Here is a 115,343-nt window from a genome sequence, read left to right as displayed (position 1 = left end):
GCGCTTCATCATCATCAAGAAGAACGGCGGTTCCTTCGGCGTGGGCCTCGACGCGTGCATGACCTGCGGCGACGCGGGCTACTACGAGAAGGACGGCAAGATCATCTGCAAGCGCTGCGAGGTGGAGATGAACGTGGCCACCATCGGCTTCAAGGGTGGCTGCAACCCGATACCGTTCCCCTACGAGGCCTCGCACGGCAAGATCACCATCCACACCTCCGACCTCGACGCGCTGTCGAGCCACTTCAAGGAATAAGGAATAGAGGCAAGCAATGTTCCTGTTACGAATGGTGTTCCGCTCGTTCTCGCGGCAGCTCAAGCGGCGGCTGCTCATCGCGGTGACCGTGTGCCTGTCGGCCACGATCTGCGTGGCGATGCTCGGCGTCGTCTTCGACGTGGGTGACAAGCTCAACGCCGAGCTCTCGACGTACGGTTCCAACATCGTGGTGCGGCCCAAGGCCGACGCGGTGGTCTCCGACCTTTACAACACCGCCGACGCGGGCAATGGCGCGGACACGAGTGACCCGACCTCGTTCCTCAAGGAATCGGATGTGCCCAATATCAAGACCACGTTCTGGGCGTTCAACATCACCGATTTCGCGCCGCAGCTCAATGTCAGCGCCACGATCGACGGGCGCAGCGTGCCGGTGACGGGCACGTGGTTCGACAAAAAAGTGCCGCTTGCCACCGGGCAGAGCGTGACCGCCGGAGTCAAGGGCATGCGTTCGTGGTGGAAGGTCGACGGCGCGTGGGCCAAGGACGGTTCCGGGGCTTCGGGCACCGGCAAGGTTTCGGCCGCTGCTGATGGCGCTAATGCTGCCGGCAAGTCCGGTGGAAATAATAGCGACGAGCAGGCTCAGTCGTCAGATAAATCGGCTGGAACCATGGATATGAACATGGACATGAGCGCCAGCGGCGATACTGCGGGTAAATCGGCTGATATGGGCGCGATGCCTAGTATGACCGCCGGCAATTCCCAAGGCGCTCAAAGTTCCCAAAGCTCGCCCGCTAAGAGCCCCGTGGTGCAAGGCATGATGGGCAAGGATCTGGCGAACGCGACCCACACCAAGGTCGGCCAGGCCGTCACGCTTTCCAAGGCCACGGCCGATGGCCAGCACCGCACCCAGCGCGTGCGCATCGTCGGCATCTACGACTCCGGCGACAATGACGCCAACGGCCTCTACATCCCCTCGTGGTCGGCACAACGACTTTCCGACCTGCCGGATTCCATCGACAAGATCGAGGTCAAGGCGCTCACCACGCCCGAGAACGACCTGGCGCGCAAGGCCGAGAAGGACCCCGCCGCGCTGAGCCAGGAGGAGTGGGAGACTTGGTATTGCACCGCTTATCCCTCGTCGATCGCCTACCAGATCGAGGAGGTGATGCCCGACGCGGTCGCCAAGCAGGTGCGGCAGGTGGCGGCGCTGCAGGGTGACGTGCTGCGCAAGACGCAGGCCGTGATGATTCTGATGACCGCGCTGAGCCTCATCGCCGCCGCCATCGCCGTGGCCAATCTCATGGCCGCCTCGATTGGTGAGCGCGGGTCGGAACTGGCGCTGCTCAAGGCCATCGGGGCCACGGACGGCGCGGTCTCGCGGTTGATGCTCACCGAGACGGCGGTCATCTCGCTGATTGGCGGGCTCGTCGGCGCGGGGCTTGGCTCGCTGCTCGCGCAGGTCATCGGGCATGTGGTCTTCGGCTCGGGCGTGGTGATGCGGCCGATGGTGTTCGTGCTGGTGTTCGTGCTGCTGGCCGTGACCATACTGATCGCCTCGTTCTCCTCGATTCGCTCGATCCTGCACCTGCGTCCGGCGGAGGTGCTCCATGGTCGCTGATCGATATGGATATGAGAGTGTGCGCGCAGGTGGGAATGCCTGTGCTGGGCGGAGCGCTTCTGGCGCTTGGAATTCCGCCATTGTCAGAGCGATGAACGTTGAAAGGGGGACGGTATGAGTGAGATGAAACGCGACGAGTCCCGTGGGGAATCCGGGAATGGTATCAAAGGTTCCGGTTCCGGCGCTGGCTCCAACTCTGCTGCCGCTGGCAGTGCCTCGGATAGCGTGGCCGTCGAACGGCCGATGACCAACCGACGCATGTTCTTCCGTATGCTTTTCAGCGCGGTGTTCCGCCGGCGCTCGCGGGCGATGATGGCCGTGGTCGCCTCGCTGGTGGGCGCGGCGACGCTCTTCTGCCTGGCCGCGATTTGCGTGGCGGTGCCGCAGCAGATGAACGAGGAGATGCGGGCGTACGGTGCCAATCTCATCGTCACCCCGACACAACGGACCGTGGGCGGGGAAACCGTAGACGGTTCTGAAAGCGCGAGCGGTACTAAAAATGGCGTGAGTGGTTCTAATAGCGCTTTGAACGGTTCAGATAACGCCGTGAACGATACGGAGGCCACGGACGCCGCAAGTTCGGGATTCAGCAAGCAGACCATCTCGACGCTCGACAAGACCGTGGCGGCTACGGGGGCTGAACATTCGGCGGCATACCGCTACGAGAACACGCGCATCAACTCGCTGCCGTTTGTGGTGGCGGGCATCGATCCGCACGACGTGAAGGCGCTCAACCACCATTGGAGCGTCGAAGGCAAGTGGCCGTCGGCCAGCGGCGTGCTGCTCGGCCGGGACGCGGCCAGCAAACTCGACGCCAAAATCGGCTCGGTCATCACCATCAAATACAGCCCCGGCAAGAGTCCGGTCGCTTCGGCCGAAAGCGGTTCAGGCTCCGGTTCTAGCTCTGGGTCCGGTTCGGAAAGCGGTTCCGGGTCTCAGAGTTCTGAGTGGCAGGGTGGCGGTTCTTCCGATTCGTCCAGCGGCAATTCCTCTGGGCATGACATGTCGAATATGAAGGGCATGAAGATGTCGGACTCGGCCCATGGCACCTCCGCAAACAACATGTCCGACGCAACGGTCAAAGACAAACTGGGCAACGCGTTGGGGGCAATCGCCGACCGCGCCAAGGAACCCGATATGCCTGGCATGAATATGCAGGGCGGTATGCAGGATATGCAGGGCATGCGCCATGGGCGTCAGTCCGCATATCGTGTCGGGCCGCAGGTTGGTGAAGACAACGGACCCAATGGTGTCGTCCTTAACGACGGCGTCAGCTATTCCGATGGCTCTGGTCAGGCCGATATCGTTCTCCGCACTGACGTTGACGCAGATGCTGGCATCGCTCAGCGCGACGCTTCCGCATCCGGTTCCGTCGCGCTCGCCGAATGGAAGCCCACCGCTCCCAACGCGGGCGGTATGGAGTTCCGCGTGGATGGCATCGTCGACACTGGCGGCAGCGAGGATGACATGGTCTACGCCAACACCTCCGACGTCAGCAAGCTCACCGGTTTCAACCGCGGCGCCGACGTGGTGGAGTTCTCCGTCGACGCCTCGGACGCCGGATTGGGCACTCTCGCGAACCGCATCAACAAGGCGACGGCGCTCAACGCCAAGGCGCAGAAGGTCACCAAGATCACCACGTCCAACGTGCGCATCATCACCATGCTGCAGACGCTTTTCTGGATTGTGACCGTGGTCGTGCTGGTGCTGACGCTCGTCGGCGTGGGCACCACGATCTCGTCCATCGTCTCGCAGCGGCGCAACGAGATCGGCCTGCGCAAGGCCCTCGGCGCCTCCTCGCGCGACATCGCGGTGGAGTTCACCGTGGAGGCCGCGCTCTATGGCCTGCTCGGCGGCTTGCTCGGCACGGCCATCGGCTACCTGCTCGCCCGCGCACTCAGCGCTTCGGTGTTCGGCCAGACGCTCTCGCTCAACTGGCCGCTTGCGCTTGGCTCGGTGGTCGTCAGCATGCTGGTCGCGGTGCTGGCCTCGCTGCCGCCGGTGCGCAACGCTGTGCGCATCGACCCTGCCATCGTGCTCCAGGAGGAGTGACGAAATTCCTGCGGAAATAAACGTAACGCTGCAAAACGTATTGAAAGGAGTGGCTATGCTGCTCGAACTTGATCATATTTCGAAGATCTACGGTGACCTGCACGCCGTGGACGACCTCAGCCTCACCGTTCCGGCGGGGCAGTGGCTCGCGGTCGTCGGCTCGTCCGGCTCCGGCAAGACCACACTGATGAACATCATCGGCTGCATGGATTCGCCATCCAAGGGTTCGGTGACGCTCGAGGGCCGTGAGCTCAACGATCTGAACGCCACCCAGCTGGCCGATGTGCGCAAGAACGTCATCGGTCTGGTGTTCCAGAAGTTTTACCTCGTGCCGCATCTGACGGCCGTCGAAAACGTGATGGTGGCGCAGTACTACCATTCCGTGGTTGACGAGAAAGAGGCGCTCGAAGCCCTCGACCACGTGGGTTTGAAGGACCGCGCGAAGCATCTGCCGAGCGAGCTTTCCGGCGGCGAGCAGCAGCGCGTCTGCATCGCCCGCGCGCTCATCAACCACCCCAAGCTGATTCTGGCCGACGAGCCCACCGGCAACCTGGACGAGAAGAACGAGAAGATTGTGCTCGACCTTTTCCGCGAGCTGCACGAGCAGGGCACGACCATCATCGTGGTGACGCATGATGCGTTGGTCGCCTCGTGCGCGCAGCGTGAGATCATGCTGAACCACGGCGTGCTGGTTGGCGAGCAATGGAACGACGACAAGGCCCGGGAAGCCTACGAAGCGATGGGCGGCAAACCCGCCTCCACCGGCGCCCAGGTCGAAGGCGCGCAAACCGGCGACACCCCCATCTCCTTCGCCAACCCCACCAAGGCCGCAAAGGTCGGTAAATAAAACCGTCTGAAACCATATTCAGCCGACCGCGCCATCGAAATGCAGCTCCGAAGCCGCGGTTGACGTTAAGCTTCTTCGATCACAGCTCCGGTCGATTACGGATGGTTTTGAGATTCCGCTGACGTATGCGTGCGGCGGCCGCGTCAGATGAGCTTGGTGCGGGCGAGCTGGGCGGTGAACCACTTGTTGAATTTCGAGGGTTTTGGCATGATGAGGCCGATGACGAGCATCACCAGGGCGTAGACGAGCACGATGCCCATCTGGATCCAGAAGTCGCCTTGGTAGATGCCCGCGATGGCCGCGCGCATCGCCTGGATCGAGTGGGTGGCGGGCAGCAGCGGGTTGACCATGCGGATGAAGCCTGGCAGCACCTGCAGCGGATAGGTGCCCGAGGAACCCGAGATCTGCATGACCAGCACGATGACCGTGAGCGCCTTGCCGATGGTGCCGAAACAGGCGACCAGCGTGTAGATGACGAAGGCGTAGACCAGCCCGGAGACCCAGCCCGAGAGCATGAAGAGCAGCGGGTGCACCACGTGGACGCGCAGGAAGAGCAGGGTGCCCAGGCAGGAGAACGTGCTCTGCAACAGCGAGATGAGCGCGAAAACGCCGAATCGGCCGAGGAAGAGCTCGTTGGGCTTGGGCTCCTCGAACCTGCGCCCCGCCTGATCGATGGGGATGCTTTCGGTCTTTTCACCCGCGGAGGTTGAGGCTGCGGAGGCCGCGGAGGCTGCGGAAACCGGGGAGCCCCCGGCCGTCGAGGAAATCGTTGAAGGGATATCCACGGTGTCCACAAGATCCGAGGCGTCCGTTGCGTAGGCGCTGTCAGTAGTGATATCGCCTGACGGTTCGCCGGCATCTCCTATTGGTTTGAGTTCGGTGGTCTCTGACGTCGCCTCAGCACTTGCGTTGCCGTCGCCGTCGTTACGCCGCTTGTGAGTCCAGCGCCACCCGGCCTTCGCCTCGCCGAGCCTGCGCCGTGTTTCACGTGAAACATCGGTTTTGATGACCAGCGCCATCAGCAGCGAGCCCACCCACAGCGGGATGAACGTATAGAAAGGCGTGAGCGAGGTGCCGAAATTCTCCACCGGGAACACGGCGTTGCGGTGCAGCTGAACCGGCGCCGCCAGTGCCCCCGCGAGTTGGCTGGAGTCATCGGAAAGCAGCTTGCGCACCTTGGCCATGTCGTTGGTGTTGAGCGCCTCGGAGAGATCGTGGTTGAAGGCGGTCAGCCGCTTGCTCGCGCGCGAGAGCGAGTCTGCGGTGCCATCGAGGGTCTGCTTGGCGTTGCCGAGTTTGCCGCTGATCTTGCCGGCGCTGCTCCCGAGTGCCGAGACGCTGCCGTCGAGGGCGGAATTCGAGGTGTTGAGCGAGCTTGAGACACCCGAAAGCGACGAGGAAATCTGCGCGATATGCGGTTTCAGCGTCTGGTCGAGGCTGCCGTTGAGCCCGTCGATGGAGGCCTTGGCCTGGTTGGCGAGGCTGACGATCTGCTCGCGCTGGGCCTCGGCTGTGTTGGTCTGGCTGTCGAGTGAGTCGGCGGCGCTGTTGAGCGAGTCCCGCAGCTGCTTCTGTTGGGCGATGAGGGCGTCGAGCGTGTTGAGGATGTCGGTCATGCCAGGGGAGGAGCCTCCCGCCGCGGCCAACGAATCGCGGATGCTCTGGTACTGCGTCGCCTGGTCGTTGATGAGCCCGGCCTGTTTGCGCATGGTCTTCGAGACGTCGGCCGAGGAGCGTCCTGCGCTGGTGAACGCGTTGTCGATGTCGGTGGCGATGGCCCCGTTGCCCGCGCTGCTGGCCTTGAGCGCCTGCGAGAGCGTGGCCATGGCGGTGTCGAGCGCCGCCGAGACGTCACTTACGCTTTTGCTCGCTTGTTTGAGCTGTTGCACCGACTTGGATGCGTCACCTGATGTACTCTCAAGCAGCTTGTTGGAGCTTGCCAGCAGGGTTTGCGAGGAATCAAGCAGCCCGCTGTAGACCCCGACGTTGGTGGAGGCATCGTCCAGTTGTGCCGCGAGGTCCGCCACATTGCCATTGAAGGTGCCGATGCGTTGCTTCGCGTCCGACGAGTCAAGTTGCTTGGAGAGCCCGGAGGCCACGCCTAGCGCGGTGGTGGTGATGGTCTTGGCGAAGGTCTCGTTGACCTCCTTGCTGATCTCGTCGGCGCCCTGTCCGGTCACCTTCGAGGCCACCGCGTTCTTCTTCTCGTTGGTGTAGTAGGTGAGCGTCGCGTGCTTGGCGTCCTTGGAGAAGAACGTCATCATGTCGCGACTGAAATGCTTCGGGATGATGACGGCCGCGTAGTATTTGCCCGCCTTGGTACCTTCGATGGCCTGGTCTTCGGTGGTGAAGGTCCAGTCGAGCTGGCTGTTGGCGCGCAGCTGGCTGATCACCTGGTCGCCGAGCTTCATCTTGACGGGCATGAGGTCGCTGGAATAGCCCTCGTCCACGCTCGCCACGGCGAATTTGAGGTTCTTCGTGTTGCCGAACGGGTCCCAGCTCGCGGTCACGTTGAACCACGTGAAGAGCGCCGGGATGACGACCAGGCCGATGAGGATGATGATCGAGATGATGTTGCTGGTGATGCGGCGCACGTCGCCGGTGAAGAGTTTCCAGATGGTGCTCATCGCGCCTCACCTCCCTGCTCGCGTTGCGTTTCGGATTCCGTCTCGTGTTTCGTTTGTGGCTTGGTTTCGTGTTTCGCGCCGTCTGGGTTGGTTGATTCAGCTATGCCATTATCCAAGGCCATCGTGTCTGCGGTCTCGACCGCATCCGCCGCCGACTCGCTCGATTCGGCTTCGCCATATCCATCCAGACCACTGCCCGCAACCGTGGCTGGTGTCACCGGCTCAACCGTCGTCGTGGTCCCGTTGGCGACGCCGTGTCCGGCCGTGTCGCTGTGCGCCGAGGCTCCTGTGACTTTCGCTAGCCGGGCCAATCCCAACGTTCTCGTCGAAGCGCTGGCGGCGTTCGCAGCCGAATTGTGGCCGCTGGTTCCGTCAGAGGTCCGCTTCCATATGCCCCTCAATGGCCGATGATCTTCGTATAGCAACGTGCGCACGGCTTCGTCGTCCAGGTTGCCAAGCCGCACCTGCCGCGCGAGGCTGTCGCGTATCGCCTCCACCGCGACGAGGAAGATGATGGTGATGAGGAACCAGCTGAGCCATGCCGCCAGCGCTATCACGCGCGTGCCGTTGGTCAGCGAGAGGATGACCCCCATCACCAGCGGCACCGCGATGCCGAATACCAGCGTGCTACGCATGATCTTCGGGTAGAGCAGCGCGAACTTGTGGGCTCGCCGTTCGATTGCCATGCGGTATTCCGTCTTGTCGGCGAGCAGGCTCAGCACCTGCGTGACGCGGTATTGGCGTGGTTTGTGTATTGACGGCTCGTTGACGAAGATGTCGCTGGCCGCCAGCTCCCGGTCCACCAGCTGTCGCAGCGCGCCCATATGCGGCTGCACCACGAGGCCGAGGATGAAGAAGAGCACCGCGAAGATCATCAACTTGCCCATATTCACAAACCAATCGGCGTGATAGAAGCCTGCGATGGTCTCGCGCAGCGCGTTGATGGAATAGGTGAACGGGAAGTAGGGGTAGAGCGCGCGGAAGAATTTCGGCATCATCTCGATGGGGTACATACCCGACGATCCTGGAATCTGGATGATCACCAGCCCCACGCACAGCGCCTTGCCGACGTGCATGAACGAGGTGGAAAGCGAGTAGGTGATGCTCACGTAGACCACCGAGGCGAGCATGGCCGTGATGATGAAGACGGGCACGTTGTGGCATTGCACGCCGATCGCGAGCTCGCCCAGCACGGTGACGATCGCCTGAATCGAGGCGATGAGCGCGAAGAGGGTCCAGCGGCCCCAATAGCGCTGGCTTGGCGTCGGCTGGATTTTCACGCCTTTGACATCCTCAAGGTCATCGTCGTCCACGTCGAGTTTCATCAGCACCACGAGCATGAACGCGCCGACCCACAGCGTCAGGTTGGTGAACAGCGGCGCCATGCCGGAGCCGTAGGTCTTGACCGGGTAGACCACCTTGGTGTCGAGGACGGTGGGGGAGAGCATGAAATCCGCGATTTTCGTCGCGTCGAGCTTGCCGCTGCCGCCGATGGCCTTGCCCAGCGCGCCGGATTCGCTGCCCAGCGCGGACGAGCTGGAAAGCGCCAAAATGTCGGTGATGATGGTGCTCAAGTGGTTTTGCAGGTTGGCCAGGCCCTTGTCGGTGCCGCTCAGGGCCGTGGAGGCGGTGGCGCAGGCCTGATCGAGCTGGGTGAGCACCACGGAGGATTGGTTGACCAGCGACTGCTGCGAGGTGAGGTTGGCGCTGGATGTCGCCGCGAAGGTGGAGAGGCCGGTCAGCCCGTTGTTGAGCTGGGGCAGGGCGTTCGAGGCCAGTGATTTCCGGGCGTCGGCGGAGTTGGCGAGCGCGGTCTGGGTCGCCTTGTCGATGCCGTTGGCCGCCGAGACCGTGCTGGAGACGGTCGCGCCGAGGTTCGGGCTGGAGTTGAGGTCGCTGAGGGAGTCGATCGAGTCGGAGAGGCGCTGGTTCTGCTCGCGCAGGTTCGTGGCCGCGGCGGCGCTTCCCGGCGCGCCCGAGGCGTCGATTTGGTCGATGAGCCGGCTGGTGTCGTGGTTGATCTGCTTGGCCGTGGTGAGCGCCGAACCCACGTCGCCGTTGGCTTTCGTCAGGCCCGCGGCGATGGAGTTGATGGTGAGGTTGGCCTGCGAGCTGGCTTGGGAGAGCAGGCTCGAGCTTTGGTCGAGCGTGCCGCCCATCGAACCGGCGAAATCGCCCAGGGCCGCCTGGGTCTGCGTGATCGCGGTGGAGGTGTCGCCCAGCTGTTTGGCCGTTCTGGCCCCGCTCAGCTGGGTCTGTTGCAAGGTGCCGCGTGCGATCTTCGTCTTGTTGGGCACGTCGTTGAGCGCCGTGGTCAGCTCGTTGATGTCGGCGCGGATGTCGGCCACCGATTTCTGCGTCTTCCTCAGATCGCGTATGGTGTCGGCGGTGGCCGCGTTGGTTTTGGCGTCGATGTTCTCGCCGGTCTTGTTGACCACGCCCGAGATCACCTTGCTCACCGTGGCCACGAAGGTCTCGTTGACCTGGCTGTCGACCGTCGAGGCGCCGGTGTCGGTGATGCGGCTGGCCAGCGCGTTCGCCTTCTCATTGACGTAATATTCGAGTGTCGGCCGTTTGCTTTCGCCCTGCAGCACCCCGGCCGTGCGCGCGCTGAAATTCTTGGGAATGACGATCGCCGCGTAGCTCTCGCCCGATTCCACCCGCCTCATCGCCTCGTTTTCGTCGGCGAAATTCCAGCCCATCTGCTTGTTGCCTTTGAGCTGCTTGACGATCTGGTCGCCCATATTGAGCTTGCCGACGGGTTTCGCATTCGCGCCGCGGTCGTTGTTGACCACGGTGACCTGGATACCCTGTGTGTTGCCGTAGGGGTTCCAGAAGCCCGCGATGTTGAACCAGGCGTATAGCGGCGGGATGAAGACGAGGCCGAAAAGCACCACCCATGCCTCGGGCACGCGAAGCAAGCGCTTGATATCGCGCCGCACGATGGCCATCACGGTGTGCATGGATACTCCTTATGTTTGTTGACGTCGTAGGGTTTGGGGAATGTGGCCTGGTTTGGCTCGGCGCAGTCGGGTTTCTCTGGTTTCCCTCGCGCACGTTTATTGGTCATTTCCGAAGTATTACCCTATGTGATGCCCTGAATCTTATGTCCATGGCGCAATACGAAGGGATTGGCGTGGCGGCCTCAGCCGGGGCTGGTGACGTTCCGGCGTTTTCGAGACCTATATGCGCGGTATCGCTGAGTGCGCGACTGCTGAACCGATTACTGCGCGGCCAACGCGGTGTCGAGCAGCTGCCGGACCGCCGTGCTCAGCGTCATGATGTGGTGCTTCTTCATATAGGCCTTGAGCGCGTTCTTGCGGTCCTTGTCGAGCCGGACGCGGATGACCGTGTCGGCGCGCGTGGAGCCTACGGCCAGCGGTCGCCCGGGGTGGCGGATTCTGGCGTGCTTCAGCTGCTCGTCGGTGTAACCCCGCTCGGCCTCCTCGACGTCCTTGCGAAGCATTTCGGCCACATCTGGCGGGAAATCGTCGAAATCAAGGTACCCGTTTTTCATTGTTGCCCTCCTCGAAGGTATGGAACGTACTTCTTGCGCATCGGCATGGCGTGGATGATGGCTTTGCCGGGCGGCATATCATCCACAATTACTTCCAGCGGTCTGCCGACGGTGTCGAATCCCAGATACAGTTCTTTGCGAGGCTCTTCCCGCAGGGTCATGATGACGCGTGGGTGCCGGGCCACGTGGCACATGTCCTCTTTGCTGACCCCGTGTTTCATGGCGGAATTCAGCGGAAACAGTTTAATATTGTACCACATAATCCCTTCATCGGGTGGTGGCTCTCCCGCACCACCATAATTGCGTCTGGCAAACATCGTTTCCTTCCCCTTCGTTCGTTTTGCGGCATTTGTCGGCGTCCGTCGCGTCCGCCGGTGCGTTCAGCAAACCAAACGAATGAGGTCCTCGCAAACGCGATCGCTGAAAATGTGGATATGGGGATAACTCGCCACACGTAAGTGGGGTTGTGGATAACTTCGTCGTCCGAAAAGCGTTGTGGATAGCCGAGTCGACGGTCTAAGCGGACAGGAGATTTGTCCGTGACCGTCATGCAAGATAGCCTTATAACGTTGCGAAAAGTTATTCGTTTAGGCGCGACGGATGAATCGGATGAAGAAGAGGAGTGGGGCCATGACTGCTCCGAAAGCTGGCAATGCGAAGAAGATGAAAGTCAGAAAGCCGTCGGAAGGCTTGTCTGGATCTAACGACCTCGCCGAAACGGCCGCCACCACCGCCGAAACCGTGGCTCATTCCGCCAGCCGTGCCGCCGCCGAGGTCGGCGATGTGTCGCGCGACCTGGCCACCCGCGCGTCCAACCACGTCACCGTCATCGGCCGCATCTATGGCGTGCTGGTCCTGCTCGTGGGCCTGGTCGGCGTGCCATACGTTGGCTACGCGATCTTCGACGGCGTCCGTAAATTCCTCGCCGGCCGCCTCCACGTCGACGCGCTCGACCTCACCTTCCTGCTCACCTGCGCGCAGGCCGTCGTCTCGCTGGCCAACGCGGCGGCGCTCATCGTCTTCGGCGTCATGCTCCTGCGCGACATGCGCAGGCACGCGGCGCGCTGGGCCTACGGGCTGATGGCCGTCACGGTGGCCCAGGGCATGCTCTCGCTGGCGTTGCAGGGTATCGGCCTTGGCGTCGGGATCTCCGTGGTGCAGATCGCGATTCTGGTGGCGCTCGCCATCGCCCTCGACCCGGCGCTTCTCGGCGAGCGAGCCGTGCAGCGCAAGCTCAAGCGCATGGACGAGCACGACGAATACATCGAGGCCAAGGGCGCGGGCATGCTCGGGCGCGATCCCAGCGGCAAAGGCTACGTCCAGCTCAATGTCTTCAACGTGTTCTGGCTGTTCGTGGTCGGCTGCGTCGGCGGCCTGATTGTCGAGGAGATCTACCATCTCATCTTCTTCAACGAATGGCAGGACCGCGCGGGGCTGATGTGGGGCCCGTTCTCGCCGATCTACGGCTTTGGCGTGGTCATCCTCACTATGTTCCTGAACCGGCTCTGGCATGCCAACGCGGGGCTGATTTTCCTCGCCAGCGCGGTGATCGGCGGTGTGTTCGAGGCGTTCGTCAGCTGGTTCATGCAGGTCGCGTTCGGCATCATCGCATGGAATTATTCGAATGACTGGCTGCCGCTTTTCGGCGGGCGGACCAGCGGCAAATACATGATTTTCTGGGGGCTCGCGGGCTTGTTCTGGGTGCGCGAGCTATTGCCGTGGCTGCTCAAGTTCATCAACCTGATCCCGTGGAAGTGGCGTTACGCGCTCACCGCCATGGCGCTCGTGCTCATGCTCGTCGACATCGTCGTCACCCTGATGGCGCTCGACTGCTGGTACGGCCGTATCGCCGGCCTTCCGCAGACCTCGCCCGTCGCTCAATTCTTCGGCGAGCATTTCGGCAACTCGGTGATGCAGCGCCGTTTCCAGACCATGAGCATCAATCCCCAGTGGTCCGGCCGCGGCTGAGCACCCCGCCGCTATTGCCGTGAATACGGCTACATAACGCGGAAGCCGGGCCCCATGAAACACAGGGAATCCGGCTCCACTTCCTTGCCCCCTCAGGGGTAGGCGATACTTATATAATATATGAATTCATATATAAAGTAAAATCATTCGTCGAGCTGAATATTCGTGTAATCGATGTTTTTGATGCCACAGATTTCACTGGGAACATCGCTTTTGAAAGCATCTTTGGAGCCTAGGCTACCTAAGACCTGGTCAGGAACCCACAACCTCGCGTCCTTCTGTCCGGCGTCGAAATCGAAACGCAGTCTTGAAATGAATTTTCTTTGACGGAGTGACTGAACGAATAATATTTCTCGATTGTCCTGTTTTCTCGAACGTGCCTCCATGACGACGCGTGAAACGTTGTATTTCTGTTCAAGCAATGGCAGGAGAGTTTCGAAACATTTCCGTCGTATTCGTTCCGTGTTCCTGCTATTGCCCAATGGGCCGGCTGAGACGACTATGTGTTGCAGGTCAAAATCGTTTATAAGCTCGATGGAGCGTTTGCGTTCCTTTTGATTCATGTCGTACCAATGGGCTTTTGACCCCTTATCCAGATGCTTGGAATGAAAGCCTGCTCGGATTTCTTTTTCGTCCGAGTTGCAGATGCAGACGCCAAGTAGATATTTTGATGATTCAGTTCCTTGCCCTTGGATGCTTTCATCTCCCCAGGCGGTGCATCCATCGGGCATGGAACTTCCTTATCGTTAGAATAGCTATCTTATTTAATAAGAGTTTATCTAACGGGCTAGTCGTATAGGCCAGTCTCAGCTTGTGTAGCTTTGGATTCCTGGTGTTAGAAGTCCCAATCGTCATCGTCGGTTTCCTCGACCTTGTTGGCGGTGGTCGCGCCGGTTGAGGTCAGGGATGAGACGGCTGATACGCCCGCGGCTCCGGAATTTGACGTGGCGAAACCGGCGTTGGCAAGGGCGCTGGAGCCGACGCCGAACAGGCTGGAGGATTTGAACGCGGCGGTAACGGATTCCATATCGCTGAGCTCGTCGGTGACGGCCGGGTTCGGCTGGCTGATCTCGGCGGGGAAGAGGGCCGGGTAGCCCAGGTAGGAGAGGGCCTTGTTGGCGTTGAGGCTCAGGAATTTCTCGATGTCGTCGTCGAGGCCGAGGTCCGCGTACGGCAGCGTGTAGTTGTAGTCCTCCTCGGCGAAATACAGGTTGTTGGCCAGGTCGTAGGCATACTGGCGCATGGTTTCGCGGGTTGCGTCGTCGAGCCTCCCAAGCCCGCGCTGGTAGATGGTGCCAAGGTAGGCGCTGGAGGTCGCGATGTCGCGGTTGATCAGGCGGATGATGTCGGGGGTTTTTGTCATCATGCCGCGGCTCGAGAGCCACATCGGCAGGTAGAATCCGGACTCCACGACCAGCGATTCGGCCAGCACGGCTGCCGCCAGACGCTCGAGTGCTCCGAGGTCAGGGGCGGAGCTGGCGGTGGGGCTGTCTCTGCCGTTTGTGTCCACGGAATCGGGATTCGTCGCCTCTGGCACCGCGCTTTCCGTTGAGGAAGCGACATTTGCTGAATCGTTGCCATTGTTGGGTTCTTGGCTTGATTCGATGTCGCCGGAGTTCATGATGCCGGCCGGGCGAGGAGTGGCCGCGTAGACCTCGTTGAGCAGGCGCAGCTTCTCCTGCATGGAGTCATTGGAGCCTGCCCAAGTGAACGGGGACTGGGTGGAAGCGTTGCCATTATTGGCTTCGCTGCCGTTCGCGTTCTGGTCAATAGCGCCGAGCAGCGTCGAATACGCCTTGGTATGCATGGACTCCATGAACGCGATGGCGGTCAGCGCGGCCGGCTGCATACTCGATGCGAGGTCTGTTTGCGCAGCGTCGCTTTCGTTGGAGCTTTTGCCCTCACCGATATGTCGCTGCGCGTCTGCCGTCAACGCGCTAGTCGCCGCGGTCGCCTGCAGCGATTCGACGCTTGCCAATCCCGCGAAAATGCGGGCGAGCGCGGTCCGCTCGGTATCGCTCAGTCCGCGCATATCCTCGGCGTCATCGGCCAGTGAGATCTGCTCCGGCGTCCACAGGTTGGCCGTCATGGCGGCGAAGGCGTCGCGGTCGGTGTCGGCCGCCGCGCCCGCGAGGGTCCAGTTCATCGGGGTAAAAGTCATGAGAAATCCTTCGAATGCGAATATGCGGATGCTGCTTAAAGGATACCGACTCCCGCGCCCCGCTACGCCCACAGAAAGACCCGCCGTGTCCAAGGAATAACCGGTACCTTCCCATCTTTGCGGTACCGATTTTGTGGTTAAGTGGGCGCTTCGGGAGTTGAGTGGGTGTCTTACTGCCGATGCAGTGCCGGATTCCGTTCTATTGTGAGGCGTTTGCTCTCAGGAAGGCACCCACTTAACGTGCAAAGCACCCACTTGACGATTCTGGAGCTCTTTCGCGCCTTCGATTAGACAGTTTCTCGTATTTCAGCGGCCGGAGATGAGTTTCACCGCAATCAAAATCAAGCCCTACAGCACGGATCGGGTGTCGTTCTCATACGAATTGCGCCCCTGCCCGGTGGCCGCCGTGGTGCCACCGTCGACGGGCACCACCAGACCGGTGAGATATGCGGCGTCGTCCGAGGCCAGGAACAACGCGATGCCGGCGCAGTCCTCGGGCCGACCGGTGCGGCCGAGTGCGACCCGCTGAGTGTAGGGTGCCACGCGTTCGGGGTCGCTCCACACCTCCTTGTTGATGTCGGTCTCGATGAACCCGGGCGCGAAGGCGTTGACGCGCACGCCCTTGGCGCCGTAATCGAGCGCCACGCAACGCACGAAACCGTTCATAGCGTGCTTGGTGGAGTTGTAGGCCGTCTGCCCCCAGTCACCATAAAGCCCGGAAACGGAGGTGTCGACCACAATGTTGCCATGCGATTTGATGAGGTGCGGCAAGGCCTCCTTGGTGAGGTAGAAGAGCCCGTCGAGGTTGACCGAGAAGAGCTTGTGCCACACCTCGTCCGAGACATGCTCCACCTCGCCGCCCTCGAAGATGCCGGCGTTGGAGACCACCACGTCAAGATGCCCGAACTCGTCCACCACCGATTGCACAAGCTTCCGAACCTGCGCGTGGTCGGAGACGTCGGTGATATGCGTGTGGCCATTCGCGTAGCCTTGCACGGTCTCATCGAGAGGAGCCTGCCGCCGCCCCACAGCCACCACGGTCGCGCCGTTGTCGAGAAAGCCTTGCGTGATGGCCCGGCCGATGCCCGTCCCGCCGCCGGTGACGATGACGACTTTGCCATTGAAATCGTAAGTGTTATGGGTCATCGGAACTCCTTCGTTGGAATATAGATTATAATTTTCACAGATAACGCACAAGTCGGCAGATAGGAAATCAGGAATGGCGGAATATCGCCGATTCCAAAAACCTATCTGCCGACTTGTGCGTTTAGTATCAGAGCATGCAGCTGACGCAGCCCTCGACCTCGGTGCCCTCAAGCGCCTGCTGGCGGATGCGGATGTAATAGAGGGTCTTGATGCCCTTGCGCCAAGCATAGATCTGCGCCTTGTTGAGCTCACGTGTGGTGACGCCCGCGGGGAAGAAGAGGGTCAGCGAAAGGCCCTGATCGACGTGCTGGGTGGCCTCGGCGTAGGTGTCCACGATCTTCTTCCAGCCGATTTCGTAGGCGTCCTCGAAGTACTCGAGGTTGTCGTTGGTCATGTACGGCGCCGGATAGTAGACGCGGCCGACCTTGCCTTCCTTGCGGATCTCGATCTTTGAGGCGATCGGGTGAATCGAGGAGGTGGAGTGGTTGATGTAGGAGATCGAACCGGTCGGCGGCACGGCCTGCAGGTACTCGTTGTAGATGCCGTCCTTCAGGATCTCGTCGCGCAGCGCTTCCCAGTCGGAGACTGTGGGGATGCGGATGCCGAAGCGCTCGAAGAGGTCCTTGACCGTCTGGGTCTTGGGCTCGAGTGAGCGGCGGCCGTCGGTGTACTTGTCGAAGTAGTTGCCCTGGCCGGCGGCCTTGGCGTAATCGGACTTGTCGAAGGTCGCGAAGGCATGGCCGCGCTCGACGGCCAGCTTGTGGGAGGCCTTGTAGGCGTGGTAGGCCACGGTCATGAAGTACATGTCGGTGAAGTCCAGCGCCTCTTCGGAGCCATAATGCATGCGCTCGCGGGCAAGGAAGCCGTGCAGGTTCATCTGGCCGAGGCCGATGGAGTGGCCTTCTTCGTTGCCGCGCTTGATGGACGGCACGGAGTCGATGTGGGTCTGCTCGGAAACGGAAGTCAGGGCGCGGATCGCGGTCTCCACCGGATCGGCCAGGCCGCCGTCCATCGCCTTGGCGATGTTCAAGGAACCGAGGTTGCAGGAGATGTCCTTGCCCACGTGGTCGTAGCTGAGGTCGTCGTTGAAGGTCGAAGGCTCCTGCACCTGCAGAATCTCGGAGCAGAGGTTGGACATGGTCACGCGGCCGTCGATCGGGTTGGCGCGGTTGACGGTGTCCTCGAAGAGGATGTAGGGGTAGCCGGACTCGAACTGCACCTCGCCGAGGGTCATGAAGAACTCACGGGCGTCGATATAGGTCTTGTGGATGCGGTCGTCGTGGAGCATCTCGTCGTACTTTTCGGTGACGCTGATATCCGCGAACGGCTTGCCGTAGACGCGCTCGACATCGTAGGGGGAGAAGAGGGCCATCTTCTCCTTGCGCTTGGCGAGCTCGAAGGTGATGTCGGGAATGACGACGCCGAGCGACAGCGACTTGATTCGCGTCTTTTCGTCGGCATTCTCGCGCTTGGTGTCGAGGAATCGCAGGATATCGGGGTGGTGCGCATTGAGGTACACAGCGCCTGCGCCCTGACGTGCGCCGAGCTGGTTGGCGTAGGAGAAGGAGTCCTCGAGGAGCTTCATCACCGGCACGACGCCGCTGGACTGGTGCTCGATGTGCTTGATCGGGGCGCCCTGCTCACGCAGGTTGGTCAGCAGCAGGGCCACGCCGCCGCCGCGCTTGCTCAGCTGCAGGGCGGAGTTGATGCCGCGGGCGATGGACTCCATGTTGTCCTCGATGCGCACGAGGAAGCAGGAGACGGGCTCGCCGCGCTGTGCCTTGCCCAGGTTGAGGAAGGTCGGGGTCGCGGGCTGGAAGCGGCCGGAGAGGATTTCGTCGACGTACTTGACGGCGAGCTTCTCGTCGCCTGCCGCCAGCTCAAGTGCCACGGCGGCGCTGCGCTGCGGGAAGTCCTCGAGGTACTGCTTGCCGTCGAAGGTCTTCAGCGCGTAGGAGCGATAGAACTTGAAGGCGCCGAGGAAGGTCTCGAACTCGAAGCCGAAGTCCTCGACGTGCTTGTAGAAGGAATCCAGGAACTCGGGGGTGTACTGGTCGAAGACGGCCTTCTCGTAGTAGAGGTTGTCTTCCAGGTACTTGATGCGCTCGGCGGTGGAGCTGAACTTCATCGTGTTCTCGGCGACGTGGCCGTTGATATAGGCGCGCTCGGCCTCCTTGTCCTTGTCGAACTGGATCTTGCCGTCCTCGTCGTAGAGGTTGAGCATCGCGTTGAGCGAATGGTAGTCGTGCTCCGGGTCGAAACCGGTGTCTTCGACGGTGTTATCCATGCTCAGCGCTGTGTCGTTGAGAGCCATTTGTTGGTTCCTTTCAGGAATTTGCTGGTGATGATTAAAAGCCACACACCCAAAGCGGGGCATTTAAAATAGGAAGGGCGGAATTCCGCCGAACGGTTTTTAAATACCCCCTTTTGGGTGTGCGTAAGATTTATTCTTTGAGGAAGAAGTCCCTCACGCCCTCGCGCACCTGGCGCTGGTCGTCCGGCGTGCCCAAGAGTTCGAAATTATACATGAACGGGACGTGGCACTTCTTGGAAATGATGTCGCCTGCCGCACAAAACGCGGTGGCGAAGTTCCTGTTTCCCGAGGAAATGACGCCGCGGATGAAGCTGCGGTTTTTGTGCCCGTTCAGGAATTTGCGGATTTGCGGGAGCAACGCTTTCGCAATATTGCCGCCGCCGTAGGTCGGTACGATCAGGACGTAAGGTTCGCGCACCTGCAGTGGCGCCTCTTTCGGACGCAGCGGGATGCGATAGACGTTGATGCCCTCGTCGGGGAAGCCGCAGCTTTCGATGAAGCGTGCGGTGTTGTTGGAGACCGAGGAGAAGTAGACCACGGCGCCGATGTGCTCGCCTTGGGCTTTGGCCTCGGGTTCGCTGGGGGTCAAGCATTCGTCGTCGAAAGGTTGCGATTCGGCGGTTGTGTTGGCCTCGTTGGTTGTGCTGGGCGTGCTGGATATACCGGTCGCGCCGGTCGCGCCCGCCTTGCCTGCCGCAGCCGTTTGCCTATGGTCGGCCGGATTCGCCTGTGCCGCCTGCGACGCCGCCGATTCCGTGGTTCGCTGGGTTGTGTCCACGTTGGTGGCGTCATCAATTGCCGCGTCCGCCATCATCGCCTTCTCTCTAAGACTCGTTGGTTTGCTGTGATTATCGGGTTGCTTGACTTCATCGCGACGCGGTCACGCGAGAACCGTGCTGCCTTCCGCCTTGGCGGCGACGGCCTGCTCCGACGTGGAAGATGCCGCGAGCTGTTTGATCAGGTCGGGGCGGTAGCCGCTCCAGGAGGAGTCGGGGGTGATGACCACGGGTGCCTGGCGGAAGCCGGCCTCGGTGAGCTGCTCGAGCGTGGAGGGGTTTTCGGTCAAATCCACGGCCTCGAACGCGATGTTGGCGCGCTTGAGCTGGCGCTTGGTCGCCTCGCACTGCGGGCAACGTGGTTTGGTGAAAACGGTGACGGTCATCATAGCCTCCGAATCGATGTGTTTGATGTCTTCAGCTACCCAGACTACATGTGTGTAGTTCCAAACTGAACCCCAACTTCTAGTAGCGTGTCGTACTTTGAGGCACTAGATATAGTGGTTCGGCGTCAAAACGCAATAAGCGCAAGGGCTGCGCGGAAGTGCCTTTTTCGGGCCTGGATTCGCAGTGTGCGCTATGTCACAAACGGGCCTGTTTTTATCCCCACGGTCACCTTTGAAATGTGAATGGGGGTGGATAACTTGGTGGATTTTTCACGTCGGTTTGGCTGGTGAAATTGCGGTCGCGGAAGACGCTGTTTCGATGTATTTGTCATGCAAATTATGGTCGGCAAAATGAAGCCGGTACCAAAGCGAAGGTTTAGTTAAAACAGATAACTACCTATATATAAGAAATTACTTATCCTCGCGCAGCGTCTCGATGACGGCCCGCGTCGAGCGCTCGATCTCGTCGATGGTCGCGTCGCGCTTCTCCGCGGTCACGTTCTTGCCGCTGAGCAGGCGCATGCCGCTGGAGACGATGCCCTCGGTCAGCGAGATGCCCACCTTCGGGGCGCTGGGGGAGAGCTCGTTCCAGGCCCTTACGATTGGCGCGTTGACGCGCTGGTGGATGGTCAGCTGCTTGGGGTCGCTGGGCTGCTCGCCCTCGGACCGTGCCACGCCGCGTTTGGTGCAGAACGGGTCGTTGGCCGCCAGCTTGTCCCTTGTATCTTGTGTGTCTTGCGTGGTTTCGGGGGTTGGCGCTGCCCCTGAGTTGTCGACCGATGAAGTCTCCGCTCCCTCTTGGCTTGCGGAATCGTCTTGGCCGTCTTGACCGCTTTCGCCGTCTTCCCCGGCCCTGCCGTCTCCGCGCTGCCGCCAAAGCTCGCCGTTCTCGCTGTATTCCTCAGCGTCATCCAGTGGAATCCGCGTCATCCAATCGTGCCCCTGCGCCACGGCCTGCTCCAGATTCACGCGCACCCACGTCGTCACCACGTCGGCCGGGTCGCTGATGCCCTCGAGCGCCCGCTCCAGGGTCTCGATCCATTCGGGCATGTGCCGGTCCATGAGCTTGCGCCGCAGGTCGCGCATGTCGCGCACGTAGCGGTAGATCGAGTTGCGCGCGATGCCGGCCCCCTTGCTCACGGCCGCGGGGGTGAGCGCGTCGCTGCCTTGCTCGCGCATGATGGTCTCCGCCGAGTCGAGCAGGGCGTTCATGGTGCGTTTGCGATGCTCCTCGAGGTTCGCCTCGTTGATGCGTGGCATGTCGTCCCTTTCGTGGTCGTGCGCCGGCCGGTTGGCTTGCGGTCGTTGTTCATTATCCGCCGGCGCGACGTGTTGTCATGCAAATCACCGCGCCGATGGTGACATTGACTTGCGGATTCCATATTACCGACGTATAGTCGCACAAGGTTTGCGACAGCGTGTCGCAAAAATATACGTCCGCCGGATATTTGTCTGTCATTCACCGCGGATTCAAGATCGTCGTCAATAGATTAACCGGAAAGACCTTATGGCTATCAATCAGTCTTCACAATCCCAGCGGTCCACAGGCGGGCCCGCGACTTCGGGCGTCGCCGGAGCCCCGAACGCCCCTGTTGCCCCCGCCACTGTTCGCGCGGAGCCGAAACCACCGTGGGGCGCGCTGTGGGTGCTCGCCCTGGCGCTCGCCATGATCGTGCTCGACAGCTCCATCGTCAACGTCTCCATGCCCGTCATGATCCGCGAGATCGGCCTCAACCTGACCGATGCGCAATGGGTCACCTCGCTCTACAACATCATTCTCGCCGCGCTGCTGCTCCCCTTCGGCAAACTGGGCGACCTCAAGGGCCGCAAGGCCACGCTGCAGGTCGGCGTCGTCGTGTTCGTCGCAGGTTCCGCCCTCGCCGCCTCGTCCAACGGGGCCGCGCTGCTGCTCACCGCCCGTGCCGTGCAGGCCATCGGCGGCGCGCTGGTCATGCCCTCCACGCTCTCCATCGTCTCCGCCTCATTCCGCGGCAAGAACCGCGCCATCGCATTCGGCGTATGGGGCTCGGTGATGAGCGCGGCCGCCGCCGTCGGCCCGTTCCTGGGCGGCGTGTTCACCCAGACCATCGGTTGGCGCTGGATCTTCCTGGTCAACCTGCCGCTTGGCATCATCGTCTTCGTCGCCTCCATATTCCTCGTGCCGAAAACCGGCGGCAAGGCCGGAGCCTCGGCCATGGGCGGCGCGGCGCGCAAACTGGCCGCGCAAGACGCCTCGAAGTCTGAGGCGAAACCTCAGGGCTTCGACCCGCTGGGCATCGTTTTCTCAGCGCTCGCCTCGGCCTTCCTTATCTTCGGCCTGATCGAAGGCCAGACCTACGGCTGGCTCAAGCCCAAGGGCGACTTCGGTATCGGCGGCCTCAAGTGGGGCGCGACCTGGCCCGTCTCCGTCATCCCGATCTGCATCGTGCTGGGCATCGTCTTCTTCGTGATCTTCGTCCGCACCGAGAACAGCCGCATGCGCCACTCGCGCCCGGTGATGCTCGACCTCACGCTCTTCCGCATCCCCACCTTCGCGCTGGGCAATGTGGCCGCCGCCGCGATCCAGGCCGGCGAGTTCGCCATCATGTTCGTGTTGCCGCTCTACCTTATTAATGTGCGTGGCCTCGCGATGATTCCCACCGGCGCGCTGCTGGCCACCATGGGCCTCGGTGCCATCGTCTCGGGTGGTCTGGCGCGCCCCGTCACCGCGAAAATCGGCGCGCCCCACACCGTCCAGTTCGGCCTGATCGTTGAGATTGCGAGCGTCGTCATCCTGATGGTGATGATGCGTCCGGGCCTGTCGGCCGCGTGGATGCTCGTGCCGTTCGTCATGTACGGCGTCGGTCTCGGGTTCGCCGCCGCTCAGCTCACCAGCCTCGTGCTCTCCGAGGTGCCCGTGGCCCAGTCGGGAGAGGGCTCGGCCACCCAGTCCACCGTTCGTCAGCTCGGTACCGCCATCGGCGCGGCCGTCGCGGGCCTCATGCTTTCGATCATGGTCGGCCATATCGCTCCCGGCGCGTTGTCGGGCGTGCGCGGCCTGTCCTCGCAGGTGGCCGACGGTCTGACCAAGTCGCTTGACGCCTCGGCTGGCTCGGCCATCGTCGGCATCCGCGCCCAGGGAACCCACGGCAAGCTGGGGACGCTCGGCCCGCAGGTCGTCGACGCGATGTCGGCCTCCTTCACCCGCGCCGCCCAATGGACCCTCGTCGCCGCCATGGTCATGCTCGCCATCGGCCTCATCGCCTCCATCTGGGTCGCCCGCGCCGAAAAGCGCGACCGCGGCGAGTGAATCCTCAAGGTCCGCTCGCACTTAACCTATGGTTGCCGAACGATACCCTGCTGTTTTCAGTTAGTTACTTTTGGTAACCATGGTTAAGTGTGAGCGTCCCCTCGCTATAAAACCCTCCACAATCTCAACTCAAAGAAGTTTTGAGACTATTTAGATATTAACTGTCGCAAAGATGCGAAGTCTGGCAACCCCAGTGCATCCGTTAATCCTTTGATGTTGCTATTTATATGCTGACGGCAGATTTGTGCAATTTCGCCCAGCGATGATGTATTGGACACGTTCACAGTGCCATAAATATCGAAAATGTCGTACGAATTTACCTCTATTTCGTTGAAATTCCGCGATTATTACACAATCGTGATGAAAATGCCAAAATTGTGAACCTTGTCACGGATACGGCATTTCGCAGCAAAAAACGTTTCAAGTCGGCTTGCATCTGGGCACCGCGACCGATAGTGTGCAACGGAAAAGAAATTCAAGGCCGTCGTTTTACCCCGGGCCGGTGTCGTGTCAATGGCGATTCGTTCGCATTGCGCGACACCGGTCTTTTTATATCCCTGGAACGAAGAAACAACGTGACGGCGGCCAGCCAAACCCGTTATTGCAAAGGATTGCCATGTCAACCACTGCTATACAAGCAACGCCGGTCGCGCCGGCCACCGCGCGCGAACCGCGCAAAGCGCCCTCGAAGCGCGATGTCATGCTCGTCTTCATCGGCCTGATGGTCACGATGCTCATGTCGTCGCTGAGCCAGACCGTGCTCTCCACCGCCATGCCGACCATCGTCGGCGACCTTGGCGGCGTCGACCGCATGACCTGGGTCGTCACCGGCTACGCGCTGGCCATGACCGTTATGATGCCGGTCTACGGCCGCATCAGCGACATCTTCGGCCGCAAGCCACTTCTGCTCGTCGCCATCGCCCTGTTCATGAGCGGCTCGATCGTCGGCGCGCTCGCAGGCAGCATGAACCTCCTCGTCACCGCCCGCGTCATCCAGGGTCTCGGTGGCGGCGGCCTCATGATCCTCTCCCAGTCGGCCATCGCCGACGTGGTACCCGCCCGCGAACGCGGCAAGTACATGGGCGTCATGGGCGCCGTCTTCGCCGTCTCCTCCGTGGCCGGCCCGCTCATCGGCGGCTGGCTCACCTCCGGCCCGGGCTGGCGCTGGGCCTTCTGGATGAACATCCCGCTGAGCATCCTCGCCCTCGCCGCCGTCGCGATCTTCCTGCACCTGCCCAAGCCGAGCGCCGAGAACCGTGCCCACGTCGACTACTTCGGCATGGCCCTGATCGCCGCGATCACCGTCATCATCGTGCTGGTCTGCACTAACGCGAGCAAGCCCCACACCTGGAACTGGGCCGAGGTCATCGTCGCGCTCGCCGTGCTGATCGCCCTGTTCATCTTCGTCGAGCTCAAGGTCAAGGAGCCGGTCATGCCCATGACCCTCTTCCGCAACTCCAACTTCGACGTCGCCACCGTCGGCGCCCTGCTCATCGGCGTCGCCATGTTCGGCGTGCTGAGCTACCTGCCGACCTACATCCAGATGACCACCGGCGTCACCGCCACCCAGGCGGGTCTGCTGATGGTGCCGATGATGGCCTCCGTGCTCGTCACCTCCATCATCTCCGGCAACCTCGTCTCCAAAACTGGTAAGTACAAGGCCTACCCGATCGTCGGCACGGTGATCATGGCCATCGGCCTGGCGCTGACCTCCACCCTCAAGGCCGATTCGCCCGTCTGGATGCTCTGCGCCTACACGATGGTCTTCGGCATCGGCCTCGGCCTGGGCCAGCAGATCCTGACACTCATCGTCCAGGACGCCTTCCCCGCCTCCATCGTCGGCACCGCCACCGCCTCGTTCAACTACTTCAAGCAGGTCGGCGCCACCGTCGGCTCGGCCGTCGTCGGCAGCATCTTCACCTCCCGTCTGGGCGATTTCGTGCACAGCAACCTCGCCAGCGCGATGAAGCAGATGGCCGCCAGCGGCATGGCCGGCGACAAGGGCATGGACGCCATGATGGGCGCCGCCCACCTGAGCGCCAGCAGCCTCACCCCGAGCGGCGTCAACGCGCTGCCCGACATGCTGCGCACCCCGATCATCGACGCCTACAACAGCGCCCTGCTGCCCATCTTCATGTGGATGGTGCCGTTCATGATCCTCGCCGTGGTCGTCTTCTTCTTCGTGCGCCAGAAGGAGCTCTCCACCACCATCGAGTAGCGAGGTGCTCGCACTTTTGCTTGGTTGCGAGATTCGATTTCGCAAGATTCCGCCGATTCGTTATTGGTAACCAGGCTAAAGTGCGAGCGCACAATGTGATTGTCCCGTCGATTCCCTCTTGAGAGGTTATCGACGGGACAATTTGCGTAAGCCTGTGAAATCGTTGAGATTCCGCCCTGTCAAAGACTTTTGGCAGGGCTTTTTCATGCTCTGACTTGGAGTGTCCGTTAGCGACGCACACCCAAACGGGGGTATTTAAAATCAAAACGGCTGAAAATGGCCATTTATTTTTTAAATGGGCCTGTTTGGGTGTGTCAGTTTTCCGGTAATTCAAACTTGAGCCAAAAAGACTCAAGTTTTTTCTTCAAATTCGGGAATATAATTTGACAGTTCAAAGTTGAGTGAAGTAGGCTCAGGTTTTGGAACATCAATCAGGTGCGAACCTGGATGCGGGCCGCGAACGGGAATCGAAACTCCCGGAAGCGGCGACCGGACCCGAGCGAACAGATGTGAAACGAACGAATATAAGGAGAACGAACATGGGACGTGCAGTAGGTATTGATTTGGGCACCACAAACTCTTGCATCGCGACGCTCGAGGGCGGCGAGCCCACGGTCATCGTGAACGCCGAGGGCGCCCGCACCACCCCGTCGGTGGTCGCGTTCAGCAAGTCCGGCGAGATTCTCGTCGGCGAGGTCGCCAAGCGTCAGGCCGTGACCAACGTCGACCGCACCATCAGCTCGGTCAAGCGCCACATGGGCACTGACTGGTCGGTGGACATCGATGGCAAGAAGTGGACTCCGCAGGAGATTTCCGCTCAGATTCTTATGAAATTGAAGAGGGACGCTGAGGCGTACCTGGGCGAGCCGGTGACCGACGCGGTCATCACCTGCCCCGCATACTTCAACGACGCGCAGCGTCAGGCGACCAAGGACGCCGGCAAGATCGCAGGCCTCAACGTGCTGCGTATCATCAACGAGCCGACGGCCGCGGCTTTGGCTTACGGCCTTGAGAAGGGCAAGGAAGACGAGCGCATCCTGGTCTTCGATCTCGGCGGCGGCACCTTCGATGTGTCCCTGCTGGAGATCGGCAAGGACGACGACGGCTTCGCCACCATTCAGGTGCAGGCCACGAACGGCGACAACAAGCTCGGCGGCGACGATTGGGATCAGAAGATCATCGATTGGCTCGTCGGAGAGGTGAAGAACAAGTACGGCGTCGACCTGTCCAAGGACAAGATCGCGCTGCAGCGCCTGAAGGAAGCCGCGGAGCAGGCCAAGAAGGAGCTCTCCAGCTCCACTTCGACCAGCATCTCGATGCAGTATCTCGCGATGACCCCCGACGGAACGCCTGTCCACCTGGACGAGACGCTCACCCGCGCGCACTTCGAGGAGATGACCTCCGACCTGCTCAACCGCTGCCGCACGCCGTTCAACAACGTGCTGCACGATGCGAACATCTCCGTGAGCGACATCGACCACGTGGTCCTCGTCGGCGGCTCCACCCGTATGCCCGCCGTCAAGGAGCTCGTCAAGGAGCTCACCGGTGGCAAGGCCGCGAGCCAGTCCGTCAACCCGGATGAGGTCGTGGCGGTCGGCGCCGCGGTGCAGTCCGGCGTCATCAAGGGCGACCGCAAGGACGTCCTGCTCATCGACGTCACCCCGCTTTCCCTCGGCATCGAGACCAAGGGCGGCATCATGACCAAGCTCATCGACCGCAACACCGCCATCCCGACCAAGCGCAGCGAGGTCTTCTCGACCGCCGAGGACAACCAGCCCTCTGTGCTGATCCAGGTCTACCAGGGTGAGCGCGAGTTCGCCCGCGACAACAAGCCGCTGGGCACCTTCGAGCTGACCGGCATCGCTCCGGCTCCCCGTGGCGTCCCGCAGATCGAGGTCACCTTCGACATCGACGCCAACGGCATCGTGCACGTGTCCGCCAAGGACAAGGGCACCGGCAAGGAGCAGTCGATGACCATCACCGGCGGATCCGCCCTGCCGAAGGACGAGATTGACCGCATGGTCAAGGAAGCCGAGACCCACGAGGCCGACGACAAGAAGCGCAAGGAGGAGGCCGAGACGCGCAACACCGCCGAGTCCTTCGCCTACCAGATCGAGAAGCTGGTCAACGACAATAAGGACAAGCTCTCCGATGACGTGGCCAAGGAGGTCACCGACGACGTCAACGCCCTCAAGGAAGCCCTGAAGGGTGACGACATCGACAAGATCAAGGCCGCCCAGGAGAAGCTGACCACCTCGTCGCAGAAGATCGGCCAGGCGCTCTATGCCCAGCAAGGCGCCGAGGGTGCCGCTGGCGCTCAGGGTGCGGCTGGTGCTGCAGGTGCGGCCGGTGCAGGCTCCAGCACGTCCTCGTCCGATGACGACGATGTGGTTGACGCCGAGGTCGTGGACGATGACGACGACAAGAAGGACAATAAGTAATCGTGCCAGGGTTCGATAAGGACGATTATCTGAAGGATCTGCCGGATCCCGACGACGCCTGGCTCCGCCCATTCGGCGGGGCCGGTGCGCCGGGCGAGGGATTCGGCGGTCCGTCGGATGGAAGCGATTCCAACGCCGAAGTCGGGCCCGAGCATGCCAAGGCCGGCGAGACCGGCAAGAAGGCGGGTGAAACAATGAGCTCCGAAGAGTCGAATAACAAGGACGACGAAGCGAAGCGGACCGCACAAGGTGCCGCCGCCTCAGCTGCCGATGGCAGCGATGCTGGCGCGAATGCAAACGCGAACGCGAGTCAGGCGGGCGCGAGCCAGCCTGGCGACCAGAACGATGCCGACAAGACTTCAGGCCAGACCGCGAACGGCAACGCCGATAACGGTGCCGCCGCCGAGGGCAATGCCAACAAGGACGGCGATGGCGAAGGCAACAAGCTGACGCCACTTGGCCAGGCGAAGAAGGAAGCCGCCGACTATCTCGAGGCGCTCCAGCGTGAGCGCGCCGAGTTCGTCAACTTCCGCAACCGCTCCAAGAAGGAGCAGGAGATCTTCCGCCAGCATGGCATCATCGATGTGCTGACCGCGTTGCTCCCGGCTCTGGACGACATCGACCGCATCCGCGAGCACAGCGAGATGGACGATTCGTTCGTCGCCGTGGCCTCGAAGATCGACAAGGCCTTCGAGAAGTTCGGCGTCGAGAAGTTCGGTGAGAAGGGCGAGACCTTCGACCCGACCAAGCACGAGGCCATACTTCACAAACCGGACGCGAACGCGACCGAGGAGACCGTGGACACTGTGGTGGAGGCCGGCTATCGCATCGGCGACCGCGTGATTCGCGCGGCCCGCGTGGTGGTGGCATCTCCGCAGGCTTAGCGGGTTCCGCATACGCCGTTGGTGCGGCTCCCCGTTCGGCGGAGGGTCGCACCTATTGGTATCAGGAAGGTTTGGTATCTGGCTAGGAACAAAGGCTGAGCCCCATGAAGGAGGGCAGTGAATATGGCCGAGAATGAATGGCTTAACAAGGATTTTTACAAGGTGCTCGGCGTCTCGAAGGACGCGACCGAGCAGGAGATCACCAAGGCTTACCGCAAGCTCGCGCGTAAGTACCATCCGGATCTCAACAAGACCAAAGAGGCCGAGGAGAAGTTCAAGGACATCTCCGAGGCGTACGACGTGCTGAACAACAAGCAGGAGCGTCAGAAGTACGACGCCATCCGCCAGTTCGCCGGCGGCGGGGCCCGTTTCGCGGGCGGCTCCGGCCAAGGTGGATTCGGTGGGGGAGCGGGAGACTTCTCCGACATCTTCGGTTCGATGTTCGGTGGTGGCGCCGGTGGTCCCGGCAACATCCGCTTCTCCACCTCGGGCTCGGGCGGCGGCCCGACCAACCTCAACGACATCTTCTCGATGTTCGGCAACGCGGCTGGCCAGGGCGCGGGCGGTTACGCCGGTGCCGGCGCAGGCTCGCCCTACGGTGACATGGGCGGCTCCAGCACCTATCGCGAGCCCCCAACGCCCAAGCGCGGCGAGGACCGCAACTCGAAGATCACCCTGACCTTCCGCCAGGCGGTCAAGGGCGCCACGGTCTCGCTGAAGGCCGGCGGCCGCAAGTTCAAGACCCGCATCCCGGCCGGTGTGAAGACCGGCCAGAAGATCCGCCTCCCCGGCAAGGGGCGCGCGGGCAGCGGTGGCGGCGCGAATGGCGACATGTATCTGCACATCACCGTCAAAAGCGACCCGAAGTTCTCGATGGAGGGCCACGACATCGTGATGCCGTTGCCGATCACCATCGGGCAGGCGGTGTCGGGCGCGCGCGTCAAGGCGCGTGACTTCGACGGTGACGAGGTGACGTTCAAGGTGCCGGCGGGCACGTCGAGCGGCGCCGAGGTCCGGATTGGCGGCAAGGGCGTTCCTGGTCGTGATGGTGATTTGGTCGGACGCGTGGAGATTCGCGTGCCGAGCAGGCCCACCATGGCGCAGAAGCGCGACGCCAAGGAGTTCGACAAGAACTCCGGCGAGTTCGTCGACGAGGTGGCCCAGGAGCGGGAGTGATGTCCCGCCTGTGATGTTGATGGAGTTTCGGAATGACCGGCGGGCCAGGTGCTCGCCACGAATTCCGAGGCTTTCCGGCCGGGCTGGAGTTGTGATATTCCGGTTCGGCTTTGATGGGTCTGCGTGTGGTTCCCTGCATGATGTGGGGAGCCGGATGTAGGCCAATTCAGTGGTTGTGGGCTGGCTAGACAATTGAATAATGTGTGGTTGATAAAGTGGCCAATACTGTAATACATGTATTGCCGACCGTGTGAAGCGGAACCAGGCAGGGCTGTGCGGAATAAGCAGCTGATATTGCGGGTTTCGCGGATCTCGCAAGCGATACCAAGCGTTGGCTGTTGATGAAAGCAAAAGGGGATGATGGTGATGGCGCGAATCTCTCATGAGGTGCAGGCGTTGTACGGGCTGTGCGCCGTCGCGCTGGTCGAGCGCCGCGCCGACTTGGATGGCGCCGACGACGTGGGCTTCGACATCGACCTGCCCGTCTTCAGCGTCGGTCGTGCCGCGCAGCTGGCCGACATCCATCCCCAGACCCTGCGCCAATACGACCGCCAGGGGCTCATCGTGCCCCAGCGCACCGAAGGTGGCGCGCGCCGCTATTCCCTGCGCGACGTCGACAAGCTGGCCCAGGCCCAGAAGATGAGCCAGGACGACGGCATCAACCTCGCCGGCATCTCCCGCATCCTCGATTTGCAGGAGGAGAACCGCCAGCTGCGCCGCGAGGTGCGCCGGCTCAACCGTCCGCGTGGCTCGAGCATTTTCGCGGCGGATTCCGATGGCGACATCACCGAGGTGCAACGCTCGCGCCAGGCCCGTCGCTGGCGTCACGACGTGCGCGCCCACACCCGTGAGCTGCCCGCGCGTCCTTATTATGAGGGCGATTCCGGGGCTTATGATTCCGGTGATTTGAACGCAAGCGGCGACCGCCATGGTCGCGATGGTCGTGAGGGCCGTGAGAGTCGTGAACAAGACCGAATCGAAGAATTTGATGAGCAAGGGCGTCACCGCGCGGCCGAGGGGCGTGACGACCGTCGCGTCGATCCGTTCCGCGCCGCGCGCTCCATGGTCGTATGGGGCGATTACCTCGACTGACCCTTGGGGGAGGATTGGCCTTTCTCTGCTGATTTTCGAGGCAAGTTCCGCCGCGACTTTCTGCCCATATTTCTGTCGGCCATATTTTCAATCCGGTTATATTCAGCCATATTCGAACGCGGCATGACCGGCATGGCGTAGGCTGGAACTCGGCAGAACGCGAACTAAGAGAATGGAATTGATGCGATGCAGGCGATGAGCCCGAAGAACGACAACGTGACCGGCCGCGAGCCGGCGCTCAAGGCCCTGCTATGGGATATGGACGGCACGCTCATCGACTCCGAGCCTTACTGGCATCAGGTCGAGATGGACATTGTGCACGAATACGGCGGCTCCTGGAACGAGGAGATTGGCTGGCAGTGCTCGGGCATAGCCGTTCCGATCGTCGCCCAGACGATGGTGGACCACGGCGTGAAGCTGCCGCCCGAGCGGATCGTGCGTTTGCTGATCGAGGGTGTGGCACGCAAGGAGTTCGAGCATATGCCGTGGATCGAGGGCGTGGAGGATGTGCTGCGCTCGCTCGCCGCTGCCCATATTCCATCCGTCTTGGTCACCGCCTCGCCGCGTCGGATGGCCGAGAACCTCGTGAGCCAGGCCCCCGACGGCGTGTTCGTCGGCTACGTCTGCAGCGATGACGACCTGCCCAAGAAGCCCGACCCGGCACCGTATCTCGCCGCCGCTAAGGTGGTCGGCGTCGTGCGGCCGGCCAATGCCGACGCCGAGCAAGAGCGTGCGTTCCGCAGGGAGATGGCGCGTTGCGTCGCCATCGAGGACTCCATGACCGGCCTCGAGTCGGCCGTCGCCTCGGGCGCGACCACGATCGCCCAGACCGGTTTCATTGGCACCGACACATCCCACGGCCCGCAATTTGCCTCGATCAGCGGTTACGAAGGTCTTGACGCCGCCCGTCTCAACGAGTACGCGGCGCAACGGCTGGCTGCGTTCGACGACGAAGCGGCTGCCAAGTAAGCCGTCGAGTAGTCGTAAAGCTGCCAGAGACGACGAAACCCCTCGGAATCCGAGGGGTTTCTTGATGGCGGAGGATGCGAGATTCGAACTCGCGAGGCTGTTACACCAACACGCTTTCCAAGCGTGCGCCATAGGCCACTAGGCGAATCCTCCAGCTTGCATGCCTAGCGAGTTTCGTCGCCTAGACACAACTTAAATAAGATACCATGCCTTGAAGACGTTCGCAATCCATGAAATAGGCGTGTTTTGGTGTGAGGCGAGCCGGTTCGGCGTCATCATGTCGCTGCCGATATATGTTCGTTTGAACGTGATAAGGGAACATCGCCGAAACATTGGCGTTGGGCGGCTGCATTGTGCGAAAGTATGGTAAATCCAATGCAACATATGGCAACTTATGCGAGGTGCATTGTGCTGATGATGGTTATGTCGACGAGGATATGACAGCCGTAATGCCAGGCGTTGGCGCTTTAAAATCGCCTGAATTCAAGGAAATACAAGGTCTAACATCACTTGAATCACAAGGTTGCATAAGTTCGTCGGAACCTCGTACTGGGGGAATAGGCGGACTGGAGAGCAGCAAAAGGTAAGAGACGTAAAAGAAAACGTCCAAAGATCACGAAAGCAACAAAACGGCGGGTCCGCGAGCGAATCTTCATGATTGAAGTCGTCGCGAACCCGCCGTCGTTTCGTTTTTAGTAATGGTCTCGGGTAATCAGGTCAACTCAGCCAATTCAACTCAGTCGTTCCGATTAGCCCAGGCCAGCCGTTCAGGCCAGTCATTCAAACCAGCCCAACCCAACTCACTGAGAGACCATAACGACCAAATCCGAGCTCAGTCCTCGTCCTTGGTCTCAATCGCAAAGTTGCGCTCATAGTGCAGGAACATGGTGGCGCCGTAACGATCAACGTCGCGGTGCGTGAAGAGCATGCGGATCGCGAAGGCGGTCTGCACGTCGTATGGCAGTGCCTTGAACGCCGCGTGGGCGTCCCAATTCGGCGGCGCGATGGCCTTGTCGGGGACGTAGGCATAGCCGTAGCCGTCCTCGTCCACGTAGCCCATGAAGGGCAGGTCCCAAGCGTTGTGGTCGGTCAGCTGCTTCTTGAAGTCCTCTACCTGAGCGAGGGACTCGTCGCTGATGCCGAATTTCTTGGCCACCTTGTTGGCCGCCGCGGTCTTCTCGGCCGCGGTCTTGCCATAGAGCGACGGGTCTACGACGATGGTTTTCTCATCTGCCATGATGTGCTTCCTTCCTATCGGCCTGAAAGCCAATGGATGGCGGGATTGCGAGGCGAAGAATGTTAGGTGGAACATTCCCCTTCGCTGCGACAACCCCTCTGGATGTCTCCGACACAATGCTGTGCCGACTTCATTAGTGTAGCACAGTCGTGACGTTTGGAGACGTTCATTTTTGTGCGTTTTGTTGCGTCTGCGCATGACAGGTTGTTTTCCGACGCTTTGTCGAAATAAACAAGGAATTCATCGTCGCTAAGCCATCAAAACGAACACGGAAAATGTTCGTTTCGGAGGTGGAGGGAGGTCTTACTGGTACTACCGCACTGACTTATGAAGTGCCGGTCGTGGTGGACGCGGTTGTTGTTACGCGAACGTGAAGTAATGGTTCGGGGAGAGCGTGAAGAGCAGATATTGCACCGGCTATCTGCTGAATTTTTATGGTGCGGTTTCGTCGAAGCCCTGGCTTTGAGGATTTTAGGAGCCGTTCGTGCGAAAACTGTTAGGATTTCGCTAATGTTTTGGGCGATTTCGATGGGATAAGCGACTTCTAGTTAATAGATAAGTGTTGTTACATTTATTCGCAATATTTCAGGCATTTTAAAGAAGCTATCGTAACTAAGTTGCTGTCAATAAGCTGCGTAAGTGTTGTGATTTCGGTGAAATTTCAGTGTAATGCGTCTGAGAGTGAAAGATTGACACTAGCATGTAACTAGTTGAATAGATGGCTTGTGCTGTGGACTCATATTTTTAGGCTGAATAAATTTAGCCAAGATGTGATTATGATTCCATGGACCTAGGGAGGTTATTTTGATTCGTGATGTGAGAAATAACAGGCGGGTGACGAATTTCTCTAAAGTGGCGACGAAAACTGTAGCTGCGTTGGGAGGAATAGCGCTAACTATGCTTGTGGCAGTTGCGCCTGCGAATGCGGCTACTGATGTGAATTTGGATGCTCCCAGTGTTTCTTCGTCTGTTCACGGTTCGCAGGCAGAGCCGGGAACAAGAACCATCGGAGACCAACCTGCTGTTGCGCAGCAGAATGCAAAAGACGCGATGCCGGATAATCCAAGCCAGAAGCTACCCAGCAGGGTGAGTGAAGCCATTCCCGATAATGCAAAGGTGGTTTCTAAGGATCTTGCGGTTACCACTGATGGCCAAGTCAAGAATGTGGAGACGGGGGCGCCGGTCACCGATCCGAAGCTTGTGGGTACGGCTGACCAGCAGCCTGATCCTCTTGCAAAAACGAATGGCGTTCGATTTATTCCAGTAAATGCTTCTGAGGTTAAGAAGGCTGTGGCTGCAAACGGTGGAGATGTCCAAGCTGGCGACTCTTCATCTTCGTCGGCGGATTCTGCTTCGGTCTCGAAGAGCTCTTTACGGTCTACGAGTCCTAAAAGTAGCCAGAACGGCGTTGTCAAGAGTGCCGTTGGAAATGAAACGAATGGTACGGTAAACAATGCGCGTTTGCAGGATAACGGTTACGGTGCGTATTGGGGTAGTTATAACGGTACTCAGGCGTTCTTTGAGCGTGGTGGCAATCTTTTCGCTCAGCAAGCTAAGGGTGTTATTGATGTTTCGGAGCATCAGGGAACGATTGATTGGCAAACTGTAAAAAATTCCGGAGTTGAAGGCGCAATCATCCGTGTTGCATTCGGTTGGGGGAACCGGCTGGATTATCAGGCGGCTCGGAATATCAGTGAGTGCAAGCGATTGGGCATTCCCTTTGGAGTTTATTTCTATTCGTATGCCTATGACTATGACACGGCTACCCAGGAAGGTTTTGATGCTGTCAACAAATTGCGTGAAGTTGGCGTTAATCCCGGCGATTTGAGTTATCCGGTGTTTTATGACCTTGAGAGCTGGGATTGGTCTGGCCATTATCCGCCCACAGATCCTGCGGTTTACGATAGCATGGTCAATACATGGTACTGGTGCTTGCAACATTTTGGGTATAACAATCTCTCAGTGTATTCCTATACATACTATTTGGATACGGCGCTGAATTCGGGGAATATTCGGTCAAAGACTCGTTGGGTGGCAAGTTATGGTCCTCGGACTAATTTTGGCTATTCGACTAATGACCGTGGATGGCAGTATGCGAGTAATGGCTCTATAAATGGTATTTATGGTTCAGTTGACATCAACGCCTTTGGTAATTATTGGTATCAAAGCGCTGTTGATTTAGCGACATTCAAGCGAGATGAGGATATAGCTGTCTGTGGAGTGGTGAATACCCCTAATCCGAATGTTGAATATGAATTCCTTTCATATGATCTTGCAGCGAAAGTTTGGAAACCAATAGCTTGGTGGCAAGATGCCAATTGCGCTGGATGGACAGAAAACGTTGGCGATTATTGGCTGCATCTTGAAGTGCGAGATAAGGCAAGCCAAAATATCATTGGCACGAAGACGATAGTTATGCGCTACTCGACGAATGCTACGATTACGGGCATCTATGTTGGTCCGCAGGGTCGGGATTTGCTGCTTGGTGCGGCGTCTAACGATTCACGAGCTAAGTACGTTATGAAATTATATGATGTATCTGCGAATAAGTGGTTTACTCAATTCAACCAACAATGGGCAGTATGGCATCCGCATCGTGGCGTTTTCTGGGTGGATTATGAACTTTACACGTCTGATGGAAGGCTTGCGGATTCGACGATTCACGTCTTCAGCGTCTAGTAATCGAATCTGAGAACGTTATGGGGGCCCAATCCATAATGGATTGGGCCCCCATAACATTTAAAGTCTCTGTGGAATTCTACAGATTCGACATGATGATTTTGTCTTCAGCCACTTGCAGCAGATGCTGACCGTAGGGGCTCTTGCCGTATTTGTGGGCGGCTTCGAGCAGTTGGTCGCGGCTGATCCAGTTGTTCTCGTAAGCAATCTCCTCGAGCACCGCAATCGGCAGGCCCTGTGCGCGCTCCACGGTGCGCACGAATTCTCCGGCCTCGTAAAGCGAGTCCATGGTGCCGGTGTCGAGCCATGCGTAGCCACGGCCCAGCGTCATGACGTTGAGCGAGTCGTCCTCCAGATACATCTTGTTGAGGTCGGTGATTTCAAGCTCACCTCGAGCCGATGGCTTGACCTGCTTGGCGAAGTCGACGACACGGTTGTCGTAGAAGTAGAGGCCGGTCACCGCGTAGTTCGAAGCCGGATGCTCTGGCTTCTCGACGATGCTTACCGCTTTGTGGTTCTTGTCGAACTCAACGACGCCATAGCGTTCCGGGTCATCGACGTAATAGCCGAACACGGAAGCGCCATGTTCCACTTTGGCGGCGCGCTTGAGCACCTGGCTCAGGCCGTTGCCGTAGAAGATGTTGTCGCCGAGCACCAAGGCGCACGAATCGCCCTGGATGAAGTCCTCGCCAAGGATGAAGGCCTGCGCGAGTCCATCGGGGCTAGGCTGCACCTTGTAGGAAAGGTTGAGTCCGAACTGGCTGCCGTCGCCAAGCAAGCGCTCGAAATTCGGCAGGTCATGTGGCGTGGAAATCACGAGAATGTCGCGAATCCCCGCGAGCATGAGCACGCTCATCGGGTAGTAGATCATTGGCTTGTTGTAGACGGGCAGCAGCTGCTTCGACGTCACGGTCGTCAGCGGGTAAAGTCGGGTTCCTGAGCCGCCCGCAAGAATAATGCCTTTCATGGAATCTCCTTAGTCCTGATTCTGTTTGCGCTTAGCCACGTACTGATCCAGGAGAAGCTCCCAGTCGGCAGGCTCGAACCCGGTTGCGCGAATTTTGCTGAGGTCCAGCGCGCAATGGTGCGGACGACGCGAACCGCCGGTCTGAGCGGCGTACGTGTCAACTGAGTTCGCATCGATGTATTTCGTATCGACGCCTTCCATTTCGAAGATCTTGGCCGCAATGTCGTACCAAGAGGCCACGCGACCGGCGCCGGTGAGGTTGTACGTGCCGTACTCGCAGTTGTTGTCGAGAAGATGGAACAATCCCTTGACCAGATCAGCCACGAAGGTCAGGCGGCCGCTTTGGTCGCTTGGAGCCTGGGCGGTCTGCTTATGGGTTTCGGCCGCTTGTTCGGCCAAGCCGAGCATACGCGTCACGAAGTTCTTGCCATCGCCGACAATCCAGCTCGAGCGGATGATGTAGTGACGAGGAACCGTCGAGATGATGGCGTCGGCAGCGGCTTTGGTCTGGCCATAGACGCCCAAAGGCGCGAATCCTTCATCTTCGGAATGCTTATCAACTGTTCCGTCGAACACGTAATCGCTGGAAATGTGGACCAAAGTGATTCCATGACGAGTGGCGACCTTGGAGAGGTTCGCGACACCTTGGACGTTGGTACGCCAAGCGGTCTTGCGGCCCTCTGGAGTCTCCGCCTTATCTACGGCGGTGAAGGCGGCAGCATTGATGATGGTGCCGTAGAGGTCCCAATCGTAATTGTCGTAGACGCTGGTGTTGGCGATATCGAATGTGTCGGAATCAACGAACTCGAATCCTTCGATATCGTTCTTTTCGGCATAATCGCGAATCGCATGTCCCAGCTGTCCGTTGCAACCGGTCACCAGCGTGCGCTTGGGAGCCATGGGCTTGGCGTCCTTGAGCATCGGGTGGTGCAGGTCGGCCTCGCTACGCTCGCTTTCCGAGAGCGGAATCGGCCATTCGATATGCAGGTCGGGGTCAGCGAGGTTGACGAAGGTGTAGGTCTTCTTTTGCTCAAGCGACCAGTGCGCGTTAACGAGGTAGGTATAGACCGTGCCGTCCTGCAAGGCCTGGAAACTGTTGCCCACGCCACGAGGGACGTAGATTGCACGCGACGGGTCAAGACGGGTGGTGTAGACCTGCCCGAAGCTTTCGCCGGGACGCAGATCCACCCACGCGCCGAAGATCGAGCCGGCGGCGATGGAGATGTACTTGTCCCAAGGCTCGGCGTGGATGCCGCGCGTGACGCCCTTCTTGGCGTTGTAGCTGATGTTGTTCTGCACCGGCCCGAAGTCGGGCAGACCGAGCGCGGTCATCTTGGCGCGCTGCCAGTTCTCCTTGAACCAGCCGCGGTTGTCGCCGTGCACCGGCAGGTCGAACACCAAGAGCCCCGGAATGTTCGTCTTGGTGACCTTCAGGTCCTTCTCGAATTCAAATGCCATATCTTGCCTCGTTTGCGTTTTCGTGATTGCCGAACTGATGAAGACAGTGCGCGCCACACCTTGCGGACGGCGCGCAGCGAATCACTGGCCTTGTTTCTTGTACTTGGCCTCGGTGGCGGCCTTGGCGGGCCTCCACCAGCTCTCGTTGTCGGTGTACCACTGGATGGTCTGCTTCAAACCGGACTCGAAATCGGTGTGCTGCGGCTTCCAACCCAGCTCGGTCATGAGCTTGGTGGGGTCGATGGCGTAGCGGCGGTCGTGGCCGGGGCGGTCGCGCACCCAGTCGAACGCGTCCTCGGGCTGACCCATCACGCGCAGGATATCGTGGAGCACGTCGATGTTGTTGCGCTCACCATCAGCACCGATGAGGTAGGTCTCGCCAATCTTGCCCTTGGTGAGGATGGTCCAGACCGCGCTGGAATGATCCTCGGTGTGGATCCAGTCACGTACATTGAGGCCGTTGCCGTAGAGCTTCGGGCGAATGCCGTCGAGAATGTTGGTGACCTGACGCGGAATGAACTTCTCCACATGCTGGTACGGGCCGTAGTTGTTGGAGCAGTTCGAGATCGTGGTGCGCAGGCCGTAGGTGCGGTGCCAGGCGCGCACGAGCATGTCGGCGCTGGCCTTGCTGGAAGAGTACGGCGAGGACGGACGGTACGGAGACTCCGGTGTGAAGCGGTGCGGGTCGTCCAGCGCGAGGTCGCCATAGACCTCGTCGGTACTGATCTGGTGATAACGCACGTCGTACTTGCGCGCCGCCTCGAGCAGGCGGAAGGTGCCGACGATGTTGGACTGGATAAACGGCTCCGGGTCGACGATCGAGTTGTCGTTGTGGGACTCGGCCGCATAATGCACGATGGCGTCGTGGCCGGGCACGATCTTGTCGAGCAGCTCGGCGTCGCAGATGTTGCCGTGCACGAACTCGACCTGGTCCTCAGGAAGACCCTTGATGTTCTCGATGTTGCCGGCGTAGGTCAGCGCGTCGAGCACGGTGACGTGCGTCTCGGGATGGTTCTTCGCCACATAATGCACGAAGTTCGACCCGATGAAGCCGCAGCCACCGGTCACGATGATGTTCTTGGGAGCAAATTCTTCAGTCATGGTTGCCATTCTACTTTGTTATGTGAACCATGAGGGCGGCCGCTGGATAATTACAAGGTTCAGACACAAATATCAGTGTTGAGAGGTTTCTTTTACGGAAGCGTTCTGATTGGTTTTTGTATTCTGGATTCGAGCCGCTTGATTTCTCTTGTTCAGGAACTCGCTTGCGTGATTCCACGCGAGTTCAAACCAATGACCCTTGTTTCTATCCACGGTGAGTTTGAAAATAACCGATTTCACGACATCCAGCAGGATGCAGACGATGCAGACGAGCAAAACTACGCCTATCGGATACAACGCACACATGATTCTGCTGCGATAATACGGTTCGTAGTCAAACATGCTTTTCCACAACCAATCTCGAATAGGCACGAATTCGGTAATGAGATAGATGGCGAAGACATGCGACGCAGTCCAGTTGATGATCTTGCTGTGGAAATGGAGATGCGAAAAGAGTATAAACCATCCGAACGCTTGCACGAGGATGCCGAGATTCAGCATCTTCGGGAAAATGGCGTTAAATGGTGTCTGCGGGAATGCTGTATAAGCAGTCAGATCTTGAAGGCCAATGACAAGGTAACCTAATACAAGACATCCAAAACCTGTCCAAACGGAGGATAGTTGCTCGTGGTACCAACGGATATAGCAGACCAGTATCAGCAAGCAAAGCATTTCGAGAATGTCGTCGTTGATTATGGAGTTGTAAAGTCCAGGTATATCTCCGATGAAGGGTCCCATAAAGAGAATTATGCAAACTAATGCGAAGTGTTGTCGTTGTGTTAAACTACTTAAACCTTTGACCAGCATAGGTAGCAATAAGAGAATAAGCACATATATCGTCGCGTACCACCAGTGATAACTCAGTAGTGGCAGAAACATTTCTATGAAAATCGAAGCCCTAATAGGAGTGAGTTTAAATACCAAACTTATAACGCCTAAAAGAATTGACCAGAACAGTAGTGTGCGTTCTAAAATCCAAGCGCGCTTTGCAGTGCTATGCAATGTGATTTGACGATGCGGCTTGCATAAGAACCAAATGGAGATTGCGAAAAACAGATCTACGCCAACGCGCCCTTCGGTGGCGAGAAAAGTTTGGATGAAAAGTCTTTTTTTACCTAGTGGCTGTAAGTACAGCGGAAATTTGTTCCAGTAGAAGAAGTGATGCATGACAATCATTGCCATGGCCACGATACGCAGTAACTCGAAGTTGGACTGCCGTGTCGCATACTTGGGTTCTGCGGATTTCTTCACTACTGCCTCCTATACCTACCTATCAACTATCAACTCCGATATCTGTTTACATATCATAATGGACAATCTGCTGCTTATCTAACTGATATTTTTCTTCTCTTTATTCCTGTCTTTATTTATGACACTTTAGGTGTTTTTGACCAGAGTAATTCAAACCGGTGGCCCTCGTGGCGGTCAACAGTAATCTTGAAGACCGTCGATTTCACAATGTCGAGTAGAATGCATGCAACACATACGAATAGCGTCACTGTTATCGGGTAAAGAATAGACATGAGTCCGTGGTAATAGGGACCATAATCAAATATGCTGCCCCACAGCCAATTTCTGACGGGGATGAATTCAGTGATCAGGTAAATAGCAAACACATGCGATGCAATCCAGTTGACGAAGCGACTGGAAAAATGCAAATGAGAAGCAAGTGTGAACCAGCCGAAGGTCTCCGCCAAAATGCCCATGTCCAACATTTCATAGATTTGGAATCCGATATACGTTTCCGCACCTATGATCGCATAACCAACTGCGAGGCAGGCCAAACCGATGAGGATACCGGGGAATTGCTCGTGATGCCACCGAAGGTAGGTGACAAATACGACAAGGCAGAGGAACGCGATGGACCGCTTGCCGCCATCTGATGGTTAAAGCCAGGTATCACTCCAAAGACTGGTCCAAAGACAAGAAGAACGACACACATGCACAGGTGTTGCCTTTGGCTCAGACGGCTGATGCCCTGATTGATGGAAGGCAGCAGAAGAAGGATGAAGATATACGAGGTCGCGTAGCCCCAATCACAGGTTGCGGTAGGGAAAATCGCATTCAGAATAGACCGTGCCGTCACCGGTAGGATTCGTGTTGCAAAGCAAACAATCGTCAGAACAAGCGACCAAAACAGAAGTGTGCGCTCCAGGACCCATGCACGTCTGGCTGAGTCGTGGAAATGGATTTGGTGATTCGGTTTGCAGAGGAACCAGATGGAAATGGCAAAGAATATATCGAGTCCAACCCTTCCCTGACTCGCTAGGAAAGTTTTCAGAACGATTCGCTTCGGCCTCATGGGCTGCTGATCAAGTGAGAACTTGTTGTAGAAGAAAAAGTGGCAAAGAACAATCATCAGCATGGCTATGATGCGCAGCAGCTCAAAGTTCGACTGGTGCATTACCTTCTTCTGATTACTGGAATTACTTCTCAGTGACTCCTGCAACAGTTCACATCCTTGTGTTGTTAATGATTGAGTTTTTATTTGTTGGGTGTCCGTCAAAATTCGTTTTGCCGGACACCCAACAATCAGTTATGCATTCTGACGCATCACGGTGAAGGCCTCTTCCGGATCTCCGTCGAAGATGACATGGGAATGCGAAAGGACGATGCAACGTTGGCAGAGCTGCTTGATCTGGTCCTCGCTATGGGAGACGATGACCATGGTCTGGCCTTGCTTTTGCTGCTCCTTGAGCCGCTCAATGCACTTTTTCTGGAAGGCCTCGTCGCCGACGGCGAGAATTTCGTCGATGAGGAAGATGTCGGGATTGCTGTATACCGCTACCGCAAACGCGAGACGAAGGAACATGCCGGAGGAATAGAACTTCACTTCCGTGTCCATAAACGATTCGATGCCGCTGAACGCCACGATGTCATCATATCGTTCGTTGATTTCCTGCTCGGAAAGTCCCAGGATGGCACCGTTGAGGTATACGTTCTCACGGCCGGTAAGGTCCTGCGCGAATCCGGCGCCGACTTCAATAAGACCGGCGAGACGGCCTCGAATCAAGACGTCTCCGGAATCAGGCTGCATCACTCCAGAAATCATCTTCAGCATCGTGGATTTGCCAGACCCGTTGACCCCGATAAGACCGACGGTCTCGCTGCGCTTGATGTCGAAGGAAATGTTGTCAAGTGCATGGAAAAGCTCTGGTTTGATGCGCTTCTTCTTGGGAGTGAACAACTTGACGATTGATTCCTTGATGGAGGAATTGGCGCGAAGTGAGAAATGCTTGCTGACATCATCGACGCGAATGGCAACATCATCAGGAAGGCTTAAACGTTTTTTCTTTGACTGGTTCATATTAAAGCTCCTGTGCAAAACGGCCTTCGAGATGCTTGAAGGTCAACTCTCCGACGACAAGGCAGAACAGGGAGACAAGCAGGCTTACGCCAAGCCTCATGACCCAGGACCCCGAGAACTGGAAAGCCTCGTCGGTCGCGCCCCACCAGAAACCACGATGGAAAGATTCCACACAAACCGCGATCGGGTTTGCGAAGTAGAGTTCCAACAGCCACCTTGGCACATGCGCGGCGACCATGGTCCATGGGTAGAAGCAAGGGGCGGCCCAGGGCGCGATCATGGCGACAAGGTCGGTGATGTTCTCGGCGTCCCTGTAGAAGACGTTGATTGATCCGAAGAAGAGTCCCAATCCGAATGCGAAACAGCAAAGAGCCGCGAAGCCGATAATGGCGATGATGAGTCCCTTGATGTCGGGTCTCCAGCCGGTGATGGCAGCCCCGAGCAGAAGAATCACAAGTTGTGGGAAGAAATGGACGAACGCAACACGTAACGATGCCAAGGGGAACAATTCCCTGGGCAGGTAGATTTTCTGAATCAGTCCGGTATTGCTAAGAATCGAGCGCGTGCAGTTGCCGAACGCTTCAGTGAAGAAGTTGGTGACGATGACGGCGCTGAAAAGATAAACAGGATACACCTGAAGGTTCCCGGAACGTCCCATGCCCATGAAGATACCCATGGCCACGTAGAAGACCAAGAACTGCGTGAGGGGCTTTATGTAGGTCCAGACCATGCCGAGCCAGGAGCCGCGGTAGCGGATGCGGACTTCTTTCTTCACCAATAGCTTGAGCAGATAGCGGTAGCGAAATACGCCAAACAGCCCTTTGCTAGTGCCAGGGCGTGAGATGACGTCAGACTTTGTACTCATCGTGACCTTTCATACCTTCGCTGTCTTAACCTAATCAAGCGAACAAACGAACATACCTATTTTAGGCTCTGGCATAGAACTGTAGCCCATGAGCCATGGTCGATTTGTGAAAAACCAAACTTCTTCTACAAATTCTAGGCACATCGTTATGGCGGCGCTGATAGAGTAGGGAATTATGTCAAAAAGAATTCTTGTAACTGGAGCCAGCGGCTACATCGGCCGGCATGTGGTGAAAGCCTTGCTGGATGATGGCCAGGAGGTCATCGCAGCCGATCGCCACCCGCACGATTTGGATCCTCGGGCCAAGCAGGTCGCGGTTGATCTCTTCGCTCCGAATGACAATTTGTTCGAAGAGCTGGGAAGCCCCGATGTCTGTCTGCATATGGCGTGGCGCGACGGGTTCAAACACAATTCCGACGCACATATGGGCGATCTTTCCGGGCACTATCGTTTCATCAAGCAGATGCTAGACAGCGGTCTGAAGCAGATTGCCGTCATGGGCACGATGCACGAGGTCGGTTATTGGGAGGGCGCGATTGATGAGAACACGCCTTGCAAGCCCGCCTCCATGTACGGCATCGCCAAAAACGCCCTTCGTGAGGCAACGCTGCAGATGGCAGAGGAACATCACGCCGTTGCTCAGTGGATTCGCGCCTACTACATCGTGGGGGACGACTTGCGGGGGAGTTCCATTTTCTCGAAGCTGCTTCAGGCGGCGCAGGATGGCAAGAAGACGTTCCCATTCACCATGGGCAAGAACAAATACGATTTCATCAACGTCGACGTCCTCGCCGAGCAGATCGCCGCGGTCGTCTCCCAAGACAAGGTCACTGGCATCATCAACTGCTGCACTGGTAATCCCGTCTCCTTGGCTGACCGTGTCGAACGCTACATCAAGGACAACAACCTCGACATCAAGCTCGAATACGGCGCGTTCCCGGATCGTCCGTACGACTCGCCTGGGGTTTGGGGCGACAACACGAAGATTCTCCAGATCATGGGAGAATCTCAGCGCTAGGAATCGAACAGATTTTTCTTTAGGAGTTCTTAATAGCTGGATGGTTGAACATGTCTTTCACATAGGACGTTGTTTTTCCATTCAGCTTTTGTAATGCCACGCTCAACGCCATGATGATGACAAAATCAGCGAAGAAGAGAACAAACGCGCTAGTTAGCCCAAGCGTTTCAGGGTGTACAACGGAGAATACTTGAATAATGACTTGGTGATGAACCAAGAAAATGGCATAGGAATATTTCGACAACGACCCAATAACCTTGCGGATCGGTTGTTTGTTGAGCCAGTGACTGAGCCAAACCAAAGTCAGGAAGAAGCATATTCCAATCAGGGTCACTGCCAAATTTCCCCGAACAGGCTTGAAAATCTGTTGGAGAACCAACAGCGCTATCGAACTGATTCCGACAACATGTGGGATCTGCTTCATGAAACGGACGAAGTACATGCCAAATAGGATTTCCGGAAGACGTGTGGTCAGTAGTAAGGCTTTAGGCATACCGTGAAGAGGAATGTTGATGAGCAATGTTGCTGCATACAAAGCAAGAACGATGATGCCAGTAATCCAAGGATGCTTTTTGACGCCGATACGCAGTATGGGGAATGCGACATAGAAGATGATAATGAAGCCAAGGAACCATTCGCCGAGCGTATAGAAAGTAGATAGGCCAGTGTTTGCCAAGTATCCATCCATGCCTATTGCAGAGAGCAGGATAGTCCATTTCGGCGCTTTGTTGACAATTCCAGAGCCCATGGTGAGCAGCAAATAAATATTGGCGATGATGAAGGCGATCCAAAACATCGGATAAATGGATTTGAAGCGCTTCCAATAGAAGATTTTAAGATTCAGGTGCTCGCTGTCCTCGTAGTTATACATCAACGCAGCACCAGAGATGATGAAGAATTGGGATACGCCCAGATCTCCGATGTATATGCCAAATGGGGTATTGAAGAATATATGGCGTACTGAAGGGTAGGTATTGTCGAAATGTGTGATGACGATCAATATCACAGAAAGAGCACGTACCCAATCTAGGTAAAACAGGCGTGGCTTACGCTTATTAGACAGAGACGCGGCATCTGATACTTCAATATTGTCTGATGTCGTTTCCATGAGTGCTTGTCCTTTGCTGTTTCATCTGGTTTGGAAAGTACTATCAAAAATACTCTCACTATTGAAGGATAGAATTATTCCTCATCAACCTGAGACTCCTGCTGCTCTCGCATTTCTTTACGCTTTTGAACGATATAGGGGCCGAGAACCGGTATGTGTTTGATGCAGGTCTTGATTAGGGCTATGACGCGGCGGCAAAGCTCGTAAGGAATATGCTTGTATTTCTTAATATTCTTCTTTGTCTGTTCGATATCCAGGCCTAGCCAGGGCTTGTCTATCGCCCGTACCAATTCGCGTTGTTCAAAGGCAAGATTGGTGATTTCCATACGCGCGAATCGATCCGAGAGTATATAGGCGGGGAAGTAACCATTCGCCTGGGCGATGTACGCGTAAGAGCGGACGATGTAATGGTTTATCGTGTCATCGGCGTCGAGGCGCTCCTTGGGAAAATCATCATAGCTCCACTTGTGGTTGATGATTTGGCGTAGGGCCTCGGGGCGGACCCATGCCGCTCCGTCCAATGGCGCGATGACCTCCTTGTCCTCATCGATGGGCAAAACATCCATGCCCAGGGTTTTCTCCAGCAGATTTTTGGTTCCCTCGGCATCGTCGATCCATCCGAAGGTATATGCAGGGAAGTAACCAGCATGATTGGGCGGGGTAGGCATGGCGATGCCAAGGCGGGGGTTGCTCTCAAAAAATTGTATGACATTCTGTACGTATTCCTTGGTTGGAATCGTATTGTCGAAGCCCTTAGAGTGGGTCCCTCCATCAATGTTCAGGGGGGTGAGCTGGGTGAATTTCATGTCATGTATGAAGCAGACATAGTCATATTTGAGCAAATCGGCGCCGACGCCAATCAGCAACGCGCTGACATCGCGACCTTGGTTTTTGACAACCCGGATGTCGATGTTGTAAGACAGCTGCATTTTGGCGCAGTGCTCACGTACTATTTGTGCTTTCTCCTCCGAGGCAACCGTGAGAATGACGTCGCAGCCTTTCGGCATGGAGGAAATATATGACAGGCTATGGTCGATAGTGTTCATGTAATAAAGGTGCATTACCAGAGCAATTCGTTTGTTCTGGGGAATCGCCGTGCCGATGTTTTGAGGAAGAATGTAGTTGAGATGCAGGTTCTTCATCAGGTCGGCCAGGTTCATGGTGCGTAGCGCGTTCTGCCAGATGAGGTCGGTGTCATAATCCGTGTGGTCGCGCAAAAACTCATAAAGATCAAGGACGTTGTTGCCCATCGTTTGGATGAGCTGGTCATCATAATGATGGAAGAATGAGCGACGTTTGAAGATTGGGCAGCGTTTTTCGGCGACCAGCTTCGGAGTGAAGAACATGATCGGGCCGTAGGTGAGTTTTTCCATCTCATCTGTGTTGACGTAAGTGTCCCATTTGAAGCCTTTGTCGGCGAATCGTTTGGTGAAGAGGCTTTCATGTAAGCCGACGGAATCATTGTAAGTGCGGATTTGGGGAAGATGGTCCCAGTAATCTTGGAAATCTTTGGATTGCACCAAGCTTTTCCGATAGGCGTGGAAGTGCGACTGAATATGCTCGGGCAGATATCCGTAGGGGCTGTCGCCAAAAGGATCTTTCGCGACTTGGTGGTATTTAGTTATGCCCCAGAAATCCAGGTCGCGCTGGTCCATTGCCTCGAACATCTCGGAGAAAGGATAGACGGGTCCCATGATGGTGTGGTTGAACAGACAGACCTCGTCGAAGGTCTCCAGCTTCTTCCATCCATAGGAATCCAGCGCTGTCTTATAAGCCCAGACGTCGAATCCGGTATTTTCTCGTACGATCAATCTGTCGTCATCAACGTAGCGCAGGAATTTGGCCCGGCCTTCGTTGGTGAGTTTGCCATTGACCACAATGGTCATTTCGGAAAAGAATGGTTTGAATCCATCGAGTAGCGTTGTCACGTAATCATCGACGATGCCGTCTGCGTCATAGAAAAAGAAGATTCCCAGACGATTCACGCTATTACGATTCAATAACATAGAGACGAGTCACTTTCCTTGCAACAACTCATTGAAATTTGGCGAATGTGGTTTGGCTGTTCAACCTACAACGGCATAGCCTATCAAGGTTCGTAGAAATCATTCGTTCATTCTTGATAAGCGTATGCTCGTGGGCGAGAACGGTTAGGCTTTCCTGAACCTGATCCACTTTCTATACAGCTTCACAAGCAGGGGGCCGACAAGGGGAGTGCGCTTGATGGAACTCCTGACAAAGTGCACCGCATGATAGGCTTTGCCCTTGCCTTTTTTGATATTGTCCTTGGTCACTTCGACGTTGCGTCCAAGCCATTTGTCGCTGATGGCCCTGACAAGTTCGCGTTCCTCGAAGGCGAGGTTGGTGATTTCCATGCGGGCGAACCGGTCGGAGAAGATGTAGGCGGGGAAATATCCATTGTATTGGGCCACATAGGCGTAGGCGCGTTCGATATAGTGCAGCAATGTGGCGTCGGTCTTGTTGGGTTCTGGGGGGAAGTCCTCATATTCCCAGCCATGGTCGAGCAGGCCATGCAGGGCTTCGGGGCGGAACCAGAACATGGTGCCGAGCGGGGCCACGGCCTCTTCCTTCTCATCCAGCGGCACATGCACATCGAGTGTGTTTTCGAGGAACTCTTTGGTGCCGTCGAAATCGAGTCCCCAGTTGAGCGTGTACGGCGCGAAATAATCGCCATGATTGGGAGGTGTGGGCATGGCGATGCCAAGGCGAGGGTTGCTTTCGAAGAGGTGGATGATGTTTTCGACATACTCCTTCGTCGCAAGGTTGTTCTCAAAACACTTGTATCGGAAGCCATCGCCGATGGATTGGGGTTGAACCTGCGTGACTTTCTTGTCGTGCATGCTGCAGACGTAATCGTACTTGAGTAGGTCTTTGCCGGCTCCGACAAGCAGCGCGCTCACATCACGGCCGCGGTTTTCGATGATGCGGATGTCGATGTTGTAGGGCAGATGGTGTTTTTCGCAATAGGCGCGTACGGTTTCTGCCTTCTCCTCGGACCCGACTGTGAGGATGATGTCGCAACCCTCTGGCATGGAGGTGGCATAGGACATGGTTTGGTCCAGAAGATCCATGTAATAGAGATGCATGACCAATGCGATGCGCTTGCCTTCGGGAAGCGGTACGCCGGTTTGCTGTGGCAGGACGAAGTCCAGATGAAGGTTCTTCTCCAGGTCGGCCAGGTTCATAGTGCGCAGTGCGTTCTGCCAGATGAGGTCGGTGTCGTAGTCCGTGTGGTCGCGCAGGTATTCAAAAAGGTCAAGCGCATTGTTGCCCGCCGATTGTGTGATGGAATCACCATAGGGATGGAAGAACGAACGACGCTTGAAAATCGGGCATCGTTTCTCCTCGACCAGTTGCTTGGCCGCGAACGTTATCGGCCCGTACGTGAATCCTTCAAGGCTGTCGGTGTTGACATAGACATCCCACTTGAAGCCTTTGTCGGCGAATCGTTTGGTGAATAATGACTCATGCAGGCCCACTGAGTCGTAATAGTTTTTGATTTCGGGAAGATTGTCCCAGTATTTCTGGAACTCCTCGCTCTTTACCAGGCTTTGCCGATAAGCGTGGAAGTGCGATTGGATGTGCTCGGGAAGGTAGCCATAGGGGCTTCTGTCGAATGGGTCGTTAGGAACGCGGTGGAATTTAGTGATGCCCCAGAAATCGAGATCGCGTTGGTCCATAGCCTCGAACATTTCGGAGAATGGATAGACGGGGCCCATGATGGTGGCATTAAACAGGCAGATCTCATCGAATCGCGCGAGCTTCTCCCAGCCGTATGAGTCCAAAGCCGTTTTATAGGCCCATGCGTCGAAGCCTTTGTTTTCGCGAACGATGAGTTTGTCTTCGTCGGTGAAGTGCAGAAGCTTGGCGCGTCCTTCGGAGGTGAGTTTGCCGTTGACGACGATGGTCATCTCGGAAAAGAACGGCTTGAAACCTTCAAGCAAGGTAGATACGTAGTCATCCACCACGCCTTCTTTGTCGTAGAAGAAGAAGATTCCGAGACGGTTCACGCTCGATTCTGAAAGGATCATAAGTTTACGGTTTCTCTTGGTATTGGCGTTTAAAACAGTACTTAACAATACTATAGGCTGAATAGCCTCTTTGCTCCTGTATCTTTATGAGAAGCATTGAAGCAGAGATTTATATGTGCAAATCCAATATTGAGGGCCACATAGTTTCTTTAGTTTTATTGAGGGTTTTGCAGATAACTACTGTAAAACAAATTCGCTCCCGGAGGCTTGCCAACTGTGGTTCACTAAATAAAGTTGTAAGTCCCGGGAGCGAATTTGCTTTACAGTAAGCAGTTACTTTTCCTCGTGGTAGGACTTCTCGGTGTTGACCGACCAGACATTCTTTTTGTCTTTGCGGTCGCTGCCGATGTTGCTGACAGCCTCGATAGCGGTGGCCATGGAGTGGTCCTGGTTGTTGTAGCGGTGCTGGCCGTTGCGGCCCACGCAGTAGAGGTTGCCGAACGAGTCGAGGTAGTCGATGAGTTCGGGCATCTGGGCGTAGGTGTCGAAGTAGGCCGGATATGCCTTCTTGACGTGCTCACGGTGGGAGTCCAGCACGTCATCCGGTCCGTTGATCACGCGCATACGGGTCAGCTCCTTGATGGCGAGCTGGGTGGCTTCCTCGTCCGTGAGGTTCCAGAAGTCGTCGCCCTCCTCGCAGAAGTACTCGAGGCCAATCCACACGGTGTCATCCACGTTCTTAACCAGGTAGGGGCTCCAGTTGTTGAAAATTTGAATACGGCCGACCTTGTAGCCCGGGTCCTGTACATAGATCCAGCAATCCGGCACAATCGGCGGATTTCCGAGCGTGGGGGTATCAGTCGTATTCTTCAAGCGCAAGTGCTTGACGAGCAGGCCGACGGTGACGAAGTCGCGATAGGGCAGGCCGTTGGCCACTTTGACCATCTCCGCAGGTACAGCGCTTGGCTTGGTAGCCACGCCAGGCGCAGGGGTATCGTCCTTGACTGCCTTGTCAATCGCGTTCACCAAATCCTTGACCGGCATCGAAGATATGAACTGGTCAGCGAGGAGCTCTACACGCCCGACTTTATCGTCTTGGTAGACGACGGAAGCGATGCTGCCATCTTCTCTCTGGCGCAGTTCGACCACATTCGCGTCGGTGATCACCTTACCGCCGTTGTCGACGACCTGGCTCTCCACTGTTTCCCAAAGCTGGCCCGGGCCGAGCTTGGGGTACCAGAACTCCTCGATCAACGAGGTCTCGACCTCTCCCGAGTCGCGCTTTTTCGGCATCATCTTCTGGATGGCGTTCTTCAGCACTGCAACTACGCTAAGGCCCTTGACACGCTGCGCACCCCAGTCCGCGCTGATTTCGCGCGGATGGCGGCCCCATAACTTCTCCGTGTAGCCCTCGAAGAACATGGAATAGAGCTGACGACCAAAACGGTTGATGTAGAAGTTCTCGAGGTTGTCCTCGGGCAGCTTGTGAATCATGGACCAGAGATAGCTGAAACCGGCCTTCAACGTGAGCTTCAGGCCCAGCGCCTTGAACAGGCCGGGCGAAAGCGAGATCGGGTAGTCCAGGAAGTGCTGGTTCCAGAAGATGCGCGAGACGCGGTGGCGCTTGAGCATCACGACATCCGTCTTCTCCGGGTCCGGTCCGCCAGGCTCCAAATCGTGATGACGACCAAGCTTATTGTCGTCATAGGACGGGGCTCCCTGCAACGGAAGGATGTTCTTCCACCAGTCCATGATCCGGTCGTCCTTGGAGAAGAAGCGGTGGCCGCCGATGTCCATGCGGTTGCCGTTGTGCTTGACGGTGCGGCTGATGCCGCCGAACTCCTTGGTCGCCTCCAACACGGTCACGTCGTACTTGTCGGCGCCGCCGTCCTTGAGCAGCTCCCACGCCGCGGTCAGGCCCGCAGGCCCACCGCCAATGATCACCACAGACTTCTTACCCAATTCATCGTCAGTCACGTCTGCCTCCTTTGGAATCAAATGCTAAGAGACTAGTAAATCTCAATACTTAAACCGTCATTAGATTACACGTAAGCGTCAACGTCTTTGACGAAGCAAACTGAATATACACAAATCAAGCGTATGGGATGAACTGTTTCAAAGATATGTTTAGTCTTTAGTAAACGGCAAAATTGACGTCAGAGTATGCAGGAGACTGTTTTGTTCAAAGGGTGGTATTAATGGGTGACTGTCGTCAAGAGGGGACGAAAACAATTTTTCATAAATTGTCAGTAGGTGTCCGCAGAAACGTGGTAACCATACTTGTATTCCTCCTTGTTTGTATCGTTGAAGGTGCTATTTTTTTACACTCGACTGGCCCTCTGACTATCCCGGACAGTGATCTTCATGCCAATGCCGCTTATGTACTGGCGACTGGCCAAGAATTTACCCATGCAGAGAAGCGGGCCGATCCTTGGAATAACCCAGTGAAAATTCAGGAAGTCACCGGTGATTCGAGGTACCTGTCTCGTTATGGTGCCAGCAATGGAGCCGTATCATACCTGTTGGAAAATTTCCGCAATGATGCTCGTACGGCTGATGCTTCACAGACGGGAAGATTTAGCAAGATACTTTATGACAGGAATCGAGCAGTGCAGGAATCGGTAAATGAAATGCCGAAGAAAACGATGTCGGTTCCAGCACATCATCTTGGTACGGGTAACCGTTCGAACCAGTATTTCCCGATTGTGTATTTGCCTCAGGCTTGTGGCGTGTGGCTTGGGCTGAAACTTGGCACTCCGCCGTTCACGACTTGGCAGCTCGGCCGGATTGCTAATTTTTTGGTATTCTTGGTCCTTTTTAGTTTGGCGATAGCCTTGCTTCCCAGAGGCAAGTATTTCCTGGCCGTTCTTGGAGTCTTGCCGGGGACTGTATTCCTCGCCACAAGTCTGATGGCGGATGGGCTCTATATAAGCGTTGCCGCTCTCTTCGTTGCGCTTTTCCTCAGAACTGTAGAGCGTGACAAGCCTATAAACAATCGAGTTTTAGCGGTATTCGTCATTTTGACGGCATTGTTGTTGTTCTCTAAGGGTGTATATGTGGCGTTAGCGCTGCTGCTGATGGTGCTTCCCGCCAATGTGCTTTCAACTAAAAGAAAGGTTTGGTTTGTCGTCATATCGATGCTAGTCACCCTCCCGATATATGGAATCTGGAGCGTCTTGTTCGGTAGTTCTTTCCCGACTGTTAACGTCGCGGCGAATACCGAGTACGCGGGCAAGCATCCTTTCAAGATTGTGGTAATGGTGTTGTTGAGCACTTTGCAGTTCCTTTCCAAGCATTTCCCGACTCAGTTCTTTGGGATTTTGGCGCTGGTGGCAGTGTTGGTGGCTTGGGTTGTTTTCATCGTCATTAACCGGTCTGCGATTAAGAAAGAGAAGAAAGAATCATGGGTATCGGCTTATAGGTACGTTCTGATGTCGGTGGTAATTGTTCTGCTTATTGTTTTGGCAATTGATACTTTTGAAGCGTTAATTTGGAACCAATTGTCTACTATGAGTTGGAAAGATTACATCTATGGTCTTGAAGAAAGATATTTGTGGCCTCTAATGCCGTTACTGCTGACTATTGGGTATACGCATAAGAATCGGCATCTCAGCACCAAGATTTTGTCTTAACTTACAAATTCTTGTTAAAACTAATCTTTGTGTTTTTTGTGCTTAAACATGCTGATACGATTGCATGTGTTGTCCGTTTAGACCGTAAGAAGGTGGAGAATTGAAACATCTGTCGGGAAAGTCAACGAAGCTGAATGACAAAGAAGTTTCTAAGCCAAAACGGACCAACATTATTATTATCTGTGTGTTTGTTGTCCTGTGCGCAATAGAAGGTATCGAATTCATACAGTCGACGGGGCCGATGAGTATTCCTGATTCAGATCTGCATGCCAATACCGCCTATTCAATAGCGACCGGTCAAGCGTTTAGTCCAGCCTATAAGTGCGTCGATCCACATGGTAATCAGGTAAAGGTCCAGCATACTAAGGGCGACGCTAGATTTTTGAAGCGCGAAGGTGTGCGTAATGATTTGATATCATGGCTTGTTGCGAGCTTTTACCATGATGGTATTGATAGCGCGCGCCAGGGAACACATGGCGTCTCTCCTCTGATGCCGCTCTATGACAGTTACCGGGTTAAACAACAAGCGTCTGATCATCAACCAGCTCGTACAATAACGGTCCCCCTTAAAGGAACGATGACAGGCAACCGCGCAAATCAGTATTTCCCGATAGTTTATCTCCCCCAGGCAGCCGGTGTATGGCTAGGTATTCGGTTGGGTGTTTCTCCATTCAATGCGTGGCAGCTTGGGCGTGCTTCTAATCTCATCGTGTTCTTGGTTCTCTTTGGTTTAGCTATAGCGGTATTACCGCGCGGTAAGGTATTTCTTACTGTTTTGGGAATGCTCCCGCTGACTGCCTTTTTGGCGTCCAGTTTGATGTCCGATGCTTTTTACATTGCGATTTCGGCATTGCTTATTGCCCTAGTGATGAAATCTGCTGAATCTAAGGAACGTATGAGTAATGGCGGGCTCGCACTTTGTATAACATTGACAGTTTTGCTTTTCTTTGCCAAATATGTATATGTCGTTTTGGCTTTGCTGGTTATGGTTTTGCCTAGGCGAGTACTTTCCACTAAGAGGAAAGCATGGTTTGTTGGGATATCGATGGCTATAGCGCTTCCTATATATGGAATTTGGAGTCATACAGTCGGTAGCATATTCCCCAATGTAAATGTTGCCGATAATATTGCATATGCCCTAAAAAGGCCTGGCAAAGTCATGGTCATGATTATGCTCAGCATTTTGCGCACCTTCCCGCAGAACTATCCTAAGAAAGCTATTTCGATTGCAATGCTTGCGGTCATAGTCATTGCTTGGGTTGCGTACATAGTTTGGAACCGAAAGGCCTTGGTAAGGGATAAATCTGAATCATGGATTGCGTCGCATAGGTATTTCTTGGTTTCCATTGTCATTGCCATACTGGTTTATGTTTTGATTTATGCCATTGAAGCGATGATATGGAATGTATTACCTACTATGAAATGGACTGACTACTTGATTGGAGTCGAAGAGCGATACGTTTGGCCGCTTTTGCCATTATTGCTTACTATTGCGTATGTAGATAAGCCGGCAAAAGTATCCATGGATTCCAATAAAGACCTCTGATAGTCTTTGATGCTGCCGACAATCAATGTAACGGTATATATAATGTTCTTCAGTTAAGGTTTGCACTAGGAAACGTTCCTCGTACGGCATTTTTGTCAGAGGAGGCTGATTGCCTAATTTCAGGTAGCCGTTGCTTCGGGAATAGAAACTATGGCGAATAAACCGGATTGGTATTGAAACGTATGCGTATTGCGGCATCGATGGTGACGTTTAACCCGTCGCTGGACGACTTGCGGGGGAGTGTGCCCGCGCTGCTGGGGCAGGTGGGCGCGCTTGTCGTGGTAGACAATGGCTCCGAGAACGTGGAGCGCGTGGCGGAGCTTGTCGGCAGGTTCGACAAGGTGACGCTGTTGCGCAATGGCAAGAACCTGGGGGTTGCCACCGCTCTCAACCGCGCGTTCGAATGGGCGAGCGGGGCTGGCTTCGACTGGGTGCTCACGCTGGACGACGATTCCGAGATTCCCGATGGAATGATTGACGGCTACCGGCGGTGCCTTACGAAACAGACGAACGGCGGAACGGGTGTGGGTATCGTCTGCCCGCTTCTGCGCAACCGCAAAGACGGTACCATCTTCCACAGCAAGCGCAACGAGGGCGAGTGCATCACTTCTGGCAGCCTGACCAACGTAGACGCTTGGCGGGCGATCGGCGGGTTCGACGACTGGCTGTTCATCGACGGGGTGGATTTTGATTTCTCACGTCGTTTGGTGCGGGCCGGATACCCGATTGTGGAGTGCACCGACGTCATCATGCCTCACCAGATTGGCGAGAGCCGCACGGTCAACCTCGGCTTCAAGCATCCGATTGCTTGGAACCATGCGCCATTCCGGTGGTTCTACATCGAGCGCAATGCCTTGTATATCGACGTGAAGCTGGGTACGTATTCGTGGCCGCGTTCGGTGTCGCGCCTCGCTCAGGACATGCTCATCGTACTGCTCTTCGAGCGCGAGAAGGGCGCAAAGGTGGGCGCTATGCTGCGTGGCTGGAGAGCCGGCAAGCGCAAGATTCGCGCTATGCGGGCCGGGAGAAAGTAAAAGTAACTTTAAAGTTTATAGGCCAGAGCGCGATGGATTGAATGTCTGTCGGCTCTGGCTTTTCGCGGCGTCGTGTCGCCGTGTCACTTCATGTTCTTGATCTTGCGGTCGTAGACGAACTTTTCGGCCAGGCGAATGGCGCGCAAAGCCATACAAGTGAAGCGCTGGATTGGGCTTAGCGATTTGAGAATCTCGCCCGTCTGAGTGTTGTCGCTTGTGGCGACGGCTAAGGTGTTTGCGCCGTCATCGGATTTGCCGGTGGCCTGCTCACTTTGTGCGGCCTTCTGCTCGTAGCGGTTGTTGCTCACGAGAGTGTAGTAGCTGCGGGCTGGCAGAACGTGTTCGTCCTTGCAGAGGCGCATGTTGTGCAGGGACGCGGCGACGTGGTCATGATAGAAGGATGCGCTGCGCATCTTGTGGGTCACGGAATCGGCGCGCTGCAACCAGTTGTAGAGGTTCACGTCGATGTCGGCTACCTTGCCCATCCTCGTGTAAAGCCGGCATGCCACGGCGGTGTCCTGCGCGTAGACGCCCTCGGGGAAGCGGATGCCGTCCCACAGCTCGCGGCGGTAGAGGCGGCACCAGTTGGCTTCGTTGAAGTATTTCGCCTCGGTGTTGTGGCCCAGCGCGTCGCCGAGGATGCGCAGCGACTTGCAGAAGACGGTCTGGTAGGCGTGAAGCGGGTGCGAGAACACCGTGATCTTGCCGGGGTCCGGGGCGCCCTGCTCGGCCTCATGCGCGACGTCTTCGATCTGCGAGACGCCGAACTGGCGCCAGCGGGCCTTGCTCATATCGGCCCCGGTGGTCACGAGCGCATGCAGCAGCAGCTCGATGTTGCGTCGGTCGAGGATGTCGTCGTTGTCGGAGAAAGCGATATAGCGGCCGTGCGCGGCGTCGAGGCCGGCGTTCTGAGCCTTGCCGATGCCACCGTTCGGCTGGTGGATGACGGTGACGCGCGAATCCAGGTCGGCATATTCGTCGCACACCTTCGCCGAGCCATCGGTGGAGCCGTCGTCGATGAGAATTACCTCGAGGTTCGTGTGGCTCTGGTCCAGGATCGAGTCGATGCAACGGTCCAGGTAGTCCGCCGCGTTGTAGACCGGCACGATGATTGACACGAGCGGCTGCGCTTCGTCGGGGACGGGATCGGCCTGGCTCGAACTGTTGGATGGTGCCGAGGCGTTGTCCGAGGCCTCAACGGGAGTGTTGTTTGCTGCTGAAGAGACGGCTGCGTTGTTATCCGCCGTTGTTGAAGTGCTGTGCGCAGCATCGTTCGTCATGTCGGTTACACCGTTGTCTGCGATGTTATTTGTCAGTTCATTCGTCGCGCTGGCCACGGCATCGTTTTGCTCGTCGCCCAGGGCGTCGTTCGAGGTGTTGGTCATATTCACAAGTGTAGGAGAAGCCTCGGGCAGGCCGAAAAATTCGGCAGGCGTCCTGATGAATTGATGCCTTATTAATTTTTAAAGTGAGTTGGTGGCTTGATTGACAACAGGAGTAATGGCTTATTCCCAACGTTTTCAATACTTTTTTAAATTCGGAAGTTTAAAATAGTTTAAATTTAATTTAAAAAAGTTAAATCTTGCTTTTTTTAAGTTTAAATTTTAAACTGAAATTAAATTCAATTAAAAATACCAAAGATTTTGAAGAGAGATGCGATGGCGGATGATATTAAGGATATAAATAAGCCAGAATTGCAGAAGGCTTTGGCTCCACGCGACCGCGAAGGCGAGAACGGCCAGATTCCATCAAGCTTTGGCCATGAGACTCTTGAACGTGAGTTTAAAAGTGATAGGAAACAACTGCCGGATGAGAGCATCGTCGAAGCTGTTGTGGCTCTTGCCAACACGGAAGGTGGGACGCTGTTTCTCGGAGTTGAGGATGATGGCACGCCAACAGGTGTACATGAGAAGCATCGTGATGTTACTAGACTCAACGCCTTTATCGCGAATAAAACTGTTCCGCCGATCGCGGCGAGGGTGAATGTCATTGGCGAACCGCCTGTCATTGCGATTGAAGTTTCAAAATCCACGACGGTTGTCGCCACCAAGTCGGGCAAGGTGCTTCGTAGGCGTTTGAAGGCAGACGGTTCGCCGGAAAGTGTGCCGATGTATCCCTATGAACTTGCCACACGTCTTTCGGATTTGGGACGGCTTGATTATTCGGCGCAACCAGTGCCGGACACATCGATTTCCGATTTTGACCCATTGGAACTCGACAGGTTGCGTCGAATTATTTCTACGTATAAGAACAGCGATAAGGCTCTTCTTGATTTGTCCGATGAGGAATTGGAACAGGCCTTGCGGCTTACGGTTCACGTTGGCGGGCAAATAGTCCCTACCCTAACCGGTATGCTTTTCTTGGGGAAAACAGAGGTTTTGCATCGTGCGATACCGACAAATGAGGCCGCATTCCAAGTTCTTCAGGGCACAGACATCCGAGTAAACAAGACTTTCGACGGGCCTTTGCTCAAGACGATTGAGCAAATCACTGATGCTTTGGAGCCATGGAATCCTCAAACGGAAGTCAGCATAGGACTTTTTTCTGAGCCAGTTCCGGATTTCGACAACAGGGCATTCCGAGAAGCTCTGATTAATGCGTTCGGCCACAGAGACTATTCCGTATTGGGGCGTGTGCGGGTTCAAGTTGACGATGCTGGATTGTTGATTTCTAATCCAGGTGGATTTGTCGAAGGCATAGATCTTAATAACCTTTTGACTGCCGAGCCTCGTGGCAGAAACCCGGAATTGATGGATGCTTTGAAGCGTGTCGGTCTTGCTGAGCGTACGGGGCGTGGGATTGATCGTATCTTTGAAGGTTCATTGAATTATGGCCGTCCTTTGCCAGATTATTCCCGCTCCAACGACGTGGGAGTATCGGTGTTTCTGGCTAGGAGTGCGCCTGACGCCAATTTCGTCCGCATGCTTGCGGAAGAACATGATCGTACCGGTAACCCTATGTCTTTAGAGGCTTTACTGGTCTTGAACATGTTGAAATCACAGCGTCGTTGCACTTTTGAAACCTTGAATGGCGAGTTGGAAATGAGTGCATCCAGATTGCATGCGGTTGTCGGGAAACTGGTCGAATCCGGGTTGGTGGAAGCGTCCGGAAGTGGAAAACGGCGGGCGTATTTCCTTGGTTCAAACGTCTATAAGCGAAGTGGCAAAACCGTGGAATATGTGCGCCAAGCGGATATCGCTAAGGTGAGGTATCCGGAACTCATCATGAATCTTGCTAAGCAGCAAGGGAAGGATGGAATAACGGTTTCTGATGTTATGCAGCTGCTCAGGATTGAATATCATCCTGCATATTACCAGATTCAAAAAATGGTTCGGAACGGGAAACTCAAGCGTCTTCCTCATGGTAGGACAGGGCGTTATATTGTGACATAGTGGTTTTGCTGTTAGAGAGCGTCTAGACGGCCGCTGAAGGAGTTTCCCGGAATGATTCAGAGACGTAATTGTCTCGTTCCTGGGTTCTTCACATTCTGCCCGGTTTCTTTACTTTTGTGTGCGCCAGATTCGGAAATTAGTTCAAAACGGAGAAATGGAGCGAGTATCTGGGGGGGGCATCGAAGTACGTTAGGCGCAAAAATGCTGGTAAGTTCGGAAAGTAATTCAATTATCTCAGAATTCTGAGATTTACTGAGTTTTGCAGACTTGAATCTCAGAATTCTGAGTTGAATTATGACTTTCTGATTACCTGAGGTTTCGTTTCGTTCGTCACAATTCCATCGGCAACTTACACATGGTCTTTACAGTCGTTTGCGCACATTTCACATCTGGGTTCATAGAGTCTGAAATTAGAGTTAGAAATTTCAGGAGTTTATATGACGGCAGCGGAAAGCGCTTTATTACTTGACAGGCCGAAAAGCCGTGGCGGAGCTGTTGTTGTACCTAATCGCGATTCATCGGCGTTGCCGCACAAGGGGTATGGGGAGACCTGGGCGAAGATCATTCTTATGGGCGAGCACTCCGTGGTGTACGGGTATCCGGCGGTCGCGGTGCCGATTCGGGCGTTGAAGATGCGGGCCTGGGTGACGCCGTCGGAGGGCTCGGCTTCGACTTCCCGGGGAAGTGGCGATTTTGCGGCGAACTCCGACGAGCCTGCTGATTGGGCGGATGTTGCTGGTTCCGTTGATGCCGCTTTCAATTCTTCGGATTCTTCCGACCTGTGCCACATCGGCACGTTGAAGGCGCTCAATTATGACGGGTCCATGGCCGACGCGGGCGCTCGCTTCGGCGGGCTCGAGCGCGCGGTCAAGGTCGCCACGGAGTTCGTGGGCCACCCGGAGCAGGCGTTCGACATCGTCACCGATGGGGCCTTCCCCGCGGGCCGCGGCATGGGTTCCTCGGCGGCTTCGTCCGGGGCGGTGATTCGCGCGATTCTTGACGCCTACGATTGCCATCCCGGCGAACGCGAGATTCTGCGCCTGACCAACGAGGCCGAGGTCGTCACGCACGGCAACCCCTCCGGCCTGGACGCCGCGACCACCTGCTCCAACGAGGCCGTGGTGTTCGAGTCCGGCGAGATGAGCACGATGCACGTCAACATGCCGGCCTACCTGGTCATCGCCGATTCCGGCATCGCGGGCAGCACGCGCGAGGCCGTGGGCGGCGTGAGGCAGCAGGACGAGCGCGACCACACCCGCGTCAAGGGCATCATGGACGAGTTGGGCGAGCTGGCCCGCGACTCGCAGACCGATCTGGAACGCGGCACGGTGCGCCTGCTCGGGCAGCGCATGAACGAGGCCCACAAGTTGCTCCACAACCTCAAGGTGAGCCATCCGCTGGTCGACCGCTTGGTCGAGGCGGCGCGCAAGGCCGGGGCTGTCGGCGCGAAAATGACCGGTGGCGGCTTGGGAGGGTGCCTCATCGCCCTCGCGCCGACCGCCGAGACCGCCAATCGCGTGCGCCAGGCGTTGCTTCGTGGCGGTGCTCGCGAGGCCTGGGTCCATCCGTTGGAGGACGCCACCGTAGCCGCGTGAGCCTTGGCACGTAAGGTGTTGTGGCGATTGCGGTAATTCAGGAATCGTGGTTTCGGACTTTTGATTTAGCCGCCCGATGTTCGTGATTTGTCGTCTGGATTCGTGTCGGATATATCTCGTTGTTTGGGAAACGGATATTTGATACCGTCTGCTATTTAGGTGGCCATATAGCCCGTTTGTCGTGCCAAACAGCGCCTCGCAACCCCCAATCGGGCGGATTCAGTGGACGATTAGGCATATCGCCATGCGGATGTGCAACGCGGGGTAGGCTCTGAGTTGTGAAAGCAGGAGTATCGGATATGCGCATTACGTCGTTAGGTGAAGCGGTGGGCGAATCGCGCCCAGTCGCGCAATCTGGTACCAAATCTGCAGGCCTTGATTCCGAACCGGATTCTGATTCCGATATCGACTTCGACGGGATTGCGCAAACGGCCGGGCGCAACGTGGCCACGGCCAGCGCCAACGCGAATATCGCCCTCATCAAATACTGGGGCAAGGCCGACGAGCGGTTGATCATTCCTCGCGCCTCGAGCCTTTCGTTGACGTTGGACGGCCTCACCACGCGCACTTCCGTCGAGTTTTTGCAAGATGGGCGTGACGATTCCAACACGTCTGGCATGTCTGGCGCTCCCAGCGATTCCAACGTTTCCGCAGGCTCGGCGACTTCCAGTAACGCTTCGGCTGATTCCCTGACCATCGACGGCAAACCGCAGTCCGGCAAATCCCTCGAGCGCGTCTCCCGGTTCCTCGACATCGTGCGCGAGCGTTCCGGCATTAACACGCCCGCCCGCGTGATTTCCACCAACACCGTGCCGTTCGGCGCCGGCCTGGCGAGTTCCGCATCAGCCTTCGCCGCGCTCGCTGCCGCAGCCTCGAAAGCCGCTGGGCTCGATTTGTCGCCCCGTGATTTGTCGCGTCTGGCACGACGCGGCTCGGGGTCGGCCTGCCGTTCGGTGTTCGGCGGGTTGGTGAAATGGAACGCCGGCCATGACGACGAGACCTCATACGCCGAGCCGGTCGATGACTCCAAGCTCGACCTCGCCATCATCGTGATCCTGATTTCCGGCGAGAAGAAGCCGATTTCCAGCCGTGAGGCCATGCGCCGCACCATCGCCACCTCGCCGCTATACGACGCGTGGATCGATTCGTGCGGCTCCGACCTGGACGAGGCGTTGCGGGCCGTGGCGAGCGGCGACATCCAGCGGCTCGGCGAGGTGACCGAGGCGAATTCGTTCGGCATGCACGCAGCGATGATGGCCTCGCGCCCGGCCGTGATGTACTGGCTGCCCGAGACCGTGGAGGCGTTGCGCGCGGTCGCTTCCGTCCGCGAGCCTGGGCTTGGCGCATGGTCGACCATGGACGCCGGCCCGAACGTCAAGGTGCTGGTCGACGGCCGTGACGCAGGGCGCGTCGCCGACGAGCTGCGCGACCGCTTGCCCGGTTGCGGCGTGGAGATTCATCGTCCCGGCCGCGGCGTCCGTTTCGAAAGCTGACTTTCTTCCCACCGCCATTACATTGTGTGGGTTGGGGAATGTATGTTGCGGGCCTCGATTTTGCGGAGGTGTCGAGCGGCAGAATAGTGGCGCGGTTCATGATTCATGTTGCCAGGATGGTCGTCTTCCCCGCGGCATTTGACCTTGCGATACCGACTCCGACACTACGCATATTGGATTTCTTGCACCTTCTTTCTCCCCAAAATCCGTTAAGTGGGTGCATTGAAGGTTAAGTGGGTGCCTGTCTGGGCTGAAAACCCGAAAAACAACCCGTTTTCACAGGTGTTCCGGCAAAACAGACACCCACTTAACTTCCAATGCACCCACTTAAGCTCCTGTGACTCCATTTTGGGGTATTCCGATGGTGATTTACAGATAATGTTGCGTTGAAACTGGTTCGTTTTCCGCCGTCGCGGCGCAAAGCTCCAGGTCGCCGGGTCGCTCACCATTTGCAGTGTGGCGGAATCGCGCATGTTTTCGGGGTATTTGGTGCAGAGAATGCCGAATAATCCCATACCGCCCTCGCGCGTGCTTAGATTGGTAAGTTGAAGTATTGGGAGCAGCGTCGAAGGGACAGCGTTCAGATGAGCGGTAAGCAGGGTGAACAACCGCGTAGCAGCGAGGCGAGCGCATCTGGCAAGCTGTATATCGCCGGTGAATATGCGGTGGTGGAGCACGGCCATCCCGCGATTCTGGTGGCCGTCAACCGCCTGCTCACCGCCCGCATCACCGCCACTGCCGACGACCAGCGTGTCCACGGCATCGAGGCGGTCGGCCGTATCCATTCCACCGGCCACCCGGAGGCCTCGGTGACGTGGCGACGCCGCGCGGGCCGTGTGGTGCCCGACCTGGAGCAGCCCGGCGCCGCGTTCATCCTCGCCGCCATCCACGCCGTGGAGGAGCTCGCGCACGAGGCGGGCAAGCCGCTGAAAATCTATGACGTCAACATCGACAGCCAGCTCGACGATAAATCCGGCCGCAAATACGGCCTCGGCTCGTCCGCTGCGGTGACGGTGGCCACCATGAAGGCGCTCGCCGCGTTCTACGACCTCGAGCTCAGCCCGATGCAACAATACAAACTCGCGTTCGTGGCGGCCAGCAGGGCACAGAAGGTCGGCTCAGGCGGCGACATCGCGGCGAGCCTTTTCGGCGGTTGCATCCGTTTCACTGCCGTCGACCGGCATTGGGTCACGAACCGCCTGCAAGATACGCCGTTGGTTGAGCTCATAGATATCCCTTGGCCCGGCTTGAGCGTCGCGAGAATTCGCGCCTTCGGAGCGGCCAACACCTTGCGTCTGATGGTCGGCTGGACCGGCGACCCGGCCTCCACGCCCACGCTGGTCGGGCATGTGCAGAGCCAGAGCGCGGCCGAGCACGAGCGGATGTATCAGGATTTCCTACGTCAGAGCGACGTCTGCGTCGACATGCTGGCCCAGGCGCTCGTCGATGACGACGAGCAGGAGGCCGCTTCGCATATCCGCCAGGCGCGCGAGCTGCTGCAAGGGCTTTCGTCGTTCACAGGCACCGTTATCGAGACGCCGGAGCTGCGGGATTTGGTCGAGGTGGCCGAATCGCATGGCGCGGCCGCGAAGAGCTCGGGCGCGGGCGGTGGAGACTGCGGCATCGCGATCGCAGGACCGAGCGCCGACAGGGATGCCATCGAATCCGGCTGGCGCGAGCATGGCATCGTGCCGCTGAATCTGGACGTCTGCGCGCCGCAGGTCGATATCGCCGAATGGCACGTGGGCGGCCGCGCGGCTTCGGGCGAGGGCGACGCGGGCTCGGACCGCAAGGACGATCACGTTCGTCTCGCCTTGGAGGAGCACGCCGACGAGCGGCGCAACGCGTTCGATGACCTCGCCTTTGTGCACCACAGCCTCGCCAGCGTCTCCGTCGACGACGTCGATATGTCGACCGAGATTTGCGGGGCCCACTGGGATTCGCCGTTTTTCATCAACGCGATGACCGGCGGCTCAGGGCGGACCGGTGAGATCAACGCGGTCCTGGCTCGTGTGGCCGGCCGAACCGGTGTCGCCATCGCCTCGGGCTCGCAGCACGCCGCCATCCGTGAGCCGAAACTGGAATCCACGTTCACCACGATTCGCGAGCATGACGCCGATGGTTTCGTCTTCGCCAACGTCGGGCCGACGGTGACGCCCGAGCAGGCCGCGCATGCGGTCGAGATGTTGCACGCCGACGCGCTGCAGATCCACGTCAACGCGGCCCAGGAGCTGGTGATGCCGGAGGGCAACCGCGACTTCGACAGTTGGCCGGAGCGCATACGCGCGATCGTGGAGGCGTCGCCGGTTCCCGTCGTGGCCAAGGAGGTCGGGTTCGGCCTGAGCTCGCGGACGGTGCGCCAGTTGGCCGGGCTTGGGGTCCAGGCGGTCGATGTCAGCGGGCGCGGCGGCACCGATTTCGCGCATATCGAGAACGCGCGACGCAAGCGGGGCGAATACGCCTATCTTGACGGCTGGGGCCAGTCTACAGCGCTATGTCTGCTTTCGTTGCAGGGCTTGGCGGCGGATGGTGCTGATGGCTCCAAGAGCTTCGACGACATGACGGTGATGGCGTCGGGTGGTGTGCGCAACCCGCTGGATGTGGTCAAGGCGCTCGCTTTGGGTGCCCGCGCCGTCGGTGTGTCCGGTCACTTCTTGCAGGTGCTTTCGACGCATGGTGAGCAGGGCCTGATCGATGAGATCGAGGCGTGGAAGTCCCAAATTCGCACGCTTATGGCGTTGCTTGGGGCGAAAACCGTGGCTAGCCTGGGTGCCACCGACGTATTGGTGACCGGCAAAACCGCCGAGGAGGCGCGTCTGCTGGGTGTCGATTTGCGGGCTTTGGCCCGTCGTTCCGTACGCTGACTGGTCATTCTTTATGACGGTAGTTATCGGACAAAATAACTTTGCTTTGTGTCCGTTTTCTGCCGTCAAGACCGATTGTCAGCAGATTTAGGATATTAAATCCTGATTTCCTTCCGATTCGTGCCGTTGAGGAGGTTTGATATCAGTTTTTTGGGGACAGGATTATCCCAAGTTCTGCCTGTTTTCTGCCGTCGGGAGCGGGGACTTCAATGAGAGGCATGTTTCCGGATTTTTTGAGTGAGGACGCCGAAACGGTGGCGAAGGGGCTGCTCGGCTGCCTGCTGATTCGCGAGATCGACGGCGAGACGTTGACCGTGCGCATTGTGGAGACCGAGGCCTACGACCAGCTCGACCCCGCGAGCCACACCTTCCACGGCAAAAGCGAGCGTAACCGGGCGATGTTCGGCCCATCCGGCCATGCATACATCTACCTCATTTATGGCACGAATCTGTGCATGAACGTCACCGCGTTCGAGGAGGGCTTCGGCGCGGGCGCGCTGATCCGCGCCGCCGAACCGATGGATACCAAAACCGTTGAAATTATCGAGAAGCGTCGCGGTGGGCGTCGTATCAAGGACTGCCTCAACGGCCCGGGCAAGATCTGCAAATCGCTCGGCATCACCATGGACCTCTACGGACACGACCTGCGCAAGCCGCCGCTGAGCCTGGAAACCGGCTCATTGCGCCCCGGCGAGCGTATCGAAGCGACCGAGCGCATCGGCATCACCAAGGCCAAGGACCGCCCGCGCCGCTTCGTCATTGCCGGCAATCCGTACCTTTCGAGGTAAGATTTTGGGCGTCTTCGGCTTTCGCTGATTCGCTTCTTGGTAGCGAGCGACTTCTTCAAGAACGTCAGGTTCCGTTTCGTCGCAGGTGGCAGATGTGTCTGTTGGTAAACGGGGTTCTGTGGCGGGTGAGGCTCCGTTTCTTTACCGCTAACGCGTGATGCTGTTGCCAAACGGACTGTTGTGGCTTGTGGGGTTCCGTTTCCTCACAGGGGGCATACATTGCTGTTACGAAACGGCGTCTTGGCGGGCATGAGGTTCCGTATCATCGCAGGGAGCACGTGTTGATGTTGCCAAACGGTCTCTTAGGGGCCAATGGAGGCTGTTTCGTCGCAGGTGGCGGATGTGCCTGTTAGTAAACAGGTTCTGCGGCGGGTGAGGCTCCGTTTCTTTACCGCTAACATATGATTCTGTTATCAAACGGACTGTTGTGACTTGTCAGGTTCCGTTTCTTCGCAGGAAGTATACATTGCTGTTACTAAACGGCGTCTAGATGGTTGTGAGGTTCCGTTTCCTCACAGGTGCCATGTGTTGCTGTTGGTGAACGGTATCTTGGGAAGTGTGAGGTTCCGTTTCTTCACTGGGAGCACGTGTTGCTGTTGGGCTAGGCCAGCGCGACTACGATGACGACGAGGTTCATCAGGCTGGTGAACGCCTCGATGCCGCCCACTTGCATGGCTTTCATGCGCTTGTGGTGCGGTAGGACGATGGCGATCAGCAACAGCACGGTGGCGGCGATACCCCAAAGCAAGGCGGCGGCCATCACGCCACGCGCCGGTGTGAATCTAGTGAGGCTGCGCAATAGCATGGGCGTGGCGAAGCCAAGCGCGGCAAGGGCGACGTGGTAGACGACCGATAGCGCGTAATAGCCGGAGCGCCCGTATTTGCGGAACATGGTCTTGACGAACACCACCGAGGCGTATTCGGTGAGGATGAACGCGATTGCGGCGATGACGCCGGCTTTCGGTAGCAACGGCGAGCCGAGAAAATACGCCGATGAAGCCTGCGAACCCGAAGTGATTTCATGGCTTATCGGCGACAATCTGGACGAGAGACCTTCACCTGCCGTGACGGAGGCGAAAAACCGCGAACCCAGCGAAGCGGCGAGCAGCGCCATCCCACCCGCCGCGATGACGGCGACGGCGTTGCCCCAGAGCGTCCGCTCGCGCCGCAGCCACGCGGTCACGAACGACAGCACGGCGAGGATGGCGTAGGCCGGAATCCACCACAGCAGTTTCGGGGCGAATACGAACACGGGGATGCCGACGATGGCTGTGGCGACGAGATAGGCGGCCGCCGGAACGAAGTAGACGTTCGAATGACGCTTCTTCGGGGAATTGCCGGTTGCGGAACGATGCTTTTTGGCGTCTTTGGCCTCGTGCGAGCGGACACCGAGCCAACGCGCGGCGGAGAACTGGAAGCAGTAGCACAGCGTCCACGCCACCAACAGCCAGACGTTGCGCCACGAGACGCCGCCGATGACGATGCCTCCCAGCGCCGGGAACAGCGCCATGACCCAGGCTCCCGGCTGGTCCGGCAGCCAGATATTGCTATGGTGGCCTTTGGACTTGCTCTTGGTCGTTGCCGCCGCAACGTTGCCGTTGGCTGTTCCGCCGTTTCGTGTTTTCGCGACGAATTTCTTGCTATCTGTCTCACTCACGGTGTCCACGATACGTCCGTTTGTGTATTTCTTCAATCGATTTGCGGGCCGCGTTGAATAGCGATGGGCGTTGAATATCGATGGAAGTATGAGTGTAGCGATTATCCCGAAAGCGATGAGACAAGGCTGGATATAGCAAAAGGGTGACGTCACGCACATACTTGCGTAACGTCACCCTTTACCTTATCTATCGGCTGGAACCTCAAAGGAAAGCGGTCCCGGCAGATTGTTGAATTATTGAGTTACCAGATTACGGAATCACGGAATCCTGAAATCACGGAATCGGCAACTCCCCGAATCCCGTAACTCAACTCAACCCAACTCCTCACTTGTCGGCGTAGATTTTCTTGTTGAAGATGAGGAAGACCACGAGGCCGACGATGGTCGCGATGGAGGCGACCAGGAAGAGGTTGCCGAAGTTCGCGGCGTCTCCGGTGGCGCCCGTCAGGCTGAAACCGGTCAGCGGCTTGGAGGTCATGAGCCCGCCGATGATGGCGATGCCGACCGAGCCGGAGACGTTCATCGCCAGATCGTTCATGCCCACGCCACGGCCGGACTCGTCCTTGGTCAGCGTCTCCAGGGCGGTGTCGACCACCGGGGAGTAGAGCAGGCCGACGCCCGCGTAGTAGAGGCAGCCGGCCACGGCCAGGGCCACGGGGCTCACGGTGACGCAGAACGAGGCGACGATCAGGCCGACCAGCTGCAGGCAGGCGGCGGTGATGATGCCGGTGCGCTTGCCGATCTTGTCGATGATCCAGCCGGAGCAGGTGCCGAAGACGGCCGCCACGATGAACGCCCACACGATGTAGAGCGAGACGGTCTGCGTGCCGAGGTGGTAGAGTTCGCCGCCGATCGCGTTGAAGATCGGGGAGAAGGAGTAGTTCGGCAGGTAGAAGAGCAGGATGAGGCTGATGGCCATGATCCAACGCTTGTTGTGGAAGAAGTCCGGGGTGATGAACGGGTTCTTCGCCTTGTGGATGTAGACCGCGAAGATGATGTAAAGCACCGCGGAGACCGCGAGCATCCACCAGGCGCTGTAGGAGAAGAAGAGGGTCAGGAACGCGGTGGCGGTGCCGAAGATCACGAAGCCCCAGACGTCGACGCTCTCGCCGGTGCCCGACTTGTTGGGCAGGTTGTGCAGCAGCAGCGGCAGGAAGACGACGGTGACGATCGGGATCAGGAAGAGGTACTGCCAGTGGATGGAGGTCAGCCAGCCCGCGGCGAAGACGCCGATGGCGGCGGAGACCTGGTAGCCGGCGGTGAAGATGCCGAAGAAGATGACCTTCAGTGAATCCTTGAGGTACTTGCTGGCCACCACGAGGTAGACCGAGCCGGCCACCTGCTCACCCGCGGTCTGGATGATACGAGCGATGATGACCGTCCAGATGTTCGCGTGGAAGAAGAAGTTGGCCACGAAGCCGAAGACGGAGCCCGCCAGTAGCAGCGTGATGCCGACGACCACGAGCTTCTTCAGCGAGACGAAGTCGCCCAGGGAGCCGTAGACGAAGCAGACGATGCCGAGCACGATGCTGGGCAGCGCGGTGATCAGCGAGGCCTGCGCGGGGGCGCCGACGTCCTGGCCCACCTGGGTGAAGACGAGGTTGAAGCCCTGCAGGCACAGGGTGCCGAGGATGAAGGTGATGAGCAGCGGGATGAGCGCCTTGACCGCCATGTCGCTGGTGATCTCGGGCTCGTTGGCCTTCTGCTTAGGCTGTTTGGGATTGGCGGGGCTCACGTCGCCCTGCTTGGTTGTTTCTGCCATATTATTTTAATCCTTGATTGCGGAAAAATTTGGAAAATATAGGTTGCGGCCGAGCCTCGAATCGCGTCTTGGCGTTACAAGGCTCGGCTCTGCAACTTACGGGTTTATGGGATTATGCGTTTATGAGATTATGCCGTAATCTCACTTCGCGGCGGCAGCGACGTTGCCGATACGGGTCATGAACTCGTTGAGGAAGCGATCGACGTCGACCTGGACGGCCACCTGGGCGGTCTTCTTCGGGTCGTTGAGGCGCTCGTTGTCACCGATGGTGCGGCCGCGGGTGGGGGCCTCGGTCTCCACCTTCATGTTGATCGGCAGCGTGGTGACCAGCGTCGGGTCCACGGCCACGGCGGCGGCCAGCGGGTCGTGCAGGCCGCATCCGCCCAGGTGGGGCGAGGTGGTCTCGTAGGCCTTGATGTAGAAGTCGACCATGTCGGCGAGGAACTTTGCGGCGGGGGTGCCGATCTGGCGCCACTGCTCGGAGTCCTTGTAGGTCATGAGGGTCTGCAGCGTCACGTCCAGGCCGATCATGGTCACGGGCGCGCCGGAGCGGAAGAGGATGTCGCAGGCCTCGGGGTCCTGGGAGATGTTGGCCTCGACCCACGGCTCGGAGTTGCCGCAGACGGTCAGCGCGCCGCCCATCATCACGATGTTGCCGATCTCGTCCTTGATTTCGGGGGCCTTCTTGAGGGCCGTGGCGATGTTAGTCTCGGCGCCGGTGGGCACGAAGGTGAGGTCCTTGCCATACTTCTTCACCGAGTCGATGATGAAGTCGACCGCGCTCATGTCGGTTTCGGCGTGGCGGTTGGAGTCGGGGATCACGACGTCGCCGATGCCGTTCTTGCCGTGGATGAAGGCGGAGATCTCGGAGACCGTGAAGGAGTCGGCCTTCAGCGCGTGCTCCTCGCCGCGGTAGACCGGCACCTCGGGGTGGCCGAGCAGGTCGGTGATCGCCAGGTCGTTGCGGATGCCCTGGTCGACCAGCACGTTGCCGAAGGTGCTGGTGATGCCGATGAGCTCCACTTCGGGGCTGCCGAGGATGTAAGAAATGGCCAGGGTGTCGTCGACGCCGGTGTCCAGATCGAGGATGATCTTCTTCTTCATTGTGTACCTTTCCTCTCGTCGCTGAGCCTGGAGGAGGCACTTTCGCAGTGTGCCACCGGGAACCGCCCTCGGTAACCGCCTGTGTTCAGCGTCTTTCGGATGTTAGTCATGTTAAAGCGCTTTATCGTTATGCTTGTAAGGCAATAAAGCGTTTTATCAAGTTAGTTTACTGGAAAATTTCGCCGCCGGTCAATCGAGTGTGTTCCGGTATTTTTTTATCGAAATAGAGGATGGTTAATGTGGTGATTTGGCTGGAATTGTACGGTTTTCGACGGTTTTCGGCACGTTTCCGGTGACGGGATCAATCGTGATTCGAAGTTGGAGCGCCGTCGTGCGTCCGGGTATGTGAGAGACGTCACGGGGTTGTTACCATTTGTGTCGTGCAAATTTTGGCAACAGCCCATGCGTCGTGTCGTTTCTGCTTGAGCGATTACGGGATTCAGGCGTGCGAAACCGTTGTCCGCCTGACAAGCTTGGGCTCGATGAGCTTCTGCTTGGGGTCGGTGAGCCAAGGCTTGCTTTTGTGCCGTTCCCCATTGTCATCATGCCGCGCCGCGATGCGCGAGGTGATGAGGCCGTGGCAGGCTTCGGCCACCGCGTGGATGTTCTGGTCGAAGGTGGTCAACTGGTGGTTGAACCCGAACTTTCCCGACATGTTGTCGTAGCCGACCACCGAGCAATCCTCGGGGCAGCGCAATCCCAGCTCCTCCAGGCGTTTGATGAAGCCCATGGCCATCAGGTCGTTGCCGCAGAAGACGGCCGTCGCGCCCGCGTCGATGATGTGGCCGGCCTCTTTGTAGCCGCCGTCAAAACGATAGTTGCCGTTGCGTTTGAGGCTCGGATCAAGCTGGATTCCCGCCTCGTCGAGGGCGCTGACGAATCCGGCCATGCGCCTGCTTGTTTTGCCATCCGCATTGTCTCCGGAGATGCACGCTATACGACGGTGGCCTTGCGCCAGAAGGATCTGGGCCGCGATGGTGCCGCCGGTGAAGTCGTCGGAACCCACGGCGTCACACCATTGCTCGTCGACCAGACGATCGGTGAGCACCACGGGGAAATCAAGGTTGGCCACATCTTTTTTGAGCGCGGCGGAATCGTCGGCCGACTCGCGTGAGGGGATGAGGAAGAGCCCGTCGACGCCGTGCGAGGCGAACTGGCGGAGCAGACGTTGCTCGCTGAGCCGGGAGTCGTCGGAGTTGGCGATCAGCAGCGAATAGCCGTCGGCGCTCACCACATCCTCGAGCGCCTTGGAAAGCGAGGCGAAGAACATGTTCTCGATGTCGGGGATCAGCAGCGCCAGAAGCATCGATTGGTTGGTGGCCAGGCTGCGCGCCGCCTGGTTCGGCACATAATGCAGGCGCTCGGCGGTTTTGAAGATGAGCTCGCGGTTGGCTTGCGACATGCGGGTGGGGCGTCCGTTGAGCACCAGCGAGACCGCCGTCACCGAGACGTTGCAGGCCTGGGCGATGTCCTTCAGAGTTACGTTGTGGTTCATGTCCTCGTCTTTGATGGTTTGGTTATGCCTCGGCCGTTGAGGTTCGTCGTTCGCGGCATCGCGTCACATCGGTGTTCGCACTCGGAATCCCGGCCAGAACCATAGGTTACTCGAAGCGTGGTCGACTTTGTGGTCTCCGGCGAGCCGATGCTGAGACGAATCGCGCTTCGACACGCGGCTTGTCGGTGGATTTTCATGCTTCGGGATTGCGGTCCGGTTCGGCGTGGCGGCAAATCCCGCATCCAACGTTGGTTGCGTGGACTTGCCGTGCGATGCCTATTTCGGGGGTGGGGTTCGTTTCGTCCCGGATTTTACATATTTTCGTATACTCATCCGCGACAAAACGAATCATATGGAGGGAAGTGCTATCTGCGCGATGGGGGGCATCCAATTTGTATATTTTGCATAGCCCCACGAATCGCGCGGCGCGGTTGTCACTTGCTGTTTTCGAAGAACTCGCGGATCTGCTCGGAGGTGCCGTAGGACGCCTGGGCGCCGTAGCTCGTGGCGGCGTAGGCGGCGACATACGAGGCCAGCGAGGCCGCTTCGCTCAGCGTGAAGCCCGAGGCGAGACCGGCGAGCATCGTGCCCATGAAGGAGTCGCCGCAGCCGGTGGTGTCCTTCGAGGTGATCTTCGCCGCGTCGACGTGGTAGGTGCTCTCGCTGTCCATCACGATCGCGCCGTCGCCGCCCAGGGTGACGATGGCCTCCTCGAAGCCGAACTCGTGCATCGAGCGGGCGATGTACTCCCAATCGCAGCCGAGCCAGTCGCCGTCCTTGGGTTCGGCGATGTTGAGCAGCTGGGCCATCTCATGCTCGTTGACCAGCAGGACGTCGGAGTAGGCGATGAGCTCGGCGGGCAGCTCGTCGGTGAAGGGGGAGTCGTTGAGCAGCACCTTGATGCCGGCGTCGTGGCAGAGCTTGGCCGTGGCGGTGACCGTCTCGATCGGGCTCTCGAGGCACAGGCCGAGCACCGACGAGGCGAGCAGCGTCTCCTTTTCGCTGTTGATGTAGTCCATGTCCACCTTGGCGTTCGAGCCGGCGGAATAGACGATCGTGTTCTCGCCGCCGTCGTCGACGGTGATGACCGTGGTGCCGCTCGCGCCCTCGACATGACGGACGTGCGAGGTGTCGACCCCGGCGTCGTCGAGCTGGCCGAGCAGGAAGTCGGCGTTGGCGTCTTGGCCGACCGCGCCGAACATCGTCACGTTGGCGCCGATGCGGGCCGCGGCCGCCGCCTGGTTGCCGGATTTGCCGCCGGGCAGGATGCGAAGCGGGCCGCCGTTGACGGTCTCGCCGGGCTTTGGCAGCCGCTTGGTGGTCACCGTGTAGTCGGCGTTCATGGAGCCGACGATGCTGATGTTGCCGGAGATCTTGTCCAGCAGTTGAAGGGCCGATGCGCTCATTGGTTTCCTCGATTTCGCGTCGTTACGGGAAAAGTAAACCCCATGGTAAAACGCTTTATCACCAAAGTCAACTCAGTCCGTTCGCGCCCATTCCCTTGTATTTGTGACGCAAAATGGTCAATAACCGTCGCAAATGCAACCCGGTTATTGCGTTTGCGGCGGAATGTGTGGGTTAAGCGTTGCAAATGCAACCTGGTTTGTCCTCATGTTGCGTCTGTGACAGGATGGGCGAGTTTGGCGTCACAGATGCAACCTGGTTGGTCCCATATTGCGTTTGTGACGCTTATTCCCAGTTTTGAGTCACAAACGCAACCTATTTCATCCCTGTTATTGCGTTTGTGACGCAAAGTGGTCAATAACTGTCGCAAATGCGACCCGATTACTGCATATGTGACGGGATAGGCAGGTTTGGCGTCACAGATGCAACCTGGTTTGTCCTCATATTGCGTTTGTGACGGGATGGGTGGGTTAAGCGTCGCAGATGCAACCGGATTATTGCGTTTGTGACGCAAAGTGGTCAGTAATCGTCACAGATGCAACCTGATTCGTCCCGGTTGTTGCGTTTGTGACGGGATGGGTGGGTTAAGCGTCGCAAATGCAACCCAGTTATTGCGATTGTGACGCTTATTCCGGGTTTTGCGTCGCAAATGCAACGCGACACGCCCGGAGCTTGTGGATAACCCCAACCGTTTATCCACAGTGCCCGGAATTTACTCTCGGATTTTGGATTATGCGATATCTTGACGTCATGAGAAAACATGATGAAGTTGAACGATTATTGGCAGATGCCGAGCGTGCCCAGCGTTGCGGTATGACTTCCGACATGTCGCTTCGGCGCGCGCTGTACCGGCGATGCGCAAGCGGAGAGGTGGTGAAGCCCTATCCCAGTTTGTTTTTCGATGCCGAGGCTTGGGAACAACTTGATGCGAAGCAGCGGACGCTTTATGTGGCGCGTGCGTTGCAGCTCATTCATCCACCATGGGTGTTTGCCGGTCTTACCGCCGCTGATGCGTACGGATTGGAATATCGGCGTGTCTTACATGATGGTGGTGTTGATTTGGCTTCGGACGTAAGCCCAGTCGCATCAAAAAATCCCAAGCTGCGATATCTGCCTGAAGCTTGTCGGGAAGCCGAGAAAAGGTCAGAGGTATCCGTTGTGCCGATTACTCGAGTCCTTCTTGAATGTGGGCGGAGATATTCGTTCCGTGATGCATTGCCAATGTATGATTCCGCGTTTCGACTTGGCCTTGTTACCCGTGCCGAGATGGAGCAGATGGGTGCGGGGATTTGGGGAATCCAAGATCTTCTCACCTATGCGGATCCGGCTAGTGAGAATGGAGGCGAATCGTTCTGCAGGGGGACCATGATTGAGGAGGGTTTCCCGGTTCCACGTTTGCAAGTGGAGTATCCGAAACCTGACGGGTCTGTATACCGAGTTGATTTCCTATACCAGTTGCGAACGGGGCGGTCGGCGGTCATCGAATTTGATGGCATGGATAAATATATTGATCCGGAAATGACCCGAGGGCAGGGGCTGGAAGAGGTGGTTTCTCGCGAGCAACAGCGCGAGAGATTTTTGCTGCAGGAATGTGACGTTTCGCAGGTGGTCAGATTGCGATACGGCGATGTGTTGAATCGACAAGAGATGGTGCGGAAACTGATCGATGCCGGGGTACCATGCTCGAAGATGGCAAATGTGCTGTAATCGTTGCGTTTGTGGCGCAAAACTGATAATTAGCGTCACAAACGCAAGCTGTTTCATCCCTGTTATTGCATATGTGACGGAATACACAGGTTTGGCGTCGCAAACGCAAGGGTTCCGATTCGAGCATTGCATTTGTGACGCTTATTCCGGGTTTTGAGTCACAAATGCAACCCGTTAAGGGCTCAATGTTGCATATGTGATGGTTTATGCAACAGTGGCGGCACATATGCAATTCGGTTTGTCTGGTTATTGCGTTTGTGACGCTTATTCCGGGTTTTGAGTCACATATGCAACCTATTAAGGATTCAGTGCCGCATATGCGACGGTTTATGCAACATTGGCGTCACATATGCAATTCGGTTTGTCCGGTTATTGCGTTTGTGATGGAATATGCGGGTTTAGCGTCACAAACGCAAGGGTTTTGGATTGATTATTGCGTTTGTGACGGTAATGGGGGTGTTTGCGTCACAAACGCAACTAGGGACCACTGCCACTCAGGCGGCGTACATGTTGCGGGGGCGCATGTCCTCGGGCAGGCCGTTCATCAGGTTGGAGACGGAGCCGGACTCAAAGACCGAGCGGATGCCGGCGGCCAGCAGCGGAGCCACGGAGAGCACGGTCATGTTGGGCAGGCGCTTCTCCTGCGGCACGGGCACGGTGTCCATCAGCACGATTTCCCTCGCGCCGCAACCCTTGAGCCGTTCGATGGCCGGGCCGGACAAGAGCCCGTGGGTGGCGACGAGCGTCACCGACTTCGCGCCGGCTTCGCGCAGCGTGCGCACGGCCTCGCAGATGGTGCCGGCGGTGTCGATCATGTCGTCGACGACCACGCAGTCGCGCTCGCGCACCTCGCCGATGATACCGTGGGCCACGGCGTGGTTCGGACGCGTGACGTCACGGGTCTTATGGATGAAGGCCAGCGGCAGCCCGCCGAGCTTGGCGGCCCAGCGTTCGGAAACCTTGATACGCCCGGCGTCGGGGGAGACGATGGTCGCGTTCTCCAGCGGCATCGAGTTCTTGACGTAATCAAGCAGCACGGGCATGGCGGTGAGGTGGTCGACCGGTCCGTCGAAGAAGCCCTGCTCCTGCGAGGCGTGCAGGTCCACGGTCATGATGCGGTCGGCGCCCGCGGTCTGGAAGAGGTCGAACATCAGGCGGGCGGTGATGGGCTCGCGGCCCTGGCCCTTCTTGTCCTGACGTGAATACCCGAGGAACGGCGCCACGACGGTGATGGAACGGGCCGATGCGCGCTTCAGCGCGTCGATCATCAGCAGCTGCTCCATGATCCATTTGTTGATGGGGTCGGTGTGCGATTGCAGCACGAAGACGTCCGCGCCGCGCACCGGCTGCGTATAGCGCACATACATCTCGCCATTGGCGAAGTCATAGGCCGTGGTCTCAAGCGGCTCGATTCCCAGGCATTCGGCGGTGGCTTCGGCCTGCTCGGGGTATGCCCGCCCCGTCACCAGCGCCATTCGTTTCTTGGGATTGCCCTTGAGAATCGCCGCCATGTCTTGCCTTCCGATTGATGTTCTGCTCGTTATGTTTGTTGTATGCGCTCCGCCGGTGCGTGAAGCCGAATCAAATACCACACACCAATATACCGTCATCCCCGCGCAATCCGTATGGGGTGGGTTGCGCGGGAACGTGGTTTGCGTCACGTCTCGAGCGGTTTTACGACGATATGTTGCATAGACAGGTGCGATTTGTGCGGACAATCAGACCGTGTCCGTCGTTCGCCGAGGATTTGTCGCTTTATCATCGCTGCCTGTCTATTGTCGTCATTCCTTATTATTGCTGTTGTTTCTCGCCGCTGGCACTAGACGCTTGCCCATCGGTTGACGTCGCGGAAGGCGTTGACTGATGGTTGGCGTCAGCGTTTGTCTGCTCGGCGACGTCGGGCTGCGTGGCGTTTGGGGCGCCTTGGCTCGGTGTTGGCTTCGCGGGCAGTGGAGGCTGCGGAGCGGCTTGGTTTTGCAGGCCGCCAGTGGCCGGGGCGGCTTGGGCGCTGGAATGGTACTTGGGCAGCGAGTCGATTGTCGACGGACCGGATTCCGCCGGCGGAACATAGCCCGGTTGATTTTGAGGTTGATCCGCTGCCTGACTATTCGCTTGGCTCTGGGACGAATCAGGAGTTCCGGCATCCGTAGATGGTTGATTCATATCGGGTTGATTTATCCCATATTGTCCTGCGCCATATTGGCCTGCACCATACTGGCTCGCGCCATATGGATTTGCGGCATAACTCCCTAACTGAGGTTGGGGCCGCATCGTTCCCGTGCCGGCGGTTGCGCCGTAATTCGGGTTCGCGTCAGCCATGGGCATCGTGCCGGTGCCGGCTGCGTTTCCGCCATACCCTGGAGCCGTCGGAGCCACTGGTGTCATTGGGCTCATTGGATTCGCTGGCACGGTAGGGGTCGCCGGAACCGCAGGGTTCGTTGGCGACATCGAATTCATTGGGCTCGCAGAGCCGGTTGCGGCCGGAGCTCCATAACGTTCGTACGCCCCGTTCGCCGGCTTGTAATACGTATTGACATACCCGGTTTTGAGCGACGCGATCAAGACATCCGGATCCGTCACGGGAGCCTGCGCCCCAGCGTTGCGCGTGGTCCCCAACGTCGTGGCTTCAATGTTCGCCGGCGTCGGCTGGATGAGCCCGCCTTTGAGGATTTTCGTCAGCCCGGGCGTCGACACGACGAGTTTCCGTCCGAAGGTCATCGCGATGGCCTCGATGACGAACATCCACAGCGCCGCCAGAAGGAGATTCCACAATTCGCCGCCGTTGACGTAGGCGTAGTCCTTGACTCCAAAGAGTTGGAGGAGAGCGCGCGCTTGTGATTTTGCCGGCGCGTGTACTTTGGCCACCGTCAGCCCGCATGTCAGCATGGCGATGAGGCAGAATGCCGCGCCCACAAGCGGCGACTTCCATGTCTGCGACCATTTCGCGCTACTCGGGTCCTGCAGATGACGGGCCGCGAGCCGAAGCCCGAGGTACAAGGTGCACGCCAGGAACAGCAGCGCGGGAATGAAGTATTGCGTCGTCATGAGCCGTGTGGAGGTGGTTACGTACTGGTCGGGATGGAAAATCGAGGTGTGCGTGAAGCTGTATTGCTGATGATGGTACCAATGGGCGTCGGTATATGGATGTGCGCTGTCCGGGTTTGAGGGCGTGACCCACATGAACATTCCGCCTAGGGCACCGGTGCACCAACTGCCTAGCTGGCTCCCCGGAATCGACGTGAACATGAACATCAAAGGTCCGGAGAAGGATTCCCTCCTGAAGAGTCCCGCAATCATATTCAGCGTTTGACTGATGATGCTGTAGGCGAAGAAGACGGAGAAATAGCAGCCGAGCACCTCCACGCAGGTTCGCGTGACGCCACGCGCGCGGTGCGCCCACTTCCAGCAGGCCGCGAACACATGTTTGCCGTCGGGCGCGCGCTGGGCCAGCATGGATCCGATGAGCGCCCCGAGCCCGGCCAACAGGAACGGCATGGCGAAGGTCAGCCAAGTCGCCGAACTATCGACTATCGGCATCGTGCCTTCATTCAGGAAACTCGCGTCGGCCATGTCGAACAGTGACGAGAGTTGCGCGTTGGGCACGTCGTAGCGCAGCGGAAACAGCGCGGCCAGCAGCAGGTAGATGAGCCCCGTCGCGCCACCGACCGCGGCGGCGTTGGCGAATCCGGTCTGGCGGTCGGCGAACCTGAAGTGGCGCAGCACCATGTAGGCGCCGAACGCCGCTCCCACAAGCAGAGCCAAGCCGGTCAGCGCGAAACCATCGTAGGTGAACAGTGTGGGAGATGGGCCTCCATCTGGAATTATGGTGCTGTCGAGCGGAGAGTTGAAGGTGACCACCGAGCCGCCACCCGTCAGTTTGACGAGTAGGTTGACGAACACGGCGATAAAGGAGCCGGAGGTGAATTGGGCCACGGTGGCGTCGGAGGTGAGGCCGGTGACGTAGAGCGACTGCATCAGCTTGTCGGACTCCGGCGCATGTTTGCATTGCGAGAGGGTGAGATAGACCAGGCCGGTGACCAGCGCCGTGACGACCAGCGCCGCGCCGAGCCCAATCGCCAGCGAAAGACCGATGGACTTGAGGTTGGCCGGGCTGGTGAAGCGGATTGCACCGCTGGTTTGGGCGGTCTTGGGTGTGCTGGCGGTGCCGCTGTAACCGTTGGTATTTGCCGCGCTGGCTGTGCTGGCATTGGCATAAGGGGCGGCGTTGTTGGTGGTATTGGCGTATACATTCGCCGGATCGCCATAGCTGTTGGGGTTGGCCGTGCCGGAGTTGCCGTAGGGGTTGGCGCTGGGTGCGCTGGGTGTGTTGGCTACGTTGGTGTTGCCGGTGTTGCTTGTATTGCTGGAGACGATGACAGGTTGCCCGCAATGGGGGCAGAATTGAGCGTTGCTGGCTATTTGCGCTCCACAGCGAGGGCAGGTCATGGCTTCTTCTCTCTGTAATACGATATAGATAATATTCTCAATCAAAACCAATATATCGATTGACTCAGGTCTTATCCGCCCATCATCACCAATTGTTCGCTATCCTTATACAAAAGGCCTGTCCCATTCCGAAAGTCGGCTTCACGTCGTCGTTGCCTCGCGCATCTGAGGGTAGTGATGGGCCTTATATGCAGAGGCGATAGTTCTCGAATACGCTTATCTCAGCTTGCTATACATACGTATTGTTTCCGGGTATTTTGCTGTCGCAGCCCGCCCGTAAAATTGAAAAGCTATGTCTGGCGCGGGTTCGCGTCCTGATGTGGCATGCATACACACTCCTGTCGCGGAAAGACCGCGGCCGACTTTAGTCCAGAGGAGGTGGGTGATGTCTGCACACAAGTATGAACTGATGTTCATTGCTGATCCCGAGCTCGACGAGCGGGCTCTGAAGAAGCTGACCGATCAATACATGGAAATGGTCACCAAAGAGGGCGGTTCCGTCGAGGATCCCGATATCTGGGGACGCCGCAAGCTTGCCTATGAGATCGACGGCAAGAACGAGGGCAACTATGTTGTCGTCAACTACAGCTGCGAGCCGGCCACGAGCGATGAGCTCGACCGTGTTCTCAACCTGAACGAGTCCGTAATCCGCACGAAGATTCTTCGCAAGGACGTCAAGTAAGCCCATAGGGCAATAAAATTCGTCTGTTCATGTTCCGGTTCGTCACGAACCAGGGCATGCGTTTTCTTGAGGGAGACAGGTCATGGCAGGGGATACGACCATCACGATCATCGGCAATCTCACGGCTGATCCGGAGCTGCGCACCATCGCCAGCGGCGCTTCGGTCGCGAGCTTCACGATCGCCAGCACGCCGCGGACGTTCAACCGCAACACCCAGCAGTGGGAGGACGGCAACGCGCTGTTCATGCGCTGCTCGGTCTGGCGCGACATGGCCACCCACTGCGCGCAGACCCTTTCCAAGGGCATGCGCGTCATCGCCCAGGGCCGTCTCCAGCAGAGGAGCTACCAGGCCAACGATGGCACGAACCGCACGGTCGTCGAGATGACGGTCGACGAGATCGGACCCTCGCTGCGCTATGCCACGGCCCAGGTCGAGCGCCAGCAGTCCAGCAACGGATTCCAAGGTGGATCACGTGGCGGCAACGGCTATAACGGCGGCAACTCGGGCAATGGCGGCTACAACAACGGTGGCGGCAACGGAGGCTACCAGGGCGGTGCCGGTTATTCCGGCGGCGCTGGCTACTCCGGTGGCGCGTCCGCGGCCGGCAACGGCCAGGCGGCCCAGCAGGCTGCCCCGGCGGCCGATCCCTGGGGGTCCTCCACTTCCTCGGGTGACGGGTTCTCGTCATTCGGCGGAAGCTCCGATTTCGGCGGCGACTCCGACGAGCCCGAGTTCTAGGGCGAGACCCCAAAGCTCAAGGCGCTCAGCCGCAAGTGCTGAAACCGTTGGAACGATAACCGTCGCGATACATCGAGATAACCAGACGTTAGCAAAGAAATGTAAGGAGACATCATTATGTCACGCAAAAGGCCAAAGCCACCAGTAAAGCCGTTTAAGAAGAAGCCGAACCCGCTGAAGGCTGCCAAGATCACCGAGATCGATTACAAGGACGTCGCGCTGCTGCGCAAGTTCATCTCCGACCGCGGCAAGATTCGCTCCCGTCGCATCACCGGTGTGACCATCCAGGAGCAGCGCAAGATCTCCCGCGCCGTGAAGAACGCCCGCGAGATGGCCTTGCTGCCCTACTCCACCACCGGCCGCTGATCAGGAAGGACCAAGGAACATGGCTGAAACCAAAGTTATTCTCACCAAGTCCGTCCCGAACCTGGGCCACTCCGGCGATGTCGTCGAGGTGAAGCCGGGCTACGCGCGCAACTACCTCTTCCCGCAGGGCCTCGCCTTCGCGTGGAGCAAGGGCGCCGCGGCTCAGATCGAGGGCATGAAGCGCGCTCGTCTGGCCAAGTCCGTCGCCACCCGCGAGGACGCCGTCGCAGCCAAGACCGCGATCGAGGGCACCGTCGTCGAAATCAGCGCCAAGGTCTCCGAATCCGGCAAGCTCTTCGGTGGCATCTCCACCGTCGACATCGCCTCGGCCCTCGAGCCCCAGGCCGCCGTCGACCCCAAGACCATCAAGGTCGAGACCATCAAGACCACCGGCGATTTCCCCGCCACCGTGGCCCTCCACCCCGAGATCTCCGCCGACTTCACGGTTCGTGTCGTCGCCGAGTAATCAGGGCAATATCGGTTTACAACAACCGCAAGCTTAAGCAAGGGAAATCCCGCTGCGCCGTTCGTGCGCATGCGGGATTTCTCATATTCGTGGTCATATTCGTGGTCGTGATCGAATTGGTTTGGGTCGGTTCGGCTTGGCTCGGCTTACTGCCAGCTCAAGTCCGTCTGAAGACATACGAAACCCCACCGCAACCGAACGCTGCGATGGGGTTTCGGAGAAAGGAGTTGGCCTCAGGCCGGAATCACTGGGCGGTGTAGCCGCCGTCGACCACGAATTCCGAACCGGTGGCGAAGCTGGACTCGTCGCTGGCGAGGAAGAGCGCCATGTTGGCGATGTCCTGCGCCTGGCCCAAGTGGCCCATCGGGGTCTTGGACTCCTCGAGCTTCACCAGGCCGGGGTGGGTGTCGACCATCGGGGTGTGGATGTAGCCGGGGTGGATGGTGTTGACGCGGATGTCGTACTTCTTCTCCGCGCAGTAGAGGGCCGCGGACTTGCTCATGATGCGCACGCCGCCCTTGGTGAAGTCGTAGGCCAGGTTGAAGGGCTCGCCGATGAAGCCCTCAATCGACGACATGTTGATGATCGAGCCGCCGCCGTAGTTCTTGATGTTCTTGATGCCGTGCTTGGTGCCGAGCATCATGCCGGTGCCGTTGATGGCCACGACCTTGTTCCACTGCTCCAGCGGGATGTCCTCGATGTTGTTGCCGATGGCGATGCCGGCGTTGTTGACGACGACGTTGACCTTGCCGAACTTCTCGATGACGGCCTTGAACGCGGCCTCCCACATCTCTTCCTTGGTGACGTCGAGGGTGACGAACATCGCGTTGTCGCCGATTTCGGCCGCGACCTTCTCGCCGCTTTCGGCGTTGATGTCGCCCAGCGCGACCTTAGCGCCCTCAGACGCGAAACGCTTCGCGATGGCGAGACCAATGCCCGAGGCACCGCCGGAAATAAGTGCTACTTTACCGTTAAGACGATCTGACATCAGAACCTCCTTGTTGGGGATGCACAATCCGTTGCGCATCATTGCCTCAAGCTTAGCCCCGCTTGGAAGGACGCGAAGGTGTGAGGTGTGAGGCAATCGGCCGGGAGGCGTTCGTGAGCGTTGGAAACTCGGGCTTTGTGCCGGGGTGAGTTGTCCACAACGTGGTGTTTATCACATTGTGTTCGCTGTCTGTATACCGTGTACTACAGGTCGCGAAGCTGGTTGGTTGCCTTATAAGCGGTCATATTCTAAAGAAATGTCTGGTTATGTATGACAAATCAAACAAAATACAAAGTAAAGTCGAATTTATGGAACCATATATCAATAAAATGCAATCCATATGAGCAGGACAATGGAACTTGTTATACTCACTAAAACGAATGTAAATCATTTCATTGTGATTACAAAAGCCGGTTCACCAAGCCTGACAGCCCGTTCGTCCTCGTGAAATTTGTCGAATCTCACATCGCAAGTGAGGTGAATCCGTCACCTTGGTTTTCGAGATAGGCGAGGCGAGAAAGCTTGCAATCACAAGGTTTACAGGGAAGCGCGGCGCGCGTTTCTCTTTTTCACCGGACCGCGTCATCGTCGATACCAAGGGCGTAAAATAACAAGGTTGCGCGCATGTGGGAATCCATGCGCATTCAACCGTGACAGCGAGTGTATGGCAAACACGTTAAAGGCTAAACACACATACATTCTTTATATATTTGGTATTGAAGAGGTTCAAAAACTTGCAAGAAGAACGCGTTACGACACAGACCAAGCTCTCGATCGCGGCGACCGCGTTGCTGTCGTTCATCGGGATTCTTACCGAGACGTCACTCAACGTCACATTCCCGACCATGACCCGAGAGTTTGGGCTGCCGCTTTCCACCATCCAGCTGCTGACCTCCGGCTACCTGCTGATGGTGACCATCGTCATGAGCACCTCCGCCTTCCTGCTGCGCCGCTTCGACGCGCGGCCGCTCTTCCGCTGCGCCATCATCATCAGCATCCTGGGCACCATCCTGAGCTCCCTGCCGCTGGGCTATTGGTGGCTGCTGCTCGGGCGTCTGCTGCAGGCCGCCGCCACGGGCGTCTCCACGCCGCTGCTGATCCACGTGATCCTCTCGCTGATCCCCGTGAGCCGACGCGGCACCTACATCGGCCTGGCCAACATGGTCACCTCGTTCGCCCCGGCGCTCGGGCCGACCTACGGCGGGCTCATCAACTTCTACTTCTCCTGGCGCATCATCTTCGTGCTCACCCTGCCGCTGCTCGCCATCGCGTGGATCCTCGGCGAGGTCAGCCTGCGCCTGAAGGCCGACGGCGCGGACAAGTCGTTCGACGGCGTGGGCCTGGTGCTGCTGAGCCTTTTCATGGTCAGCTTCACCGAGATCTTCGACCAGATCGGCATCGCCGGTGGCTGGTCCCCGCGCGTCGCCATCGCCATCGTCGCCGCCGTCGCGACCCTCGCCCTGTTCATTTGGCGCTGCCTCGCCTCCAAGTCGCCGCTGCTCGACCTTCGCATCCTGCGCAAGCCGATCGTCAGCCTGCGCGGCGCCAACTACTTCATCCTCCAGTTCATCAACATCGGCAGCTCGTTCCTGCTGCCCGTCTTCGCCGAGAACTTCCTGGGCATCGACTCGCTGACCGCCGGGCTCATGCTGCTGCCGGGCTCGCTGCTTGGCGCCGTCATCGCCCCGTTCGTCGGCAAGCTTTACGACCGCCGCGGCCCGACCCTGGTGCTGCTGGTCTCCAACGTCTCGCTGCTCGTCGGCTCGGCCGCCCTGTGCGCGACCACCGGCAAGGCCACCGTGCTGCTGCTCACCTTGCTCTACATGTTCCTGCGCGCCGGCTTCAACTTCGGCTACGGCAACACGATGTCGGACGCCAGCAAGTTCGTCACCGGCTCGCAGCAGACCGATTTCAACTCGCTGTTCAACGTGCTCCAGCAGTACGCCGGCTCGCTCGGCACCACGGTGCTCTCCTCGTCGCTCTCCCTGAGCGAGGCCCGGATGCGCCACAACGTCAAGTTCGCCGCGGTCGACGGCGCCACCAACGCCTTCGCGCTGCTCATCATCCTCTCGCTGGTCGCCCTGTCCATCACCCTGGTGTCGATCAAGGTGCGCAAGAAGCCGCGCGTCGAGCTGCGCCCGGTCGAGGCGTGAGGCGCTGAGTTCGTAGACGCTTGTTCCCTTTTATTGGGGGAGCGCTTCATTTAATTGCAGAGGACGGACGGGAATCTGTATGATTTTGTCCGTTCTCTGCCGTTATTTGGTTTTGGGGTTTGAATCGGGCATAACTTACGGTGGTTTGTGTCCGAATTCCGCCGTTACCAAGTTTCAGCGGAGCAAAACGAATATCAATTTGATAGCTCGGTGCATGTTCACGTTATTGTGCGAAGGCACTCATAGTTCCGCGAAGGCGCTCATATGGAGCGGTGAGCAAGTTTGCGATTGCGCAGGGCGAAGGTCGCGGCAATCATAACCAGAGCGATTGCGAGCAGCAGCGCCGCGACGAGCGCTGGGTGTTTATCGGCGCCGGTCAGTGGCATCGCAGACAGCGTTTCGCGCGTCCCCCATTGCGGCGTGACGGTTACGAATGTGGCGGGAACGGTCACATTGGCGCCAGGCGTGTAAGTCGTGCTGCCGCCATCGACCTTCCAGTTCAAGAGCTGTTGGCCCACAATAGGCGGGGTCATTCCAGTCGATCCGGCGATGGTGCAGGTGGCTGCCGGATCATTGCTCCAGCTGACGCATGCGGGCGGGAAGAATCCGGTGTCGGAGGGGCGGCCGTAGCGGATGCCGCGTTCCGCGACCTTGAACCAGGTTGGTTGGTTTACTTGATAGGCGTTTGCGGGAGTGCTGGTGGAATAGAAGGAGTATTGACCTCCATTGGCGGTCGTTCGCCCTTCGACCATGATGGTCAGGTTGCGGCCAGGGGTAAATACATCGGTCGGTATCAGTGGCAACACTTTATCCTCATGCTGATCCAACCGTATTTGCTTGATGCTGTTGCAGTTCTGGAACATGCTGCTGGTGTTGTTGACGTTTTTGGTGTCCCAGCCGGAGATGTCGAGTGTGGCGAGGTTGCTGTCGCCCTGGAACATGCTGCCCATGCTGTTGGCGCTGGTGGTGGCGAGGCCGTGGGCGTTGACGGTCTCGAGGCCGGTGTCGTTCTGGAACAGGCCGTTCAGGCTGGTGCCGCTGGTGTTGTAGCCGGTCCAGTCGTTGGCGGTGATGGTCTTGAGGGTGGGGAGGCTGGAGAGCATGCCGCCGAGGTCGGTGGCGCCCCTGGCGTCGAGCCGGGAGATGTCGAGGGTGGTGAGCGCGGGCGCGGTCTGGAGGGCCGGTCGGACCAGCTGGGAGCTGGAGCCGTCGGTCTTCCATTCGTCCAGCGTCAGGTGGGCGAGCCCCGCGCAGCCCGTGAACATGTCCTGTATGCTGGCCGTGCTGTAGTTGAGGTCGCGGATGTTCCAGCCGGTCAGGTCCAGCCCGGCCAGCGACGAGCAGCCGTGGAACATGTTCGCAAAGGTGGTGACGTCCCAGGTGTTCCATCCTGCCACCTTCAGGCTCGTGAGCGACGAGCATCCTTGGAACATGCTGCTCATGTTGGTGACGAGGCTGGTGTTCCAGCCGGAAAGGTCCAGGCTCGCCAGCGACGAGCAGCCATAGAACCAATCTGCCAAAGTGGTAACGCCGGACTGCAGAGTGAGGTGTTTGGCGTCTAGCGAGGTGATTTTGGTTTGGCTGGTGCCCTGCCACGGTAGGGACGACCACGTGTAGTTGTGGTTGAGAGTGCCACTGATGATGGTCATCTTGCAGTCGGCGGTGATGTCCCACTTGATGATGTCGGTGGAGTATCCGCCGTGATTGCTACCGCTCCAGGTGTTGTCAGTCGAAGGTATGCAGGTGTTGTCTTGTGGCTTGACCGTCAGTGGCTGTGTCTGAGCCTGTGACTGCTCCTTTTGGGGTTTGGACTGTTTTGGTGCAGGGGTCGCTGGTGCGGGTGGCGTGACTTTGTTGTCAGGCTCTGTTTGTTCGGGTTTTGTTTGTTCAGGCGTTGAGTTCGGGGTTTGCTTGTCGCCATCCGATTTATCGTTGTCCGGAGTCTCAGGAGTTTCCGTCTGCGCTGATGGGGAGGGAGCTGAAGTGACCGATGTCGAGTCTGCGGGCTTGACGGATTGATTTGCCGGCATGGAAGCGGGGGCGACCGATGTCGTGTCTGCTGATGCTACGGATTGATCCGTCGGCACGGGCGCGGAGGCGACGGGCGAAATCAAGGTGGCTGCGCACAAAAGCGCGGATACCGCCATCTTGACTAACATCGTTCTCTACTCCTTATATATATGCAACGATCAACGAGGCTGCCGTCGTCTAAAACGTAATACGATGAGTCTATCTAATATTTACGACGTATTAGACGCATGCCAACCATATTAATAGGCAAAAATGTTTGGTCAATCTGAAGCAAGGAACGGCAAGACGGAAGCGTCGTGACAAACCTCGGGATACCGGCCAGAATGTGTGTCTGTGTTGGGGCGCGAGGTGTTGCCCTGTATGGCCTGACGGGTGTTCGAGTTGGACGGGCGCCAGGCCGGGGCAGACGACCTACGGGCCGACCTGCGGAAATGCAAAAACCGCGGCCAATCGATGATTGACTGCGGTTTATCTGTGCCCCCACGGGGATTCGAACCCCGGACACGCTGATTAAGAGTCAGCTGCTCTAACCAGCTGAGCTATAGGGGCGCTGGCAAAACTTCAAGAGCCAAGTTGATATATTACTGCGAGGCCGCCATGTGCGCAACACGGTGTGTCGTGCCCAATCGCAACGCTTTGGTCAAATACGTTTGAAACGAATGGTAACTAGTCTCGAATATGGTAAACGTACAACGTTTTCACTAAGTGAGTGTTATAATTATTCGCAACGATGAAAAGCAACTGTACTGGTGCATTGTTTTAGATTCGTCAACTGCAAAACGATAAACATAGCCTTGCGGAACAACGTTGTGTAAAAGCTATGATTTATTGCCTTCGATGAAGAGAAGATGAGGAGTTTTTTATGTTCGCTAAACTTGCCGCCGAGTTTCTCGGCACCGCGTTACTGATGATTTTCGGCAATGGCGCCGTCGCCAACACCGAACTTAAAGGGACGAAAGGTCATGGAACGGGTTGGCTCAACATAGCGATGGGCTATGGTTTCGGTGTGATGTTCCCGGTCCTGATGTTCGGGCCGGTCTCCGGGGCGCATATCAACCCCGCCATGACCATCGGCCAGGCGGCGAACGGCCTCTTCCCATGGAACGAGGTGCCGCAGTACATCGCCGCCCAGCTGCTCGGCGCGGCTCTGGGCCAGCTGATCGTCTACATCACCTACCTTCCGTATTACAAGATGGAGACCAGCCCCGACGCCATTTTCGCGACGTTCAGCACCACCGAGGCCTCCAACAACAAGGTCGTCTACTTCCTCAACGAGCTTTTCGGCACTCTCATCCTCGTGCTCGGCGCGCTGTGCATGCTCAAGCTGGATTGGGGCTCGAAGAACCTGGCGGCCGCGTCCATCGTCGTCGGCTTCATCGTCTGGGGCCTGGTGACCTCCATGGGCGGCTCCACCGGCCCCGGCCTCAACCCGGCCCGCGACCTCGTGCCGCGCTTCCTGCACTGGATCCTGCCGATTCCCAACAAGGGCGGCTCGCGTTGGGGCGAGGCGTGGATTCCCGTTGTGGCGCCGATCATCGGAGCTGTCATCGGCGCGTGGATCTTCAACTTCTGCTTCCAGTGATTGGGTGGTTGATTGGCTTGATTGCTTTGATTGCTTTGATTGCTTGAGCTGACTCGCTTGATTGCCGGAACCGATATCCGGCATCGCCGAGGCTTTGTGAGACGGCGGCGTCCAGATTGCGCTGGGCGTCGCCGTCTCGCGTGTTCCGTTCTCGTTGCGCTTCTGCTTTGCTCCTGTACCGCCGCGTCGCAGGTCATGAAGAGCGCATATCATGAAACCAAGTGATTGAAGCCCAGCATGGGGAGTGGATGTGAAGCGCGACGGACGATCTGAACAGGGTGCGGCCGGCAGGTTCTTGGCCGTGCTGGACCTCATCGCCAGCTGGGCGCTCATCGGCCTGAGGGGGTTGGGCCACGGGGCGCTTGTCGTGTTGCGCTCGTTCAACCACGGTGTTCGTCGGCTGTGGCAGGCGGCGTCCGGTTTTCTGGGATTTTCCGGCGGGCGCGATCGACACGACGATAGTAAAGGCCATAAAAACAGCCAGGGGCGTAAGGGGCGCAAAGGCCATAAGGATGCTGGCAAACGGCAAGGTCGCCGCAAGCGTCGTGATGGTCAAAATTCCACGGTGAAATCTGGCCTGAGCGCGGGGCCGCCACCGCCTCCCGTGGTGGATATGGCGGCGATATCCCAAGGCTTCATCGGCTCGGTGCTGGAACCCGACTCCGCAAGCGAGGCGCAGCGAGGCGAGGCTCGACGCGGTGGAGCACGTGGCGGAGCAAAGGGGAGACCTTCGGCCTCCGTGTTCCGTGTGAGACGTACCGTCGTGGCGCTTGTTGCCGTGGTGCTGGTGGCCGCGATCGCCCTGGCCGTGCATGCCGTGGTGGCTTCGAAAGCGCAGCAGCAGTCCGAAAGCGCGCAGATCGCCCAAGCCGCCCAAAAGCGTGAGACCGCCAAGAAGGCCGCCGCGCAAGCCAAACGCAAGGCCGCCCACGACCCCTACAAGATACCCGCCCAGCCCGCGCTCACCGACCAGAGCCGCGGCGATATTTTGGCGCGTGCGCAGAAAACCGTGGCCGCCAGCGGCAAGCCCGCGCACCAATACACCTATTGCGTCGGCACCCGTGGCAACGTGGGCGACACCAATATGCGCGTCTTCGAAAACGACATCTTCCGCACGCTGAACGACCCGAAGGGCTGGCCGCGCGCCGGGGCGACCTTCACGCTCGGCGACGCGAACGCCGGCAACTGCGACTTCACCATGTACCTGGCGCAGGCCAACCAGGTGAGCACGTTCTCGGCGGACTGCTCCGACGAATACAGCTGCCGTGTGGGCGACGACGTGATCATCAACGAGGACCGCTGGAACGGCGCGACCAAGCAGCTCATCAAGGCCGGGCTCACCCTGCAGCGCTACCGCGAAATGGTCATCAACCACGAGGTCGGCCATCGCCTCGGGCACATCGACAACGAGCCGACGTGCGCCGGGCCGGGCAAACCCGCGCCGCTGATGCAGGAGCAGTCGATGGGGCTCAATGGGTGCGTACCCAACGAGTGGCCCACCGACCAAGAGCTGTGGATTCAGGAATGACGGGCGCTGCTGGCTGCGGCGCGACCCCTGTGACAGGGCGATTCGCGCCCACTCCATCCGGGCGCATGCATATCGGCAATGTATATGCAATGTTGGGCGCGTGGCTTTCGGCGCATGGTGGTGATGCGCATAATGCGTGTGATTCGTCTGATGCCGCAATTGATTCCCGTGATTTTTCGAGCGCGGGCGTCCGCGCTGAAGACATGCACAGGGTCGCTGATGGCGCGGGAAACGGCGCTCGCGGGCGCGTGTTGCTGCGCATCGAGGACGTCGACGGACCGCGAGCCCGGCCCGACGCTGACCGATGGATTATGGACGATCTGAACTGGTTGGGGCTCGCATGGGACGGCGACCCAATCTACCAATCCCAGCGCGCGGCCATCTACGAGGACGCGTTGCTTTCCTTGATGTCGCTGGAACTGACCGCTGATGGCGGACTGCGTTTGCGAGGTAGGGCAGGTGATGTCTCCAGTTCTGGTTGGGCAGACACCGTTGACTCGCATGGCCTGGCTGATTCAATAACTGCTGGATCGCAGATGTCGGATTCATCAAGCTCATCGTTGCCTGGGTCTTCGACTTCCAACGTGTCTGAATCTACGAATTCGCAAGGTTTGTCGGCGTTGGATTCCTTGTTTCTGAATGCTTTGCCGCGTTCTGGCGATGGGGCGGAATCTGTGGCAGATGGGCAGGGCCGACGGCAACCATGGCCTCGTGCCGCTGGGCCGGCGGAATCCGTGGCCGGTGGGCAGGGTGCTGAGGCTGCATGTCCCCTGATTTACCCGTGTTTCTGTTCGCGGGCCGACATCCGTGCGGCGTCGGCTCCCCAAGAAGGTGACCGTTTCATCATCTATCCGGGCACGTGCCGGCGGCTTTTGGCGTACGACCCAGCCGAGGTGCGGCGTCGGCTTGAGGCGGGTGAACGTCACTCGTGGCGTATTGCGGTGCCTAGGTGCAGTCAGGGGAATGTTGAGTCTGAAGGTGAGGTTGTCGACCGTAACTTGCGAGGTAATGACGATGCGTTTGGCGGCAAGACGGCAGAACGGAATCCCCGAAATTCGATGCCCGCGAATGCGTGTTGTGACGCTTCCATAATCTCGTTCGAGGACCGTGTCTACGGCGCGCAACGTTTCGACTTGGCGCGTGAGGTCGGCGACACGGTGGTGCGCCGGTCGGACGGCATCTTCTCCTACCAGCTCGCTGTTGTGGTCGATGACCTGCTGATGGGTGTCAACGACATCGTGCGCGGCCGTGATTTGCTGCGCTCGACTGCCTTGCAGATGTGGATTCAGCGGGCGCTGGTCGCCTCTGGATTCGCTGCGAAACATGGTGTCGGAATGGCGGCATCAAACCGCGATTCTGGAACTACCGAGAGTGGTTCTGGTCGAGAGACAGCTGAAACTCAGAATATCCGGGATACCGCTGTGCTGGCTGATGCTGTCTGTAGAAAATCTAGGTTTGCGAGTGACGGCCGTGATGACGCCTCCGCTCGTCCCAATCATCCCAACGGTTTGGCTGATAGTGCAAGCCAAATAAATGCTGCAAGCACTTCAGGCTCGCGTTCTCCGTTCCATCCCGACTATGCCCATCTGCCACTGATTGACGACCCTTCCGGAACGCGGCTGGCCAAGCGTCGGCGCTCGCTCGACATGGGGGAGTTGCGGGCCGCGGGAGTGCGCCCGGAGCAGGTCATCGGCTATTGCGCGTGGTTGCTGGGCTTGCGTGAACTGGGCCAAACGAAGCCCGTCGCGATGAGTGTGGATGAGGCGTTGCGACGATTCTCGTGGAGCAAGGTACGCGAGGACGTGACTGACAAGGTGCTGCCCGACGATTTGCTTGAAACTCTCCTGCGGATCTGAGCCGTAATGGAAGCGGATTTGTGGGAAATCCAAGGCAGATTCGAGATGGACTCGAGGATAATCTGAAAGGGATTTAGAACCGACCTTGGGTAAGTTTGAGACGGATTTGGACCAATGTGAAATTGTTCTGAAATCGGCTAAGGCCAGATTTGAAACACTTCGTGAAGAGTTCAAAATCGCGATAAAACAGCGAACGCAAGCCTTCGGATTTCACTGTTGCCCGCCTTCGCCGCCACGGTGACGAGGTGTTGGATATTATGGAGGCGAAAGCTCAATGGGGGAATCATGACGGCATATATGGACCACAAGAATCTGGCCAATGAGACCATCGACGCCAAGCGGCGCCAGGAGATCACCGACGGCGTGCACCGCGTACTCGACACCGTGGCGAAGGCGACCGCGGACGCGGGGCGCGAACCCGGCTCGGCCAAGCTGCTCGCGGCCACCAAGACCCGCGACGTCGGCGAAATCATGGCCGCCATCGACGCAGGCGTGCGCATGATCGGCGAGAACCGTCCGCAGGAGATTTCCGCCAAGGCCGAGGGGCTCATCCGCCACTGCGCCGACGAGGGATTCGACCTGGGCGCGTCGGTCTCGCCGCTCAAGGAAGGTTCGAATCCCGAGGCTCGCACGCACATTCCCTTCCATCTCATCGGCCAATTGCAGTCCAACAAGATCAACAAGGTGCTGCCTTACGTCGACACCATCGAGTCCGTCGATTCGCTCGAGACCGCCGAGAAGATCGCGCGGCGGGCGGTGGCGCATGACATCACTGTGGGCGTGCTGCTCGAGGTCAACGAGTCGGGCGAGGAGTCCAAGTCGGGCTGCGACCCGAAGCACGCCATCGAATTGGCCGGGCAGATCGGCGCCATCGGCGGGCTGCGGCTTGAGGGGCTGATGACCATCGGCGCCCACGTTGACGACGAGAAGCGCATCCGTGAGGGCTTCGCGCACCTGCGCCGCACCCGCGACCAGATTCTCGCCTCGGGCGACGCCGGCACCGCCGATTGCCGCGAGCTCTCGATGGGCATGACCCACGACATGGCGCTCGCCATCGCCGAGGGCTCCACCATCGTGCGTGTTGGCACGGCCATCTTTGGCGAGAGGGCATTCATCTGAGAAGGGCTGAGCGGAGCGGAAGGGAGTGTATCAAAAGCGATGAGGCGACAGAACGGTTCCGCGAACGCCCGGCAATTGGGGAATGCCGGTGCGGATGACGGCTCTGCGGCGAATGGCGACGTGCGTGTACATGCAGTGGTGAGCGGCCTCGTGCAAGGTGTCGGCTACCGCTATTTCGCAGTGAACGAGGCCTCTCGCCTAGGTGTCTCCGGCTGGGTGCGCAACCGTCGTGATGGCTCGGTCGAAGTGGAGGCGCAGGGTTCTGCCGACGCGGTTTCGGCAATGGTCGAGGTGCTGAAGTCAGGCCCAAGGTGGGGCCACGTCGACCATGTGCGGACTGAGGAAATTCCTCTTTCCAATAATAAAGACTCCGGATTCCGTGTTCGCCGCGATGCCTTCTGAGTGTGTTTATTTCGGCTCTTGACTGATTGAAGACGGGGAAGTGGCGTAGGCTGGGAGCCATGAGAATCGCACGTTTCACACATGATGACGAAGCCCCGCAATATGCCTTCGTGCAGACCGACAAGGGCGACGGCAAAGACTATCTCGTGGTGCTCGACGGCTACCCCTTCGGCGGGCAGACCGTGCGGCCCACCGGCAAGCGCTACCCGGTCGACGGCGAGGGCGTCCGCCTGCTCGCCCCGATCATCCCCTCGAAGGTCTACGGCCTGGCCAAGAACTACGAGGCCCACGCCGAGTTCATGCATGCCAAGGGCCAGTCGCAGGCCGAGCATGCGCCGAGCGACATGGTCATCTTCATGAAGCCGAGCACCTCCGTGATCGGGCCCGACGACCCCATCGTCATCCCCGATTTCTCCAACGATATGAACTTCGAGCCCGAGGTGGCGGTCATCATCGGCCGCATCGCCAAGAACGTCTCGGTCACCAAGGCCATGGACTACGTGCTGGGCTACACCTGCGTCAATGACGTGACGCTGCGCGACCTGCAGGGCGACGACCCGATGTGGACGCGCGCCAAGGGCTTCGACACCTCGTGCCCGCTCGGCCCGTGGATCCAGACCGAGCTCAACTGGCAGGACGCCAAGATCTCCTTCACCCTGAATGGCAAGGCTGTGCCGGGGGCCTCGGGCACCACGGCCGACCTGATTCACTCGATTCCCCAGCAAATCGCTGAGATCTCAAGCTTCGCCACCCTGCTGCCTGGCGACGTCATCATGACGGGCACCCCCAACGCCTCGGGCTCGCTCAAGCCGCGCGACGAGGCCATCGTCAACATCGAGGGCATCGGTTCCCTGAGAAATGTGGTCGTAAAGGGCTGAAGCCGCACACCCAAACAGGGGCATTTAAATCAAGAACGTTGATATTCTGCGGTTCTGTTTTTAAATGCCCCTGTTTGGGTGTGTAGGTTCTTCTTATTCTGATGTTTCCGGTCGCATAACTGCAGCATGCTCATAGGCCGTTCGAGATGAGAAAACCCAGTGTCTCCCGCTCGTCGATAGGCCCGCTCCAAATCGTCGCAGAAGCGCAAATCGAGCGCCGGGCTCCCCAGATTGTCTTTTTCGGCCGTGAAAATTTGCCATCCCAGGGATTGAAGGGTATTGAAGCGTTCCCAATCTTCTGCGATTTGATGGTGGTGGTGCTGCCCGTTGAACTCGATGCCAATCTGGTATTCCGGGTAGGCCATATCCAACAAGTAATATGACGATCTGAGATTTATTCGATAATTGATTTCCGGCTCCGGAAAGCCGTATCTGCAGAGCATGATTCGCATTTTCGTCTCCGCTGGCGAATCGGTATTCTCCCGTACTCGGGAAAGCGCGCGGAGACATTTGTTCCTGTTCTGGAATGGGAGACAATCTCGCAGGTAGTTTTCTATGCTTTTCTTGTTGGTTCTGCGAAGCATGGAATCTCGGCAAACCAGCGAATCGCCAAGAATGATGGCGTCTTCGAAGCTGATTTCGCGGGATAGCTGTGCAAAGGTCGCTTCTGGAGATGAGCATAAGATGCCCGCGATTTCAATGGCATCACCCGTTGTGTCCGCGTTGTTCCAAGTTTTGAAGCGGACCCCTTTCATGCGGTATCTTGACTCGTGCTGCTTGACGCTCACATAGATTCCAGAGTCCTCTTTCGTCGTGGCGACGCCCATCAGCGCGGCTGCTGTGAAATGGCTTGCGGTGAGCTGCTTTTTCGTGCGCCGCTGAACCTTGAGGAACGCGTGGATGGCTCGTTGTTGGCGTTCCCATGCGGCATGGCGCATGAGTTTTTCCGTATCTGGCTCTCGAATAATCTCAAACATGGTTGCACCATATCCGATTTCTGAGTTTTTCCGTGATGATTTCGGGTACTGTGGTCGAACGGTTGGATTTCGACACGCCCAAACAGGGGTATTTAAATCAGAAACGTTGGAATTCCGCGGTTTTATTTTTAAATGGGCCTGTTTGGGTATGTCTTGATTGTGGATAACTCGAGTCAGTCTGAGGAATGGCCAGTACCTAACTAGACAAAGAGGTCTAAAAGTTGAGTCTCTTTCACTCAAGTTTTGGGAATAGGCGGGGCTTGGTTGCTGTTGAGTATGACAGATAACGAAATATGCCTTGGCGCGCGAGCGAAAACCGAGAACCGAGAAGCGCGGCCGGGGCGAACAAAACGGAGGTAGATATGGAACAGAAGTTCACGACCATGGCCCAAGAGGCCATCGGTGACGCGATTCAGAGCGCGTCGGCTGCGGGCAATCCGCAGGTTGATACTTTGCATGTGCTTGACGCTTTGCTGCGTCAGGAGAACGGCGTGGTGCCGGGACTCATCGAGGCCGCGGGCGGCAATCGCCAGGGCATCGGCGCGGCCGTGCGCAATGCGCTGGTGAAGCTGCCGAGCGCGAGTGGCTCGTCCACTTCGCAGCCGCAGGCCAGCCGTCAGCTCACGACGGCGCTGGCTCAGGCCGAGAAAGAGATGCAGAAGATGGGCGACGAATACGTCTCCACCGAGCACCTTCTTATTGGCATCGCGGCGAGTGCGCCGAACGAGAGCGCGGATATTTTGAAGGCCAACGGTGTGACGGCCGAGGGCTTGCGCAAGGCCGTTCCGAGCGTGCGTGGCGGCGCGAAAGTGACCAGCCCGGATGCCGAAGGCAGCTACAAGGCGCTGGAGAAGTACTCCACCGACCTCACGGCGCAGGCGAAGGAAGGCAAGCTCGATCCGGTGATCGGCCGCGATCAGGAGATCCGCCGTGTCATCCAGATTCTTTCTCGCCGCACCAAGAACAACCCCGTTCTGATTGGCGAGCCCGGCGTCGGCAAGACCGCAGTCGTCGAAGGCCTGGCGGAACGAATCGTGGCGGGCGACGTACCCACGACCTTGCAGAACAAGAAGCTCATCAGCCTTGACTTGGGTTCGATGGTGGCCGGTTCGAAGTACCGTGGCGAGTTCGAGGAACGCCTGAAGTCCGTCCTGAACGAGATCAAGAGCGCCAACGGCGAGATCATCACCTTCATCGACGAGATTCATACCATCGTCGGCGCGGGTGCGGCCGAAGGCTCCATGGACGCCGGCAATATGCTGAAGCCCATGCTGGCCCGTGGCGAACTCCGCCTGATCGGCGCGACCACGCTCGACGAATACCGCGAGAACATCGAAAAGGACCCGGCTCTGGAACGTCGTTTCCAGCAGGTCTTCGTCGGCGAGCCCAGCGTTGAAGACACCATCGCGATTCTGCGCGGCCTGAAGCAGCGTTACGAGGCTCACCACAAGGTGACCATCGGCGACGATGCGCTCGTTGCCGCCGCGACGCTTTCGAACCGGTATATCACCGGCCGTCAGCTGCCTGATAAGGCCATCGATTTGGTCGACGAGGCCGCTGCGCACCTGCGTATGGAGTTGGATAGCCAGCCCGAGGAAATCGATGAGCTGCAACGTCGCGAGACCCGTCTCGAGATGGAGGAAATGCAGCTCAAGAAGGCCGAGGATCCCGCGAGCAAGGACCGCCTGAAGAAGCTGCAAAGCGACTTGGCGGACACCCGCGAGAAGCTTTCGGGGCTCAAGGCCCGTTGGGACCAGGAAAAGGCCGGCCACAACAAGGTCGGCGATCTGCGCGCCCAGCTTGACGCCAAGAAGGTCCAGGCTGACAAGTACACCCGCGAGGGCGATTTGGAGAAGGCCAGCAAGATTCTCTACGGTGAAGTCCCGGCGATCCAGAAGCAACTGGATCTGGCCGAGCAGGCCGCGGACGAGGAGAACGCGAACGGTCAGGAGACCGAGCCGATGGTTCCCGACCACGTGGACGCCGATTCGGTGGCGGGCATCGTCTCCGAATGGACCGGCATTCCTGTCGGCCGCCTGATGCAGGGCGAGAATGAGAAGCTCCTGAATATGGAGAAGTTCCTCGGCAAGCGTGTCATCGGCCAGAAGGAAGCCATTCAGGCGGTTTCGGACGCTGTGCGGCGCTCGCGTGCCGGCATCTCCGACCCGAACCGTCCGACCGGCTCGTTCCTCTTCCTGGGCCCGACCGGTGTGGGCAAGACGGAGCTCGCCAAGGCGTTGGCGGACTTCCTCTTCGACGACGAGAAGGCCATGGTGCGTATCGATATGAGCGAGTACATGGAAAAGGGTTCCGTGACCCGCCTGATCGGTGCGGCCCCCGGCTACGTCGGTTACGAAGAGGGCGGCCAGCTCACCGAGGCCGTGCGGCGTCGTCCTTACTCCGTCGTGCTGTTCGACGAGGTGGAGAAGGCGAATCCTGAGATCTTCGACATCCTTCTACAGGTGCTTGACGACGGTCGCCTGACCGATGGCCAGGGCAGGACCGTGGACTTCAAGAACACGATTCTCATCATGACTTCGAACTTGGGTTCGCAGTTCCTAGTGCAGCCTGACTTGGATGACGAGGCCAAGAAGAAGGCCGTGATGGACGCGGTTCACGCGCACTTCAAGCCCGAGTTCCTCAACCGTCTCGACGAGCTGGTCATCTTCCATCCGCTCACCCGCGAGGAGCTGGGCGAGATCGTGGACATCCAAGTCAAGCAGGTCGCGTCTCGCTTGACCGACCGCCGCATCACGCTCGACGTCACCAAGGCCGCGAAGGAATGGCTTGCCAACGCCGGTTACGACCCGGCTTACGGCGCCCGTCCGCTGCGTCGACTGGTGCAGACCGAGGTCGGCGACCAGATGGCGAAGATGTTGCTTTCCGGCAAGGTCCACGACGGCGACACCGTTCTGGTCGACCAGACCGGCGGCGAGCATCTCGAGCTCACTACGATGCCGGAGGATCCGCTGAGCGGGGACGACGACAAGTGAGTGATGTCTGATGCGATGAAGCTTGTCACGGAACGCAGGCAATAAAGCGTTTCGCGGCAGGTTTGTCGATAGCAGATAGAGATAGTAATTGTCTGGCACGAGAGCCGGGCTGTTGCAGCAATGCGATAGCCCGGTTTTTGCGTCGTTCTGGGGATGTTTATTGTTGTTTGGCGCGCTAGTGTTGCTTGGCGTGCAAGTGCTGTTTGGCGCGCCAATGTACAGCAGAGAATGGTATGAGCGTGAAAGACTCGGTTCAGTGCTGCGATAATTGGTTGGGCGGAATCTACTGTACTTAAAAAACCGCGGAATACCAACAATCTGTTGGATGGACAACTTCCGGCTTGCAGCAGTGAAGGGTGGAATCGTGTGTAAGTTTCATTCTGTGCTGCAATGTTCGAGTGGCGGGAATTTTTTAGAATTAAGAAACCTTAAAATTCCAATGATTTGGTAAACGGTCGATATCCAACTCATAGCAGTGAGTGGTAAAAGCGCGTACGAAGTTCGTTCCGTGCTACGTCCGCGGTAAAGATAGCGTCTCGCCGCGAACCGGCATCGTTCTCAGCGTGCTTTGCTAATTGATGTTGGCGCGTTGCGCTTTGCGACGTCCATTGATCATAAGGACGAGCGCCAAAATCGCGAGAACGAACCCGGCGACGACCAGCACCCCAACCCCGCCGAACAGCGCGAATGTCAGGCGTGGCTGCGGGCCGAACACCAGCAACAGCGCGAACGCCCAGACCGCGATGATGATGACGGTGATGACGAAAATGCGGGCGAAATGCATGAGTTTTCGGATGCCTGCGATGAGCGTATCGAAAGCGCGGTCGGCGATGGCATGGGCCGTGACGTTTGCGTTTGCACCGATAGTGCTGGTGTCGTTGCTTGTACCGGTCTCAGTGTCTGAGCCTTGAGGCGGTGAGACCGGGCCTTCGTCGCCTTCGTTCGTGTTGGCGGACGAGCCTTTGTTCGCAGCAGAAACTTTCATTGTTGTGGACGAGGTCTGCGCTGTCGTTGCGGGATGTATTGAATTCCGCGCTTTTTCAACGTCGCGAAGAATCAACAGTTGGACCAGTTCGATGGCCAGCGCCAAGGTGATGATGACGTTGACCCCGCCAAAATAGGCGCGCCGCGAACCTTCCGGGAATTGGCTGCCGGCCACGCAAATGGCAAGACTATAAATGAAGGCCCCTATAGCCCCCAACGAAATCAGCGAATTGACGTCCGGGGCGCGATGCCTCAGCGCATGCCAACCTTCGTGGTGAATCGGGGCGCCGCACCAAAACATCGTCGGCGTGGTCAGAATGGCCTGCAGCCAAGGGTTGACCAGCCAGGTGGACGCAACGGAAGTGCTGAAACGGCTGATCAGCGAAGGGATGAAAACGATGGCGGTGAGCACAATCGCGAAAACCAGCATCCGGGAAATACGCGAAATCTGGGTTTGGGTCTGGTCGGCTTCTGCCGTGGTCCGCTTGGTTTCCGGTTTGTCGTCGACTGCGTTTGTTGTCGGTTTCGATTGATCGGAAGAAGTCGAATTGGGGTTTCGCAGCCCCTGCAACGCCGTCTCCACCGACGATTGCGCCGAAGTGGGCGAGCGGAAATAGAGGATGATGAGCCAGGTGGCGAGCGCGGCCAGGACTATCGCCAAACCGCCCATGAACAGGTCGAATCCCACGTCCCCTCCTTGATTTCCCTTATATCATCGCAGAGTTTCGGCGGTTATGGCTTCTTGGCCCGCCGATTGACACGGGATATGTGAATTTGACGGCGTGAGATGGGCGGGATGGCTGGGGTTGGTGGGATATTCGAGTGGTTTCTAGGCGTGTCGTGTATAGCAGCGTTGGTGCCGATTTTTCGTCCATGGACTCCGGTTTAATAGAACATATGTTCGAAAATCCTGTTGTGATTATTGTGCTGGTCATCCTCGCGGCGGCGCTGGGGTTGGTGGCCGGATTTGTGCTGGGCAAATCGCGCGGTCAGGATTCCGCGCGGGCGCTCAAGGATTCCGACGCCAAGGACGCTCAGGCGCAAAACGACGCTTTGCGTGGGCAGGTCAGCAACCTGACGGCTCAATCGGCGCAATATCGCGCCCAGGTGGACGGGCTTAACCAGCAGTTGGCGTTCGTCAAATCCCAGCTTTCGCAGGCGCAGCAGGCCGAGCAGATTCGGCTCCAGAGGCAGCGTGAGCAGGAGGCGCAGCAGGCCGAGCGCAAACGCCAGGAGCAGGCGAAGGCCATGGCCGAGCAGAGCAAGGTGCTTTCGGCGCTCGCGCCCGTGCAAAAGAACCTCGACGCCTTGCAGCACAAGGTCTCGCAGATCGAGGAGGGGCGCAAGCATGAGATGGGTGCGCTCGGCGAGCAGCTCAAGGGGCTCAACGAGCAGCAGACCAGGCTCGACAAGGAGACCAGCTCGCTTTCGGCGGCCTTGCGCAACAACAAGGTGCGTGGCGCGTGGGGTGAGGCGCAGCTGAAGAACATCGTGGAGTCGGCCGGTCTGCTGGAGCATGTCGATTTCGACACCCAGGTGGTCGTCACCGACCCAGAGGGCAACATCCAGCGGCCTGATATGGTGGTGCACCTGCCTGGAGGCAAGACCATTCCCATCGACGCGAAGGTGCCGTATTCCGATTATCAGAGGGCGTGCGAGATTCCAGACACCGCCTCGCCGGAGGAATTGGCCCGTCGAGACGAGCTGTTGCAGGCCCATGCCAAGGCGTTGCGCGAGCACGTCAAGACCTTGGGTGACAAGGCCTATTGGAACGCTTTCGACACGGCTCCCGATTTCGTCATCGCTTTCATCCCCAACGACGCTTTGCTTGAGTCGGCCTTGCAGGTCGATCCGACGCTGATGGACGACGCCTTCGCGCGCAAGGTGGCGCTGACCTCGCCGGTCACGCTGTGGGCCGTGCTCAAGTCGGTAGCCTTCGCGTGGCAACAGCAGAGCCTGACCGATGACGCCAAGATGCTTTTCGACCTCTCGCGCGAGCTCTATGAGCGCTTCGCGGTCTTGGGCGACAAGGCCAACAAGCTGGGGCACTCGATCACTCGTACTGTCTCGGCCTATAACGCCTTCGCTTCGTCGCTCGAGTCGAGGGTGCTGGTCACGGCCCGCAAGATGCAGAAAATCGACGGCAGCAAGGTCATCGAGCCGGTGGAGCCGGTCGACTCCGACAAGACCGACATCAAAGAACTCACCGCCCCCGAGCTGAATCTTGACGAGGAGGAGTGAAGCGCGGACTCGGTTGCCGATTGCGGTTTGTGACGCTGGCTTTGGTGATGCTTGTTGATGGTGGTTGGCGACTCGTCTTGGTGGCCGATTAGGTGATGTTGGCCGATCGTTACGAATGACTTGGCGCAGATGGCGATGCTCTCGACGACGGGTTAGCCTGCATTGGGAGTTGAGTTGATTCGAGTCAGATGTTGTTTCGATCTGGCTTGAGTGTTGGGTTGTATAGGTTGGTCCGGGTAAGTGCTGGGTTGACCGCAAGAGACGATAGGGTGGCAGCATGACTGTGATGAAACAACCGGCGGACGATCAGGGAGCTGCCGAGGTGGCGAATTTCCGCGCGGAATTACGCGACATGTTGACCTCCGAGATGAGCGCGAAACCCTTCAGTGAGCTTTTCGGCGTCACATTCGGCCAGCGTGGGGTCGAGATTGTCGGAGACGTGTTGCTGGATGCGGTGGAGTCGGATGGATATTCGCTCGACGACTTCGACGCGGTGGGCGCGTTGACCGCGGCCGCGGTGCCACTGGTGATTTCGATGGTGGGCGCGGCCTCCAAGCGAGGTGCCGAACTCAATGGGTTTGTGATGGATTTCGTGTATCCGTCGATCAAAGGGCCGTCGATCAAAGGTAAGCGCGTGCTGCTTCTTGATTCGTGGCTTTCCGAGAAATCGTATGTGCAGACATCCTCACTGGTCACCTTGCGCAATGGCAACGAGCTGAGTCTGGATTTCGGCATCGTCGAGCACGAGGGCGCGAAGGTCGTCGCCATAGCCTCGCTCATTGGTGGGTTGGATAACGATGAAGATATCGAAGTCATCAATCCTGTGACCCAGGAACGCAAGGAATTGCCGTTCATCCAGGCCTATCATGAGTCGGAGCTGAGGACGTTCGCTGAGACGGAGGGGAGCCAAGCCGATGCGTGAGCCCAATCCAGTCACCGCCGCCGCGCAGGCCTCGGGCGAACCGGTGTTCCGCCAGATCGGCGTTGGACCTTGGAACGAGACCCATCCGAACGATCCGCGTCCTGATGATCCGAAGTCGCCGAATTTCGACCCTCGTTTCGATTCCGAGCTCCTTGACAATGGCGACCGGCGCAACGTGCTCGACAAATTCCGTTATTGGTCGGTCGAGGCCATCAAGGCCGAACTTGACAAACAAGGCCGTCATGGCTTTGACGTGGCTGTGGAGAACTGGACCCACGATTTCAACATCGGCTCGATGGTCCGTACGGCCAACGCCTTCGCCGCCCACAAGGTTCACATCGTCGGCCCGCACAAGTGGAACCGCAAGGGTGCGCTGATGACCGAGCTCTACCAGCACGTCGACCATCATCCCTCGATCGAGGACTTGGTGACGTCGTGGAAGGCGGAGATGAAGGAGGAGATCGCGCAGGCGCAGGCCGCCGAGGCCAAGGCCGAGTTTCGCTTCGATAAAGCCCACTATCATGAGGCGGCCGAAGACGCCAAGAACTCGCGCATCATCGCTCTCGACATCATCCCCGGCGCGGTACCTATCGAGACCTACCGCTTCCCGAGGCGCTGCCTCATGCTCTTCGGCGCGGAGGGCCCCGGCCTTTCGCAGCGCGCGCTGGAGCTGGCCGACGACGTGGTCTACATCTCCCAGTTCGGTTCGGTGCGCTCCATCAACGCCGGTGCCGCCGCCGCGGTCTCGATGCACTGCTGGATCTCGCAGAACATGAGGTGACACAAGCCGTTTCGGCCAGATAGACTCTGGTTCGCGTCGGCCACATCTGTAAGACGATAGTAAAACGTTTGTATTGATAATTGTGCCAGAGATTCGATAATCACATATCCAGCACATGTCTCGGATACGCTGGAAGCCATGATCATTGCAGAGCATCTGACGAAGAAGTTCGGCGAGAAGACCGTGTTGAACGATGTGAGTTTCACGGCGCTCGACGGCAGGGTCACCGGTTTCGTCGGCCCGAACGGCTCGGGCAAGTCCACGACCATGCGCACGATGCTCGGCCTCATCACCCCGGATGCTGGTCGCACGCTGATTGACGGTCAGGAGTTCGTCAAAAGCCGGGCGCCGATGACGACGGCCGGCGCGGTGCTCGACGCCAAGTCCGCGCACAAGAACCGCAGCGCCTACGAACATCTGCATTCCCTGGCGCTGACCAACGGCATTCCCGTAGGCCGTGTCAACGAGGTCATTGAGATAACCGGCCTCTCGAATGTCCGCAAAGAGAAGGCCAAGAATTTTTCGCTGGGTATGAGCCAGCGGCTTTCGATTGCCGCGGCGCTGCTCGGCGACCCGCACAACCTGATTCTGGACGAGCCCATCAACGGGCTTGACGCCGAGGGTGTGCGCTGGGTGCGGCAACTGTGCCGTGACTATGCCGGCATGGGCCGCGCTGTGCTGCTGAGCTCCCACCTGATGAGCGAGATCGCACTGACCGCCGACGACCTGGTCATCATCGGCCGCGGCAGGATCATGAAGACCACGTCGGTCGCTGATTTCATCAACGAGAATTCCACCAGCAACATTCGCGTCGCCACGTCCGAGCTCCAAAAGCTTTACGCGATTTTCTCCGACGAGCCAACGGTGACCGTGCGCCAGGTGCAGCGCCGTGCGGATGACGCTCCCGACGGCGAGGTCTTCGAGATCCAGGGCGTGCATGACTATGACCAGGTGGTGCGTATTTTCGCGGCGGCGCAGTTGCCGACCTATGAGCTGCTGCGTGAGCGGACCTCGCTCGAGGACGCCTACGTGGCCCTGACCAATTCGCAGGAGGAATACGTCACGCGGCCTGTCGGTACCGTTGGCGCGTTTGGCGCGGAGCAGGTTTTCGCGCAATCTCTGGGCGATTCGCAGGGTTATTCGCAAGACTCGTCGCAGACGTACCCGCAGGGTTATCCGCAAACCACGCAGTCTCAGCAATCCCAGCAGCTGAGTACACAAGAATCGCAGTATTTGCAAGGTTTGCAGCCTATGGCTTCGTCGCAACAACATTCCCAGCAGGTCCAGAATCCGCAGCCTCGGCAGCAGCCGCAGAATCTTGGGTATACGCGGCAGGATGAACAGAATGGCGGGCCGAAGTCTGCCGCCTCGACGCAACCCCAATCGACTTCTGCGACGGCGTCGACGTCAGCGCCTGTGTCTGCGACGGAAACCTTGCCAGTATCGCCATCGTCGGTACCGTCCCCGCCGGCGTCGCTAGTGTCTTCTCGCCCACAGTCTCCGTCGGAATCCCCATACTCGTGGCAGCATCAATCTCAGGCAGCGCCGCAGTCTCGATTCCAATCCCAACCCCAGGCGGTATCGCAGCCTCAGCTTCAATCTCAGCCTTCGCTCCAGCCTCAGCCTCAGCTCCAGGCCGTATCTCAATTTCAATCCCAACCTCAGGCCACGTCACAACCTCAGCCACCACAGCCGGCATCTCAACCCCAACCCCAACCCGCCTCCCCGCCAATCGCCCGCATCCCCCTCCGCCAACCCCGCCTCACCTTCGGCGGCAGCGTCCACGCCGAGTTCGTCAAACTCTACAGTCTGAGCTCCACATGGTGGTTCACGGGAATATTCGTGGGCCTGATCTGGGTGGCCGGCATATTCGTCGGCTGGATGACCAAGCCCAACGACCTGAATGCCGTCGCCCGCGGCGAGAACTTCGTCAACCTTGCGCACATCGTGTCACTGCCGATGTTCATCGTGGTCATGGCGGCCATCGCCGTGCTCTCGATCACCGGCGAATACTCGAACATGTCGGTGCAGTCCGCGTTGGTCGCCGACCCCAGGCGCGTCTCGTATTTCGGTTCGAAGGCCGTGGTCGTGTTCTGCCATGCCTTCGTCTCGACGCTGGTCGCCTCGTTGCTCGCTTTGGTCTCGCTTTCGGCTTTTTCGAGCGGCCATAACATCAGTTCCAATTACGACGATTATTACCATTCATGGACCCCGTTTGTCTCCACCGTCGGAGCCGCGCTGGCGGTCGGGCTGTTCTCGTTGATCTCGCTGGGCATCGGAGCCATCTGCCGCTCGACCGCCGGGGCCATGGTCCTGATGATATTCATGGGTGGCATGTTCCCGGGCAGCCTGCTGATTCTGGCCGCGTTCACCCAGGTGAGATTCTTCCTCTGGCTCTCTTGGTACATGCCGTCGTCCTGTCTCGATGTGTTTTTGGCGGGCTATACGACTCAAGAGGTCCAGTCGGCTGCGGGATTGGACGTCATGACATATAACGTGGGCGCGCCGAACTGGTGGCAGAGCGGCCTGCTCCTAGGGCTGTGGGCGTTGCTCTTCATGGCCGTCGGCACCGCGGTCTTCCGTCATCGCGACGTGAAGTAGCCGGCGAAATTATCAGCTTGATCCCGTCTGGTTCTCAAGGCCTTCTGATTGCCGACCACTGTCATTAGCCGTTCCCTTTTGCTGGTAACAAGACAGTTCTGCTGGGAAACGTACATTTTGGCCCCCTGAAACATACGTTTTCCAGCAGAACCGTCTTGTTAGATGCACAAAACGGGGCAGAAGGGCGTCTTGCTTTGATCTATCCGCCGAGGGCCCGTGAAAACGGCCCGTAAAAGCAAGCTTCGCCTCGTCATCTCAACGTCACAAGTGGCCCATACAATGAGGGCTATGCCTACTTTCACAAGAGAAACAGTGGAGCACCTTGGCGATTTGGCCAAGATAGCGCTCACCGACGAGGAAGCGACCCGCATGCAAGGCGAGTTGAACGTCATCGCCGATTCCATCAACAAGGTGCAGGAAGTCGCGTCCGATGACGTCGAACCCACCGCCAACCCCGTGCCGCTCGAGGCCTATCTGCGCCCCGATGTGGCCGAAAAGCCGCTGACCACCGAAGAGGCGCTTTCCGGCGCCCCCGCCACTGAAGACGGTATGTTCGTGGCGCCGCGAATCCTCGGAGGTGACGAGTGATGTCGAACATCGAAAACGAAGAGCTGGTCAAGCTCAGTGCCGCTCAGATGGCGGAGAAGATTCGCAACAAGGAAGTCTCCAGCCGTGAGCTGGTCGACGCCGAGCTCAGCGTGATTAACGCCGCCGAGCCGGAGCTGCACGCCTTCCTTCACGTTTCCGCCGACGAGGCTCGCGCCCAGGCCGACGAATTCGACAAGAAGAACGCGGCAGGAGAGACCAAAGGTCTGCCGGAACTTGCCGGTGTACCGATCGCCATCAAGGACATGATCGTCACCAAGGGCATCGAGACCACCGCTGCCTCGAAGATTCTTGAGGGCTGGGTGCCGCCCTACGACGCCACGGTCATCACCAAGCTCAAGGCCGCCGGCATGCCGTTGCTCGGCAAGACCAACCTCGATGAGTTCGCGCAGGGTTCCTCCACGGAGCATTCCGCGTTCGGCCCGACCCACAATCCTTGGGACACCGAGCGCGTCCCTGGTGGCTCCGGCGGTGGTTCCGCTTCCGCGGTCGCCGCGTTCGAGGCGCCGCTTGCCCTCGGCACCGATACCGGTGGCTCGATTCGCCAGCCCGGTTCGTTGACCGGCACGGTCGGCGTCAAGCCCACCTATGGCGGCGTCTCCCGTTTCGGCGCGATCGCCATGGCGAGCTCGCTCGACCAGATCGGTCCCGTCTCCCGCAACGTGCTTGATTCCGCGCTGCTGCAGGAGGTCATCGGTGGCCACGACGTGCGTGATTCCACGTCCATCCCGATGGATGTGCCGCCGATTGTCAAGGCCGCCCGCGAAGGCTATAAGCGCGACCTCAAGGGCGTGCGCGTCGGCCTGGTCAAGCAACTGAGCGGCGACGGCTACCAGCCCGGCGTCGAGGCTCGCTTCAACGAAGCGGTCAAGCTGCTGCAAGGCATGGGTGCCGAAGTGGTCGAGGTCGATTGCCCGCACTTCGATTACGCGCTCGCGGCCTACTACATCATCATGCCCTCCGAGGTCAGCTCCAACCTGGCCCGTTACGATGGCATGCGTTACGGCCTGCGCGTCATGCCGCCGGAAGGCGTGCCGCAGACCGCCGCCAACATGATGGCCTACACCCGTGAAGCCGGCTTCGGCGACGAGGTCAAGCGCCGTATCATCCTCGGCATCTACGCGCTTTCCGCCGGTTACTACGATGCGTGGTACGGCTCGGCGCAGAAGGTCCGCACGCTGATCATCGACGACTTCAACAAGGCGTTCGAGAAGGCCGACGTGTTGGTCGCGCCGACGTCCCCGACCACCGCGTTCAAGTTCGGCGAGAAGATGAACGACCCGCTGACCATGTACATGAGCGATGTCGCCACGATTCCGGCGAACATGGCCGGAACCCCCGCGATGAGCATCCCCGCCGGTCTTTCCGACGACGGCCTGCCGGTCGGCTTCCAGTTCATGGCCCCGCAGAAGCACGACGAGCAGATGTACAAGCCCGCCGCCGCGCTCGAGGCCGCGCTCGAGGAGCAGTGGGGCGGCCCGATCTGGCAGTCCCTCAAGACCCCGTGGCTTGACGGTTCCGTCAAGAGCGCGAAGTAATCGGACGGCAAGGAGCATAAAATCATGGCTGAAAAATTGATGAAGTATTCCGATGCCGTCAAGGAATTTGACCCGGTATTCGGTTTGGAGACGCACGTCGAGCTGTGCACCAACACGAAGCTCTTCTGCCCGGCGCACATCGAGTTCGGTGGCGAGCCCAACTCGCAGTTGACCCCGGTGAGCCTTGGCCTGCCCGGCTCGCTGCCGGTGGTCAACAAGACCGCGGTCGATTTCGCGATCAAGCTCGGCTTGGCGCTGCACTGCCAGATTAACGAGTGGAGCCAGTTCGCGCGTAAGAACTACTTCTACCCCGACATGCCTCGCGACTATCAGATCTCGCAGTTCGACAAGCCCACCAACGGCAACGGCTACCTCGACGTCGAGCTCGAGGACGGCACCATCTTCCGCGTGCCGATCGAGCGCGCACACATCGAGGACGACGCCGGCAAGAACACCCATATCGGTGGCGCCGACGGCCGTATCGAAGGCGCGGATCACTCGCTGGTCGACTACAACCGCGCCGGCGTCCCGCTGATCGAGATCGTCACCAAGCCCGTCGAGGGCGGCGGCGACCGCGTTCCGGAGATCGCGGACGCCTATATGCGTGCCATCCGCGACATCGTGCGCACCCTGGGCATCTCCCATGGTCGCATGGAGCAGGGCAATATGCGCGCCGATGTCAATATTTCGTTGCGCAAGAAGGGCGAGACTGAGCTCGGCACCCGTAGCGAGACCAAGAACGTCAACACGTTCCGCGGCATCAAGAAGACCTTGCAGTACGAGATCCGTCGTCAGGCGGCCATCCTCGACGAGGGTGGCGAGATCCTGCAGGAGACCCGTCACTGGGACGAGGCCACGCAGACCACCGCTGGCGGCCGTGTGAAGTCCGACGCGAACGATTACCGTTACTTCCCGGACCCCGACCTCGTGATGCTGCACATCACGCAGGATCACATCGACGAGATCGCCAAGACCATGCCGGAGATGCCGCGAGAGCATCGCGCCCGTCTGCAGAAGGAATGGAAGCTCAGCGACCTCGAGATGCGCGACATCATCAACGCCGACGCGCTCGATTTGGTCGAAGAGACCGTCAAGGACGGCGCGACCGCTGCCGGTGCCCGCAAGTGGTGGCTTGGCGAGATCTCGCGCGTCGCCAACGAACGCGGCCTCTCGCTCGAGGAGCTGCCGATTACCCCGGCCGACGTGGCCGAGGTCGAGAAGCTCGTCGCCGACGGCAAGCTCAACGACAAGCTCGCCAAGCAGACCGTCACCGGTGTGCTCGCCGGCGAAGGCACGCCTGACGAGGTCGTGAAGAAGCACGGCTATCAGGTCGTCTCCGACAACGGTGCACTCGAGAAGGCGATTGATGACGCCCTCGCCGCCAACCCCGATGTGGCCGAGAAGCTCAAGAGCGGCAACATGAAGCCGATGGGTGCCATCATCGGCGCGGTCATGCGGGCTACCCACGGACAGGCGGATGCCAAGGCTGTGAGTTCTCTTGTAATCAAGAAAATGAAGGGCTGAGGTTTCTCAGCTAGGTGTAACTGACGCCTGACTGAAAAGATATTCATTGTTCGACACGCTCCGGGCCGCTCGGCCAAGTCATACGGTCGAACAACGAATATCTTTTCAGCCAGGCTTTTGCGTATGTGAGTCACGAAGCTTCAGTCTGGCGGGGGAGCGGATTTAGCTGCTGACTGTGGTGGGGGCTGGTTCTTTAGTGTGGGCTGATTTGGTGGATTTTGGGCTATTGGAGGGAATCTAACTCTTTGTCGAAGGGGATGAAGAGGGGTTGAATATCAGTAGCGATTAGTGGTTTGACTGGTTTAGTAGACGTAAAAATGTTGGGGGATTAGGGAATTAGATAGGGGATTTTCCTCTTGGGGAAACGTATGACTTTTGAGGTGGCACAAAAATAATATTTGCTCTATGTCGTAGTTGGGCATATTCGGGAGAAGCCGACACAACGAATCATAGAGGAGAGCATTGTGCCAGATCAGAAGAAGCAAAACCTGTTACGACCAAAATCGAACAACAAGCGTGAGAACCATCGAAGGGGACTGTTCTCCGTTTTCGTGGCGGTAATCGTCGGAGCATCTATGATGATGCCTTCCATGGCGTTCGCGGCCGAGCCTAGGATCCATGGTGGTGCAGCCGGTCAGCCGCAAGTATCGGCGCAGGACGAGCAACCAGGCTCGTCGGCTCAGTCGTCACGTTCGTCGCAATCTTCCCGGCAATCCCAGCAATCAGGCGAATCCGGCCCAACGTCAGCGCAGTCTTCGGCCCCGGCGCAATCGTCAGGTGGGCAACAGGGCGACAACGAACCTTCCGGCGCTCCAACACCTCCGCTCGCACCGGGCCAGTCATCGGTCCAAACCTCTCCGAGTCAGTTGAGCCAGCTTCCGTCATCCCAGGAACTGCAGCCCCGCGGAGGCTCCTCGGTTGGTCCACAATCAAATTGCGTGCTGAACTCAAGCATGTATGACGAGTGCTTCACCGATGACAGAGTGCGGTCCGAAGTTATAGACAGGATTGACCAGTCCCTGGGCGGCAATTACATCGTCGAGGAGTCGGTGATGCGGCAGACGGAGCTCGATCGCGTCACCACCCTAGTCCTTTCTAGCGGCACTTCGAGTGGCAATCTGACCGGCGTGAACCTGTTGCGCAATCTCCAGACCATCCAGATCAATGATGATTGGAGTCTGGAGGACCTCTCGCCGTTGTCGGGCCTGACGAACCTGACGACGCTTGATCTGAGTGGCGACAGCTCGATTGACGATTTGACGGCGTTGTCGACCGTCACCAGTCTGCAAACGCTTAACCTGAACGGTGATAGCGGAATCGGTGACGGCGCCAACAAGCTCACGCCCTTGTCGCCCTTGGTCAACCTCACGACCCTCAAAGTGGTTCAAGCCGACATAAGCGACGTGACCCCGCTGAGAACCCTCACCAGTCTGCAAACGCTTGATCTGGGTGCCAACCAGATCGTGGACGTGTCGGATTTGAACTCGCTGACGAGCCTGACGACGCTGTACCTTGACCAGAACTCCGTCACCGACATCTCCGGCCTGACCAATCTCGCGAATCTCGCCAAGTTTGACGTCAGCTACAACCAGCTCACCGATATCGGCGTCGTGACGAACCATATGCCGTCCATGGTCAATTTCGCGGCGGAGTCCAATGCGCTCACCGTCATTCCCTCGACAATCGGCAATCTGACGAGGCTGGCCTTGCTTGATTTGGAAGACAACAAGATCGATGACGCCGGTTTCGCCCCGATCAGCGGCGTCTCATCCACGCTGACCAATCTGGACATGAATAAAAACAAGCTCACGGTCCTCACGCCCCTCGACAGCCACGCGAGCATCACGACCCTCAAGGTCGGCTTCAACCTCCTCGGCGACACGGGCCTGACCAACATCGCGACGCATCACGCGAACCTCGTCGTTCTCGACGCTTCCGGTTTCGTGCCCGACTCCACTAGGGACGGCGGCATCACCGTCTCGCTGCTGGATCCGGTGACGGGCCTGACCACGCTCGCGCTGAACAAGGACAAGATCGACAACGCGCAGATGAAATACGTGATGGACCACCATCTGACGGTGACCGACCTTTCGTTGCACAGCAACAACATCGACGACCTGTCGTCCATCGCCAGCTCCCCGCACGCCACGACGATGACGTCGCTCAACCTGGCGACCAACCACATTTCCGACCTCACGCCGTTGAGCGGTTGGACGGCTTTCCCGAACACCGATACGAACGACGCCCTATACGTGGGCAACCAATCGATAACGGAGCCCACGATTAGTTACCGCACGAACGTCAAGATCAATCATTTCTACAAGATGCTCAATGGCAGCTATCCCGCCAGCAACACCATTTATCCCTCGTATGATGTGTCTCCGAGCAGCAATTGGTCGTATGATCCCTCCACCGGCGTTTCGACGTGGTCGAGCGTCGCGGGCAACGTCAACAAGGTGAGCGTCCAATTCATGACCGCCCTGCCCGGCCATATCGGCATGTATGGTGGCAAGGCGACGCGCGAGATCACGCCTTTGGTGACGCGTTCGGTGACGTTCGAGCCCGGCACGGGGGCCTCGTGGACCTCGATTTCCGGCACGAATCCGTTGGCGGTCAACGATGGCGACACGATTACCACCGAACCCACGGTGACCGGGATGGTGGCGCCCACCGGCATGCGCCAGGACGGTTGGATTTACGCCTCGACGTCCAACGGGGCCTCGCTCGGCGCGTTCGTCTTCGGTTCGTCGGGTTCCGGCACCGCGGTGACCGGTGACATTTATGTGCGGCCCAATTGGGTGCGCGATTCGTTCGCGGTCCATTACGATTGGAACGGCGGCACGTGGACCGGCGCCGCGCCATCGGGCTCGTCGCTGTATCAGGATTCGCTGACGCAGCCGGCTGCCGCCGACCTGCATGCGCCGGCGGGCAAGCATTTCGACCATTGGGAGGTTGCTGCCTCGGCTTCGGGTCCGTGGACCCCGTTCACTTTCACCGGCTCCTCGATGCCCGGCCATGAGATTTGGATTCGTCCGGTGTGGGCCGATGACGTTGTGCCCGGTGTCCCTGGTGGCACACCGCCGGCTCCTGGGCAGGCTCCCGGATCGCCCCAGGCTCCTCAAGGCCAGCCCCAATACCAATGGTGCGGAAATGGCTGAAACCGGTTCGTCGGTCGTCGTTCCCGTCGGTCTGGCGCTGGTGCTCGCGCTTTGCGCCACGAGTTTCGAGGCGTTGCGCCGCAAAGGGCGCGCGGACGAATCCTGACCTTACCGTTTGTCGAAGGAGCTGAAACGTGCCGCCAGATATGGCTGGGTTGTCGACGTTCCCGTGGTCAGCGAGGGCCAGATATATGAGTATTCGGCCAATCCGAAAACCTGGAGTTTCTGGCTCGTCTACGAGTATGCGAACTATTGAGTTTCGTCTTGCCGTTTCTATAAGGCTGCGTTGTGGCGGCTACCTGGCGCTGGCAAATACCCAGCGAATAGTCAGGCGAATACAGTAATCTGAATGAAGATTTCCAGTGCGTTGGAGGAATGAGATCTATGTCTGCTAACTCCGAAGACTCGGTTGCTGAGGATGTGTCACGCCGTCTGCCTGAACGTATTTCCATACCTGAGATTCGCGGCGAAATGGTGCATCTGCGCCCCGCGACCCTGGAGGATCTTCCCAAACTCGACCAGCTGCAGGTCTATTTCAACGCCTCGGGCGACATGGGCAAGGATGAGGTCTCCGAACGCGCCCTGGTGCACGCCTGGGTGAAGCGTTCCGTGGCGTGGGTGAGCGGCGTGGCCCCGGAGGATTCCGGTGTCGGCGATCCCGAATCTCGCCGTACGATGGCTTGGGCGATTCTGACCGACGCCGACCACGACGTCGACGGCAAGATTGACGCGGGCGAGACCGACAACGTCATCGGCATGATCTTCCTCATCGACCTCGATGGATGGTCGCGTTCGGCCCGCATCCAGGTGATGCTGGGCAAGGATTACCGTGGCCGCGGCTACTCGCGCGACGCCATGCCCCGCGTGATGACCTACGCCTTCGCCTCCGAGCCCACCGGCCTCGGCATGCATCGCATTTGGGTGGCCGTGCCTGAGAAAAGCGCCCGTACGCTTTCGGTCTACCAGTCGCTTGGCTTCATCAAGTCCGGCACCTCGCGCGATTCGCTGTGGGACGCCACTCTCGGCAAGTACCAGGACCTCATCGTCCTCGACACGCTCGTCGACGAATATGATCCGATTCGCTCGCTCGACGCCTTCGGCATGCACGTCATCGAAGGCAACCCGGGCGTCAAGGAGGCCATGGCCGCGCGCGAGCACTCCATTGAGATTCAGCAGCGTTCGAAGGTGAAGGCCGACGAGCTGGCCGCCGCGGTCGCGAAGCCGGCGGACGCGTCCTGCGGCGATGTCGATGACGTTGCGGTTCAACAGCCTGAGTCTAGTGTTGATGATGACGCGAAAGCGGATTCGTCCGTGGCGTCGTCGCCGTCGTCAACCGCCGCGCAATCTGGAGCAACTGACGCTTCGTCGAACGATTCTCCCTCCGCGGCCGAATCCGACGGGCAGCCCGCGGACGACGACAAGCGCGACGAGACCCCCGTCGTGGTCGGCAACGAAGAGGGCGACACCGACTCGGTATGGCCATATTCCGCCACGCAGACCAAGACCTCCAAGAAGGCGTGGTGGCGCAACCTGGGCCACAGCAGCCACGGGGACAAGGACGGCAAGACCGAGCGCCAGACGAGCGGCTCCAAGCAATCCGACAAATCGACCCAGCAATCAAACGACCATAAAGGAGGACGTCGGTGAGTGCCGAAGACCTCGACAATTACGAAACCAACGCCGAGCTCGCGCTCTACAAGGAATACCGCGACGTCATCAAACTCTTCACCTACGTGGTCGAGACCGAACGCAGGTTCTACCTCGCCAACAAGGTCGACTTCAACGTGCGCTCCGCCGGCCAGGACGTCTACTTCGACGTGCGGCTCACCGACGCATGGGTATGGGATGTGTATCGTTCCTCGCGGTTCGTCAAGAACGTGAGAATCGTGACGTTCAAGGATGTCAACGTAGAGGAAGTGCAGAAGTCCGACATCGATATTCCCGACTCCTTGGTGTAGCTTCGTTTGCGCTCTTATGCGATGGGCGGGAAATATGTTCGTTGTTCGGGACGCTCCATGGCCGCTCGGCCGTGTCTTACGCCCGAACAACGAATATATTTCCCGCCCATCTTTGAGGTGGCCGGTGTTTCAGGGGTCTGACTGTGGAGGATGTCGAAGTTCTGGGGCGCGTTTGGAGCGGATAGAGCTACGACTGCGATTGGGATGATTCTTTAGCGATAAGGATTGGGTTTGGGACGCTTTGGCTGAGCCGTTAAGCGAAAAGCCCTGTGGGGTTTTCGTAGGCGAAGTGAGCGCGATGTACGAGCGCGAAGGCAAAATCGTAGATTTTGCTCGGCCAAGCTTACGCCCGAACAACGTATATATCCTCCTCTGCCATCTTTGAGGTGGCCGGTGTTTCTCAGGGGACTGGCTGCGAGGATGTCGGAGTTCTGGGCGCATTTGGAGCGGATAAGAGCTCGGATTGTGGACCGGATGATTCTTTAGTGGCGGGGATTGAGATGAAGATGCTGTCTGGAAATATGCCTTGCTCGGGCGTAAGACACGGCCGAGCGGCCAAGGAGCGTCCCGAGCAAGGCATATTTCCAGACAGCATCGTGGGTTTGTGACCTTAATGATACGAATCCGCGTAAGTTGGAGATGGATTGTGGATGTTTGGGTGGGGTGGCTGGGGAGGTTTGCGCTTGCGTGTAGGCTGGTGATGATTTGTGTAGTGGGGCGTATTGCGCCTCAGAGTATGGATTTTCGAGGAGGTAGATGTGGCTGCGGATGCGGATAAGAAGTCTGTGGTGATCATTGGCGGCGGGCCTGCGGGCCTGACCGCGGCGTGGGAGCTGCTCAAGGACGGCGGCGCCGACAAGTACGACGTGACCGTTTTGGAGGCGACCAAGGAGTTCGGCGGCATCAGCCGCACTGTCAAGC

The 115,343-nt window shown here is 58.3% G+C and carries 79 protein-coding genes, 2 tRNA genes and 7 pseudogenes (2 of these 88 running past the window's edge); 50 read left to right on the top strand and 38 right to left on the bottom strand.

Features of this window, described 5'->3' with window-relative positions:
• The 5 genes and pseudogenes from OZY47_RS08115 to OZY47_RS08095 all read left to right on the top strand — a co-directional run.
• A protein-coding gene (locus tag OZY47_RS08115; RefSeq protein ID WP_277177865.1) for a Fe-S-containing protein crosses the window boundary here: on the top strand, positions 1-256 show its 3' end. 1,019 nt of this gene lie to the left of the window's left edge; 256 of the gene's 1,275 nt are visible here — the last part of the coding sequence; its start codon lies off the left edge, out of view; it ends in the stop codon at positions 254-256.
• Positions 257-272: 16 nt separating this feature from the next.
• Positions 273-1,835: an FtsX-like permease family protein gene (locus OZY47_RS08110; RefSeq protein WP_277177864.1), complete on the top strand. Its 1,563-nt coding sequence runs from the start codon at positions 273-275 to the stop codon at positions 1,833-1,835.
• A gap of 243 nt (positions 1,836-2,078) precedes the next feature.
• A pseudogene (locus tag OZY47_RS08105) lies at positions 2,079-2,273 on the top strand (ABC transporter permease); the annotation flags it as partial.
• Positions 2,274-3,248: 975 nt separating this feature from the next.
• A pseudogene (locus tag OZY47_RS08100) lies at positions 3,249-3,887 on the top strand (FtsX-like permease family protein); the annotation flags it as partial.
• A gap of 55 nt (positions 3,888-3,942) precedes the next feature.
• Positions 3,943-4,734, top strand: coding sequence for an ABC transporter ATP-binding protein (locus tag OZY47_RS08095; protein WP_277177862.1), 792 nt, complete (start codon positions 3,943-3,945; stop codon positions 4,732-4,734).
• A gap of 143 nt (positions 4,735-4,877) precedes the next feature.
• Here OZY47_RS08095 and OZY47_RS08090 read toward each other — a convergent pair whose 3' ends face one another.
• The 4 genes from OZY47_RS08090 to OZY47_RS08075 all read right to left on the bottom strand — a co-directional run bounded on the left by OZY47_RS08090 (position 4,878) and on the right by OZY47_RS08075 (position 11,195).
• Positions 4,878-7,361 (bottom strand): YhgE/Pip domain-containing protein, encoded by a 2,484-nt coding sequence (locus OZY47_RS08090; protein ID WP_277177861.1) that lies wholly within the window; start codon positions 7,359-7,361, stop codon positions 4,878-4,880.
• The gene (locus OZY47_RS08085) at positions 7,358-10,324 is read right to left on the bottom strand and encodes a YhgE/Pip domain-containing protein (RefSeq protein WP_277177860.1); all 2,967 of its coding nucleotides are present in this window, start codon (positions 10,322-10,324) and stop codon (positions 7,358-7,360) included. The genes OZY47_RS08090 and OZY47_RS08085 overlap by 4 nt, the downstream gene beginning before the upstream one ends.
• A gap of 260 nt (positions 10,325-10,584) precedes the next feature.
• A complete protein-coding gene (locus OZY47_RS08080; protein WP_277177859.1) occupies positions 10,585-10,878 on the bottom strand; it encodes a hypothetical protein in 294 nt (97 codons plus the stop codon).
• The gene (locus OZY47_RS08075; protein ID WP_277177858.1) at positions 10,875-11,195 is read right to left on the bottom strand and encodes a toxin; all 321 of its coding nucleotides are present in this window, start codon (positions 11,193-11,195) and stop codon (positions 10,875-10,877) included. The genes OZY47_RS08080 and OZY47_RS08075 overlap by 4 nt, the downstream gene beginning before the upstream one ends.
• Positions 11,196-11,508: 313 nt before the next feature.
• Here OZY47_RS08075 and OZY47_RS08070 point away from each other — a divergent pair, with 313 nt between their 5' ends.
• Positions 11,509-12,846, top strand: a complete 1,338-nt coding sequence (locus OZY47_RS08070) for a putative ABC transporter permease (RefSeq protein ID WP_277177857.1) — start codon at positions 11,509-11,511, stop codon at positions 12,844-12,846.
• A 143-nt stretch (positions 12,847-12,989) separates the two neighbouring features.
• Here OZY47_RS08070 and OZY47_RS08065 read toward each other — a convergent pair whose 3' ends face one another.
• The 7 genes from OZY47_RS08065 to OZY47_RS08035 all read right to left on the bottom strand — a co-directional run bounded on the left by OZY47_RS08065 (position 12,990) and on the right by OZY47_RS08035 (position 20,889).
• A complete protein-coding gene (locus OZY47_RS08065; protein ID WP_277177855.1) occupies positions 12,990-13,577 on the bottom strand; it encodes a hypothetical protein in 588 nt (195 codons plus the stop codon).
• A 104-nt stretch (positions 13,578-13,681) separates the two neighbouring features.
• Positions 13,682-15,007, bottom strand: a complete 1,326-nt coding sequence (locus OZY47_RS08060) for a ribonucleotide-diphosphate reductase subunit beta (RefSeq protein WP_277177854.1) — start codon at positions 15,005-15,007, stop codon at positions 13,682-13,684.
• 348 nt (positions 15,008-15,355) lie between these two features.
• Entirely contained in the window at positions 15,356-16,153 is a 798-nt protein-coding gene (locus tag OZY47_RS08055; protein ID WP_277177853.1) for an SDR family oxidoreductase, read from the bottom strand.
• A gap of 127 nt (positions 16,154-16,280) precedes the next feature.
• A complete protein-coding gene (gene nrdE / locus OZY47_RS08050; protein WP_277179246.1) occupies positions 16,281-18,440 on the bottom strand; it encodes a class 1b ribonucleoside-diphosphate reductase subunit alpha in 2,160 nt (719 codons plus the stop codon).
• A gap of 157 nt (positions 18,441-18,597) precedes the next feature.
• Entirely contained in the window at positions 18,598-19,056 is a 459-nt protein-coding gene (nrdI, locus tag OZY47_RS08045; protein ID WP_277179244.1) for a class Ib ribonucleoside-diphosphate reductase assembly flavoprotein NrdI, read from the bottom strand.
• Between the two features lie 291 nt (positions 19,057-19,347).
• Entirely contained in the window at positions 19,348-19,629 is a 282-nt protein-coding gene (gene nrdH, locus OZY47_RS08040; protein WP_277179241.1) for a glutaredoxin-like protein NrdH, read from the bottom strand.
• A gap of 411 nt (positions 19,630-20,040) precedes the next feature.
• Positions 20,041-20,889, bottom strand: coding sequence for a TetR/AcrR family transcriptional regulator (locus OZY47_RS08035; RefSeq protein ID WP_277177852.1), 849 nt, complete (start codon positions 20,887-20,889; stop codon positions 20,041-20,043).
• A 247-nt stretch (positions 20,890-21,136) separates the two neighbouring features.
• Here OZY47_RS08035 and OZY47_RS08030 point away from each other — a divergent pair, with 247 nt between their 5' ends.
• From OZY47_RS08030 to OZY47_RS08000, 7 genes and pseudogenes are all read left to right on the top strand, one after another.
• On the top strand, positions 21,137-22,918 hold the full coding sequence (locus tag OZY47_RS08030) for an MFS transporter (protein WP_277177851.1): 1,782 nt from the start codon (positions 21,137-21,139) through the stop codon (positions 22,916-22,918).
• 616 nt (positions 22,919-23,534) lie between these two features.
• Positions 23,535-25,136, top strand: a complete 1,602-nt coding sequence (locus tag OZY47_RS08025; RefSeq protein WP_277177849.1) for an MDR family MFS transporter — start codon at positions 23,535-23,537, stop codon at positions 25,134-25,136.
• Between the two features lie 539 nt (positions 25,137-25,675).
• The gene (gene dnaK, locus OZY47_RS08020) at positions 25,676-27,577 is read left to right on the top strand and encodes a molecular chaperone DnaK (protein WP_277177847.1); all 1,902 of its coding nucleotides are present in this window, start codon (positions 25,676-25,678) and stop codon (positions 27,575-27,577) included.
• A 194-nt stretch (positions 27,578-27,771) separates the two neighbouring features.
• Positions 27,772-28,461: a nucleotide exchange factor GrpE gene (gene grpE / locus OZY47_RS08015; RefSeq protein WP_277179239.1), complete on the top strand. Its 690-nt coding sequence runs from the start codon at positions 27,772-27,774 to the stop codon at positions 28,459-28,461.
• A 123-nt stretch (positions 28,462-28,584) separates the two neighbouring features.
• A complete protein-coding gene (locus OZY47_RS08010; RefSeq protein WP_277177845.1) occupies positions 28,585-29,637 on the top strand; it encodes a DnaJ C-terminal domain-containing protein in 1,053 nt (350 codons plus the stop codon).
• Positions 29,638-30,003: 366 nt separating this feature from the next.
• A pseudogene (locus OZY47_RS08005) lies at positions 30,004-30,501 on the top strand (MerR family transcriptional regulator); the annotation flags it as partial.
• 414 nt (positions 30,502-30,915) lie between these two features.
• Positions 30,916-31,698 (top strand): HAD family hydrolase, encoded by a 783-nt coding sequence (locus OZY47_RS08000; RefSeq protein ID WP_277177844.1) that lies wholly within the window; start codon positions 30,916-30,918, stop codon positions 31,696-31,698.
• Positions 31,699-31,763: 65 nt separating this feature from the next.
• Here OZY47_RS08000 and OZY47_RS07995 read toward each other — a convergent pair.
• Positions 31,764-31,851: transfer RNA gene (locus OZY47_RS07995), tRNA-Ser, on the bottom strand.
• A gap of 679 nt (positions 31,852-32,530) precedes the next feature.
• Complete coding sequence (locus OZY47_RS07990) at positions 32,531-32,935, bottom strand: glycerophosphodiester phosphodiesterase (protein ID WP_277177842.1); 405 nt, start codon at positions 32,933-32,935, stop codon at positions 32,531-32,533.
• 804 nt (positions 32,936-33,739) lie between these two features.
• Between OZY47_RS07990 and OZY47_RS07985 the strand changes: the two genes are divergently transcribed.
• Positions 33,740-35,614: a GH25 family lysozyme gene (locus OZY47_RS07985; protein ID WP_277177840.1), complete on the top strand. Its 1,875-nt coding sequence runs from the start codon at positions 33,740-33,742 to the stop codon at positions 35,612-35,614.
• 79 nt (positions 35,615-35,693) lie between these two features.
• Here the strand turns inward: OZY47_RS07985 and rfbA are convergent, their stop codons facing one another.
• The 8 genes from rfbA to OZY47_RS07945 form a co-directional block, all read right to left on the bottom strand.
• The gene (rfbA, locus tag OZY47_RS07980) at positions 35,694-36,581 is read right to left on the bottom strand and encodes a glucose-1-phosphate thymidylyltransferase RfbA (protein ID WP_277177838.1); all 888 of its coding nucleotides are present in this window, start codon (positions 36,579-36,581) and stop codon (positions 35,694-35,696) included.
• Positions 36,582-36,590: 9 nt separating this feature from the next.
• Positions 36,591-38,039: a bifunctional dTDP-4-dehydrorhamnose 3,5-epimerase family protein/NAD(P)-dependent oxidoreductase gene (locus tag OZY47_RS07975; RefSeq protein WP_277177836.1), complete on the bottom strand. Its 1,449-nt coding sequence runs from the start codon at positions 38,037-38,039 to the stop codon at positions 36,591-36,593.
• A gap of 81 nt (positions 38,040-38,120) precedes the next feature.
• A complete protein-coding gene (rfbB, locus tag OZY47_RS07970; protein ID WP_277177834.1) occupies positions 38,121-39,140 on the bottom strand; it encodes a dTDP-glucose 4,6-dehydratase in 1,020 nt (339 codons plus the stop codon).
• A 72-nt stretch (positions 39,141-39,212) separates the two neighbouring features.
• Positions 39,213-40,391, bottom strand: a complete 1,179-nt coding sequence (locus tag OZY47_RS07965; RefSeq protein ID WP_277177833.1) for an acyltransferase — start codon at positions 40,389-40,391, stop codon at positions 39,213-39,215.
• Between the two features lie 116 nt (positions 40,392-40,507).
• Positions 40,508-40,924 carry a hypothetical protein gene (locus OZY47_RS07960; RefSeq protein WP_277177831.1) on the bottom strand — a complete coding sequence of 139 codons (417 nt, stop codon included), beginning with the start codon at positions 40,922-40,924 and terminating at the stop codon, positions 40,508-40,510.
• Entirely contained in the window at positions 40,891-41,646 is a 756-nt protein-coding gene (locus tag OZY47_RS07955; protein WP_277177829.1) for an acyltransferase family protein, read from the bottom strand. Before OZY47_RS07955 ends, OZY47_RS07960 begins: the two co-directional genes overlap by 34 nt.
• Positions 41,647-41,676: 30 nt before the next feature.
• Entirely contained in the window at positions 41,677-42,447 is a 771-nt protein-coding gene (locus tag OZY47_RS07950) for an ABC transporter ATP-binding protein (RefSeq protein WP_277177827.1), read from the bottom strand.
• Position 42,448: 1 nt separating this feature from the next.
• A complete protein-coding gene (locus OZY47_RS07945) occupies positions 42,449-43,312 on the bottom strand; it encodes an ABC transporter permease (protein ID WP_277177825.1) in 864 nt (287 codons plus the stop codon).
• Positions 43,313-43,487: 175 nt separating this feature from the next.
• Here OZY47_RS07945 and OZY47_RS07940 point away from each other — a divergent pair, with 175 nt between their 5' ends.
• Positions 43,488-44,330: an NAD(P)-dependent oxidoreductase gene (locus OZY47_RS07940; protein ID WP_277177823.1), complete on the top strand. Its 843-nt coding sequence runs from the start codon at positions 43,488-43,490 to the stop codon at positions 44,328-44,330.
• A gap of 19 nt (positions 44,331-44,349) precedes the next feature.
• Here OZY47_RS07940 and OZY47_RS07935 read toward each other — a convergent pair whose 3' ends face one another.
• The 4 genes from OZY47_RS07935 to OZY47_RS07920 form a co-directional block, all read right to left on the bottom strand.
• Positions 44,350-45,438 carry an acyltransferase gene (locus tag OZY47_RS07935; RefSeq protein WP_277177821.1) on the bottom strand — a complete coding sequence of 363 codons (1,089 nt, stop codon included), beginning with the start codon at positions 45,436-45,438 and terminating at the stop codon, positions 44,350-44,352.
• 74 nt (positions 45,439-45,512) lie between these two features.
• On the bottom strand, positions 45,513-47,444 hold the full coding sequence (locus OZY47_RS07930) for a rhamnan synthesis F family protein (RefSeq protein WP_277177819.1): 1,932 nt from the start codon (positions 47,442-47,444) through the stop codon (positions 45,513-45,515).
• A gap of 144 nt (positions 47,445-47,588) precedes the next feature.
• On the bottom strand, positions 47,589-49,490 hold the full coding sequence (locus tag OZY47_RS07925) for a rhamnan synthesis F family protein (RefSeq protein ID WP_277177817.1): 1,902 nt from the start codon (positions 49,488-49,490) through the stop codon (positions 47,589-47,591).
• A gap of 273 nt (positions 49,491-49,763) precedes the next feature.
• Positions 49,764-51,407, bottom strand: coding sequence for an NAD(P)/FAD-dependent oxidoreductase (locus OZY47_RS07920; protein ID WP_277177816.1), 1,644 nt, complete (start codon positions 51,405-51,407; stop codon positions 49,764-49,766).
• A gap of 221 nt (positions 51,408-51,628) precedes the next feature.
• Between OZY47_RS07920 and OZY47_RS07915 the strand changes: the two genes are divergently transcribed.
• The 3 genes from OZY47_RS07915 to OZY47_RS07905 all read left to right on the top strand — a co-directional run bounded on the left by OZY47_RS07915 (position 51,629) and on the right by OZY47_RS07905 (position 55,642).
• Positions 51,629-53,062: a DUF2142 domain-containing protein gene (locus OZY47_RS07915; RefSeq protein WP_277177815.1), complete on the top strand. Its 1,434-nt coding sequence runs from the start codon at positions 51,629-51,631 to the stop codon at positions 53,060-53,062.
• A gap of 100 nt (positions 53,063-53,162) precedes the next feature.
• Complete coding sequence (locus OZY47_RS07910) at positions 53,163-54,608, top strand: DUF2142 domain-containing protein (protein ID WP_277177814.1); 1,446 nt, start codon at positions 53,163-53,165, stop codon at positions 54,606-54,608.
• A gap of 182 nt (positions 54,609-54,790) precedes the next feature.
• On the top strand, positions 54,791-55,642 hold the full coding sequence (locus tag OZY47_RS07905) for a glycosyltransferase family 2 protein (protein WP_277177813.1): 852 nt from the start codon (positions 54,791-54,793) through the stop codon (positions 55,640-55,642).
• A gap of 83 nt (positions 55,643-55,725) precedes the next feature.
• On the opposite strand, the gene OZY47_RS07900 is transcribed toward OZY47_RS07905, so the two are convergent.
• Complete coding sequence (locus OZY47_RS07900; RefSeq protein ID WP_277177811.1) at positions 55,726-57,027, bottom strand: glycosyltransferase family 2 protein; 1,302 nt, start codon at positions 57,025-57,027, stop codon at positions 55,726-55,728.
• Positions 57,028-57,384: 357 nt separating this feature from the next.
• On the opposite strand from OZY47_RS07900, the gene OZY47_RS07895 reads away from it, so the two are divergent.
• From OZY47_RS07895 to OZY47_RS07875, 5 genes are all read left to right on the top strand, one after another.
• Positions 57,385-59,034, top strand: a complete 1,650-nt coding sequence (locus tag OZY47_RS07895; protein ID WP_277179237.1) for an RNA-binding domain-containing protein — start codon at positions 57,385-57,387, stop codon at positions 59,032-59,034.
• A 437-nt stretch (positions 59,035-59,471) separates the two neighbouring features.
• Positions 59,472-60,629 carry a mevalonate kinase gene (mvk, locus tag OZY47_RS07890; protein ID WP_277177809.1) on the top strand — a complete coding sequence of 386 codons (1,158 nt, stop codon included), beginning with the start codon at positions 59,472-59,474 and terminating at the stop codon, positions 60,627-60,629.
• A 299-nt stretch (positions 60,630-60,928) separates the two neighbouring features.
• On the top strand, positions 60,929-62,122 hold the full coding sequence (mvaD, locus tag OZY47_RS07885) for a diphosphomevalonate decarboxylase (protein ID WP_277177808.1): 1,194 nt from the start codon (positions 60,929-60,931) through the stop codon (positions 62,120-62,122).
• Positions 62,123-62,706: 584 nt separating this feature from the next.
• Positions 62,707-64,986: a phosphomevalonate kinase gene (locus tag OZY47_RS07880; protein ID WP_277177807.1), complete on the top strand. Its 2,280-nt coding sequence runs from the start codon at positions 62,707-62,709 to the stop codon at positions 64,984-64,986.
• 218 nt (positions 64,987-65,204) lie between these two features.
• Positions 65,205-65,774 carry a DNA-3-methyladenine glycosylase gene (locus OZY47_RS07875; RefSeq protein WP_277177806.1) on the top strand — a complete coding sequence of 190 codons (570 nt, stop codon included), beginning with the start codon at positions 65,205-65,207 and terminating at the stop codon, positions 65,772-65,774.
• 601 nt (positions 65,775-66,375) lie between these two features.
• Here the strand turns inward: OZY47_RS07875 and OZY47_RS07870 are convergent.
• From OZY47_RS07870 to OZY47_RS07850, 5 genes are all read right to left on the bottom strand, one after another.
• Positions 66,376-67,431, bottom strand: coding sequence for a YwiC-like family protein (locus tag OZY47_RS07870; protein ID WP_277177804.1), 1,056 nt, complete (start codon positions 67,429-67,431; stop codon positions 66,376-66,378).
• A gap of 325 nt (positions 67,432-67,756) precedes the next feature.
• On the bottom strand, positions 67,757-69,103 hold the full coding sequence (locus OZY47_RS07865) for an MFS transporter (RefSeq protein WP_277179234.1): 1,347 nt from the start codon (positions 69,101-69,103) through the stop codon (positions 67,757-67,759).
• A 231-nt stretch (positions 69,104-69,334) separates the two neighbouring features.
• The gene (locus OZY47_RS07860; protein ID WP_277177803.1) at positions 69,335-70,297 is read right to left on the bottom strand and encodes a nucleoside hydrolase; all 963 of its coding nucleotides are present in this window, start codon (positions 70,295-70,297) and stop codon (positions 69,335-69,337) included.
• A gap of 439 nt (positions 70,298-70,736) precedes the next feature.
• The gene (locus OZY47_RS07855; protein WP_277177802.1) at positions 70,737-71,792 is read right to left on the bottom strand and encodes a LacI family DNA-binding transcriptional regulator; all 1,056 of its coding nucleotides are present in this window, start codon (positions 71,790-71,792) and stop codon (positions 70,737-70,739) included.
• Positions 71,793-72,226: 434 nt separating this feature from the next.
• Positions 72,227-73,198, bottom strand: coding sequence for a ribokinase (locus tag OZY47_RS07850; RefSeq protein ID WP_277177800.1), 972 nt, complete (start codon positions 73,196-73,198; stop codon positions 72,227-72,229).
• A gap of 748 nt (positions 73,199-73,946) precedes the next feature.
• On the opposite strand from OZY47_RS07850, the gene OZY47_RS07845 reads away from it, so the two are divergent.
• Positions 73,947-74,903, top strand: coding sequence for a hypothetical protein (locus OZY47_RS07845; RefSeq protein ID WP_277177798.1), 957 nt, complete (start codon positions 73,947-73,949; stop codon positions 74,901-74,903).
• A gap of 494 nt (positions 74,904-75,397) precedes the next feature.
• Here the strand turns inward: OZY47_RS07845 and OZY47_RS07840 are convergent, their stop codons facing one another.
• Entirely contained in the window at positions 75,398-76,414 is a 1,017-nt protein-coding gene (locus tag OZY47_RS07840) for a ribose-phosphate diphosphokinase (protein WP_277177796.1), read from the bottom strand.
• A 280-nt stretch (positions 76,415-76,694) separates the two neighbouring features.
• Entirely contained in the window at positions 76,695-79,349 is a 2,655-nt protein-coding gene (locus OZY47_RS07835) for a zinc-ribbon domain-containing protein (protein WP_277177795.1), read from the bottom strand.
• Between the two features lie 385 nt (positions 79,350-79,734).
• On the opposite strand from OZY47_RS07835, the gene rpsF reads away from it, so the two are divergent.
• The 4 genes from rpsF to rplI all read left to right on the top strand — a co-directional run bounded on the left by rpsF (position 79,735) and on the right by rplI (position 81,602).
• A complete protein-coding gene (rpsF, locus tag OZY47_RS07830) occupies positions 79,735-80,031 on the top strand; it encodes a 30S ribosomal protein S6 (RefSeq protein WP_277177793.1) in 297 nt (98 codons plus the stop codon).
• Positions 80,032-80,113: 82 nt separating this feature from the next.
• Positions 80,114-80,770: a single-stranded DNA-binding protein gene (locus OZY47_RS07825; RefSeq protein WP_277177791.1), complete on the top strand. Its 657-nt coding sequence runs from the start codon at positions 80,114-80,116 to the stop codon at positions 80,768-80,770.
• Between the two features lie 117 nt (positions 80,771-80,887).
• Positions 80,888-81,136 carry a 30S ribosomal protein S18 gene (rpsR, locus tag OZY47_RS07820; RefSeq protein WP_277177790.1) on the top strand — a complete coding sequence of 83 codons (249 nt, stop codon included), beginning with the start codon at positions 80,888-80,890 and terminating at the stop codon, positions 81,134-81,136.
• Between the two features lie 19 nt (positions 81,137-81,155).
• Entirely contained in the window at positions 81,156-81,602 is a 447-nt protein-coding gene (gene rplI / locus OZY47_RS07815) for a 50S ribosomal protein L9 (RefSeq protein WP_277177789.1), read from the top strand.
• A gap of 244 nt (positions 81,603-81,846) precedes the next feature.
• Here rplI and OZY47_RS07810 read toward each other — a convergent pair whose 3' ends face one another.
• Complete coding sequence (locus OZY47_RS07810; protein WP_277177787.1) at positions 81,847-82,590, bottom strand: glucose 1-dehydrogenase; 744 nt, start codon at positions 82,588-82,590, stop codon at positions 81,847-81,849.
• Positions 82,591-83,324: 734 nt separating this feature from the next.
• On the opposite strand from OZY47_RS07810, the gene OZY47_RS07805 reads away from it, so the two are divergent.
• Entirely contained in the window at positions 83,325-84,743 is a 1,419-nt protein-coding gene (locus OZY47_RS07805; protein WP_277177786.1) for an MFS transporter, read from the top strand.
• 260 nt (positions 84,744-85,003) lie between these two features.
• On the opposite strand, the gene OZY47_RS07800 is transcribed toward OZY47_RS07805, so the two are convergent.
• Together OZY47_RS07800 and OZY47_RS07795 are read right to left on the bottom strand one after the other, a co-directional pair.
• Complete coding sequence (locus tag OZY47_RS07800) at positions 85,004-86,902, bottom strand: BspA family leucine-rich repeat surface protein (protein WP_277177785.1); 1,899 nt, start codon at positions 86,900-86,902, stop codon at positions 85,004-85,006.
• Between the two features lie 347 nt (positions 86,903-87,249).
• Positions 87,250-87,323 (bottom strand) — tRNA-Lys (locus tag OZY47_RS07795).
• A 313-nt stretch (positions 87,324-87,636) separates the two neighbouring features.
• Here OZY47_RS07795 and OZY47_RS07790 point away from each other — a divergent pair.
• The 8 genes and pseudogenes from OZY47_RS07790 (at position 87,637) to OZY47_RS07755 (ending at position 94,139) form a co-directional block, all read left to right on the top strand.
• Positions 87,637-88,356 carry an MIP/aquaporin family protein gene (locus tag OZY47_RS07790; RefSeq protein WP_277177784.1) on the top strand — a complete coding sequence of 240 codons (720 nt, stop codon included), beginning with the start codon at positions 87,637-87,639 and terminating at the stop codon, positions 88,354-88,356.
• A gap of 250 nt (positions 88,357-88,606) precedes the next feature.
• On the top strand, positions 88,607-89,884 hold the full coding sequence (locus OZY47_RS07785) for a DUF3152 domain-containing protein (RefSeq protein ID WP_277177782.1): 1,278 nt from the start codon (positions 88,607-88,609) through the stop codon (positions 89,882-89,884).
• A pseudogene (locus tag OZY47_RS07780) lies at positions 89,881-90,255 on the top strand (glutamate--tRNA ligase family protein); the annotation flags it as partial. The gene OZY47_RS07785 and the pseudogene OZY47_RS07780, both read left to right, overlap by 4 nt.
• Before the next feature lie 399 nt (positions 90,256-90,654).
• A pseudogene (locus OZY47_RS07775) lies at positions 90,655-91,197 on the top strand (glutamate--tRNA ligase family protein); the annotation flags it as partial.
• A 264-nt stretch (positions 91,198-91,461) separates the two neighbouring features.
• A pseudogene (locus tag OZY47_RS07770) lies at positions 91,462-91,740 on the top strand (tRNA glutamyl-Q(34) synthetase GluQRS); the annotation flags it as partial.
• Between the two features lie 285 nt (positions 91,741-92,025).
• Complete coding sequence (locus OZY47_RS07765; protein ID WP_277177780.1) at positions 92,026-92,859, top strand: YggS family pyridoxal phosphate-dependent enzyme; 834 nt, start codon at positions 92,026-92,028, stop codon at positions 92,857-92,859.
• 39 nt (positions 92,860-92,898) lie between these two features.
• Positions 92,899-93,261: an acylphosphatase gene (locus OZY47_RS07760; protein WP_277177778.1), complete on the top strand. Its 363-nt coding sequence runs from the start codon at positions 92,899-92,901 to the stop codon at positions 93,259-93,261.
• Positions 93,262-93,320: 59 nt separating this feature from the next.
• Positions 93,321-94,139 (top strand): fumarylacetoacetate hydrolase family protein, encoded by an 819-nt coding sequence (locus tag OZY47_RS07755; protein WP_277177777.1) that lies wholly within the window; start codon positions 93,321-93,323, stop codon positions 94,137-94,139.
• Positions 94,140-94,168: 29 nt separating this feature from the next.
• On the opposite strand, the gene OZY47_RS07750 is transcribed toward OZY47_RS07755, so the two are convergent.
• On the bottom strand, positions 94,169-95,116 hold the full coding sequence (locus tag OZY47_RS07750; protein ID WP_277177776.1) for a hypothetical protein: 948 nt from the start codon (positions 95,114-95,116) through the stop codon (positions 94,169-94,171).
• A 362-nt stretch (positions 95,117-95,478) separates the two neighbouring features.
• Here OZY47_RS07750 and clpB point away from each other — a divergent pair, with 362 nt between their 5' ends.
• Positions 95,479-98,109 carry an ATP-dependent chaperone ClpB gene (gene clpB, locus OZY47_RS07745; protein ID WP_277177774.1) on the top strand — a complete coding sequence of 877 codons (2,631 nt, stop codon included), beginning with the start codon at positions 95,479-95,481 and terminating at the stop codon, positions 98,107-98,109.
• A gap of 571 nt (positions 98,110-98,680) precedes the next feature.
• On the opposite strand, the gene OZY47_RS07740 is transcribed toward clpB, so the two are convergent.
• Positions 98,681-99,781 carry a hypothetical protein gene (locus OZY47_RS07740; RefSeq protein WP_277177773.1) on the bottom strand — a complete coding sequence of 367 codons (1,101 nt, stop codon included), beginning with the start codon at positions 99,779-99,781 and terminating at the stop codon, positions 98,681-98,683.
• A gap of 209 nt (positions 99,782-99,990) precedes the next feature.
• Here OZY47_RS07740 and rmuC point away from each other — a divergent pair, with 209 nt between their 5' ends.
• The 12 genes and pseudogenes from rmuC to OZY47_RS07680 all read left to right on the top strand — a co-directional run.
• Entirely contained in the window at positions 99,991-101,334 is a 1,344-nt protein-coding gene (gene rmuC / locus OZY47_RS07735) for a DNA recombination protein RmuC (RefSeq protein WP_277177771.1), read from the top strand.
• 277 nt (positions 101,335-101,611) lie between these two features.
• Positions 101,612-102,256: an orotate phosphoribosyltransferase gene (locus tag OZY47_RS07730; RefSeq protein ID WP_277177770.1), complete on the top strand. Its 645-nt coding sequence runs from the start codon at positions 101,612-101,614 to the stop codon at positions 102,254-102,256.
• On the top strand, positions 102,249-103,037 hold the full coding sequence (locus OZY47_RS07725) for a TrmH family RNA methyltransferase (protein WP_277177768.1): 789 nt from the start codon (positions 102,249-102,251) through the stop codon (positions 103,035-103,037). Before OZY47_RS07730 ends, OZY47_RS07725 begins: the two co-directional genes overlap by 8 nt.
• A 138-nt stretch (positions 103,038-103,175) precedes the next feature.
• Positions 103,176-104,141 (top strand): annotated as a pseudogene (locus OZY47_RS07720) (ATP-binding cassette domain-containing protein); the annotation flags it as partial.
• 147 nt (positions 104,142-104,288) lie between these two features.
• Positions 104,289-105,638, top strand: coding sequence for an ABC transporter permease subunit (locus OZY47_RS07715; protein ID WP_348519403.1), 1,350 nt, complete (start codon positions 104,289-104,291; stop codon positions 105,636-105,638).
• A 288-nt stretch (positions 105,639-105,926) separates the two neighbouring features.
• Positions 105,927-106,226: an Asp-tRNA(Asn)/Glu-tRNA(Gln) amidotransferase subunit GatC gene (gatC, locus tag OZY47_RS07710; protein WP_277177767.1), complete on the top strand. Its 300-nt coding sequence runs from the start codon at positions 105,927-105,929 to the stop codon at positions 106,224-106,226.
• Positions 106,226-107,782 carry an Asp-tRNA(Asn)/Glu-tRNA(Gln) amidotransferase subunit GatA gene (gene gatA, locus OZY47_RS07705; RefSeq protein WP_277177766.1) on the top strand — a complete coding sequence of 519 codons (1,557 nt, stop codon included), beginning with the start codon at positions 106,226-106,228 and terminating at the stop codon, positions 107,780-107,782. The genes gatC and gatA overlap by 1 nt, the downstream gene beginning before the upstream one ends.
• Before the next feature lie 24 nt (positions 107,783-107,806).
• Positions 107,807-109,306, top strand: coding sequence for an Asp-tRNA(Asn)/Glu-tRNA(Gln) amidotransferase subunit GatB (gatB, locus tag OZY47_RS07700; RefSeq protein WP_277177764.1), 1,500 nt, complete (start codon positions 107,807-107,809; stop codon positions 109,304-109,306).
• A 938-nt stretch (positions 109,307-110,244) separates the two neighbouring features.
• Positions 110,245-112,464 carry a leucine-rich repeat domain-containing protein gene (locus OZY47_RS07695; protein WP_277177762.1) on the top strand — a complete coding sequence of 740 codons (2,220 nt, stop codon included), beginning with the start codon at positions 110,245-110,247 and terminating at the stop codon, positions 112,462-112,464.
• Positions 112,465-112,848: 384 nt separating this feature from the next.
• Complete coding sequence (locus OZY47_RS07690) at positions 112,849-114,111, top strand: GNAT family N-acetyltransferase (protein WP_277177761.1); 1,263 nt, start codon at positions 112,849-112,851, stop codon at positions 114,109-114,111.
• Positions 114,108-114,422: a DUF2469 domain-containing protein gene (locus OZY47_RS07685; RefSeq protein ID WP_277177760.1), complete on the top strand. Its 315-nt coding sequence runs from the start codon at positions 114,108-114,110 to the stop codon at positions 114,420-114,422. Before OZY47_RS07690 ends, OZY47_RS07685 begins: the two co-directional genes overlap by 4 nt.
• 758 nt (positions 114,423-115,180) lie before the next feature.
• Positions 115,181-115,343, top strand: partial view of an NAD(P)/FAD-dependent oxidoreductase gene (locus OZY47_RS07680; protein WP_277177758.1) — the 5' end (the start) only. The gene runs 1,481 nt beyond the window's last position; only the first 163 of its 1,644 coding nucleotides appear in the window; the start codon lies at positions 115,181-115,183; its stop codon lies off the right edge, out of view.

The sequence above is a fragment of the Bifidobacterium sp. ESL0790 genome, assembly GCF_029395435.1.
GTDB lineage: Bacteria > Actinomycetota > Actinomycetes > Actinomycetales > Bifidobacteriaceae > Bifidobacterium.
Note: the sequence above shows the minus strand (reverse complement) of the source record. Positions and strands in the feature narration are given on the sequence as shown.

Coding starts and splice junctions, on each gene's coding strand:
- rpsF (WP_277177793.1), top strand. CDS start 79,735: ATGTCTGCACACAAGTATGAACTGATGTTCATTGCTGATCCCGAGCTC.
- rplI (WP_277177789.1), top strand. CDS start 81,156: ATGGCTGAAACCAAAGTTATTCTCACCAAGTCCGTCCCGAACCTGGGC.
- gatA (WP_277177766.1), top strand. CDS start 106,226: ATGTCGAACATCGAAAACGAAGAGCTGGTCAAGCTCAGTGCCGCTCAG.
- OZY47_RS08085 (WP_277177860.1), bottom strand. CDS start 10,324: ATGCACACCGTGATGGCCATCGTGCGGCGCGATATCAAGCGCTTGCTT.
- OZY47_RS07825 (WP_277177791.1), top strand. CDS start 80,114: ATGGCAGGGGATACGACCATCACGATCATCGGCAATCTCACGGCTGAT.
- nrdH (WP_277179241.1), bottom strand. CDS start 19,629: ATGACCGTCACCGTTTTCACCAAACCACGTTGCCCGCAGTGCGAGGCG.
- OZY47_RS07755 (WP_277177777.1), top strand. CDS start 93,321: ATGAGAATCGCACGTTTCACACATGATGACGAAGCCCCGCAATATGCC.
- OZY47_RS07940 (WP_277177823.1), top strand. CDS start 43,488: ATGTCAAAAAGAATTCTTGTAACTGGAGCCAGCGGCTACATCGGCCGG.
- OZY47_RS07800 (WP_277177785.1), bottom strand. CDS start 86,902: ATGTTAGTCAAGATGGCGGTATCCGCGCTTTTGTGCGCAGCCACCTTG.
- OZY47_RS08095 (WP_277177862.1), top strand. CDS start 3,943: ATGCTGCTCGAACTTGATCATATTTCGAAGATCTACGGTGACCTGCAC.
- rfbB (WP_277177834.1), bottom strand. CDS start 39,140: ATGACTGAAGAATTTGCTCCCAAGAACATCATCGTGACCGGTGGCTGC.
- OZY47_RS07865 (WP_277179234.1), bottom strand. CDS start 69,103: ATGGCGGTCAAGGCGCTCATCCCGCTGCTCATCACCTTCATCCTCGGC.
- rfbA (WP_277177838.1), bottom strand. CDS start 36,581: ATGAAAGGCATTATTCTTGCGGGCGGCTCAGGAACCCGACTTTACCCG.
- OZY47_RS07950 (WP_277177827.1), bottom strand. CDS start 42,447: ATGAACCAGTCAAAGAAAAAACGTTTAAGCCTTCCTGATGATGTTGCC.
- OZY47_RS07750 (WP_277177776.1), bottom strand. CDS start 95,116: ATGTTTGAGATTATTCGAGAGCCAGATACGGAAAAACTCATGCGCCAT.
- OZY47_RS07860 (WP_277177803.1), bottom strand. CDS start 70,297: ATGAAGAAGAAGATCATCCTCGATCTGGACACCGGCGTCGACGACACC.
- OZY47_RS07725 (WP_277177768.1), top strand. CDS start 102,249: ATGCGTGAGCCCAATCCAGTCACCGCCGCCGCGCAGGCCTCGGGCGAA.
- OZY47_RS08025 (WP_277177849.1), top strand. CDS start 23,535: ATGTCAACCACTGCTATACAAGCAACGCCGGTCGCGCCGGCCACCGCG.
- OZY47_RS07790 (WP_277177784.1), top strand. CDS start 87,637: ATGTTCGCTAAACTTGCCGCCGAGTTTCTCGGCACCGCGTTACTGATG.
- OZY47_RS08075 (WP_277177858.1), bottom strand. CDS start 11,195: ATGTTTGCCAGACGCAATTATGGTGGTGCGGGAGAGCCACCACCCGAT.
- OZY47_RS07690 (WP_277177761.1), top strand. CDS start 112,849: ATGTCTGCTAACTCCGAAGACTCGGTTGCTGAGGATGTGTCACGCCGT.
- OZY47_RS07900 (WP_277177811.1), bottom strand. CDS start 57,027: ATGACCAACACCTCGAACGACGCCCTGGGCGACGAGCAAAACGATGCC.
- OZY47_RS07730 (WP_277177770.1), top strand. CDS start 101,612: ATGACTGTGATGAAACAACCGGCGGACGATCAGGGAGCTGCCGAGGTG.
- grpE (WP_277179239.1), top strand. CDS start 27,772: ATGAGCTCCGAAGAGTCGAATAACAAGGACGACGAAGCGAAGCGGACC.
- OZY47_RS07850 (WP_277177800.1), bottom strand. CDS start 73,198: ATGAGCGCATCGGCCCTTCAACTGCTGGACAAGATCTCCGGCAACATC.
- dnaK (WP_277177847.1), top strand. CDS start 25,676: ATGGGACGTGCAGTAGGTATTGATTTGGGCACCACAAACTCTTGCATC.
- OZY47_RS08070 (WP_277177857.1), top strand. CDS start 11,509: ATGACTGCTCCGAAAGCTGGCAATGCGAAGAAGATGAAAGTCAGAAAG.
- OZY47_RS08000 (WP_277177844.1), top strand. CDS start 30,916: ATGCAGGCGATGAGCCCGAAGAACGACAACGTGACCGGCCGCGAGCCG.
- OZY47_RS08055 (WP_277177853.1), bottom strand. CDS start 16,153: ATGACCCATAACACTTACGATTTCAATGGCAAAGTCGTCATCGTCACC.
- OZY47_RS08090 (WP_277177861.1), bottom strand. CDS start 7,361: ATGAGCACCATCTGGAAACTCTTCACCGGCGACGTGCGCCGCATCACC.
- OZY47_RS07875 (WP_277177806.1), top strand. CDS start 65,205: ATGTTTCCGGATTTTTTGAGTGAGGACGCCGAAACGGTGGCGAAGGGG.
- gatB (WP_277177764.1), top strand. CDS start 107,807: ATGGCTGAAAAATTGATGAAGTATTCCGATGCCGTCAAGGAATTTGAC.
- OZY47_RS07765 (WP_277177780.1), top strand. CDS start 92,026: ATGACGGCATATATGGACCACAAGAATCTGGCCAATGAGACCATCGAC.
- OZY47_RS07935 (WP_277177821.1), bottom strand. CDS start 45,438: ATGGAAACGACATCAGACAATATTGAAGTATCAGATGCCGCGTCTCTG.
- OZY47_RS08030 (WP_277177851.1), top strand. CDS start 21,137: ATGGCTATCAATCAGTCTTCACAATCCCAGCGGTCCACAGGCGGGCCC.
- mvk (WP_277177809.1), top strand. CDS start 59,472: ATGACGGCAGCGGAAAGCGCTTTATTACTTGACAGGCCGAAAAGCCGT.
- mvaD (WP_277177808.1), top strand. CDS start 60,929: ATGCGCATTACGTCGTTAGGTGAAGCGGTGGGCGAATCGCGCCCAGTC.
- rmuC (WP_277177771.1), top strand. CDS start 99,991: ATGTTCGAAAATCCTGTTGTGATTATTGTGCTGGTCATCCTCGCGGCG.
- OZY47_RS08065 (WP_277177855.1), bottom strand. CDS start 13,577: ATGCCCGATGGATGCACCGCCTGGGGAGATGAAAGCATCCAAGGGCAA.
- OZY47_RS07845 (WP_277177798.1), top strand. CDS start 73,947: ATGAGAAAACATGATGAAGTTGAACGATTATTGGCAGATGCCGAGCGT.
- OZY47_RS08110 (WP_277177864.1), top strand. CDS start 273: ATGTTCCTGTTACGAATGGTGTTCCGCTCGTTCTCGCGGCAGCTCAAG.
- OZY47_RS07835 (WP_277177795.1), bottom strand. CDS start 79,349: ATGACCTGCCCTCGCTGTGGAGCGCAAATAGCCAGCAACGCTCAATTC.
- nrdE (WP_277179246.1), bottom strand. CDS start 18,440: ATGGATAACACCGTCGAAGACACCGGTTTCGACCCGGAGCACGACTAC.
- rpsR (WP_277177790.1), top strand. CDS start 80,888: ATGTCACGCAAAAGGCCAAAGCCACCAGTAAAGCCGTTTAAGAAGAAG.
- OZY47_RS07925 (WP_277177817.1), bottom strand. CDS start 49,490: ATGATCCTTTCAGAATCGAGCGTGAACCGTCTCGGAATCTTCTTCTTC.
- OZY47_RS07715 (WP_348519403.1), top strand. CDS start 104,289: ATGGCTTCGTCGCAACAACATTCCCAGCAGGTCCAGAATCCGCAGCCT.
- OZY47_RS07990 (WP_277177842.1), bottom strand. CDS start 32,935: ATGGCAGATGAGAAAACCATCGTCGTAGACCCGTCGCTCTATGGCAAG.
- clpB (WP_277177774.1), top strand. CDS start 95,479: ATGGAACAGAAGTTCACGACCATGGCCCAAGAGGCCATCGGTGACGCG.
- OZY47_RS08080 (WP_277177859.1), bottom strand. CDS start 10,878: ATGAAAAACGGGTACCTTGATTTCGACGATTTCCCGCCAGATGTGGCC.
- OZY47_RS07975 (WP_277177836.1), bottom strand. CDS start 38,039: ATGGCATTTGAATTCGAGAAGGACCTGAAGGTCACCAAGACGAACATT.
- OZY47_RS07840 (WP_277177796.1), bottom strand. CDS start 76,414: ATGGCGGCGATTCTCAAGGGCAATCCCAAGAAACGAATGGCGCTGGTG.
- OZY47_RS07915 (WP_277177815.1), top strand. CDS start 51,629: ATGGGTGACTGTCGTCAAGAGGGGACGAAAACAATTTTTCATAAATTG.
- OZY47_RS07930 (WP_277177819.1), bottom strand. CDS start 47,444: ATGTTATTGAATCGTAATAGCGTGAATCGTCTGGGAATCTTCTTTTTC.
- OZY47_RS07855 (WP_277177802.1), bottom strand. CDS start 71,792: ATGAACCACAACGTAACTCTGAAGGACATCGCCCAGGCCTGCAACGTC.
- OZY47_RS08010 (WP_277177845.1), top strand. CDS start 28,585: ATGGCCGAGAATGAATGGCTTAACAAGGATTTTTACAAGGTGCTCGGC.
- OZY47_RS07880 (WP_277177807.1), top strand. CDS start 62,707: ATGAGCGGTAAGCAGGGTGAACAACCGCGTAGCAGCGAGGCGAGCGCA.
- OZY47_RS07945 (WP_277177825.1), bottom strand. CDS start 43,312: ATGAGTACAAAGTCTGACGTCATCTCACGCCCTGGCACTAGCAAAGGG.
- OZY47_RS08060 (WP_277177854.1), bottom strand. CDS start 15,007: ATGACTTTTACCCCGATGAACTGGACCCTCGCGGGCGCGGCGGCCGAC.
- OZY47_RS08035 (WP_277177852.1), bottom strand. CDS start 20,889: ATGCCACGCATCAACGAGGCGAACCTCGAGGAGCATCGCAAACGCACC.
- OZY47_RS07760 (WP_277177778.1), top strand. CDS start 92,899: ATGAGGCGACAGAACGGTTCCGCGAACGCCCGGCAATTGGGGAATGCC.
- OZY47_RS07810 (WP_277177787.1), bottom strand. CDS start 82,590: ATGTCAGATCGTCTTAACGGTAAAGTAGCACTTATTTCCGGCGGTGCC.
- gatC (WP_277177767.1), top strand. CDS start 105,927: ATGCCTACTTTCACAAGAGAAACAGTGGAGCACCTTGGCGATTTGGCC.
- OZY47_RS07905 (WP_277177813.1), top strand. CDS start 54,791: ATGCGTATTGCGGCATCGATGGTGACGTTTAACCCGTCGCTGGACGAC.